The sequence below is a fragment of the Rhizobium sp. R693 genome, from assembly GCF_002211315.1.
Classification (GTDB): Bacteria; Pseudomonadota; Alphaproteobacteria; order Rhizobiales; family Rhizobiaceae; genus Rhizobium.
Map to the genome: position 1 here is coordinate 227,763 of NZ_LOKY01000045.1, position 113,045 is coordinate 340,807.

The window sequence follows — 113,045 nt, forward strand, 5'->3', positions numbered from 1 at the left end:
CGGACGACGGCCGCTTCGTCCCGCAGATCGGCCCGCGTGACCACGCCTGGGCCGCAAGCATCCTGGCGCCGTCGGTATTTTCGGCGGCCGAGCAGCAGTGCCTGGCATCCGGCATCTACTTCGAGGCACGCGGCGAAACGGTGAAGGGTCAGGCTGCCGTTGCCCAGGTCATTCTCAATCGCGTCCGCAATCCGGCCTACCCGAAGACGATCTGCGGCGTCGTCTATCAGAATGAGGATTGGCGTAACCGATGCCAGTTCTCCTTTGCCTGCGACAACATCAAGGATCGGGTGAACTCGCAATATCACTGGAGAATCGCCCGCGAAGTCGCGATGGCGGTGACCGCCGGCAAGATCTGGCTGCCGCAGGTCGGCTCCGCCACCCATTATCACGCTGTCTACGTTCGTCCGAAATGGGCCAAGACCATGGAGAAGGTCGGCCGCATCGGCCTGCACGTCTTCTATCGCACCTATGGCGGCGGCTGGAGCTAACGGAAAAGCCGATCCTGACGCGATTTCGTGTCTCTTCGCCGCACACAAAAGCGGATTCTTTCGGTCGATTTTGGAAAAGTGCGCTGAGATTGACCTAAGCACATGTTTTCTCATGCTTATTTTATGGCTGGACATCGACCGCTCACGCCTTGACTATGCTTTTTGCTAAAACTATGTTGCGCGCGACTTCAGAACGGGCCGAAAGGTTCTCAAACCTTGGGGTTGTTGTCCGGAAAACCGGGGTAGCGGGATCGCGGACAGCGGCTAGTGGAGGAGAGCACCATGACGGACGACCGCGAGGAAGGTCTTGAGAAGCGCCGGGCGCAATTGGGAGCGGAGCTCGCAACCAAGCGCGTAGAGGCGGGGAAGGAAGAGGCTGTCGAAGCAAGCGCCGAAGCGAGCCGCAAAGGTTACGCGGAGGCGATGAAGCTTTCGAGCGAGTTCATCTCCGCAATCGTCGTCGGCGCCGTTCTCGGCTATCTCCTCGACCGTTTTGTCGGCACGGCGCCTTGGGGGATGATTGTTCTTCTTCTTCTTGGATTTTGTGCCGGCGTATTGAACGTTCTGCGTGCTGCGGGCAAGGTTGCAAAGCCTGATCCCGGCGAGCGTCAGAATGGTGGAAAATAGGGCAGGGCGCTCCGGCGTTCGATCCAGTGCAATAATCCCGTCTTGCGCGGGCTAAAGATAGAGAGAACAAGCGGTGTCTAACGATCCGACCCATCAGTTCCTGATCCAGAAGATTGTGCCGATCGAAGTCGGCGGAATTGATTTTTCGTTTACGAATGCATCGCTCTTCATGGTGGCGTCCGCTGCCGTTGCCGCTGGCTTCCTCTATTTCTCGACGTCGAACCGGGCGATCGTGCCGGGTCGCTCCCAGTCGGTTGCGGAGATGTCCTACGAGTTCATCGCCAACATGCTGAAGGAAGGCGCCGGATCCAAGGGGATGAAATTCTTCCCATTGGTCTTCTCGCTCTTCATGTTCGTATTGACGGCAAACCTGCTCGGCATGTTCCCGTACTTCTTTACGGTCACCAGCCAGATCATCGTCACCTTCGCGCTGGCGCTGCTCGTCATCGGCACGGTTCTCGTCTACGGCTTCTACAAGCATGGCTTCCACTTCCTGAATGTCTTTGTCCCGTCGGGCGTTCCTGGCATTCTTTTGCCCCTCGTTGTGACGATCGAAATCATTTCCTTCCTGTCCCGTCCGATTTCGCTCTCCGTTCGTCTTTTCGCCAACATGCTGGCTGGTCACATCACCCTGAAGGTGTTCGCAGGCTTCGTCGCCTCGCTTGGAGCGCTGGGTGCAGTCGGTATCGGTGGCGCTGTCCTTCCTCTCCTCATGACCGTCGCCCTGACGGGTCTCGAGTTCCTCGTCGCCTTCCTCCAGGCTTACGTCTTTGCGGTCCTGACTTGCATGTACCTCAACGACGCGATCCATCCGGGTGGCCACTAAGGGATACCGACATTGACGTCCAAGGGCGTCAGTCAATTTCGCCGCAACACAACCATTTCAAAGGAGTTCAACATGGAAGCGGAAGCAGCAAAGTTCATCGGTGCAGGTCTGGCTTGCTTTGGTATGGCCGGTACGGCTCTCGGCCTCGGCAACATCTTCGGCAGCTACCTGTCCGGCGCTCTGCGCAACCCGTCTGCAGCTGACAGCCAGTTCGGCCGTCTGGTTTTCGGCTTCGCCGTTACGGAAGCTCTGGGCATCTTCTCGCTGCTCGTCGCTCTCCTCCTGCTCTTCGCCGTTTAATACAGGCGCATTGAAGGATCACGGCCTGCAGCCCGCATGCCGTGATCCTTTGCATTTGCAGTACACCTGGAGGTGAGCATGTTTTTTGTGACCCCGGCTTACGCCGAAGAGGCCCCGGCTGGAACCGCAGAAACTGGTGCAGCAACCGGTACAGACACGCATGCCGCCCCGGCAGCAGGCGATGTCCACACCGAGACCGGCGTACCAGCCGAGCATCATGGTGGCGGCGTATTCCCGCCTTTCGATTCGACGACTTACGCCTCGCAGCTGCTATGGCTGGCGATCACGTTTGTTGTCTTCTTCGTGCTCATGCAAAAGGTCATCGCGCCGCGCATCGGCAATATCCTCGAGCAGCGTCACAGCCGCATCTCGCAGGATCTCGATGAGGCAAGCCGCCTGAAGGCGGAAGCCGACGCCGACGTTGCCGCTTACGAAGCCGAATTGGCTGCGGCTCGTGCCAAGTCGAACGCGATCGGTACTGCCGCTCGCGACGCTGCCAAGCTGAAGGCGGAAGCCGACCGCAAGGCTGTTGAAGCAGGCTTGGCTGAAAAGCTCAAGGCTGCGGAAGGGCGCATCGCCGACATCAAGGCGAAGGCTTTCGCTGACGTCGGAACCATTGCGGAAGAAACCGCAACGGCTGTTGTGGAACAGCTGATCGGCACCTCGGCAAAGGCAGATATTGCCGCTGCTGTTGCCGACATCAAGAAGGGGGCTTGATCGATGGAATTTGCATTGGACGCAACATTCTTCGCGATGATCGGCCTGTTCATCTTCCTGGCGCTGGTTGTCTACCTCAAGGTTCCTGGCATGATGGCGAAGTCGCTCGACGACCGTGCCGATCAGATCCGCAACGAACTGTCGGAAGCCAAGCGCCTGCGCGAAGAGGCGCAGCATTTGCTGGCTGAGTATCAGCGCAAGCGTAAGGAAGCTGAAGCCGAAGCCGCGCACATCGTTGCTGCGGCCGAGCGCGAAGCCGAAATGCTGACCGCTGAAGCCAAGAAGAAGACGGAAGAATTCGTCGCGAACCGCACCGCGGTTTCCGAACAGAAGATCAAGCAGGCGGAAGCCGATGCGATGAAGGCGGTCCGTTCCGCCGCCGTCGATCTGGCAATTGCCGCCGCCGGAAATGTTCTGGCGAAGAAGGCCGATACGAAGGTTCAGTCCGAGCTCTTCAGCGACGCCCTCGGCCAGGTCAAGAGCCGCCTCAACTAAGGTAAGCATCTCGCTTTCGAAGAAGCCCCGCAATGCGGGGCTTTTTGTTTTGGGCCGATGCTGATCGGTTGCGGACGGGTCAGTCGCTACCTATGTCGCCAGGCAGCTTTTTCAGCGGGCTGAAAGTCATGCGGTGCAGCGAACAGGGGCCATTCTTCTCGATGCCAGCCCGGTGCTGTGCTGTGCCATAGCCGGCATGCGCGGCAAAGCCATAGACGGGGAAGGTGCTGTCAGCTCGTGCCATCATCCGGTCCCGCGTCACCTTGGCGACAATGGAGGCGGCGGCGATGGAGACCGAACGCGCATCACCCTTGACCACCGCCTGCCCCGGGCAGTCGAGCCCGGGCGGAACGTCGAGCCCATCCGTCAGGACATAGCTTGCAGGGACAGATAAACCACAGATGGCGCGGCGCATGGCGTCGAGGCTGGCCTTGCGGATATCGGTCTCGTCGATGCGGGTCGAACTCGAGGAGGCGATAGACACCGTTGCCGTTGCAAGAATCTGAACGAAAAGCTCCTCGCGCTTCTGCGCCGAAAGCTGCTTCGAGTCGTTCAGGCCGTCGGGAATACGCTTGGGGTCGAGAATGACGGCGGCTGCCACCACGGGGCCGGCCAGCGGCCCCCTCCCAGCTTCATCGGCGCCGGCAACTGGCCAATGGCCGGCCTTGCGCGCCTTCAGCTCCAGCCGGAAATCCGGCACGAGGGGGACATCTTCGAAAAGCATAGGAGAATCGGGTGACGTGCGACGTTTCATGCGGCTGAACCTCGCACGCCAACCCGATTTCCTGCAAGTCCCCGAATCAGGGCGGCGGGCCGGGGACTCGAGCGCGGAAGGGCAGGGCGACCATCCGCGAAGCTCAAATATCAAAGCAGCGAAAGCTGCACCCCGCTACCATCGGGCGGAACGAAGAGATCATCCCGCAACGGCATGCTGCGGCGGGTCATGCCGAGTCGATTCGTCGCCATCTCGAAACGGCGTGCAATCTGCCAGGCATAGGGTCCGGCACCTTTCATTCGCTTGCCGAACTCCGCATCGTAGTCCTTGCCACCGCGCATCGAGCGGACCAGTGCCATGACGTGGCGGTAGCGGTCGGGATAATTTTGCAGCAGCCAGTCGCGAAACAGCGGCGACACTTCGAGGGGCAGGCGCAGGATCACATAACTCGCCTCTGTCGCACCCGCCGCGTGCGCCGAATCCAGAATGCGTTCAAGCTCGTGGTCGTTGAGTGCCGGAATCATTGGGGCAGCCATCACCGATGTCTGGATTCCTGCCTCGGAAAGCGCGCGAATGGCCTCCAGCCGACGCGTCGGCGTCGAGGCGCGGGGTTCCATGGTCCGCGCCAGCTTTCGGTCGAGCGTCGTCACCGACAGCGAAACACGGACAAGGTTCTTCTCCGCCATCGCCGAGAGAATGTCGAGGTCGCGCATGATCATTGCCGACTTGGTTACGATCGAAACCGGATGGTTTGCCTTTTCCAGCACCTCAAGAATCTGCCGCATGATGCGCCATTCCTTCTCGATCGGCTGATAGGGATCGGTATTGGTTCCGATCGCGATGACGCGTGGCTTATAGCCCGGCTTCGCCAATTCGCGCTCCAGGAGCTTCGCAGCATCCGGTTTGGCGAAGAGCTTGGCCTCGAAGTCCAGACCGGCGGAAAGGCCCATATAGGCATGCGTCGGTCGCGCAAAGCAGTAGATGCAGCCATGCTCGCAGCCGCGGTAGGGGTTGATCGAGCGGTCAAAGGGAATGTCGGGCGACTCGTTGCGGGTGATGGCCGTTCGCGGCTTTTCGATCTGCACCTCGGTCTTGAACGGCGGCAGTTCCTCAAGGTTCTGCCAACCATCATCGAAGGTCTCCCGACGCAGAGGCTCGAAACGTCCACTCGGATTGAGTCCGGCCGCACGTCCGCGGCGACGGTCCACATCGATCCGCAGACCGGCAGATACGATCATCGCATCGGCAATATCTGCCGTGTTGGCAGGCGCAAATGCGGCCTGCCCTGCAAGGGACTGCTCTTTCATCGGATTCTCCGCTGGCGGAAGCTTTGCTTCCCGCCGTTTTGATGATTAAATTCCTATCGGCAAAATGAGAACAATGCAAGAACAAAATAAGGAAAGTGCCGCTGGCAAATTTTTGGGCGGCGCTTTATGAATAGGCGATGTTGACTGTTGTACTTGAATGCCAGGATCAGGAGCCTGAGCTGGCGCAGACGTTATCGGTGTTGGTTGCAGGCGCAGTGGAGGGGCTTGTCAGTGACGTCGTGGTGCTGGACCACGGCTCGCGGGATGGGACGTCGAGGGTGGCCGACGCCGCCGGCTGCCGCTTCCATTCGCAATGGGATATCAAGGACATCGTTCGGTCGGTGCGGGGCGAGTGGCTGCTTTTCGTCGAGCCGGGAGCGCGACCGCAGACCGGCTGGATCGACGAGATTGCCGAGTACATGGCTCTGAACAAACTGCCGGCGCGCTTCACGGCTTCGCGAGGATATCGACGTCCTTTCCTGCAGCGCATCGGTCGGGCCTCGTCGCCGCTGGAGCTTGGCCTTCTCCTCCCCAAGAAGCAGGCATTGGCCGCGGCAAGAAGCGGAATGCGCCTCTCAGAATTCGCGAAAGGGCAAAAGCTGCGGAAGCTTTCCAGCGAACTGATTCCATCCTGGGTCGCGCGCGCCGCACGATAGCGGCGCGTCATCCTCCCTCATTTCCCCGCAAATGATGGCGCCCGATACAATTTTGCGCTATAATTCGCGCATGGCGCCGCCCGAGCGCCTCGCTTCGTGACGGTCGACCATGGAATGCCGGCAGACGGCAGAGCAGGTCAGCGGAAGTCTCCTCTTCTGCCGGTTTCCGGCAAAGGAGGTGCGTCATGAAACGCAATATGATCCGCGGCCTTTTCTTGGCCGTCATATTGACGACATCGATGATCGCGCATCCGCATTCGGCAGCATCGCAGATGATGCGCAGTTGCGCAGGCCGATCCGAAGTCGTCAATTTCCTCGACAAGAACTTTGCCGAGAGGCTGACGGCAGTCGGGTTGATCAACCAGAACGCCATGCTTGAGGTCTATGCCGCGCAGAGTGGCACGTGGACCCTGCTTATCACGGATGTTCATGGCGTGAGCTGCATCCTGCTGTCGGGTGATAGCTGGGAGTCGATGCCTGTCCTGCCGGGCATCGGTACATAGAACTGTAAGTTGTATGCCGGAGCAATCCGTTACTTGCTGGCACCGCGCTTCAAATGCTCATCGAGGCGTGACATGATCTCCACGAAATTGCAGGGCATATGGCGGTAGTCGAGCTGTGATTTTAGTATGCTGTCCCAGGCATCCTTGCAGGCGCCGGGGGACCCTGGCAGCGCGAAAATAAAGGTTGCGTTGGCAACGCCCGCCGTGGCTCGGGACTGGATCGTCGAGGTGCCGATCTTCTCGTAGGAGATGCGGTGGAAGACAGCTGAAAAGCCATCCATCTTCTTCTCGAAAAGCGGCTCCAGAGCTTCTGGCGTAACGTCGCGGCCGGTAAAGCCGGTTCCCCCGGTGGTGATGACGACGTCGATATCGTCGCGTTCGGTCCAGGCCTTGACGCGCGAAGCGATAGCCTGCCGGTCATCGGGGACGATCGCGCGGTCAATCAACCGGTGACCGGCCTCCGTGATCCTGGAAACCAACGTATCGCCAGAACGGTCATCGGCAAGCGTCCGCGTATCCGAGACCGTCAGCACCGCAATGCCGACGGGAATGAAGGGGCGCGTTTCATCCAGTCCTGGCATCATGCCCTCCAGCGATCGTTTCCGTTGCTTCGAAATACCAGTCCGGCCGTTCGCTGTGAAGCGCGGTGGCCGCGTCTTCAGCCGCTGTGAGCGTATCGAAGATGCCGTAGCAGGTCGCGCCGGAACCAGACATGCGGGCGAAGGAGGCGCCCTGCTTCTTGAGCATCGCCGAGATCTCGGCAATTTCGGGCAGCAGACCCCGGGCGACTGGCTCAAGGTCATTGCGCATCGAGCCTAGCGTCTCGAGCCAGGTCGAACGCGGCGTCATGTCGAGCCGCGGATTGGTCTTATTCGTCAGGCCTCGAAAAATCTCGGGCGTCGATACGCCTCTCAACGGGTTTGCCAGCACCATTGCAAAGGCCGGCATGTCGTCGACCGGCGTGATTTGCTCGCCAACGCCACGGGCGATCAGCGGTCTGCTCGCCAGGCACATTGGCACGTCGGCGCCAAGCCGAAGCGCGATCGCCTCGATCGTCGCGCGGGGAAAAGAAGCGTTCCAGAGCCGCATCAAGCCGCGAAGCGTCGCTGCCGCGTCCGCGGAGCCGCCGCCGATTCCGGACGCAATCGGCAGGTTCTTCCGGAGATGGATGCGAACAGCGGGAGCAGAGCCACTCTCGCGAGCGATGGCCTCGCGGAGCGCGTCCCGGGTCTTGAGGACAAGATTGTTGTCGCTGCTGTCGCCAAGCGCCTCGGCGAAACGACCCGACATCACAAACTCGTCCTTATCTGCCGGCGTAAATTCCAGCCGATCGCCATGCCGGGTGAAGGTCACCAGCATATCGAGCAGATGGTAGCCGTCGGATTTCTGGCCCGTCACATGCAGGGCCAGATTGATTTTTGCCGGAGCCTCCTCGATGACGATCAAGTCATCGCGCATACTCGCTGCGGGCATCGCCTATCAGGACTTCTTGTCCGTGGGCTTCGGTTCGACCGGCGCCGGATCGGGCTGCTTCTTGTCAGCGGCTTTGGAGATGTCGGTATCCTGCGGCAAGCCGTTGGCGATCTTCTCCTTGATCTTCGGGATCTCGGATGCCTCGGGGTCGGAGCCGAGCGCACGGTTCCATTGGTAGACGGCCTCAAGCTTGCGTCCGACACGCCAGTAGGCGTCGCCGAGATGGTCGTTGATCGTCGCGTCTCCGGCCTTGATCTGTGCGGCCTTCTCCAATTCCTCGACCGCATCGTCGAAGCGGTTCAGCCGGAAATAGGCCCAGCCGAGAGAATCGATGATGTAGCCATCGTCCGGGCGCAGATCCACTGCCTTCTTGATCATCGCCAGCCCCTCGTCGAGGTTCCGGTTCATGTCGATCCAGGAGTAGCCGAGGTAGTTGAGAACCTGTGGCTGGTCGGGGTTGAGCTCCAGCGCCTTGCGGAAATTCGGCTCGGCCTGGTCCCATTTCTTCAGGCGTTCATAGGCAATGCCGCGCTGGAAGAAGACGGTCCATGCGCCCTTGCCCGGCAGCGGACCGAGGACTTCGACGGCCTTGTCGTAGTTGTCGGCCATGGCGACATAGTCCTTCGCATCCGACAGCACGCTGCCATAGGCGAGGTAGCTGCGAATGTCCTTCGGATCGGAGGCGATCAGGCTCTGAAGGTGCTTGCGCGCCTCTTCAACCTTGCCGCCCTGTGCAAGAGCGAGGCCCAACTGCAGCTCGGAGATGCGGCGCATCGGCGAGTTCTCGGGCACTTGCTTGTAGAGCGCGATCGCGCGGTCCATCTGCTCCTGCTTCTCAGCAATGCCGCCGAGCATGACGAGCGTATCGGCGCTATCCGGATCCAGCGTCTTGGCGGTCTGCAGGTAAAGCGAAACGATATCTTCGGCGCCATCGCGGTTCAGCGCGCCACCGATGGAGAAGAGCACGCCAGCAGCGCCCTGCTTGGCGGTCTGGATCTGCTGTTCCTGCTTTTCGCCTTTTTCGATGCTCTGTCGCAGTGCGTTCAGCGGCGCGTAATTCGGCAGTAGGTTATCGCCGACGGAAATCGCGTCGAGTGCCTTCTGCTTGTTGCCCTGCGAGGCTTCCAGTCGGGCGAGAGCCATGACGGCGCGCATGAAGGTATCAGGAGCGGTCGCACCGCCATCCTTGTCGAGCACAGCGTCGTTGAGGTTCTGCCGAGCGGCCCTGATGTCACCGTTCACGACGGCGATTGCGCCGGCGTTATAGGACTTGAAGATGCCGACCCAATCCGGTCCCTTCATCTTCTGGACCATGGCCAGCGCATCCTTACCGCGCCCGGCGCCGACGCGAGCCCAAGCGGCGAGCAGATCGTTCATCATCCGGTCGAGATCGTTCGGTCCGGTATATTTCAGGAGCGACTCGGCCGTCTTGAATTCGCCGCGACGAATGGCATCCATGCTCCGCACGATCGTGGTAATGCGCTCGACCGTCGGATCACCCTTCAAGTCGTTGGCGTATTTCACGCCGTCCTTAATGTCGCCATTCAGAAGCAGCGAGATCATCAGGCGCTGACGGATTTCCGGATTGCCCGGCTCGATCTGTAACGCCTTCTTGTAGAGTTCAATCGCCGTCTCGTAATCGTGATCGACGTCGGCAGTCCGGGCAGCCAAAAATGCGCCGGAGAAGCTCGTGACGCTATCCGGATCGAAGATTACTGTGGCGGCATCGTCCTTCTTGGCCGTCTCTTCGGCATTCACGCCGCCGAGCGCTGCCAGCGAGATGACCGCTGCCATGGCTGCGCTCGAAAGAAGACGGATGGCAAGTTTTTGCCGCATTAGAAAACCTCTCTAGTCGGGGCAGTCGGCCTCGTCCGACTACAAATCAGTTGAAATGACTGACTCACAACAGGATGGCTTTTTTGAAGCGGTCCTGCAATATAATCAGTCCGCGATCAGTGACCGTCGATTAATTGACGCGCTCGATGCAGAAGTCGATGACTTCCATCAGAGCCGATTTCCATGCCGTGTCGGGAAGGGGCGCGAGCGCATCGCGTGCGATCGTGCCGTAGTGAACCGCGCGGGCAATGGTATCGTTCAGCGTGCCGTACTTGGTAATCAGGCCAAGTGCCTTTTCGAGATGCTGGTCGCTGCTTTCGCCGCCTTCGATGGCCTGCCGCCAGAAGGCGCGTTCTTCCTCGGTCCCGCGGCGATAGGCCAAGATGACCGGAAGCGTGATCTTCCCCTCGCGGAAGTCGTCGCCGACATTCTTGCCGAGATCGGCTGCCTTGCCGCCGTAATCAAGCGCGTCGTCGACGAGCTGGAAGGCAAGGCCGAGGTTCATGCCATAGGACTTCAGCGCGTTGCGGCCGGATTTGCCCGCATCGGCGACGATCGGGCCGACTTCGGCAGCCGCGGCAAACAGAGCCGCCGTCTTCGCGCGGATAACGGCGAGGTAGTCGTCTTCCGTCGTTTCCATGTTCTTGGCGACAGAGAGCTGCAGCACTTCGCCTTCGGCGATCACGCAAGCCGCCGACGAGAGAACGTCAAGCGCATCGAGCGAGCCGACATCGACCATCATGCGGAACGCCTGACCGAGCAGGAAGTCGCCGACAAGCACGCTTGCCTGGTTGCCCCAGATCATGCGGGCGGTGGACTTGCCGCGGCGAAGGTCGCTCTCATCGACCACATCGTCATGCAGCAGCGTCGCGGTGTGCATGAACTCGACCGATGTCGCGAGCTTGATATGGTTCTCGCCCTTGTAGCCGAACAGTGCGGCCGACGCCAAAGTCAGCATCGGACGGAGACGCTTGCCGCCGGACGAGATGAGATGGTTGGCCACCTCGGGGATCATCTGGACGTCGGAACCGGCCTTGGAGAGAATAAGCTGGTTCACCCGTTGCATGTCCGCTTTGGTCAAATCGACCAGTGGCTTGACGGATGCCAGTTTGTTTTTGCTTTCTTCAAGCGGTATGACCACGCCCAACGACCCGGACTCCTGTTAAATTATTGAGTTCGACAATAGAAAGGGGCGATTGGCGCGGCAAGGGGTGAATTGTCGCGTCGCGCAAATTTGAAAGGGATTTTCCGGCAAATGCATGAACTTATTCGCGCCAATGATCCCGTGTTGCTCTCTTATGCGGAGAGTCTGCTCAAGGATGCGGGGATCCACTGCTTCATCGCCGATCAGGGCATGAGCATTCTTGAAGGGTCGCTCGGCATGCTGCCGCGCCGGCTCCTCGTCGATGATGAAGCAGCGGACCAGGCGCGGCGCATTCTCGTGGATGCCGGCCTCGGCGACGAACTGCGCGCTCAAAAGTGAGCCTGAGATGACGGGACATGTTGCCGAGACGATCGACGCCTTTCACCGGGGACTGTTCCATGTGGTGCAGCCGAAGGGCAGGGGGCATCGCTCGGGCATGGATGCAATGTTGCTTGCGGCGCTCGTTGCCGACGATCGTCCGATCAAGGTGGCGGATCTCGGTGCCGGCGCCGGTGCGGCAGGCCTTGCCGTCGCGTCGCGGCTGCCGACTGCCGAGGTTGTGCTCTTCGAGCGCTCCGGCGAAATGGCCGACTATGCGCGCCGCAGCATAGTCCTGCCTGAAAATGCGCATGTGGCGGGCCGCGTTTCAGTCATCGAGGCGGACGTGACGCTGAAGGCGAAGGCGCGAAACGAAGCCGGTCTCGTCGATGAGAGCTTCCATCATGTGATCATGAACCCGCCCTTCAACGATGCCGGCGATCGCCGGACGCCTGACGCCTTGAAGGCCGAAGCACACGCTATGACGGATGGGCTGTTCGAACGCTGGGTGCGCACTGCCGGGTCAATCATGATCCCCGGCGGGCAACTATCCCTGATCGCTCGGCCGGAATCGATTGCCGAAATCATCGATGCCTGCGGACGCCGTTTCGGCGGCATCGAAGTCACCGCGATCCATCCGCGTGAGGGCGAGAACGCAGTCCGCATCCTCGTCACGGCCATAAAAGGGTCGCGCGCGCGGCTTTCGCTGCGCGCGCCACTCATCATGCACGAGGAGGGGACGCATAAATTCTCCCCCTTCGTTGACGATCTCAACAATGGCCGGGCGGCTTATACCAGGCGCTAGCCAGTAACAAAATCGAACAGCAGCTTAACGTTCAGGCCGGCAATCAGGACCGCGATCACGTAGGCGATTGCGCTCAGCCAGCGCGGGGCGACCAGCGCGCCCATCTTCGCCTTGCTCGCCGTAAACATCACGAGCGGGAAGACGGCGAAGGAGAGCTGGAGGCTGAGTACGACCTGCGTCAGGATCAGCAGTTCCGCCGTCCCCTGGTCACCATACCAGATGGTGACGAAGGCGGCCGGAATGATGGCGATCGCACGGGTGATCAGGCGACGCACCCACGGCTGGAGCCTGATCTTCAGGAAGCCTTCCATGACGATCTGGCCCGCAAGCGTCGCAGTCACCGTCGAATTCAGGCCGCAGCAGAGGAGTGCGATGCCAAAAAGCGTCGGGGCGATTGCAAGGCCGAGCAAGGGAGAGAGAAGCGAGGATGCTTCGCCCAATTCCACGACATCCGTCTTGCCGTTGGCGTGGAAGGCCGCCGCCGCCAGGATCAGGATCGACGCGTTGATCAGGAGCGCGAAGCAGAGCGCAATGGTCGAGTCGATTGTCGCATAGGTCAGCGCCTCGCGCTTCTCCGGCACCGAATGGCCGTAGGCGCGGGTCTGGACGATGCCGGAATGCAGATAGAGATTGTGCGGCATCACGGTGGCGCCGAGAATGCCGAGCGCGAGATAGAGCATCTCGGGGTTGGAAACGATCTCGGTCGTCGGGAAGAAGCCCCGGATAACAGCGCCCCATTCCGGATCGGCAAGGAAGATCTGCACGCCAAAGCACACCGCAATGATGCCGAGCAGGGCGATCACGAAGGCTTCCACCCACCGGAAGCCGATCTTCTGCAGGTAGAGGATGAGGAACACGTCCAGCGACGTGATGAGGACGCCGAGTTCAAGGGGAATGCCGAACAGCAGATTGAGGCCGATGGCTGTGCCAATCACTTCGGCAATATCGGTCGCGATGATGGCTATTTCGGCAAAGGCCCACAGCGGAACGGAGACGTATTTCGGATAGGCGTCACGGCAAGCCTGGGCAAGGTCGCGGCCGGAGGCGATCGCAAGCCGCGCACAGAGCGATTGCAGAACGATTGCCATCAGGTTGGACAGCAGGGCGACGGTCAACAGCGCATAGCCGAACTTCGAACCGCCGGCGAGCGAGGTCGCCCAGTTGCCGGGGTCCATATAACCGACGGCCACCATATAGCCGGGCCCGAGGAACGCGGCGATGCGGCGCCAGCGCGTCCCCTGTTTGTGCGTCTGGACGGAACGGTAGACATCGGAAAGCGATGCCTCTTCGCGCTCATGTCGCCAGCCGGTCTTTGCGTTCGGATTTACGATGTCCATGCAGTGTCCACCTATTATCAGTGCGACCAGTATGTCTGATTGGAATGATAATGCAAGTCATTCGCAACAAGAATTGTAACCCGATGTTTTCTGCGGCAGGCATTGCGTTTGTCTCTGCGTTGCATACATGGAAGACGTTCCGCTGATCTTGTCGCAAAGGATGGAAAATGGCCGGATTTCTGAAGAGGTTGCTGCCGAAGCGTTTCCGCAAGGAAGGCGTGGTGATCCCCGTCGTCCGGCTGCACGGCCCGATCATGAGCGGCGGAAGCCAATTCCGGCCGACCCTCAATCTTGCCTCCGCGGCGCAGGTCCTCGAAAAGGCCTTTAGCTTCAAGGATGCGCCGGCGGTTGCCATCTCGCTCAATTCTCCCGGCGGCTCCCCCGTCCAGTCGCGGCTTGTCTTCACCCGCATCCGCGAACTCGCGCGCGAAAAGCAGAAGAAAGTTCTCGTCTTCGTCGAGGATGTTGCGGCCTCCGGCGGTTACATGATCGCGCTTGCCGGCGACGAGATCATTGCCGATCCCACCTCCATCGTCGGCTCGATCGGCGTCGTCTCCGGTGGCTTCGGCTTTCCGGAACTTCTGAAGAAGATCGGCGTGGAGCGCCGCGTCTACACGGCTGGGGAGAACAAGGTGATCCTTGATCCGTTCCAGCCCGAGAAGGAAAAGGACATCGAATATCTGAAGACCCTGCAGCTCGAGATTCATCAGGTCTTTATCTCCATGGTTCGCGAGCGGCGCGCGGGCAAGCTGAAGAGCGACGATGTCGTCTTCTCCGGCCTTTTCTGGACCGGCACGCGTGGCCTTGAGTTGGGCCTGATCGACGGCCTCGGCGACATGCGGCAGGAATTGAAGCGCCGCTATGGGGCAAAAACCAAGCTCGAGCTGGTAATGCCCGCGCGCGGTCTTTTCGGAAGGCGTATTCCGGGTATATCGTCAGCCAACCTGGAGGGTGCCGGCGCCGGTCTTGCGACCGGTCTTGTCGAGGCCGCCGAGGAGAAGGCATTGTGGAGCCGGTACGGGCTCTGAGGGAGCGAAGGCTGGCATCATGCCGCAACTGATAATCATCATCGTGCTGTTGGTCGGAGCCTGGCTTCTCTACCGTCGCTTCATTGCCGATGCGCAGCGGTTGGCCGAACGATCCCGCCGTGCCGAGAAGGAGCGCCAGACGGGCGCCATCGGCACCCTGGTCAAGGATCCGGTCACCGGCGAATATCATCTGAAGAAGGACGAGGACGAGTAGGGCCGCAAAAGCCTTGACCCGTCTGGCGCGGCGTGGCACCTGTCCGCGCACTTTTTGTACGAATTCGGAAGCCGTTCCATGTCTGCAGCAATTCCCGACCACATGAACCCGAAGCGCTCGTTCCAGGCGCTCATCCTCACGCTCCATAACTATTGGGCGGACAAGGGTTGTGCGGTGCTGCAGCCTTACGACATGGAAGTCGGTGCCGGTACGTTCCACCCGGCAACGACGCTTCGCGCGCTCGGTCCCAAGCCGTGGAAGGCCGCCTACGTCCAGCCGTCACGCCGCCCGTCGGACGGCCGCTATGGTGAGAACCCGAACCGTCTGCAGCACTATTATCAGTACCAGGTCATCCTGAAGCCGAACCCGTCGAACCTGCAGGAGCTCTATCTCGGCTCTCTGGCCGCGATCGGCCTGGATCCGTTGCTGCATGACATCCGTTTCGTCGAAGACGACTGGGAAAGCCCGACGCTCGGCGCCTGGGGTCTCGGCTGGGAGTGCTGGTGCGACGGCATGGAAGTCTCGCAGTTCACCTATTTCCAGCAGGTCTGCGGCATCGAATGCTCGCCTGTTTCAGGCGAGTTGACCTATGGTCTGGAGCGCCTGGCGATGTACGTGCAGGGCGTCGACAACGTCTACGACCTGAACTTCAACGGCCGCGAAGGCGACGAAAAGATCAGCTACGGCGACGTCTTCCTGCAGGCTGAGCAGGAATATTCACGCCACAACTTCGAATACGCCAACACGGAAATGCTGCATCGGCACTTCATCGATGCCGAAAGGGAGTGCCAGGCGCTTCTCGCTGCCGGCGCGCCGGGCGACAATGCCAATCAGCTGCTGCACAAGTGCGTCTTCCCGGCCTACGACCAGTGCATCAAGGCGAGCCACGTCTTCAATCTGTTGGATGCTCGCGGCGTCATCTCGGTCACCGAACGTCAGAGCTACATTCTGCGGGTGCGGACGCTAGCCAAGGCCTGCGGCGAGGCCTTCCTGTTGACGGATGCCGGTGGGGTGAACCTAGCAAAAACTGCCGCTTGAGGAGCGGCAGTCCGCCACGATAATGCGGGATGACAATCTGCGGTAACCCGCATAGTCTCCCGACATATTTTCGGTCGTTGCGGGGGATTCGCGAATGTATGTTATTCTTGGCCTTATCGTCCTCATCGCGCTCTATGCCGTCTTTATCTACAACGGCCTCGTTCGCGCGCGGCAGATGGCCGAGGAAGCCTGGTCCGGCATTGACGTGCAGCTGAAGCGCCGCGCCGACCTGATCCCCAACCTGATCGAGACGGTCAAAGGTTATGCCGCGCACGAGAAGACGACGCTCGAAGAGGTCGTTGCCCTCCGAAACAAGGCGCAATCCGTTCCGACGGGCGATGTTGCGGGCCGCGCCCAGGCGGAAGGCCTGCTCGGGCAGGCACTGGGGCGTGTGCTGGCGCTCGCCGAAGCCTATCCCGACCTGAAGGCGAACGAGAATTTCCGCGAGCTGCAGACCTCACTCGAGACCATGGAAAGCGAAATCCAGATGGCCCGCCGCTACTATAACGGCGCCGCGCGTGATCTGAACGTCAAGGTCGAGAGCTTCCCGTCCAATCTCGTTGCTGGCCAGTTCGGCTTCCAGAAGCGTGAGTATTTCGAAATCACCAACGAGGCGGATCGCGCCGTCCCGACGGTAAAGTTCTGACATCCGCCATTTGCCTTTGCGTAAAAACTGCTATGAGCAGGGCATGATCGTGGCCTGACATGGCCTTCGCGCAAAGACGGAAAAGACAAGATAATGAGTAAAGACAAGCTCACAATCATCCCGCCGGGCAAGCCACTGACAGGCCGCGCCGTCCCGCCCGGCTCGAAATCGATTACCAACCGTGCGCTGCTCCTGGCAGGTCTCGCCAAGGGCACCAGCCGCCTGACCGGCGCTTTGAAGAGCGACGACACCCGCTATATGGCCGACGCTCTCCGCGCCATGGGCGTCATCATCGAAGAGCCGAATGATACGAGCTTTGTCGTCACGGGCAGCGGCAAGCTGCTGCCGCCGCAGGTGCCGCTTTTCCTCGGCAACGCAGGAACCGCGACGCGCTTCCTGACCGCCGCCGCCGCCCTGGTGGATGGCACCGTCATCGTCGATGGCGACCAGCATATGCGCAAGCGCCCGATCGGCCCGCTTGTCGAGGCGCTGCGTTCGCTTGGCATTGACGCGTCGACCGAAACCGGCTGCCCGCCCGTCACCGTCAAGGGTACCGGTCGCTTCGAGGCGAGCCGCATCCAGATCGATGGCGGCCTGTCCAGCCAATATGTCTCGGCGCTGCTGATGATGGCCGCCGGCGGCGACAAGCCGGTGACGATCGAACTGCTCGGCGAGGATATCGGCGCGCTCGGTTATATCGATCTGACAACAGCGGCCATGCGTGCCTTCGGCGCCAAGGTCGAGAAGACGAGCCCGGTGACGTGGCGGGTCGAGCCGACGGGCTACACGGCGGCCGACTTCGTGGTCGAGCCCGACGCTTCAGCCGCGACCTACCTTTGGGCGGCCGAAGTGCTGACATCCGGCAAGATCGACCTTGGCGTTGCAAACGGCGCGTTCACGCAGCCGGACGCGAAGGCCTATGATCTGATCGCCCAGTTCCCGCATCTTCCGGCCGTTATCGACGGCTCACAGATGCAGGACGCGGTTCCGACCCTTGCTGTGCTTGCCGCGTTCAACGAGGCGCCGGTCCGCTTCGTCGGCATCGCAAATCTGCGTGTCAAGGAATGCGATCGCATCCGCGCCGTCTCGACCGGCCTGACACAGATCCGCCCCGGTCTCGCTCACGAGGAGGGCGACGACCTGATCGTCCAGTCCGATCCATCGCTTGCCGGACAGCGCCTGCCTGCCAACATCGATACCTTCGCCGACCACCGCATCGCCATGAGCTTTGCGCTCGCCGGCCTGAAGATCGCAGGCGTCACGATCCTCGATCCGGACTGCGTCGGCAAAACCTTCCCGGCCTATTGGCGGACGCTGGCAGGGCTTGGCGTGACCTATGCCGACGAGGGCTGACATTATCTGAAGCGGCCAGGCGCCGCAGGCGAGGGGTATGATGATCCGACGGCTTTCCGGCCTTTGCTTCGCTCTGTTTCTAATGCTTGCGGCGCATGGCGCCATCGCTACCGAGGTGATCAACGCCTTCGCGTCAGACATCGAGCTGGAGAAGAGCGGTGCGATGACGGTGACGGAGACGATCTCGGTCAATGCCGAAGGCAATCGCATCCGGCGCGGCATCTTCCGCGATTTTCCGCTGACCTATCAGGATGAAAAGGGCCGCCTACGCCGGGTCGATTTCGACGTCATCTCGGTCAAGCGCGATGGCCGCGACGAGCCCTGGCACACCGAATCCATCAGCGGCGGCATCCGCATCTATGCCGGCTCGGAAGACGTTACCGTGAGCTATGGCCGGCACGAGTATGTCTTCACCTACCGCACCAATCGCCAGATCCGCTACTTCGACGATCACGACGAACTCTATTGGAACGTCACCGGTAATGGCTGGATCTTCCCGATTCTGATGGCGACGGCGACGGTGAACCTTCCGGATGGCGTCAGCGCGATCGATACTGCCTTCTTCACCGGCCCGCAGGGCGCCACGGACAGGAACGCAAAGGTTTCCGTCGACGGCGGTCGACTGCTGTTCTCGACGACCCGGCCGCTCGATGCCGGCGAAGGGCTGACGATCGCCGTCAAGATGCCGAAGGGCTCGATCAATCCGCCGAGCGCTGACGATGAGCGGCGCTGGTGGCTCAGCGACAACCGCGACTACTTCCTCGGCTTTGGCGGACTTATTCTGGTCTTCCTCTATTACACGCGCTCCTGGCTGAAGGTTGGCCGCGATCCTGCGCGTGGTGTGCTGGTGCCGCGCTGGGATCCGCCTGATGGGATCTCGCCGGCGCTGGTGAACTACATCGACAATCGCGGCTTCTCCGGGCAGGGCTGGACGGCGCTGTCGGCAACGGCCCTCAATCTCGCGGTGCGCGGCTATGTCGTTCTGGAGGACCTGAAGAACTCGATCATCATCCGCCGCACCGACAAGCCGGTTGGCAAGGAAAAGCTGGAAGCGGGGGAAACCAGCCTGCTCAACGCTGTGGGAAACAAGGGCTCACTGACGATCGATGAGGCTAATGGAACGAAGGTGAAATCGGTCGGCGACAGTTTTCGCACAGCGATAGAGCGTGAGCACCGCGGACAATACTACAACGCGAATACCGGCTATACGACCGGTGGCATCGCGCTCAGTGCCGCGTCATTGGTGGCGCTCTTCGTCTTCGGAACGCTGGAACCGGATGCCATCGCCCTGATGATCATTCCTGTTGTCGTCGTGGTGTTCATCTCGGTCTTCGTTGCCGGTTTCGCCAAGTCGTTCCGCCCCGGCCGGTCGCTCGGCACGAAGATCATGTCGGTGGTCGCGATCGCCTTTGCCGTCTTCATCGGCTTCAGCATCGTGTCGTCGCTGGCCTTGGCGCTGTTCTCCTCTCTGGTGGAACTGCACGAGACGCCGATGCTCTTCGCCATCGGCGGCATCATTCTCTTGAACCTGCTCTACGTCTTCATCATGGGAGCGCCGACGCCCCTTGGAGCCAAGCTGATGGATGGCATCGACGGCCTGCGTCAGTACATGACGCTGGCCGAGAAGGACCGCATGAACATGGCGGGCGCACCGCAGATGTCGCCCCAGCATTTCGAGAAGCTGTTGCCTTATGCGGTGGCGCTCGGCGTCGAAAAGCCTTGGTCGCGCGCCTTCGAGACATGGCTTGCCGCGGCGGCGGCGGGGGCAGCAGCTGCCTACGCTCCCTCGTGGTATTCCGGCAATTTCGGCAGCGGCAACTTCTCCGATCGCATTGGCGGCTTCTCTTCGTCGATGGCCTCGACGATCGCGTCCACCATTCCGCCACCGCCGTCCAGTTCGTCCTCCGGCTTTTCCGGCGGCGGCTCGTCGGGCGGTTTCTCCGGTGGCGGGGGTGGTGGCGGCGGCGGTGGCGGCTGGTAAAGCCTCGAGGCAAGCATTCGCGCTTGACCTTTCGGCGCTCTCCCCTTAACCGCCAGACGGAAACGTGAAAGGGACGGGCATGAAGGTTCTGTTGATCGGATCGGGCGGACGCGAGCACGCATTGGCCTGGAAGCTGGCGCAATCGCCTCTCATGACGGAATTCTATGCCGCGCCCGTTAATCCGGGCATTGCAGAGCACGCGACCCTGGTTGCCCTCAATGTCGACGACCATGATGCCGTCATTGCCCTCTGTAAGGATAAGGCGATCGATTTCGTCGTCGTCGGCCCAGAAGCACCGCTCGTCGCCGGCATTGCTGACAAGCTGCGCGCGGCAGGCTTTGCGGTCTTCGGCCCGTCGGCGGCCGCGGCCCAGCTCGAGGGCTCGAAGGGCTTCACCAAGGATATCTGCGCCCGCTACGACATTCCGACCGGCGCTTATCAGCGCTTCAACAACGCGCCGAAGGCCAAGGCCTATATCCGCCAGCAGGGCACGCCGATTGTCGTCAAGGCCGATGGTCTTGCTGCCGGCAAGGGCGTGACCGTCGCCATGACCGTCGATGAGGCGCTTGCCGCCGTCGACGATTGCTTCGAGGGCGCCTTCGGTGCTGCCGGTGCAGAAGTCGTGGTCGAAGCCTATCTCGACGGCGAGGAAGCAAGCTTCTTCTGCCTTTGCGACGGCAAACATGTCCTGCCGCTCGCAACCGCACAGGATCACAAGCGGGTGGGCGAGGGCGATACCGGTCCGAACACCGGCGGCATGGGTGCCTATTCCCCGGCGCCTGTCATGACCGCCGAAATGGTCGAGCGCACGATGAAGGAAATCATCGAGCCGACGATGCGCGGCATGGCCGAAAGCGGCTATCCCTTTTCCGGCGTCTTCTTTGCCGGCCTGATGATCACCGCCAAAGGCCCCGAGCTCATCGAATACAACGTCCGCTTCGGCGATCCGGAGTGCCAGGTGCTGATGATGCGACTGAAGAGCGATCTCCTGCCGCTCCTCTTTGCCACCGCCAATGGCACGCTCGACCAGGTGTCCGCGGACTGGACGGACGATCCGGCCCTGACGGTCGTCATGGCATCGAAGGGCTATCCGGGCTCCTACGACAAGAACACGCCGATCCGCCATATCCCAGAAGCAGGCGAGGGCGCCAAGGTATTTCATGCCGGCACAGCGCTCAAGGACGGAGCCCTGGTCGCAACCGGTGGCCGCGTGCTGAACGTCACCGCCACAGGCAAGACAGTCGGCGAGGCGCAGGCGCGTGCCTACGCGCTGCTCGACAAGGTCGATTGGGACAACGGTTTCTGCCGCCGCGATATCGGCTGGCGCGCGATCGAACGCGAAAAAGCGTGAGCAAACCCGAAATCGGGTCAGTTCTCTAAATTTTTACCCTTTCCCCTGACGGGATGGAAACAAAGCCGCGCTAATCTCCTCTCAATGTGAGACGGAGTGTTCCATGCGTCAGGTCATCTTGGGTGCGATAGCTGTGTTTGCGGCAGGGTCTGCCTTTGCCTCCTCGATCGAGGTGGTCGGCAAGGACGCGCGCACCGATGGCGGGAGCATCAGCAAGGAAAGCTGCCAAAGCTGCCCGCCGCTTGAAACCGTCGAGCGCAAGAAGGACTACACCGTACCGACGCTGGCGCCTGGCTCGCTGCAGTCTTCGGAAATTCGCGACGTCAACGGTGAGAAGAAGCTCTATCGCACCGAAGGCTGGATGGGTGGCTCGCCCGTCGTTTTCGTTACCAAGGCGCCCGCCGAACCGATGACGGCCGCCACGCAGCCGGCCGATAACATCGACCGCGCCTCGACGACGGCTGCGGTCATCGGCGGTGACGTCAAGCCGGTTGCCGCGGGCATGGCGGGCGTGCCGATGGAACAAACGGCGCCGCTCGACGTTTCCAAGTTTGAGCTTCGGCCCTGATTTCCAGTTCCCTGCCCCAGCCCGACCAAAGTTTCGGTCGTCCGGGGTCCACCCTGCGGTGGATAAAATGCGTCCCTGAGAGAAGCAGGGACGCATTTTTCGTTTCTAGTGCGCCTTGCCGAAAGGTGTGCTTCCGAAAGTCGGCGTAAGCAGACGCGCAAGTGCGTGCAATCCAGTTGAAACATCCAACCAACGCAGATGGTATCTGGTGTCCTGCGTATCAGCAACGGCGGCTGCCTCTGCTTCGCTTTCGACAGCCGTCAGCTCGGGAACCGGCTCCGGCGGAGGGGAGTAGATGCGTCCCTGATCGAAGGAAAGGATGGTCAGCGTCGTAATCATGGCCGTCTCCCACTTGCGGTTTTGCTGTGGGAAGCAGTCTCTGCCGGTTGAGGCCTTCCGGTCCTGAAACGCCCAAGGAAAAGTTCCAAAACGATCCGAAACTAGCGCTCGGGAACACCCGCCAGTCTCAATCCTTCGAGGACACCGGCGATCCGATCCGGGTACTTGCCGGCTTGACCGGCGCGGATGCGCTCGACCGTTATATCAGGCGTCAGTCGTCTCAACGCAGCAAGGTGGCGATGGGCTTCCTCCATGCGCCCGAGATGTGCGCTCGCAGCAATGAGCACCCACAGCGTTGGCTCGAAATTCGGATTGCTGGCCAGCGCTCTCGAAGCCCAGGCCACCGCCTGCTCGTATTCTCCGAGGATCACGTGGGCATGCGCGATGCCGCAATGCGAGAAATGTGCGCCGCGGTCACCGGGTGTCAGTCGGTTGGCTCTGTGGAAGTGGCTGAGCGCGTCGCTGACATTGCCGCAATGAAGATGCCCGACGCCCGCCCTGACGACGGCCATCGGATTGTTGGGATTGGATTCGGCCGCCGCTTGCAGAACCGCGAGACCCCAATCGTAGTCCTTCACTGTCTGCATCAAGGCTACGCCACAATGCGCCATGACCATGGCGTCGCCGGCGCCATGCTCCAGCGCCCGCCGCGCCAGCGCGGCACATGCCTGCACATCGTCGTCGGTGAGTGCCGGCCAACCCATGGTGTAGCGATGCTCGAGCGCCCATGCGGCATGGGCAAGCAACTGCGCATTGTCAGGTTCGGCGGCCAGCCCCTGCATGAGAAGCGCATAGGCGGCCGCGTTGTCGCTTTCGATTTCGGTCGAGATCTTGGCCAAGGCCTGCAGGTAGATGTCGTAGGTGGCGACACCCGGGCCGTTCCCGCCGTGACCGCTCGATCTCGGCTGTCTGAATCAGCGGTTCGATCAGTGTCGCGACGCGCTCGGTGATACGATCCTGAAAGTCGAATATCTCGTCCAGCGCGCCGTCGAAGGTTTGCGCCCACGTATGCGTGCCGCCTTGACCTTCGACGAGTTCGGCCACGATGCGCAGCCGGCTGCCCGACTGCCGGATGCTGCCCTCGAGCACGTAGCTGACGCCGAGTTTCGCCGCGATCTTGCGCACATCCATCCCACTGCCTTTGTAGGCAAAGGAGCAGTCCCGGGCGACGACGGCAAAGCTTCGGAACCGGCTAAGGGCCGCTATAATGTCGTCGACGATCCCATCGGCAAAATAGTCCTGCTTCGGATCACCGCTGAGATTACTAAACGGGAGGACCGCGAGCGCCGGCCGCAACTCTTGGACGGGCGCAGCGGCTTTCGTCTCCACATTTGTGCGGATGAAACGATAGCCGACGCGCGGCACCGTCGCGATCCATTCCTGCCCGTCGGGCGCCGGGCCAAGCGCCTTGCGTAGCGCCGCCACTTGAACGGTCAGATTGCTCTCCTCAACGGCAATTCCGGGCCAGACGCGCGCCATCAGCGCATCCTTGGAAACAATGCTTCCACGGTCTTCAAGTAACGCTTCAAGAAGAGCGATGCCGCGCTGGCCGAGCGCAACGGCCCGCCCGTTCCGCAGCAGGCCGCAGCCGGGATCGAGAACAAATTCACCGAAGGCATGCGACGCCTCAACCATGCAGCAAGTATAGCGCAAGCGCGAAAGTCGGAAAACGTACGGCGTGCCTTGCGAGAGCACTTCAACTTAGGGACGCGTGGACGAATCAAACTTTCCGCTAGCTGCAAGAATGCACTGGCTTGGCAATTTTTAGTTCCTTCACTCCAACTCCAATGATGAGGGGGCATTTTTCTGTTTGTATTTGTTCAAAACTTTCCGATTTCATCATCACAGGAACATGTAGAGACGGGTTAAGCATTCCTTAGAATAAACTGACCATTTTTAGCGCAGACCGGTAGCCGCATGTCAATTTCGCAGCAAAGGGGGAGCCAATCAGCCCTCGTATACGCGGTAGGAAACCGCGCCGGATACCCCAACCGAGCTCTGTTGCGAGGCATAATGAGGAATTTGAAGATTTCCAGACAGCTTATTTTGCTGGTCGTTGGCCTGATGGTGGCGTTTGCGATCGGAACCACCATCCAGGTTCGCTCCTCGGTCAATGCGATCTATAAGGAACGCTACGATATGCTGCGTTCTGAGGTTCAGTCCGCAGTCTCCGTTCTCAAGCAGTACCAGGCGAAGGTGACCGCCGGCGCAATGACTCAGGAAGAGGCCCAGAAGCAGGCCTACGCTACGCTCAACGGCATGAAATACGACCCCGATGGCTACTTCTTCGGCTATAGCTACGACATCCAGATGATGTTCCACTACGACCCCTCGAAGGTTGGGCAGTTCAACAAGGGGCAGCCGGACAGCAAAGGCAAGCTCTATCGCGAAGAACTGGTCAAGCTTGGGCAACAGGGCGGCGGTCTCGTCGAATACTACTCCACAGCAAAGCCCGGCCAGCCGGCCGGAGATTATCGCAAGACGGCATACGCATTGGCCTTCGACCCCTGGAAGATCGTCGTCGTCACTGGCGTCTATATGGATGATCTCGATGCACAGGTCCAGGCGACGATCTGGAGGGCGATTTCGGCCGGTATCGTCGTGCTGCTGCTTGGCACCGTCGCCGCCGTCTACGTCGTTCGCAGCATCTCCACGCCACTGACCCGCATTCACGATGCATTGCGGTCCGTGGCCAATGAAGACGTCACGGTCGCCATCCCGCACACCGACTTGAACAACGAAGTGGGCATGATGGCCAAGGCGACGCAGTCTCTGCAGCAGCACGTCAAGGAGCGCCACGCCATGTCCGAGCGTGAGGCTGCCCAGCAGATGGCCCTCGACGGCGAGCGCGAAAACAGCCAGCGCCTGCAGCACGAGGAAGCGATCGCCCAGAACCACGTCGTCTCGACCATCGGCCAGGCGCTCGAGCAGATCGCACGCGGCGACCTGACGGTCCGTTGCGCCGATCTCGGTCAGAAATACGCTGCCCTCCGCGACAACTTCAACGATGCCCTGTCGCATCTCGAGGCTGCCATGGCCAAGGTCAGCGCCAAGGGTGGTGACATCGCCGTCAGCAAGGACGAGATCCGTCGCGCCTCCAACGATCTGTCGCAGCGCACCGAGCGTCAGGCCGCAAGCCTGGAAGAAACCTCCGCAGCACTGGACGAGCTGACCGTCGCTGTCCGCCAGACCGCCGAAGGCGCCCATGAAGCCAGCAAGCGCGTTCATGCCGTCAGCGGTGAGGCGAGCCGCAGCGACGCGGTTGTCTCAGAAGCGATTGAAGCGATGAGCGGTATCGAAAAGTCGTCTGCCGAGATCGGCAAGATCATCGGCGTCATCGACGAGATCGCGTTCCAGACGAACCTGCTGGCGCTGAACGCCGGCGTCGAAGCAGCACGTGCCGGTGAATCCGGCAAGGGCTTCGCGGTCGTTGCCCAGGAAGTTCGCGAACTGGCACAGCGTTCGGCTGCCGCTGCCAAGGAGATCAAGGATCAGATCGCCCGCTCGTCCGGTCAGGTCGATCAGGGTGTTCGTCTGGTGGGCGAAGCCGGTGAGGCGCTGAAGCGCATCTCCGACCAGATCAAGGCCGCCAATGAGATCGTTGCCAAGATCGCCCACGGCGCCTCCGAACAAGACACCACGCTGCGCTCGATCTCGTCCTCGATGAACCAGCTCGACGCCGCGACCCAGCAGAATGCTGCTATGGCCGAGGAAACCACCGCTTCGGCCGAGTCGCTCGCCAACGATACGGATGAGCTCCTCAACCTCATTCGCGGCTTCCGCGTTGGCGGCGGCCAGGACTTCACCGCGCAGGTTCGCCGCGCTGCCTGAGATCAGGCATCAAACGAGGAAACGGCCGTCGGAGCGATCCGGCGGCCGTTTTGCATTGAGGGATGTGGTGGCTCTGTCAGCCGACCGTCTCTTGCTCATCGGCTGCAAGCCGCGCGATAAGCGTCTCGATATCGCGATCGGAGTAGACGGCAATGCCGGCCTGCTTCAGAAGTGCCGCCGTCACGCCGTTCCCTGCGTGTTTCTGCCCGGAGAACGCACCGTCATAAACAAAGCTCGTGCCGCAGGACGGGCTCCCGTCGATCAGCAGCGCATAGCGACAGCCGGCTTCGGTGGCGAGCGCCAGGGCGTTCTTGGCTGCCTGCATGAACTCTGCCGTCACATCGCCGCCGGTGATCTCGACGACGCGGGCGGTGCCATCCAGCACATCCTCACCCGTTGCCCCGCCTTCGATCTCCGCGGGCGGGCGCGGCACCGGCATTCCGGCAGACATCTCGGGGCAGATCGTCACCAGACGCCCTTCCTCGATCCAGCGGGCGATCGCAGGATGAGCGAGTGGCTTCGACTGGCCGTCATAGCGGACGGCATGGCCCATGAGGCAGGCGCTGACGATAATCTTGTTCATCGCTTTGGCATAGCGGCAAGGACGTGATAGTTCCAGTCCGTCATCAGGCGTGATGAAGGGGAGCAGGGTGCGGCGAAGCATTGGCGCGGATAGACCATGACTGATCTTGCGGTCTATGCCGGCCTTTTCCTGGTCGCGTTTGCGGCAGCGACGATCTTCCCGATGCAGTCGGAAGCCGGCCTCGTGGCGCTCATCGTGACGAAGCAGTATCCGGTCCTCGCGCTGGTCGCGGTGGCGACCACAGGCAACGTCCTCGGCTCGACCGTCAACTGGCTGCTCGGCGTCGGCATCGAACGATTTCGCGACAAGCGCTGGTTTCCCGTCAGCCAGCCTTCACTCGACAAGGCGCAGCGCTGGTATCGCCGCTATGGCAAGTGGTCGCTGCTTCTGAGTTGGATGCCGGTCATTGGCGACCCCATCACCATCGTCGCTGGCGTGCTGCGTGAACCGTTTCCGATGTTCCTGCTGCTGGTGACGATCGCCAAGACCACGCGTTACGCGGTCCTTGCCGCCGCAACCCTCGGCGTGATCAGTTGACGGAGGCAAAACTCCATCCTTGAATCAAGATCTGAACAAGAATGGAATTCTGTAGAGAATCTCAGATGTTAAGGCGCCGTCTGCACATCAAATCCGCGGCGGGGCACTCTAACTTTAGCCGGAGATCTTCGAGAAGTCGGCGACCGTACCGGTTGCCTCGCGGATCAGACGCAGGAGCGCCAGTCGGTTGGCGCGAATGGCGGCGTCCTCGTCGTTGACCAGCACGTCGTCGAAGAAGCGGTCAACGGGCGCGCGCAGCCTGGAGAGCGCTTCCATCGCTGAGCGGAAGTCTTCCTTGTCGACGGCCGCCGAAGCCTCGGCTGAGGCCTTGTTGATCGCGGCGAAGAGCTCTTTTTCGGCGGAGAGCCGGAATAGATTCTCCGAAACGCCATCAGCGATGACGGTGCCCTTTTTCTCCTCGGCAGCCAGGATCTGCGTGGCGCGCTTGGTGCCGACCAGCAGATTCTTGCCGTCTTCCGAGGTGATGAAGGCGGTCAGCGCCTCGACGCGACGGGTAATCATCAGGAGGTCGTCGGCTTCGGGTGTAACTACGGCGTCGATCAGATCGTAACGCGCGCCCTGATCACGCAGATAGACCTTCAGGCGGTCATGGAAGAAGGAAAGGAGGTCGAGTTCGCGTGACGACTTGCTTTCAACAGCACCGAGCGAGATGAGATCGTCCCCATTCTGGAGCTCTGCGTTCGAGGCTTTCTTCACGCCGAGGTCGCTATCAATCCGCGCAATATGCGACGCAATTGGCGTCAGCAGCGGGATGCGGACCTTGCACTCGAGCAAGATACGGATAACGCCTAGTGCTGCGCGGCGAAGCGCGAAGGGATCCTTCGAGCCGGTCGGCTTCTCGTCGATGGCCCAGAAACCGGTCAGCGTGTCGAGCTTGTCGGCGAGTGCGACAGTGATCGCAACCTTGTCCTCCGGAACGCGGTCGGTCGGACCCATCGGCTTCCAGTGGTCCTCAATCGCTGCGGCGACCGACGGATCCTCGCCCTGGAGCGCCGCATAGCGACGGCCCATCAGGCCCTGAAGTTCCGGAAACTCGCCGACGGCCTCAGTACGAAGATCTGCCTTGGCAAGCACCGCCGCCCGGTCGACCAGCTTGTAGTCAGCGCCGATCTGCATCACGAGCTTGGCCGCCAGTGCGCGAATGCGTTCTACGCGCGCGCCCTGTGTGCCGAGCTTGGCATGGAACGTCACATCAAGCGCATCAAGCTTCGCCATACGCTGGTCGAGCGGCTTCTTGAGGTCGAGGTTGAACTTTGCGGCCGAAGCCTGCAGCGTCTCCAGATCCGGAAGATCGCCCTGGTCGCGCTTCCAGAAGTGCAGCGCGTCGGACAGGCGCGCACGCACGACCTTGCCGTTGCCGTGGATGATTTCCTTGCCGCCATCGCTGGCCTGGATGTTCGAGACGAGGATGAACTTGTTGGATAGCGTGTCGCCGCCAACCGGGCGCGTCACGAAACACTTCTGGTTCGTCTTGATCGTCAGGCGGACGATCTCAGCCGGAATAGAGAGGTAATCCTCCTCGAAGCTGCCCATCAGCACCTGCGGCCATTCGACGAGGCCGGAGACTTCTTCGAGCAGGCCTTCGTCCTCGATCAGCTCCAGGCCGTTTGCAAAGGCGATGTCACGGGCATCGTGGAGGATGATGTCCTTGCGGCGTTCGCCTTCGAGGATCACCTTGGCCTTTTCGAGGTTCGCGACGTAGTCGTCGAAGCGCTTGACGGTGATGGCGCCGGGCGCGTGGAAACGATGGCCGTAGGTCACGTTGGAGGCGATGATGCCGTCGATCGAGAATGGAATGACGACTGTCTCTTCATGCTCGGTGCCGAACGTGCAGACGATCGACTGCAGCGGGCGGACCCAGCGCAACGAGCCGGGCTGGGCGGAGGCCGCACCCCAGCGCATCGGCTTCGGCCAGGGGAAATCGCGGATGATGCCGGGTATCACATCGCTGATGATCTCTTCGGCCGCGCGGCCCGGTCTGGAGATGATGGCGATGTAGAAATCGCCCTTCTTCGGGTCGCTCTGGATCTGCGCCTCGGAAATGGAGGACAGGCCGGCACCGCGCAGGAAGCCTTCGATCGCCTTTTCGTTGGCGTCGGTGCGGGGGCCCTTCTTCTCTTCGCGCACATCGGCGGAGCGCGCAGTCAAGCCGCGGATGTCGAGCGTCAATCGGCGCGGCGTCCAGTATTCGCGCGCACCCTCATAGGAAAGTCCTGCCTCGACAAGCGCATCGGTCACGAACTTCTTCAGGTCGCCGGCAGCCTTGCGCTGCAGGCGGGCCGGGATCTCTTCGGAGCGGAGTTCTAGGAGCAGATCTGGCATGTCACTTTCCTTGCCTTCGCTGGGGAAGGCGCCACAACGGCGGGGCTAAAAACGGTCGCCTCTGCTAGCAAAGAATGCCGCATCTGCACAACCGCAAAAACGGCTGCCAGCCGTGCTATGTTGCTGTGGATAGGCACGGCAGGCATTGCCTTGCCGTTTTCCGCCGCTATTGTCCCGCGACTTTTGTGAAACGCAGGAATTCTCATGGCCGCTGACCTCCGCTCGCTCGCCGCTGTCATCTCCTCCGAAATCAACGCCCGGCCGGATCAGGCCAAGGCCGCGATCGAGCTGTTGGACGAGGGGGCGACCGTGCCCTTCATCGCCCGCTACCGCAAGGAAGTGACGGGCGGCTTGGACGATACGCAGCTGCGCAATCTCGCGGAGCGGCTGGTCTATCTGCGTGAACTGGAAGCCCGCCGCGATACGATCGTCGAGTCCATCAACGGCCAGGGCAAGATGACCGACGAACTGCTTGGCAAGATCGCCGGTGCCGCCACCAAGGCCGAGCTTGAGGATCTCTATCTCCCCTACAAGCCGAAGCGCCGTACCCGCGCCGAGATCGCCCGCGAGCGTGGCCTTGGGCCGCTGGCAGAGGCCGTCCTTGCCGATCGCTCGAAGGAGCCGGCGGCCCTGGCGGAAAGCTACATCACCGTCGATGTGCCCGACGTGAAGACGGCGCTTGAAGGTGCACGCGACATCGTCGCCGAAGGCATCTCGGAAAATGCCGACCTCCTCGGCAAGCTGCGCGCCCATATGCGCAGCGCAGCTCTGCTGAAGGCCAAGGTGGTCGACGGCAAGCAGGCAGCGGGCGAGAAGTTCTCCGACTATTTCGATCATTCCGAGCGCTGGGCAACCGCGCCGGGCCATCGCGCGCTGGCGATGCTGCGCGGCTGGAACGAAGAAGTGCTGACACTGACCATCGAGGCCGATGCCGAGACCGCCTCTCCGAACAAGCCGGTCGAGCGCATGATCGCCGCCGCCTACGAGATCGGCGCGAGCCGTCCCGGCGACCGGTGGCTGATGGAGGTCGCAAGCTGGACCTGGCGCGTCAAGCTCTCCATGTCGCTGTCGCTCGACCTGATGCGCGAGCTTCGCGAACGCGCCGAAGAGGAGGCGATCCAAGTGTTCGCCCGCAACCTCAAGGATTTGTTGCTTGCAGCGCCGGCCGGTTCGCGCCCGACGATGGGGCTTGATCCGGGCATCCGCACTGGCGTCAAGGTCGCCGTCACCGATGCGACCGGCAAGGTGGTCGCGACCTCCACTGTTTATCCCTTCCAGCCGCGAAACGACGTGCGCAGCGCACAGCTCGAGCTTGCTTCACTGATCCGCAAGCACAATGTCGAACTGATCTCGATCGGCAACGGAACCGGCAGCCGCGAGACCGAAAAGCTGGTCGCCGACATGCTCGCCGACTTGCCTGCGCCGAAGCCGACCAAGGTCATCGTCTCGGAAGCCGGGGCGTCGGTTTATTCCGCCTCGGAGACCGCCGCCCTTGAGTTCCCCAACCTCGACGTCTCTCTGCGCGGCGCCGTCTCCATCGCGCGCCGCCTGCAGGATCCGCTTGCAGAGCTCGTCAAGATCGAGCCGAAGTCGATCGGCGTTGGCCAGTACCAGCACGATGTCGACCAGCAGAAGCTGTCACGTTCGCTCGACGCCGTTGTCGAAGACGCTGTGAACGCCGTTGGTGTCGATCTCAACACCGCCTCCGCGCCGCTGCTCTCGCGCGTCTCCGGTCTGGGCGCCTCGATCGCCGACGCGATTGTCAAGCATCGTGACAGCGAAGGCCGCTTCGAGACTCGCCGTGACCTGTTGAAGGTTGCCCGCCTCGGCCAGCGGACCTTCGAGCAGTGCGCCGGCTTCCTGCGCATTCGCGATGGCAAGGAGCCGCTCGACGCTTCCTCGGTTCATCCCGAAGCCTATGGCGTCGCCAAGAAGATTGTGGCCGCCTGCGGTCGCGACCTGCGTTCGCTCATGGGCGACAGCGCGGTGTTGAAGGCCGTCGATCCGCGTCAGTTCATCGATGAGAAATTCGGCTTGCCGACGGTGAAGGACATTCTGGCCGAGTTGGAAAAGCCCGGCCGCGACCCGCGCCCCAGCTTCAAGACCGCGACCTTCGCCGAGGGCGTCCATGAGATCTCGGATCTCAAGCCAGGCATGGTGCTTGAGGGCACGGTCACCAACGTTGCCGCCTTTGGGGCTTTTGTCGACATAGGCGTCCATCAGGACGGATTGGTTCACGTTTCCCAGCTCGCCGATCGCTTCGTCAAAGATCCTCATGAAGTTGTGAAAGCCGGTGACGTCGTCAAGGTTCGGGTTGTGGAGGTCGATGCGAAGCGTAAACGCATCGGTCTGTCGATGCGAAAGGACGACGGTTCGCAGCCGTCCGCGCCGCGTGGCGAGTCGCGCGGAAACCAGCCGGTTCGCGGTCAGAACGACCGCCGTTCGGCGTCTTCAAAACCGGAGAGCCAGGGTGCCTTTGGAGCTGCATTGGCAGAGGCCATGAAGCGAAAATAAGCGCTTAGCAATCGCATTTGCAAAAATGTCACACTTCGGCGGCCATGTCGCCGGCGTGCGAATTATGGCGCTTGTAAGGCGGATGAGAGATACTAAGTTGATCGGACTATCCTGTCACATTGCGAGGCCTAACTTATGGCGTCGGCTTTCTTATCGATTGTCAAAAAAATCGTCCGTACGGGTAATCTGAAACTCACTCTCGCCAATGGCGAGACGCATATGGTTGGGGACGGCAGCGGTGAACTGGTTGTCGTCCGCGTTGCCGACGAGGAAGCGGAAAGGCTGATCCGCCGCGACCCGACCCTCAAGCTCGGCGAAATGTACATGGACGGCCGGTTCATTCTCGAACACGGCAACATCTATGATTTCCTGGCGATGGTGAAGCAAAACACCACCAATGAGATCTTCGATATCCCAATGGCCGCTCTTCTGATCGGCCGTATTGCCCTTCAGCAGCTGAAGAGCCGCCTTCCGGTCAATCGCAACAAGCGCAACGTCGCCCACCACTACGATTTGTCGGAACGTCTGTTCGAGCTGTTCCTCGACGAGGACTGGCAATATTCCTGTGCCTACTACAATCCGCCGGGCATCAGCCTTGAGGAGGCACAGGTTGCCAAGAAGCGGCACATCGCCGCTAAGTTACTTTTGCAGCCGAACCAGCGCGTTCTTGAAATCGGCTCCGGCTGGGGTGGTATGGGCATGTACCTTGCTGAAGCGACACCCGGCCTCGATCTCACGGGCATTACGCTCAGCGAGGAGCAGCTGAAGATCTCGCGCGAGCGCGCGAAACAGCGGGGATTGGCCGATCGTGTCCGCTTCGAGCTGCAGGACTACCGGACGATGACCGGTCAGAAGTTCGATCGCATCGTCTCCGTGGGCATGTTCGAGCACGTCGGCATCGGCAACTTCGACAAGTACTTCAAGAAGGTGCACGAACTGCTTGCCGATGACGGCGTCATGGTTCTGCATTCCATTGCCCGACCGAAGCCGAGTTTTGCGACCAATGCCTTCATCGAAAAGTACATCTTCCCCCAGGGCTACATTCCTTCGATCGGAGAGACGCTGCCGCCGATCGAGAAGGCGGGCCTGCTGGTCCGGGATGTCGAAGTCCTGCCGCTGCACTACGCGTATACGCTCCGTCACTGGCGCGAGCGTTTCGTGGCGAACAAGGCCGCGGCCGTTGCGCTCTATGACGAACGCTTCTTCCGTATGTGGGAATTCTATTTGGCCGGCTCGGAAATGGGCTTCCGCTGGGACGAGCTCTTCATCATGCAGGTTCAGATTTCGAAGAACCAGTATTCGACACCTGACAACCGCGACTACATTTCTGCGGCGGAGACGAAGCTGACAGAGTTCGAGGCGACGCGGGCACCGCTCGAAAAAGTCATTCTCTGACCCAGATCACAGGGCGCGGCAAGGACCGCGTCCTTTCAAATTCGGAGCTTGATTGCAATGGCAAGCACCCTTCCCGAGATCTGCCTCGTGCGCCACGGCGAAACCGAGTGGAGCCTGTCCGGCCGGCACACCGGCCGCAGCGATCTTCCTTTGACCGAAAATGGTGAAGCGGCGGCGCGCCAGATCGGTCCGCGCCTTGCGGGCAGGAGCTTCGCTGCCGTGTGGTCCAGCCCGTCGCAGCGTGCCCGAAACACCTGCGAACTCTCGGGTTTCGGCACCGGCGCGATCGTCAAGGACGACTTAGCGGAGTGGGACTACGGCGCCTACGAGGGCATCACCACCAAGGAAATCCATACGAGCCGACCCGGCTGGCAGCTGTTTCGCGACGGCTGCCCGAACGGAGAGGCGGCGGGCGATGTCGGTGCTCGGGCAGACCGGATCATATCGGAGTTGCGCCGGGCCAATGCCCCGATCCTGATCTTCTCCAGTTCGCATTTCCTGCGCGTTCTCGGCGCCCGCTGGGTTGGCCTGCCGCCGACGGACGGCGCGCGCTTCATCCTGGACACAACAAGCATCAGCGTTCTTGGCTACGAGCACGATGTGACAGAACCGGTCATCCGGAGATGGAATGGAACTTAGAAATACGACTTTGACGAGCAGTCCCGACTCAGATTGAGTGCGTGCATAGACGCACGAGGGGAGGGCGGGATGCTACGCGAGACTTTCAGCATTATCGGCAGAAACTGGTCCATGTACGCAGTTGTCGTCGTTGGTACGATGGCGCTTTCGATATTTGACGAACTCTCGGGCAAAACGACGTCCAGTGGAGCGACGAGCTTCATGTGGGGCTATCTTGCGATGTGCGTTCAGGGTGCGGTGATCTACTCTGGATCCTTTACCCAGGTTGGAAAGTGCGCGGGCTTCGGAAAAACCTTCCCTTACTTCCTCAAGACGGCAGCGCTTTTCATCGCTGCGCTTGTGATCTCGTTACCGATCTTCACGTTACTGCCCTCGGAGCTAGGTGTGTCGGCAACCGTGCTGGTCTTCACCTCCGCCGCAATGATCGTTTACGTGCTACTACTGTCGCTTGTGGGAACTTGGCCCGTATCGAGCGTCACTGGTCGTGGGACATCGCTCTTTGATGCATTCCGGCGCGGCGTTGCGCGACTTTTTCCAACGTTCGCCCGCCTCATCGCGGGGATCATTCTGCCCTTGGTCGTGTCGATGCTGATTTTCGTCATGGCGTCCCAGGTCGCAAGCTCGCCCTTGCTGTTGGTTGATGGAAGGCCGAATATTCTCATGCTTGCGGTCTTGGCGATTGCCGCGTTTCTTCAGGCGCTGGGCGTGAGCTATGCCGCGGTTGTCCTTGCCCGCGTTTATCTTGCCGGGGAGCAAGGTTCTGCGAAGTTTGGTGCTGCGGCCGCATGACAGCTTGACCCGCGCCTTGGCCGATCGCTAGATGGCGACATGCAACAGATCGGCGGAATAAACGGGCGCGTTGCGGATGCGCCCTCGAACAACTGGGTTTACCGGATGCTGCCTCCGTGGCTCTGGCCCTATGCGCAGCTTGCGCGCTGGGATCGGCCGATCGGCTGGCAGCTGCTGATGTGGCCCTGCTTCTGGTCGGCTACGATGGCTGCCAATGCGGCTGCCTATCTCGGCCAGTTTTCCGGCGGCCAGCTGATGTTCCATCTCGTGCTCTATTTCATCGGCTCTGTCGCGATGCGGGGGGCAGGGTGCACATACAACGATCTCGTCGACCACAAGATTGATATGGAAGTGGCGCGCACCCGCTCGCGCCCGTTGCCATCCGGTCGGGTGACGCGAACGCAGGCCAAGGTGTTCATTGTCCTCCAGGCGCTGGTGGGGCTGCTGGTCCTTCTGCAGCTGAACTGGTTCTCGGTTATCCTCGGTATCGTTTCACTTGCCATCGTGGCGCTTTATCCTTTTGCCAAACGCTTCACGGACTGGCCGCAATTCTTCCTTGGCCTTGCCTTCTCCTGGGGCGCCTTGATGGGATGGGCAGCGATCTTTGGCAGCCTTTCGCTTGCCCCGGTTCTCCTCTACGTCGCCTCTGTTGTCTGGACGATCGGCTACGACACGATCTACGCCCACCAGGACAAGGAAGACGATGAGCTGATCGGCGTTCGTTCGACCGCGCGGTTGTTCGGCGACAAGACGAAACAGTGGCTCGTCGGCCTCTATGGCCTGACCCTCGTGCTCGCCTTCTGCGCCTTCCTGGTCGCAGGCGTCGGTCTGTTCGCCTATCTCGGTCTGCTCATTGCGGCCGGCATGTTCGCGTGGCAGATCATGACGCTGGATATCACCGATGGTGATCAGTGCCTTGCTCTGTTCAAGTCGAACAATCGCGTCGGCCTAATCATCTTCCTCGGCCTCTTTCTGTCGCTTCTCTTCACCCTGCCCTGAAGCGGAAACGACAATGCCCGGCACAAGGGCCGGGCATTGATGGTCTGAAACGCCGCACCGATTAGCTGCGGGCGATGATTTCCTTGCCTTCGATCTTCATGGCGACGCCGAGTTTGCCGGTCGTGCGGCGCACGAGGAAACGCGGGCGGCGATTGGCGAAGTAGGAATGACGGCGACGCGGCTTCAATGCGCTGGTACGCAGGTCGCCGAGATGCTCTTCCAGCGGTCGTGCAACGCCATCGGCCTCGACCATCAGCATCGGAATGCGGAAGGCTTCTGACCAGTTGCGCCAATCGGCAGCAATATCCGCCAGGTCGTGAGCGACCAGCAGCGGCACGCAAAGTTCGGGATCTTCGTGATGAAGCTCCAGGGTTACGGTGACTTCGCCGTCGCCATGGTCGATGGCGCGGGCGGCAACGCCCTTGAAGGCGCGCTTGGGAAGGGCGATCGAAAGCGGCAGGCCGCTTGAGGGGAGAACCTTGCGCAGGATGGCGCCACGTTCGTCGATCGTTATGCTGACGTCACTTGAGGAGTCGTGGATGGCGTAGCTGACCTGCTGGGGAAAGCGAGACGGATCGAGACGCAGTGTCGTTCCAGCCCATACGGGCTTCATAACGGTGTTGTTCATATTCATTCTACCCTTGTCTTACCTGAGAGCCGGTTTCCGGTCTTCTCCTTGGGGCTTTTCGCCCTCTATGGCTCGACAATAGGCGCCGCCTGTTCCGGACAGCTTAAAAATCGCGGTTAAGAAAACTTTGCCTCCCTGGATGGTTATCAAAACCGAAGCCGGCAAGGTTTCCGGAGGGTGAACGGGCGGTGTGCCATATTGCAACGCGGCAGGGGTAAGTCTCGGGTAAGCTTTTTATAGCAAAATGACCCAGAACCAATCTGTCATACTTTGAAGACTTTGCCGGAAAAGGGCGCGTTATGATCTCTGCTTCGATGGCCTACAACATATTGTCGGGAAACATGAAGCAGAGCCTGGATCGCGTTGCCGCCCAGGGAACGGTCAAGCGCGACGCCGAGTATTTCAAGGACAATATCAACAAGATCAAAGACGTCGACGATTTCCTCGGCAACTATCGACTCTACAGCTACGCGATGACGGCTTATGGTCTGGATGATATGACCTACGCCAAGGCCTTCATGAAGAAGGTCCTGGAAAGCGATCTGACGGACCCGAACAGCTTCGCCAACAAGCTCACTGACACTCGATACAAGGAGTTCGCGGCGGCGTTCAATTTCAAGTCGCCCGCTGCGGACGCGCAGAGCGATGCACAGGAAGACGATCTGATCGGTCTCTACACGCAGTCCTTTGCGGATGAGAGCAAGACGGCGGCCAGCGAGACGAACTATTACAGCAACGTCATCGACAACGTGCAAAACGTCTCGGATCTGGTCGGCAATAGCCGCGCCCGTACCTATGTGCTGAAAGCCTACGGCATTGACCCAACCTACGTGTCGAAAGATTTCCTGACGCAGGTCCTGACGAGCGACGTCAACGACCCGAACAGCTTTGTGAACGTCAACGGCAACGACAAGTACAAAGCACTCGCTGCACAGTTCAGTTTCAACGCGGATGGCACGGTGAACGGCGCGGCGCAAACGGCTACGCAGAAAAGCACCGTCATGGAACAGTACAACCTGATGGTCCCGTCGACAGTGACGCAAGCGGCAGCCGACTATAACAAGGCTTACTACCTGTCCAAGATCGGAACGATCACGAATGTCAGTGACCTGGTCGGCGACAGCCGGCTGGCGTCCTACATCAAGACAGCATTCAGCATGGGGGACATCAGTAATGCCGCCCTGAAACTGGTGCTGACCGATGCCAACTATGCGAATACCTTGGGCTATGGCGAAGCCAACAGCGCTTTCAATTTTAACCTGGACGGTACGATCGATTCCAGCGCTGCCTCCTATGCGGCGCAAACCTCCGATCAGATCGATGCCATGGCCAACATGGCGTCAGCAGCGTCAAGCTACTACCAGTCCAAGATCGTCACAATTACGAACGTCGACGATCTGGTAGCCGATCCAAGGTTGACGCGCTTCATCAAGGATGCCTACGGCATGCCGCAAACCCTGAGCGATGCCGATCTGAAGAGCGTGCTCACGGACTCGACCTATGCCTCGACGCTCGGCTACGACAACGTCCATGCGGCCTTTAACTTTCTCACCGATGGCACTGTGTCGTCGGACAAAGGCGTTGCGCAGACGACTGCACAGGCGCGCTCCACAAGTTCCAGTGCCAACGCCAATCTCAGCTATTTCCAAAGCAAGATAGGCTCCATCTCCAACGTGGATCAGCTGATCGCGGATCAGAAGCTCACAAGTCTTATCAAGTCGGTCTATCGGATGCCTACCGATACCAGCGATGCGGACCTGAAGAGCATTCTCACCGATTCGAGTTTTGCCTCCGCCCAGGGCTTCAGCAACGTCAACGCGGCGTTCAACTTTGCCTCGGACGGTTCGGCAGCAGCTGCGTCCGGTCCGCAAAGCAGCGTGCAGCTGCAATATACCACCAGAAATTACAACGCTCGCTATGATGACGCTCAGCAGGATGAGATCGACGCGGCGGTCGCCAACTACAAGGAGCGAATGAGCGACGACAACGTTAAGAGCGTGGACGATTTCCTTCGCTCCAATGCGGCAGCGGATCTGAGCAAGAAGAATGACAGCCTGCCAGACCCCTACGAGATGGCGCTCCGTGCTTACGGTTTGACGGAGCAGGAGGTACCGCGGTCGACGATGCGCAAGTTGTTGAAAAGCGATCCCTACGATCCCAAGGGCTACGTCGCCTCATTCAAGGACGAGCGTATCACGAACCTTGTCCGTGCCTTCAATTTTGGCAGCAACGGCAAGATCGCGTCGGAGCTCCAAGCGTTGCCATCGGCCGTTATGGCCAAATATGCGACAAACTACAAATCGCGCGCCACCATGGGAATGAACGATGGCCCTATCAAGGACAAAGCCGCCAAGGATGCAACCACGGCGGTCAACGAGTTCGCCAAGGGCATGGCCGAGGTGAAATCGCTCGACGATTTCCTGAAGAACGACAAGCTGACCAGCTTCGTGCTGAAGGCGAATGGCCTCGATCCCAAGAAATACAACGAGGAGACCTTGAGAAAGATCTTCACGTCCGATCCTTCTGATCCGAAGAGCTATCTGAACACGAAGGCGGATTCGAAATTCAAGGAAATCGTCACCGACTTCAACTTCGACACCGAGGGCGACCTGACGCGCGCCAAGATCGGGGCCGTCCAGAATACCGGCGCCGAGGATCGCACGCAGCAGAACTATCTTCAGCAGACGCTCGAAACGCAGCAGGGTGAAAGCAATGACGGCGTACGTCTTGCATTGTACTTTGCCCGCAAAGCGCCCGACATCACCTCGCTCTACACGATCCTCGGCGACAAGGCCTTGTTCCAGGTCATCACGACAACCTACAGCCTGCCAAGCGGCATCTCGAGCATGGACGTCGACAAGCAGGTCGATGTTTTGAAAAAGTTTGTCAATCTCGACGATCTCCAAGATTCGAAGAAGGTCGACAAGCTATTGAAGCGGTTCACCGCCATGTACGATCTGAAGAACAGCTCCAGCAACTCGCCCGCATTGACGATTTTGACCGGCGGCAAGTCAAGCTGACGATCTCGAATATTTCTAGTCGACGCTGACGACTTTGCCGGGGTTCATGATGCCGGCAGGGTCGAAAGCGCGCTTGATCCTGCGCATCAGGTCCATTTCGATCTCCGGACGGATCGAGGCCAGTTCATCGCGCTTCAGCTGGCCGATCCCGTGCTCGGCGGAAATCGATCCGCCGTGTGCCAGTACGAAGCCATGAACGATGTGGTTCATTTCGCGCCAGCACGCCAGGAAGGCCTGTTTGTCGGCGCCGACCGGCTGGGAAATGTTGTAGTGAATATTGCCGTCGCCCATGTGACCGAAGGCGCATATGCGGGCGCCGGGCATCGCGGCCATGACCGCTTCGCCGGCTTCGTGCATAAAGGCCGGGATAGCCGAAACCGGCACGGAAACGTCGTGCTTGATCGATCCGCCTTCCGGCTTCTGAGCGTCCGACATGCTCTCGCGCATGTGCCAGAGCGCCTTCTGCTGCGCGACTGAGGAGGCGATCGCCGCGTCCTGAACCAGCCCTGCCTCGAAGCCCTGCTCAAGCAGCGCCGTCATCATGCGCTCGGCGGTTTCGGCGGAATCGGATGTGGAGATATCGACCAGGACGTACCAGGGATGTACCGATTCCAGCGGATCGCGTACGCCCTCGATATTGCGGGCGGTAATTTCGACGCCGAAGCGCGGCATGAGCTCGAAGCCGGTCAGCGACGTGCCGCAAAGGCTGGACGCGAGATTGAAGAACGCAAGCGCATCCTCGACCGAGTTAAGGCCCGCGAACGCAACCTGCTTTCCAAGCGGCTGCGGAAAGAGCTTCAGCACCGCGCCGGTGATAATGCCGAGTGTGCCCTCTGCGCCGATGAAGAGGTCTCGCAGGTCGTATCCGGTATTGTCCTTCTTCAAACGACGCAGCCCGTTCCAGATTTCACCGGTGGGTAGCACGACCTCAAGACCGAGGCAGAGCTGGCGCATGTTGCCATAGGCAAGCACGGCGGTACCGCCGGCGTTCGTCGAGAGATTGCCGCCGATCCGGCAGGAGCCCTCCGAGCCAAGGGACAGCGGAAACAGCCTGCCGTGTGTCTCGGCCGCCTTCTGCACGTCCGCGAGGATCGCGCCGCCGTCGGCAACCAAGACATTGGCAATCGGATCGACGTCGCGAACCTTGTTCATGCGTTCGAGCGAAATGATGATGTCGGACTTGCCCTCGCGCGGCGTCTGGCCGCCGACGAGACCCGTATTGCCTGTTTGCGGCACGACGGCAGTTCCGGTCTCAGTCGCGAGCTTCAGGATCGCCGACACTTCTTCGACGGAGCCGGGCTTCAGAAGGAGAGGCGAGGAGCCATGGTAAAGGCCGCGGTTTTCGATCAGATGCGGCGCGAGATCCGCTTCGCTGCGGAGCGCATGTTTCTCACCGACGATGGTGGCGAAACGGTCTAGAAGTTCGGTGGAAACTGCGCTCATCGAACCTTGGTCCTTCTTGCTTATTCGCGTGGTGCAGCGGCCCGGCGGAGCCGATCGTTGATTGCCTCGCCGAGTCCCTCGTCGGGAATGGCCGAAAAGGCGATCGTCGAGGCACCGCTGGCGTCGGCTCTCTTCATATAGTCGAACAGGTTGGCCGCCGCCTCGGCAAGATCGCCGTCCTGGCTGAGATTGAGGACGATCCTGGCATCATCGACCCCGGCGACGGAGGTGCTGCCGAAGGCAATCAACGCCTCGCCGGCATCGACATGCGTTGCGTCCAATCGAACAGTGGCACCAGGTGCGTAGTGGGACGCCAACATTCCCGGAGCCTCGATGGCCGCAGACGCCTTCCTGGCTCGCAGAAGCTTCTGACCGGTCACGCGTTCGATCTCGGAGGCGGGCAGCCCACCTGGCCTGAGGAGCCTGACTTTGCCGTCCTCGACCTTGACGATGGTGGACTCGACACCGACCGCGCTGGCGCCGGCATCGAGGATCAGCCTGATGCGCTCGCCGAGATCAGCGTCGACATGATCCGCGCTCGTCGCACTGATCTTGCCCGACGTATTGGCGCTGGGCGCGGCGAGCGGTCGACCGAAGGCGCGGATCAGTTCACCTGCAAAGCCCTTCGGAACACGGATGCCGACAGTATCAAGCCCTGCGGTCGCCAGCGAATGAATGGCGCTCTCCGGCTTCAGCGGCAGGACGAGTGTGAGCGGGCCGGGCCAGAAGGCTTCGGCCAGTGCGCGCGAAATAGGGTCGAACGCGGCGTGCCGCTCGGCCATAGTAAGATCAGCCATATGGCAGATCAGCGGATTAAAGCGGGGGCGGCCTTTGGTTTCGTAAATACGGGCGATCGCAATCGGGTTGGTCGCATCGGCAGCGAGCCCGTAGACAGTCTCCGTCGGGATCGCGATCGGGAAGCCCTCGCCAAGCACTGCGCAACCGGCTTCGATAGCCTGCTGCCTGTCCTTCGTGATGTCGATCGATCGTGCCATGCGCTGCCCGGATTGCTGTCCGGCAGTCCTTATGCCTTCCGGGCGATCGGATCAATATCAGAGCGGCCGATGATGCCGATCAGAGTTCGCGAATGATCACGATCAGAGTTGGCGGATGATCTCGCGCAGCTGCTCGTTGCGTGCGCCAAGCAGCAGCACATTCTTGATGGCGATTTGTGGATCGTCCGTGCGGAAGAGCACTCCGTTGCCCCGCACCGAGCGGTCGATCGTCATCTTCTCAGGCGTATGCTCGCCCGGCTTGATGGCGACCGCGAAGTACATGCGCGAATACTTCACATCGATCTTCTGGAAGAAATTGTCGTTGTCGCCGATGTCGGCGTAGAAGTTTGCAATGTAGAAGGCCCAGCTGACTTCCTCGTAGCGGGCGAATTTTGTCCGCGACGCGGTCACATGGCAGTAGCCAAGATGCGGGCTGTCCTCCAACGTCCGATGAAACAGCATCTTCGGAAACTGGATCGAGCGGTGAAAGCCGTTGATATGCTGATGCGTCTTGGCGCCGGCCGTCTCCAGCTTGTGGCCGGTTCTCTCGGCCACTTCGTCATGCGTGAGGTAGCGCCGTTCCTCGGCGAGCCAGTGCGCCCGGGTGCGAGTGATCTTTCCGGTGCGCAGAAATTCGGAATGCGAGGCGACCGGTGCCGCGTTGCGCGCATTGCTGTTGCTGGTGTCGAAATAGCGAAGCTTCGCCATGTGGATATCCGCATGCATGTCTGATGCCGGCAAGGATAGGCGATCATGCTTAATGGTCGATTAAACGTGACCGCGAGTCAGGGCCTTGGTGGGACCTGACTCAAGATCGGCATGTCGCAAATACGATAGTCGCGGCGATGTCGTGCCGAAAGTCCAAACGTGAATTGGGTTGCGTCGATGTCGTAATTGGCCTTACTTGCCGAGAACGAAGCATTTGGAGGTTGGAGCCGTGTTCGATTCCGCACTCCTTTGTCGCCTGTCGTCATTTTCGAAGCCGATGTCGCTTTACAACCAAACGCCGCGCCCCAGCGGTGCTTAAATGTCTTTCAAGAAAGTCTCCTGACGGAAAGGGAGCGCAGCTTTCGGCGAGTTTCGCCTTCTATCAAGCGGCGGTCCCATTATACGAGGATATGCAGATGGATATTCGCAGCAACGCATTGCGGCAACTCAAGACTCGCCGGGAAGGCTTCAGTCTCGAGCAGCCCTTCTATATCGACGAGGACTACTTCAAGCTCGATATGGAAATGATCTACTATCGCGACTGGCTATTCATGGGCCATGACTGCGAGTTGCCGAAGCCGGGCGCCTATTTCACCGTTCAGATCGGCGAGTATCCGGTCGTCATCGTTCGCGGCCGCGACAATGTCGTCCGCGCCTTCCACAACAGCTGTCGTCATCGCGGTTCGCGTGTCTGCACCAAGGACCACGGCGCCTCGGTTCGCCTCGTCTGCCCCTATCACCAGTGGGCCTACGACCTCGACGGCAAACTCGCTTTTGCCCGCCACATGGGCGACGATTTCGACAAGAGCGGCTACGGCCTGAAGCCGGTGCATTGCGAGAGCTTCGGCGGCTATATCTTCATCTGTCTCGCCCAGAACGCGCCGGATTTCCAGCCGGTACGCGACATGGTGGCTCCCTACATGCTGCCCCATCACTTGAGCGATGCGAAGGTGGCTTTCCAGAGCACCATCATTGAGAAGGGCAACTGGAAGCTCGTCTGGGAAAACAACCGCGAGTGCTATCACTGCGCGGCCAACCACCCCGAACTTTGCCGCACTTACCCCGAAGCACCGAGCGTTACGGGCACGGATGGCGGCGCCGATGATCCGGAGATATCAGGTCACTGGGCGCGTTGCGAGGCGGCCGGACTGCCGAGCAAATTCCAGATTTCTCCCGATGGTCAGTTCCGCGCGGCTCGCATGCCTCTGATCGAGGATGCCGAGAGCTACACCATGTCTGGCAAGCGTGCTGTCAAGCGGCCGTTGTCTGACGACGTGACGATCGATCGCATCGGCACGATGCTGCTCTTCCACTATCCGACGACCTGGAATCACATTCTCGGCGACCATGCGATCTCCTTCCGCGTGCTGCCGCTCAGTGCCAACGAAACTGCGGTCACGACGAAATGGCTGGTGCACAAGGATGCCGTCGAGGGCGTCGATTACGATCTCGCCGACCTCACGCACGTCTGGACCGAAACCAACGATCAGGATCGCCGCATCGTTGAAGAGAACGCGTTCGGGATCCACTCGCCGGCATACGAGCCCGGCCCCTATTCGATGCTGCACGAAGGCGGCGTCATGCAGTTCCTCGAATGGTACTCAAACTTCATGGTCAATCGGCTCCAGGGTGATCAGGCGAAGCTATCCGTCGTCGCCTGATCCCAAAAAGGCTCCCTCCCAAGTGACCCCGCTCTCTGAGAGGCGGGGTCTTTTTTTGGAAGAGAGCTCCTCAGAAGTCGCGACGGGTACGAGCGACTTCGCCCGGGGGTATCGAAGAGGTGACGATAGGGTCCGATGCTACCGGTGCGGCGGCCAAGCCTTGGGCAGGTTTTCCGCGTGGCTCCATCTCGATCTTGGCAAGGATGAGTGGCGGGTCGGGCTCGCGCGCTGGCAGAAGGTTGCCCCGGGCCCATAGCTTTGCAAGCTCGGTTCGGTTCATCGGCGCGACATTGACATCGATATCTGTCAAGGTGCCCGGAACACGGTAAGGGCAGTGGCGCTTGCTGCAATTCAGTCCTGACGAGAACTGCCACATCAGGTAGTTGTCCCAGTTTCCCATCGGGAACACGCCCTTCACATCGGGTTTGTATCGCGCATACCAGATCGGCAGCCGGGCCAGTACCGGATAGTCGTTGTGGTAGGCGGCGATGTAGCGAGCGGTGTTATGGTTGGTGTAGAGAACCGGGTAACGTCCGGTTCTTGCCCTGATGTGGCCCACGAATATCTGCGCGTCCTCCAGCGACATGAACTTCTGAGGATCGATGCCCTCGAGGTCGAGGATCATCATCTCGTCGTTCTTGGGATCGGCGTAATCGAGGTAATGGTTGGCCTGGTCGACCGGGTTGCCGGGGCGTGCAAGGTGATAGGAGCCCCATAGTAGACCGGCGGCCCGAGCAACGAGCCGCCGCGTCTGAAAGAGCTCGCGGCTCACCGCATATTTGCGCCACATGGTCTTGCAATGCGCGACCGTGTCTCCGGCATGATCGCCGGTGCATGAGAAGCTCTCGGGAAGTCCGTCGGAGGCCTTTGAGATGAAGGCGGCGATGCGTTTGTCGGAAAGCAATGAACCCCAATCGATGGTATTCAGTTCGTACGCGTCGACGACGAGGGCGTTATCGGGGTTCTTCCAGGGAAGGGTGTCAGCGGCCACAGCCTGAAACGGAGTCCCGACGACAAACGCCGGAACCAGCAAGCGAAGCAGAAGATTTCTCCAGGATTGCTTCATGGAGTGAGCGTGGTGAAAGGCGGTTAATGTCCAGTTAATCCGCGATCGCTTAAAAACGGAAAGTTGCAACAACGGCATGAAAACCGGTCATTGGAACGGTTTCATAGCCTTGGCGTTATTATGCGCGCATATTCCAACCTGGGAATGGAGATTCCATGACTGGATTTTTTAAGAAGATAGCGATTGCCGCCGTTTCCTTCGTCACGCTGGCAAGTGGCTATGCGTCCTCGCAGGCGATGCAGATGCCAGCCTTGCCGCAGGTCGAAAAGTCTGGTGCCGTAGAGAACGTCCAGTATTGCCGTGGCCCGTATTGCCGCCCCGGTTATCGCCCTGGATACCGGTCGGGTTACTATCCCGGCAATCGGCCTGGTTATTATCCGGGGTATCGCCCAGCCTATCGTCCCGGCTGGTACGGTGGCTATCGCGGCTATCCCTACTATCGCAACGGTTACCGCTACTACAACGGATACTGGTTCCCGCTTGCTGCGTTTGGCGCCGGTGCGGTGATCGGTGGTGCAATCGCTTCGCAGCCGACCTATGTCGCACCGCCCGTGGCTCCGCTCGCGTCGGGTCACGTGGCATGGTGCCAAGCTCGTTACCGCTCCTATCGAGTCTACGACAATACCTTTCAGCCGTACAATGGCCCACGTCAGCAGTGCGTTTCACCCTAGTATTGAGTGACGCAGGCGCTTACGTTTCAGGCCCGGCAGCAATGCCGGGTCTTCTGCATTCAAAGAATGCGAACGCGCCTCAATAGCCACCATGCCAGCAGGATAGAAGCGATGATGAGGGCCACGGCATATTCCGTGCCGCCGCTGCCTTCAGCAAAAGGCAGGTTGGTGGTGTTCATGCCGAAGAAGCCCGTTACCAAGGTCGGCGGCAGCAGGAAGGCTGTCATGATTGACAGGATGTAGAGGTGGCGGTTCGTCTCGGAAGACAGCTTCGAGTCGATCTCTTCATGCAGCAAGCGCGCTCGATCCTGCAGTGCATAAATATCGTGATCGACGGTTTCGAGGCGGCTCGTCAGTCGCGTCGCAACATCATCGAAGCCGAAGGGCATTTCGTCATCATGCGAGGCGGCAGCGCGACGCATCAGGGCCAGCACGGTTCTCAGGTGCCGGTGCAGCCTGACGACCGTGCGTCGCACCGGCGCCAGCCGCCGGCGTTCGTCGCGTGGCGAGTTGTCGTAAACGAAATCCTCGATAACGTTGAGCTCATCCGTCATTTCCATGACGATAGAGATCAGCGTGCGCTGGAATTCGATTACCAGGATCTCGAACAGGTCGACGGGTCGTTCGAATTTTGCCGGGTTCTTCTCCACAAGTGCGCGAGCGCGTTCGATGCTGCGGAGCGGCTGTAGCCGCGTCGTGATGATGAAGCGATCCGATATCGCAAAGTGCAGCCAGCCGAGATCGGCAGTCTCGTGATCGAACTCCCGCTGGCAATCGACAAGCGTGCCGTAGAGCATCTGTTCGTCGACGGTCATCACCGCATGCGTGTCACGGGTGATCAAGGCTGCCTTGGCATCGTCGTTCAAGCCCTCGATGCTGTCGAGCAGGCCGGGAACGCGGGCATCGGCAAGGTTCAGATGCAGCCAGTAGAAGCCGCCACCGTTGGTCAGCTCAGCCTGCGGCGCGCTGTTTGGGAGGCGTATTGCCTTGCCGCCCTCTGGCGGAAAGCGGTAGGCCCACACGAGTCCGGGAATGTTGGCGGGCAAAGTATCCATTGGTGCGCCGGTCCTCTTGCGATGGCGGTCAGTGTCCATAGAGATTCTCTATGACGGTTGTTTGTGCAAGTGCGCAATAATGCAAGGCATGCGTTACTGTCCGGTGCATTTTACGTCGGAAAGTTTGAAATTGACGTTTACGTAAAAATCAATTAGCTCTGCCCGTGGAGGTGCCGGAGGGCGTTATCGCTCGACGGCCTGCGATGCGAGGAGATCAGTTATGTACAAGGCGCCCGTCGAGGAGATTGTGTTCACCCTGAAGCATGTTGCCGGCTTGGGGAGTGCAATAGAGGCCGGCTTGTTGGGCGATCTCGGCGAGGATCTCGTCGATGCCATCCTTCATGAAGCGGGGCGATTTGCCACGGATGAAGTGGCGCCGCTTGCCGAGACTGGCGACCGTCAGGGTTCGCGCCTCGTTGATGGTAAGGTGGTGACGCCGGATGGTTGGCGGGATCTCTATCAGAACTGGATCGCTGGCGGCTGGAACGGCCTGACGGCACCAGAGGAGTTCGGCGGGCAGGGGCTGCCGTACATGCTGAACGTCGCGGCGCTCGAAATGTGGAACTCCGGATCGATGGCGTTCGCGCTCTGCCCGACGCTGACCATGGGGGCGATCGAAGCCATCAACAATCACGCCTCCGACCACCTCAAGAATACCTACCTCTCGAAGCTTGTCTCCGGTGAATGGACAGGTACGATGAACCTGACCGAGCCACACGCCGGCTCCGACCTCGGTGTGCTCAAGACGCGGGCCGAACGCCGGGATGACGGCAGCTACCGCATCTTCGGCCAGAAGATCTTCATCACCTGGGGCGAGCATGACGCCGCAGACAACATCGTTCACCTGGTTCTCGCCCGTCTGCCGGATGCGCCGGCCGGAACACGCGGCATCTCCCTGTTTCTCGTGCCGAAGTTTCTCGTCAATCCCGACGGATCGCTCGGCGCTCGCAACGATCTCTTTGCGCATTCGCTGGAGCACAAGCTCGGCATCCACGGCTCGCCGACCTGCACGATGATCTATGGCGACGGCAGGTTCGGCTCCGAGAAGGGCGCGATCGGCTGGCTGGTCGGCGAAGAGAACAAGGGCCTCGCCTGCATGTTCACGATGATGAACAATGCTCGCCTTGCCGTCGGTATGCAGGGCGTTGCCGTTGCCGAGGCGGCGACGCAGAAGGCGACCGCCTATGCGAAAGAGCGTACCCAGGGGAAGGCACCGGGCTGGACGGGCGGCGGCATGAGCCCGATCATCGAACACCCCGATGTTACTCGGATGCTCCTGACGATGAAGGCGCTGACTCAGGGGGCGCGCGCGATTTCCTACGCCTGCGCCCACGCCATCGACATGTCGCATCGTGCTTCGGACCGCAAACAGCATTGGCAGGAGCGCGCTGCCCTGCTGACTCCGATCGCCAAGTCCTTTTCCACCGATGTCGGCGTCGACGTTGCCTCGCTCGGCATTCAGGTCCATGGCGGCATGGGCTTCATCGAGGAGACGGGGGCCGCGCGCTACCTGCGCGATGCGCGCATTGCGCCGATCTACGAGGGCACGAATGGCATTCAGGCAATCGATCTCGTCACCCGCAAATTGACGCTCTCGAACGGCGAGCAGGTGCACGCCTTCATCGCCGATTTGAAGCAGATCGCCGATGAGGTTCGCCATTCCAACCTGGACGGCTTCGGCGCGACGGCAAATCGGCTCGATGCCGCCATAACGGACCTTGGTGAAGCGACGGATTGGCTGCTGGCGCAGGTTCGTGAGGGTAAGGTGACAGAGGCGCTGGCCGGCGCGACGCCCTATCAACGGATGTTCGGCCTTGTTCTGACCGGTTGCTACCTGGCAAAGGGCGGGTTCGCTCAGGCGCCGGACGGTGGGGCCGAAGGGCGCATCGCGCTCTGCCGCTTTGCTGCAGAAAATCTTCTTTCGGAAGTAACGGCGCTGAAAGACTGCGTCGTCAACGGTGCTGCAAGCCTTGCGGCCGCAAAAGTCGTTCTCGCCTAAGGAACCATCATGACAGAGCAGGTCATCGTCGAGCAGAATGCCGCCCACCCCGGCATCCAGATCATCCGGTTCAACAGGCCGGAAAAGAAGAACGCCATCACCCGCGCGATGTATCGGAAAATGGCTGACGCCTTGATTGCCGCCAATGCCGATGCGGCGATCAAGGCGACGGCCTTTCTCGGCACCGAGGGCTGCTTCTCCGCCGGCAACGATCTCGGTGATTTCCTTGCTGCTGCGATGGGCGGCGCGATGCCTCGAGAGATCGTCGAATTCCTCTATGCCATGGTCCGCTCCGAGAAGCCGATCGTCTCGGGCGTCGACGGGCTGGCAATCGGTATCGGAACCACGATGCACATGCATTGCGATCTGACCATCGCCTCCGCACGCAGCCAGTTCCGCACTCCGTTCGTCGATCTCGCCCTCGTTCCGGAAGCGGCGTCCAGCCTCCTTGCGCCGCGTATCATGGGGCATCAGCGCGCCTTCGCGCTTCTGGCTCTTGGCGAGGGTTTCTCGGGCGAGGAAGCACGGGAAGCGGGACTTGTCTGGAAGGTCTCAGCACCCGATGCGGTCGAAGCCACGACGCTCGCAACCGCTGCCAAGCTCGCAGCCAAGCCGCCGGAAGCGCTCAAGATCGCTCGCAACCTGATCCGCGGCGACCGCGAGGAGATCATCGCCCGCATCGATGATGAGGCACGCCATTTCTTCGAGCGTCTCCACAGCGCCGAAGCAAGGGCCGCGTTCGAAGCTTTCATGCACCGCTGACGCCGGAAAGTTTGAACGTCAAGAGCCTGATCGGATGCCCGCTTGTCGCGGGCATTTCTGTTTACATGCGGCTACCGACTCCGCCACGCGGCGAACACGCTCGAATCATATTACTTTTAATCAAATCTTACGGATCTTGGTCTCTAGTGAGATCCAATGCATGACGCATGACGGATATCGTCCGTATTGTTTTCCGATATCACCAAGGCGAGTGGCGCCCAGGCGATCGATCCAGATCGGTTGGGCCTTGTCACTTTGGCCGCATGAGACCGCCCCATGTCCAAACTGAAGATAAAAACGCTCCTTCCACTTCTCTTCCTGTCTCTTGTTTTCATTGCCTTGGTACAGGGTGCGATCGCGGTCTTCTCGCTGACCAATCTGGAAGCCAACACCCGGCAGATCGGCGCGCAGAACATTCCGAACAGCGAGCGGCTTCATGCGATCGTCACGACGCTGAACGACGTTCGCCGCAGCTACGCCGACTATCTCCTGGCCACCGGCAAGACGGACTTCCGCAACGCCGAGACGACGCTGAAGGCCCGCCGCCAGCGTCTCGCCACCGCGATCGACGCGTTCGAAAAGCAGCCGAAGAGCGACTACATGAGCCAGAATTTCGGCCGGTTGCAGAAGGCGCTCGCCAACGATGCCGCACTTGCCGACAAGATCATTGCCCTCGCGCTTGATAATAAGCGCAGCCAGGCGAACATTCTCTATCGTGGCGAACTCTCGATGTCCGCCAACAACATTCAGACCCTCGTTGACGGAATGCTGGCAAAGGATCGGCAGTCGACCGATGCGGCGCTCGCCGCCGCAGCCGGCAACTACAGCGCGGGCGTCCTGTCGATCGTCGGTGGTCTCGCCGTCGCGCTGGCCGTCGCAGTGGCTGCCGCGTTCCTCGCCTGGAAGCGTATTTCACAGCCGATCTCGACGATCGCCACCCGCATGGCCCGTCTGGCAGACGGCGATCTCGACGCGGCCGTTCCCTATGTCGGGCGCAAGGACGAGATCGGCGACATGGCTGCCGCCGTTGCAGTCTTCCGCGACAACTCCTTCGCACGCCTTGACCTCGAACGCAGCGCCGAGCATACCCGCGAACAGGCGCAGCAGGAGCGCTCGCGCAATGAAGCCTCGAAGGCTCGCGAAGCCGCGGAAATCCAGCATGCCGTCAGTGCGCTCGCGGAGGCGCTGGGCGCGCTCTCCGACGGCGATCTTACGCGGACGATCGAGACACCTTTCGCTGATCACCTCGATAGGCTGCGCAGCGATTTCAATACTTCCATCGCCAAGCTGCGGGCGGTCCTTCAGGAGGTCGGTGACAATGCTCATGCGATCGATGCAGGCGCCGGAGAAATCCGCACGGCCGCGGACGGTCTTGCGCGCCGCACCGAGCAGCAGGCCGCCTCCATCGAGGAAACGGCTGCAGCACTCGAAGAGATCACGACGACCGTCAAGGACACGGCGCGTCGCGCGGAAGAAGCCGGCACGCTGGTCACTCGTACACGCTCCGGCGCGGAAGAGTCCGGCAACATCGTTCGCAAGGCGGTTTCCGCGATGACCGAAATTGAGCAGTCGTCGCAGAAGATCGCCAATATTATCGGCGTGATCGACGACATCGCCTTCCAGACCAATCTGCTGGCGCTGAACGCTGGCGTGGAGGCTGCCCGTGCCGGTGAAGCCGGCAAGGGCTTTGCCGTCGTCGCTCAGGAAGTACGCGAATTGGCACAGCGTTCGGCTAAGGCCGCGAAGGAAATCGAGAGCCTGATCAGCGCCTCCAACGATCAGGTCCGCTCGGGCGTCACGCTCGTTGGCGACACCGGAAAGGCGTTGGAAGCGATCGTCGGCCAGGTCCAGGAGATCAGCCGTCATGTCGATGCGATCGTCACCGCGACCCGCGAGCAATCGACCGGACTCGCCGAGATCAACACGGCCGTCAACACGATGGACCAGGGCACGCAACAGAATGCCGCCATGGTTGAAGAACAGACTGCAGCGAGCCATGGGTTGGCGCAGGAGGCGGCGAAGCTGATGCAGTTGCTGAGCCAGTTCAATCTGCAGGCCGCATCCCAGGCTGCCGCGTACAGCCATCGCGCTGCCTGAGGCGCATCAAGCTCAGAACAAAAAAGGCCCGTACGAAATGCGGGCCTTTGACGGATTCTGGAATATCCTCAATCAGGCGGCTCGCGACAGGGATCGCCGGGAGTTTCCAGAGCCGGCGATCTTGTCGCGAAGATCACGACTTCTGCGAATGGCTCGGAGGTCCAGGATTTTGAGGCTTCCCGATCTCGATCGCATGCCTGTCAGGGTCATAAAAACGGAACACCCTCTGACCCCATGCTTGCCGTTCGACGGGATGGATCAGTTCGACATGCGGTGCGATGCTTTCGAAGGCCACATCGACATCCTCATGTTCAAAATACAAAAGCAGATTTCTTCGCCGCTAGGGTTCTTCAGCGAAAAACGATAGCCGCCAGATCGTTTGTTCAAGGGACGTTCCGTCGTGAATCGCAAAGCCGGTCTCGAAAAGGACGAAGTTTCCGAAGTCCTCCAAAATCTGCAGGCCAAGTGTCTTGCGGTAGACTTCCCTGGAGCGATCTATGTCGCGAACGAAAGGGATGGGATTGATAAAACGCATCGAATTCCTTTCGCGATCCAAGACCGCTGAGATTGGCCGCTCGCAGGGCGCGCTCTACTTCTCCAGCGTCGCCACGACCTCGACATGCGGCGTCCACAGGAACTGGTCGATCGGCGTTACACCGGTGATACGATAGCCTCCGTCGACGAGCAGAGCGAGATCGCGAGCGAGCGTCAGCGGATTGCAGCTGACCGCCACGACTTTCTTCACGTTCGAGCGCGCCAACTCCTTGCACTGAAACTCGGCGCCGGCGCGTGGCGGATCAAAGACCACGGCATCGTAGACCTTCAGTTCCGAGGTCATCAGCGGTCGCCGGAAAAGGTCCCGTTTCTCGACACTGACCGGCTTGAGGCCCTGCGTGTTGCGGGCGGCATGATCGAGTGCTGCCAGCGGCTTGTCCTCGCTCTCGACCGCATGCACGCGACCGACACGGGCAAGGCGGAGCGAGAATGTGCCGGCGCCGGCGAAGAGATCGGCGATGCGTTTCGCCTTGCCGACATGCGCCAGAACCAGCTCTGCCATTGCATCCTCCGCCGGCTTGGTTGCCTGCGTGAAGCTGCCGGGCGGCGGAACGACGTTGACGCCGCCGAAATCGACGATCGGCTTGGATGGTTCGACGAGGATCTCGTCGTTGAGCGAGATGCGGGCGATACCCCGAAGGGAAAGCACGGTCTCGATTGCCTTGCGGCGCTGCTGGTCCGTGAGCTTCTTGATGCCGTCGACTGCAAGATCGAGGCCCGACAGGGTCTCCAATACGGCAATGCGGAACGCTTCGGCGTTATTGGCAAGTGCTGCCCCAATCGCCTTGATCGCCGGCAGCCTGGCCATGATGCCAGCCGACGAGATGGGACATTCCTCAATGGCGACGATATGGTGGCTTTCCGCCTGATTGAATCCAACAAGCATGTCCTTCTCGGTCCGCCGCGCGGCGAAGACGACGCGGCGGCGCTCGCCGGGATGAGCGGCGACTAGGTCGGCGACGTCAGGCGTCAGCCCCTTCGTTTTCAACGCATCGACGACGAGCTGCCGCTTGAAGCGGCGGTAGGCCGCATCGTTCATGTGCTGCAGGCTGCAGCCGCCGCAGGTGCCGTTCACGCCGTCCGGGCCGAAATGGCGGCACGGCGGGTCCTGACGATCGTCCGATGGAGTCGCGATGGACATCAATGTGCCGTGGTTTTTGACGCGTGCGATGGCGACAGTTTCACCCGGTAGGGTGAAGGGCACGTAGATCGGCCCGCCGTCTGCATGCACGATCCCGTCGCCTTGGGCGCCGAGCTTTTCGATCGTAACTGTTTGCGTGCTCACGGTTTCGTTCCTGCGAGTAGAAATTCCTGGTTCCCGTCGCCACCGGCGATCGGGGAGGGGATGAGGCCAAGGCTGTTCCAGCCCATGTCCTCGACGAACCAACGCTCGAGTTCTGCTGCGACATCAGACGCCGAAGACGGGTCCTTGAGAAGCCCGCCTTTACCGATCGCATCGCGCCCGGCTTCAAACTGCGGCTTGACGAGGAGAGCAGCGACGGCTCCCGCTTCCGCAAGATTGAGGGCAGGGGCCAATGCCAGCTTCAGCGAGATGAAGGAGACGTCCGACACGACGAAGGTGACCGGGTGCCCGACGTCTTCGGCCGTGAGGTTGCGAGCGTTCAGGCCTTCGATGTTGGTCACGCGAGCATCGTTCGATATACGAGGATGCATCTGGCCATGCCCGACATCAATCGCAGTGACATGTGCGGCACCGTGCGCCAGCAAGACTTCCGTGAAGCCGCCTGTTGATGCGCCGACGTCGAGACAGTGCTGTCCTGATGGGTTGAGCTTGAAATGATCCAGGGCAGCGGTGAGCTTCAACGCGGCGCGCGAGACATAGTCCTGCGCCGGATCATCGATTTCGATGGTGGAGTCTTCGCCAAACAGCGCGCCGGCCTTCGTCACCACCTTGCCGCCAACCTTCACGGTGCCGCGCTGCACGGCATCACGCGCGCGAGAGCGACTGGCGAACAGGCCAAGGCTGACAAGAAGCTGGTCGAGGCGTTGCGTGTTCTGATCTGACATGCGCTGTCCATGCAGGGCAAAGCCAAGCCTTGCAAGCCTTTTGTTCCGAAAACGCTTCCGTGTCTCGCTCGCGACGTTTGCCGCGTCGCACAAACTTAAGCAAATTTAAAGTCTGCCGTCATAGGGTCGGGTGGATTGCGGCGGCTCGTGAAGCTGCCTCCCGCCATGATGGCTTCCTCCCAATTTGCCGATCATGTTCCCATCCGCCGAATTTTTCGGGCATGCCTTGGCGTGCCGTTTCCCCATGGCCGCAGGCCGTCAGGAGAGATTGACTGATGTTTGCTAGAAACATGTCCTTGAATGGTAAGCTCGCCGCGACATTCGCAGTGCTGATCCTTATCTTTCTGTCCGTTTCCGCCTTTGTCTACTCGAAAGCAGGCGCCGTTGCGGCCGCTTCCGAGCAGCAGAAGAAATCCGAGCGTCTGGTCAACCAGATCGATGACGCGCTGCAGGCCATGCTCGAACAGGCGGTAAACCTGCGCGGCTTCCTGCTTTTCCGCAGCGACAGCACCTATGGCGACATCTTTGCCAACCGCGAGCGCATGCTGAAGGCGATCGCTGCGGCACGCGAAACGGCGGCCGGCAAGAGCGATTTCATCCAGCAGATCGACGGCATGCAGAAGGCGGCCGATCTCTATTTCCATGAGCTTGCCGAGCCGCAATCCAAGGCTCGCAAGGAAACCGACATGCCGGTCGACCAGGTCGTCAAGATCGGTGTCAACGAAACCAAGGGCCAGCTCGACGGTTTCCGTCAGGCATCGGCCAAGATCAAGGCTGCTGCCCGCGAAGAATCGGACGCCCTTGCCGCCATTCAGGCCGACGCCAGCAGCGATCTCAGCACTACGCTGCTTGTCGGCGGTGTCGCCGCTGGCCTTGCTGCCGTCCTGCTTGCCTGGATGCTGTCGCGCAGCATCGTCCGGCCGATCGTTGGCATGACCTCGGCGATGGGACGCCTTGCGGGCGGCGAGAACAATATCGACGTTCCGGCCCTGGACCGGCAGGACGAAGTCGGCCGCATGGCTCAATCGGTTCTGGTCTTCAAGAATGCGGCCATCGAGAAGCTTCGCCTCTCCGGCGAAACGGATCGCATGCGCAGCGATGCCGAGCGTCAGCGCCAGGTGAGCGACGAACAGAAGGCGCGTGAGGAAGCGGAACTTCGCTTCGCGATCGAAGGCCTTGCCGGCGGTCTGTCGGATCTCGCCAACGGCAATGTCGCCGTTCGCATCACGACGCCGTTCGCATCGCAATTCGATCGCCTGCGCAACGACTTCAACAACGCCGTCGAGAAGCTGCAGGGCGCTCTTCAGTCGGTCGGCCGCAATGCATCCGCGATCAATGCCGGCGCCGGTGAAATCCGCTCGGCTGCCGACGACCTTGCTCGCCGCACCGAACAGCAGGCTGCGGCCGTCGAGGAAACCGCGGCAGCGCTCGAAGAGGTCACCACGACCGTTCGCGACTCCGCCAAGCGCGCCGAGGATGTCGGTCAGCTCGTTGAGCGCACGCGTCTCGGCGCCGAAAAGTCCGGCGACGTCGTCCGCAAGGCCGTCTCTGCGATGCAGGAAATCGAGAAATCGTCCGGTGAGATCAGCAACATCATCGGTGTGATCGACGACATCGCCTTCCAGACCAACCTATTGGCGCTAAACGCAGGTGTCGAAGCGGCACGTGCGGGTGAAGCGGGCAAGGGTTTTGCTGTCGTAGCGCAGGAAGTCCGCGAACTGGCTCAGCGCTCCGCGAACGCCGCCAAGGAGATCAAGGCGCTGATCAACACGTCGGGCACGCAGGTCAATGCCGGCGTCTCGCTCGTCGACGAAACCGGCAAGGCGCTTGCAGAGATTGTCGTCGCTGTCCAGGAGATCAACAAGCACGTCGGCGCGATTGTCACCGCAACGCGCGAGCAGTCGATTGGCCTGCAGGAGATCAACACGGCCGTCAACAACATGGATCAGGGCACGCAGCAGAATGCGGCCATGGTCGAAGAGCAGACGGCGGCCAGCCACTCACTCGCGCAACAGGCAGCAGCTCTGGACGATCTGCTCGGTCAGTTCAATCTCGGCCATGCCCATGCTGACGCGCCGAGGGCGGCCGTCGCCAGCCCCGCGTCACGCCCCGTCGCTTCGCCGGCCCGCGCGCTGACCCGCACGGTGGCCAAGGCCTTCGGTGGCGGCAGGGCTGCAACGGCTGCTGCCGTTCAGGAGGACTGGACGGAATTCTGAGCTGAAAGGCACGTGACCATAAAAGAAAAGCCCCGTTTTTCGGTCGGCCACTTACTTAAATGTGAAAATCTGTACCTATGAGAAACGAGAAACGCTCGCAGCAAGCCGCTGCGAGCGGTTTCGTTTTCCGAAGATATTTCCTATGTTTAAGCAGAAGCTTGTTCTAGGGTGTGACGGAGAATCATAGGAAATAGGAGATTGTGAACGCATGCTTCATCATATCTCTTTTGGCGTCTCAAACATCGAACGCTCGGCGGCGTTCTATGACGCCGCTCTTGCTCCCCTCGGTTTTACTCGTGTTTGGGAGGATCTGAGGCCCGGAGAAGCTGATCAGGCTGTCGGCTACGGAATTGCTGGTGGCGGCGATAAGTTTGCGATCAAATTATGCCCAGAGGGCCAGCGCGCCCCGGGTCCCGGCTTTCATCTAGCCTTCGTCTCCACGAGTAGACGAGCGGTCGCCAACTTTCATGAGGCGGCCATCGCACACGGAGGCATTGATAACGGGTCGCCTGGTCTTCGTGCTCACTACGGACCACATTACTTCGCGGCCTTCGTGGTCGACCCAGATGGTCACCATATTGAAGCCGTTTTCAATTCTCCCGACTAGGTGTGTGGTCCCGGAATGAGATGGTGCGGGTTAATTTTGAAGATTGACGGCTCCTTTGTCCAGGCGTCGCAGATTGCCTGATAGGGCGTTCGCCATCGCAGCGCCTTGAGGTGTTTGGCGAAGTTGTAGGCCGTGACGAAGGCTAGGACATGGGCCTTGAGACTTTTCAGGTCGTTATAGTGGTAGACCTTGACGGTGGCGTCCTTGATTGTTCGGTTCATTCGCTCGGCCTGGCCGTTCGTCCAGGGATGGTAGGGCTTGGTCAGCCGATGCTCGATGCCGTTGGCGATGCAGACACGGTCGAAGATGTGTGGGCCTAGGAAGCGGCGGCTGGGGCCGGGTGCTTTCTTGCGACGCTTGGAGTTCGGCTCGTAGACGCGGCGTCGTGCGGGCGCTGCCGTGAAGAATACTTCCCATAATGCATCCTCTTCCTGACGACTCAGGATCAATGATGCACCATCACACTCGGGGACTACACAGACGCCGGACTAGCCAGCGGCGCCGACACCGAAGGCTGCCGGGCGTCCAAGCACCCGGAAGACGGTCGAGACGATCCCGGCGCGGTCGAGACCGGCATGGGCGTTCATCACCTCAGGCTTTGCCTGTTCCATCCACAGGTCGGGCATGACAAGCGAGCGGATCTTCAGGCCGTTGTCGAGGAGACCGTCCATCGCCAGGAACTGCATGACCTGGCTGCCGAAGCCGCCGATTGCGCCTTCCTCGACAGTGATCAGAATCTCGTGGTGGCGGGCGAGCTGGCGGATCAGATCGTGATCCAGCGGTTTGGCAAAGCGCGCATCGGCAACCGTCGTTGAAAGGCCGGCCGCATCCAGGTCCTCGGCCGCAAGCAGACAGTCGGCCAGGCGGGTCCCGAAGGAGAGCAGTGCCACCTTCGCGCCTTCCTTGACAATGCGGCCCTTGCCGATCTTCAGAATCTCGCCGCGCACCGGCATCTCGATGCCGACGCCTTCGCCACGCGGATAGCGGAACGAGATCGGACCGGCGTCATAGGCCGCCGCCGTTCGCACCATGTGTTTCAGTTCGGCCTCATCGGCCGCTGCCATGACCACGAAGCCCGGCAGGGTCGCCAGGAACGTCGTATCGAACGAGCCGGCATGGGTCGGTCCGTCGGCGCCGACGAAGCCGGCGCGATCGATCGGGAAGCGAACCGGCAGGCCCTGGATCGCGACGTCGTGCACCACCTGGTCGTAGGCGCGCTGCAGGAAGGTTGAGTAAAGCGCGGCAAACGGCTTGAAACCTTCGGCAGCGAGACCGGCCGCAAACGTCACCGCATGCTGCTCGGCGATGCCGACATCGAAACAGCGGGCCGGGAAGACGCTTGCGAGCTTGTCGAGGCCGGTCCCGTTCGGCATGGCGGCGGTGATACCGACGATCTTGTCATCGAGCTCGGCTTCCTGCACCAGGGCTTCGGCGAATACGCTCGTGTAGCTCGGTGCGTTCGGCTTCACCTTCGCCTGCGCGCCGGTGATGACGTCGAACTTGTTGACGCCGTGATACTTGTCGGCCGCTGCTTCGGCTGGCGCATAGCCCTTGCCCTTCTGCGTCACGACATGGATCAGCACCGGGCCGTTCGCATTGTCCCGGACATTGCGCAGCACGGGCAGCAGGTGTTCGAAGGAGTGACCGTCGATCGGGCCGATGTGGTAAAAACCCATCTCCTCGAACATGGTCCCGCCGGTCACGTAGCCCCGCGCATGCTCGACGGCGCGGGTGATGGCGCGGTCGACGTTCTTGCCGAGATAGGCCGTCAGCTTCTTGCCGAAATCGCGGAAGCCCATGTAGGTGCGCCCGGACGCGAGGCGCGCAAGATAGGCGCTCATCGCGCCGGTCGGCGGCGCAATCGACATGTCGTTGTCGTTGAGGATGACGATCAGCCGGGCGTCGAGTGCGCCGGCATTGTTGAGCGCCTCATAAGCCATGCCGGCCGACATCGCGCCGTCGCCGATCACGGCGATCACGCGGCGGTCGGTCTTGTCGAGATCGGAGGCCACCGCCATGCCGAGGCCAGCGGAAATCGACGTCGAGGAGTGAGCGGCGCCGAAGGGGTCGTATTCGCTTTCGGCGCGACGCGTGAAGCCGGAAAGGCCGTCCTCCTGGCGCAGTGTGCGGATACGGTCGCGACGACCGGTGAGGATCTTGTGCGGGTAGCACTGATGCCCGACATCGAAGATCAGTCGGTCGTCAGGCGTGTTGAACACGTTGTGGATGGCGATCGTCAATTCCACGACGCCGAGGCCGGCGCCCAGATGCCCGCCGGTCTTGGATACCGCATCGATCATCTCGTCGCGGACCTCGCGCGCAAGCTGCGGCAGGTCGCGATCCTCCAGCTTTCGGAGGTCGGCTGGATAGGCAACCTTGTCCAGCAGCGGCGTCTTCGGCGGTTGTGTCACGGGCGGGCACTCTTTCTTGTCTTTCTTGGGCAGGATGCCTTTAAGCCATAAATTGCGGTGAAAAAAGTCGATTTCAAGAACGGCTGAAACTCCTCTCTAAAGGAGATCAGCCTTCCGGCAAAGGTATGAATTCTTCTTCGTCCCCCGGAACAATGTCAAATTTGCCCGTTCGCCACTCTTCCTTTGCCTTTTCGATGCGCTCTTTCGAGGAGGAAACGAAGTTCCACCAGATGTAGCGTTTCGAGTTCAGCGCCGCTCCGCCGAACAGCATCAGATGACAGCCCTCTCTGCCGGCTTCGAGCGTGATCTGGTCGCCGGGGCGGAAGACCAGCAGCTGATCGGCGGCAAATCTGTCGCCGGATATCACGACTTCGCCTGATAGCACGTAGGCCGCCCGCTCTTCATGTCCCGCGGCGAAGGGGAACTTCACACCGGGTTCCAGACTGATATCGGCATAGAGCGTATCCGAAAACACCTTCACCGGCGAGGACATTCCCTCAAACGATCCGATGACGACGCGCCCGCGCACCCCGCGTTCGTCGATGACTGGCATGTCGCTCTTTTCGGTATGCACAAAAGAGGGATCGATCTCCTCCTTGTCGTCGGGCAGCGCCAGCCAGGTCTGCAGGCCCGACATCAACAGCGGGTGTCCACGCAGATTATCAGGCGTGCGCTCGGAATGGACGATGCCGCGTCCAGCCGTCATCAGGTTGATGTCGCCGGGGCGAATGACCTTCTCGGTGCCGAGGCTGTCGAGGTGCCGGATCTCGCCGTCGAAGAGGTAGGTCACCGTCGAAAGCCCGATATGCGGGTGCGGCCGCACGTCGAGCGCCTCGTTCGGCTTCAGGATCGCCGGCCCCATGCGGTCGAAGAAGATGAACGGTCCGACGAGCCGCCGCTCCCGGGTCGGTAGCGCGCGCCGCACCTGGAAGCCACCGAGATCGCTGGTGCGCGGTATGATGAGATTTTCGATCGCGTCGCAGCTGAAAGCGTCGCCGGGCAGGGGGTCTTTACCGGGGAAGAAGGACATCGCAGATCTCCGATGAGCACTGGTTCTACGCTAGCCCGATTGATGATGGCGGACTAGGAAAACTTATCGCCCGAACGGCGACGCTCTGTTCAGGATGATGACGATTTCGCTGGAGGTTTGCTTATGCGCCGTCCAGCGGCTCGACGCCCTGGGGTTTGCCTGATCGGTCGAGGCGGATCTTCTCGATGCGGTTTTCGGCGGCCGAAAGCAGTGTTTCGCAATGCTTCTTCAGCGCTTCGCCGCGCTCGTAGATCTCGATCGATTCGTCCAGCGCCACGTCCCCGCGTTCGAGGCGGGCCACGATGCTTTCGAGTTCGGCGACGGCCTTCTCGAAGGAAAGACCGGAAACCTCCGGCTTGGCGCTGTCAGTCATACTCAACCCTTCATCATTCTGAGAATATGCAGGCCAGCCGACTCGGCGAGGCCTTCGAGATCATAGCCGCCTTCCAGCAGGCTGACGACCCGGTTTGCGGCACTTTTGTCGGCCACCTCGAGCAATCGCCCGGTCGCCCAGTCGAAATCCTCGCCGACCAGATTAATCTGCGCCAGCGGATCGCGGTGATGCGCATCGAAACCGGCGGAGATGATGATCAGGTCCGGGCGGAAGTCGAAGAGTGCCGGCAACACCCGCGATTTGAACGCCTCACGGAACTGATCGCTGCCGACATTCGGCGATAAGGGCGCGTTGACGATGGTACCGTGCTTGCCGCTCTCCTCTTTCGCGCCGGTCCCGGGGTAAAGCGGCATCTGGTGCGTTGAGCAGAAGAGCACGGAAGGATCGTCCCAGAAAATATCCTGGGTGCCATTGCCGTGGTGCACGTCCCAGTCGACGATTGCCACGCGCTCCGCGCCATGCACCTTCTGCGCATGGCGGGCGGCAATGGCGGCATTGTTGAAGAAGCAGAACCCCATCGCCGTTGTTTTTTCGGCATGGTGGCCGGGCGGCCGGGCCGCAACGAAGACGTTGTCCGCCTTGCCGGTGAAGACGTCATCGACAGCGGCCATCGCGCCGCCGATCCCTGTCAGCGCCGCTTCGAAGCTCTTTCTGCTGGCATAGGTATCGGCGTCGAGCTGATTGATCTCGCCATCCTCTTCCGGCACCTGGTGCAGCACCGAAAGCAGGTGCTCCTCGGGATGCGCAAGCAGCACGGCTTCTTCGGCGGCCTGCGGAGCGCGCTTGCGATCAAGCCCCGCAAAGTTCGGATGCTCCAGCGCCACGTTGATCGCCCGCAGGCGGTCGGACCGCTCGGGATGGCCGGCGGGCGTTACGTGTTCCAGGAAAATCGGGTGCTCGTAAAGGCGGGTGCTCATGGGATCACTCTATCTTTCCCTCCCGTCATGATCCACAGCAGATGGGGCTCGATGCGCCGATTTCAACAAGCGCGCGCGTTGCTCCTCGCACCGGTCCTCCCGTTTACTTCGGTCGGCCTCGCGGCTAGTCTGAGGGGAGGGGGAAATTGGTAGAAAGATCAATGAACGAGGTCACGCGCACCGTTGAGATGAATGTGCCGTTCCGCGATGTCGACATGAACGGCCAGGTATTTTTGGGCTCCTATATTTCCTATGCCGAGTCCGTGCTGGCGACCTTCTGGTCGTCGAGGCCACGGTTGCAGGACGAACCGCTTTACATCGCCAGCAAGGTGACCTGCATTCTCCATCGGCCGCTGCGTTACGATGAGCGGGTCGTGTTCACTGCGTCGGTGGACAAGATCGGTGTGCGTTCGGTTGGCTTCATCATTGCAGCCGACATTGGCGATGAGCGCTCTGCCGAGGTCGAGATCATCTGGCAGGCGCGCTCACGCGAAGATCGTTCGCCAGTCCCGCTTCCCGAAGTCACGCGCGACTGGCTTTATGGTTTCGTCGATTAGCTGCGCACCGGCAGCAAGGGATAGCCGACCATGACGGCACGGCCGACAAGCGCTGCAACGAGCGCCTTGATGACGTCACCGGGGATAAACGCCATTGAGCCAAGGAAGGCCTTGGAGAGGCCAAGCTGGGCGGCGAACGCCAGATAGACGATGCCGCAGGCATAGAGAACGACGATGCCACCGATCATCGCAGCAAGGAAGAAGCCGACCGTCTGTACCAGCGCCGATTGCTCTGACTTGACCAGCCGCTCGCTGAGATAACCGGTGACGAAAGCCGCCAATACCCAGCCGATCAGAAAGCCGGTGGTCGGTGCGGCGAAGGCTGCCAGCCCGCCACGACCGCCGGAAAGCACGGGAAGGCCGATTGCAACAAGCACGAGGACGATGAGGACGGCAATCGTACTGCGGCGCGCGCCGAGCACGACACCCGCCATCATCACGCCGAGCGACTGCGCCGTGATCGGCACCGGAATGAAGCCGAGCGTGATCGGCGGCAGAATGCCGAGCGCGACGATGATGGCCGCGAAGAGGGCGGAGAGAACGAGGTCGCGAGTGCTCATGCAGGGCTCCTGTTAGCGAGTTCTCAATTGAGATGCCGCCGAACGCCGCGCGCGTCAATTGCCGCCGCAATGTTATCCGCATCCCTCAGCGTCAGAATGACCAGCGGCACGAGCACGGTCGTTGGTCGTACCTTGATGCCACGAGCCGCGTGCGCCTCGCGGATGGCACTGTAACGATCGAGGATTTCGGGTGCAAAACGGACGACGAGCCCGACAGCAAGGCCGACATCGTTGGCCCGGAGAAGTCCGAGGCGCTCCAGCGGTCGTGCCAGAAGTGTAATCTCATCAATGAATTGCGCAATTGTGGTCGTTGCTGTCACGGCGGCAGCAAACAGCATCAATGCGGTCAGGCGCAGCAGGGCGACGATTGCGACATGCCAGGGATTGAAGGCCAGACTGAACAACGCCACAATGACGATCGTCAGGAAGACCGGCTTCAGCCGCGCAAGCGCGGATCGTCCCGGAAGGCCGATGCTGAAGTAGATCGCGGCCGTGGCGACCACCGCCAAGGCAAGCAGCAGGAGATTCGTCGAAAGGAAGAGCACGACGCCGAGGGCGGCAAGCGCAAGCAGCTTGGCGCGAGCCGAAACCCGATGCATGGCGCTGTTGCCTTCGACGAAAAGCGACTTCATCTGCTGGCGATCTCCCTGTAGCAACGGATCGCTTCTCCAGCAGGCGCGTCGGCAACGAGATTGCCCTCATGGAAAACCAGCACCCGCTCGTAGTCGGCGACCAACTCCAGATCGTGGCTGATGACGATCGCGTTCTCGGGAAGGCTTTCCACCAGCCTCTGCACGAGACCGCGGTTCTTGAGGTCCAGTTGGTTGGTCGGCTCGTCCAAAATGAGAATGTCTGGACCGGTGACCAGCACGGAACACAGGGCGGCAAGTTGGAGTTCTCCGCCCGAAAGCTCGTGCGCCCGGCGCTCAGCTAGATGGGCGGCGCTGAAACGCTGCAGGACCGCCTCCACCTTAGCCTCCATTTCCGCCGGCTTGTAGCCGCGGCTCTTCAGCCCGAAGGCGATGTCATCACGCACGATGGGCAGAATGATCTGGTTTTGCGGGGACTGGAAGATGAAGCCGACATCGGTGAGAACGGCCTTGACGTCGGCCGTATCGCGGCCGTTGACGATCACGCGTCCGACACTCGGCTTGGTCAGGCCGTTGATGAGGCGCGCAAAGGTCGTCTTGCCCGAGCCGTTGAGGCCGATGATGCCGATGCGCTTTTCGTTGAGTTGCAGCGTCACGGGCGCCAGCGCGACACGTGCACCATAGCTGACCCCTGCGCCTTCGAAACGGATATCCACCTGGTTCCTCGTGAATTGAGAGGCCGTTCTATAACGAATTTCGCACTTTGAAAGCTCAAAATCTCGCAATGAATGTTGGTTGCTCCTTCCTGACTGGTCCCCTCAAACTTATCGGGTGGCTAGGAACATTTTCCGGCCTATGATGCGCTATGACGAATCTCGTTTCGAATTCCGATGCCCGCCGCATATTCCTCGCCAAGCAGGGCCTGAGCGCGCCGCCGAACAAGGCGCTGACGAAAGCCGGCCTGCTGGAGCTTATCCACGAACTCGGTTTCGTGCAGGTGGACAGCATCCAGACGGTGGAGCGGGCGCATCACCAGATCCTGTTTTCCCGCAACCAGACCTACAAGCGCGAGCACCTGACGGCACTGCTGGAGAAAGAGGGCTCGCTCTTCGAGCACTGGACGCATGACGCCTCCATCCTGCCGAGCGCATTCTTCAAATATTGGAAGCACAAGTTCCGTCACGAGGAAGAAGCCATCATCGAGCGCTGGCGCAAATGGCGCGGCGAGGGCTTCGAGCATGCCTTCGATGAAACCTATGAGCGGGTCGTCCGCGACGGCGCGATCATGGCGCGTGAGATCAAGGCGGATGGGCATGTTTCCGGCGGCTGGTGGAACTGGCACCCGAACAAGACGGCGCTGGAGTATTTCTGGCATACAGGTAAGTTCGCGATTGCCGGCCGCTCAAATTTCCAGAAGATCTATGATCTGGTCGAGCGCGTCATCCCGGCGGAATATCGCGAGCCTCAGGTCAGCCGTGAGGAGTTTGTCGACTGGGCCTGCCGCAGTGCGCTGACGCGGTTGGGCTTTGCCACGCATGGCGAGATTGCCGCTTTCTGGGATCTGCTGTCGCCCGATGAAGCGAAAACCTGGGTCAACGCGCATCGCGACGAGTTGACCGAGGTGCTGATCGAGCCGGCGCTTGGTGGCAAGTCGCGCCCATCCTGGGCCTTCCCGGATCTGCTCACGAGCCTTCAGGACTATCCCGAGGCGCCCCCGCGCGTGCGTGTGCTCAGCCCCTTCGATCCGATGATCCGCGACCGTAATCGCACTGAACGCCTCTTCGGCTTCTTTTATCGCATTGAAGTATTCGTGCCAGAGCCGAAGCGCGAATACGGCTACTACGTTTTCCCGCTTCTGGAAGGTGACAAGCTGATCGGCCGCATCGACATGAAGGCAGATCGCAAAGGCGGAACGCTGGACGTCAAGCGGCTATGGTTGGAGCCGGGCGTAAAGGCTGCGGTCGGGCGACTGGAAAGGCTGCATGCCGAACTGGAGCGCGTGGCAAAGTTTGCGGGACTGGAGAAGGTCGTGCTGCTGGATGCGTGGTACACGAAGAGCTAGATGAAAGGCTGGACACAGCGATGCTCGCTTCCGTCAAGGTTCGCCGTATTCTTCGATTTCTTTCAGTGGTCGTCGCGCTGGCCGGATGCGCTGCGGCCTACGTCGCATATCTCAAGAGCCACATCACCTCGATCAGCCCCGACGGTATTGTTTCTCTGGGAAACTATCGGATGCTGCGCGATCCGCATTACGATATCGCACTTGGGTTACTGCGCGCCCTCGAAAGATGGCCGGATGCTGAAAGCTGTGCGCAGCAGGACTCCTTCGAGATCGATTGGAGCCGTTTCCGTACGGAGCGGGATGCGCAAATCTGTCTATTCCGGATGCTGGATACTTTGGGAGGTCCGGAGCAAGGGGCCGCTTGGCTGAGCGCGCAGCATCTGAAGTACAACGATAACACGCGCATTCTACCAAACGGTTCCGATCGCACGCTCAGCTTTGGATGCACTGAACATACCGAGAGCTGTAGCAGCCTTATAGCGCAGTGGCGGCGCTGGTATTACATTCTGCAGCCTTATGCGTACGACTTCTCGATAACCTATCGCAACGATCGTCTTGTCAATATTGAGATCTTTGCCAATACTATCTAGCTGAATCTCAGCAAATCTCCGTAGTGGTGATTTTGATCCCGAAGCCCTCGAGGCCGACGTAGTGACGCTCGCGGCTGGTGAGCAGCTTGATGGAGCTGACGCCGAGGTCCTTGAGGATTTGCGCACCGAGACCGATCTCCAGCCATTCGCTTTCGCGGCTCTTGGCTTCGGCGTGGGATTCGCGGCCCTGGCTGCGCGTCTTGCGCCCGTTGTCGTAATGGCCGACGCCGACGGAACCTTCGCGGAGATAGACGATGATACCGCGGCCTTCCTCGGCGATCTTCTGCATGTAGTGATCGACCGGGCTGCGCTTGCCGAAGAGGTCCTCCGCGACATTTTCAGGGTGCAGGCGGACTGGAATATCGATGCCGTCGCGAATGTCGCCAAAGACGACGGCGAGGTGCTGCATCGGATCCCAGGGGAGCGAGTAGGTATGGGCCTTGGCCTTGCCGAAAGGCGTTTCGATGTCGAAGCTGGCGCCGAGTTCGATCAAGGTTTCCTTGCGCTGGCGATAGGCAATGAGATCGGCGACCGAGACGAGCTTCAGCCCGTGTTTTGCTGCGAAGTCGACCACCTGCGGGCCACGCGTGACGGTGCCGTCGTCATTGACAAGCTCGCAGATCACGCCGACCGGCGGCAGCCCGGCAAGCTTGCAGAGATCAACCGCGGCTTCCGTATGGCCGGAGCGCATCAGCACGCCGCCCTCGCGAGCGACGAGCGGGAAGATGTGGCCGGGACGGACGAAATCTGCCGGGCCGACATTGGGGTTCGCCAGATTGCGGACCGTCAGCGTGCGGTCGTCGGCGGAAATGCCCGTCGTCGTGCCATGCTTGAAATCGACCGAAACGGTGAAGGCGGTCGTATGGGCCGAATCGTTTTCGGCAACCATCGCATTCAGGTTGAGCCGGCGGGCCTCCTCCTTTGGCATCGGCGTGCAGACGATGCCGGAGGTGTGACGCACGATAAAAGCCATCTTCTCCGCGGTGCAGTGAACAGCCGCAACGATCAGGTCGCCTTCGTTCTCGCGGTCGTCGTCATCCATCACTACGACGATTTCGCCGGCCTCGAAGGCTCGAATGGCATCGACGACGCGCTTTTGATCATAAGGCATGTCAGTGTTCCTATTTCAGTCGGCCGGTCTGGCCGCGGTCACGGAGGTAATGGTCGGCGACGGCGCAGGCGACCATCGCTTCGCCGATCGGCACGGCGCGAATGCCGACGCACGGATCGTGCCGCCCCTTGGTGCGAATATCGACATTGTTCCCATCGGCATCGATCGACCGGCGCTCGGTCAGGATCGATGACGTCGGCTTGATGGCAAAACGCGCGATAACAGGCTGACCGGTCGAGATGCCGCCGAGGATGCCGCCGGCCTTGTTCGACAGGAACAATGGCTTGCCGTCATTGCCCATGCGCATCTCATCGGCGTTTTCCTCGCCGGTGATCTCAGCGGCTTCGAAGCCGTTGCCGATTTCGACGCCCTTGACGGCGTTGATCGACATCAGCAGCGAGGCGATGTCTTGGTCGAGCTTGCCATAGATCGGGGCGCCGAGACCTGCCGGCACGCCTTCGGCCACTACCTCGACGACAGCGCCGATCGAAGAGCCGTTCTTGCGGATGCCATCGAGATATTCTTCCCACACGGGAACGATCGCGGCATCCGGCGCGAAGAAGGGATTCTGGTCGACCTGATCCCAATCCCAGTTCTGGTGGTTGATCTTGTATTTGCCGATCTGCACCAGCGCGCCGCGCACCTTGACCCCGGGCACAACAAGACGGGCAATGCCGCCTGCTGCTACGCGCGCCGCCGTTTCGCGGGCCGACGAGCGGCCGCCGCCGCGATAGTCGCGAATGCCGTACTTTACATCGTAGGTGTAGTCGGCATGGCCAGGCCGGTACTGTCGTGCGATCTCGCCGTAATCCTTGGAGCGCTGGTCGGTGTTCTCGATCATCATCGAGATCGGCGTGCCAGTCGTGATCATCGTCTCGCCGTCGGCGTCCAGCATGACGCCGGACAGCACCTTGACCAGGTCAGCCTCGCGACGCTGCGTCACAAAGCGCGACTGGCCGGGCTTTCGCTTGTCGAGCCAGATCTGAATGTCCTCGAGCTTGAAGCGCAGACCGGGTGGGCAGCCGTCGACGACGCAGCCAAGCGCCGGCCCGTGGCTTTCGCCCCAGGTGGTTACACGGAAGAGATGACCGAATGTGTTATGCGACATGTGTCCCGACCGGATCGCGCCAACCGGTCGTCACCGGCGGCGTCCTTCATCTGAAAAATGCGCGACACTCATAGGCCAAAAAAACGCAGCGGCAAAAGCCTTTCTTTGCTCGAAACCGTCAACGAAAGGAAATGGTGTTTCCGCTGATTGTAAACGATGGTGTCAGGAGGCGATACGCCAGGAACTTCCGGCCGCCATTTGCGCGAAGTCCTCGAAAGAAAGCGGGCGGGAGAATGCGTAGCCCTGCAACAGGTCACAGCCGAGCTCGTTGAGGAGGGCGGCATGCGACGCCGTTTCTACGCCTTCCGCCACCGTTTCGACACCAAGCGAGCGGGCGATGTCGATGATCGAGCTGACCAGCGCGCGCTCCTGCGGCGAATTCATCACCGGTTGAACCAGCTGTCGGTCGATCTTGAGCCGCTTCGGCTTGAGCTTGAGGAGGCTGACGATCGAGGTATGACCGGTCCCGAAATCATCAATCTCGATGTCGATCCCAAGCGCCTTGATCTGATCGAGGTTATGAGCGGCCACATCCTCGCTCTCGTCGAGAAAGATCGATTCGACCAGCTCGAAGGACAGCTCACCGGGGCGGATCTGCAGGCCGCGCAGTGACTCTGCGAGGGTTTCGTCATGCAGCCGTCGTGCCGAAACGTTGACCGAGATCTTCGGAACGGAAATGCCCCTTGCCGTCCAGCGCATCTTGTCCTTCAGCGCGGTGTCGAGAACGATACGGTCAAGCGTTTGGACGACGTTGATCTCGTCGGCGATCTTCAGGAATTTGTCCGGCGTCAGCAGTCCCCGGGACGGATGCTGCCAGCGAACCAGGGCTTCGACGCCGGTGAGTTGCATCGTGCGTGCTGAGAACTGCGGCTGATACCAGGCGGTGAACTCGCCGTTCTCGATGCCGGCAAGAATCTCGTCGGCCAGGCGCTTGTTGTTGATGATGTCGGCCTGGAGATTGTGATTGAAGAATTCGTAGCGGTTCCGCCCCTGGCTCTTGGCGCGGTAAAGGGCGATGTCGGCATTGATCAGCACCTTGCGAGCATCGACGTGCACGCCATTCGCAAGCGCGATTCCGATGGAGACGCCGCAACGGCAGGCGAATCCCTCGAAGTCGATCGGCTGGCGCATCTGCTCGATGATCCGGCCGGCAAGGGCAGACATATCCGCATCGCTGGCGTTGTGTGCCAGGATCACGAACTCATCGCCACCGATGCGCGCTACGAGGTCATCTCCGCGCAGGTTCCTCGACAGCACGCGCGACGCATGGATCAGCATCGCATCGCCGGCGGCATGACCGAGTGTGTCGTTGATCTCCTTGAACCTGTCGAGGTCGATGTGGAGGATTGCGAATTTCTGCCGCTCGCTCCGGCCGTCGAGCGTCAGCTTCTCAAGTGCGATATCAAGTTTGCGGCGGTTGGCGAGCGCCGTCAGCGGGTCGTGCAGCGAGTTGTGCTCGATGCGGTTCTTGGCAAGCTCGAGCTCGATATTCTTGGCGATCGCCTCGTCCTTGGCAGCCTTGAGCTGCGCTGTCATCAGCGCATCCTCGGTAACATCGAATGCAACGCCGATGATCTTCTGGTGACCGCTCGGGGTTTGGTGAACTTTACCCGTCGAGCGAACGTAGCGGATCGAGCCGTCCTCGGTCGGAACGCGACAGATCAGGGTATGAGTGTCACCGACCTGCTTGAAATGGCGGGCGCTTTCGAGGGCCAAGTCGCGATCTTCAGGCAGAATGCAGGAAAGCCAGACCGGTTCGGTCATGAAACCGGCTCTTGGCGTCAGCCCGTAAAGCTCGTGCATTCGCTCGTCCCAGATGGAGCCCTCGTCGCCGAGCGTCGCTTCCCAGATCCCGCATTGATAGGAGTCGAGCGCCAGATCGAGCTTGCCGGAGAGCTCGGAAAGCTCGGCCTCGCGTCGTGACAGTTCGTCCAGCGCCATCTCCAGCTCGGCATTCTTGATGTCGCTGACATCCTTTGCCTTGCGCAGGATTTCGGCCGCTTCCGCGTCGGCTGTGACGTCCCAGACGATGCCGATAGTCTTTTCGTCGCCTGCCGCGTCCGTGTAGAAGGAGCCGATGGAGCGCAGGTGCCGGACAGTGCCGCCCTCGGCTGTGACCCGGTATTGTGTTTCGTAGGCGGAGCCGGCGACGTTGTAGTTGAAAAAGTGGACTTCCGCGATGTGCCGGTCTTCGGCGACGATCGCAGCAAGCCAGTCTTCCAGCGAATGACTGCCGTCTTCCGCGGGTTTGCCGTGCAGTGCTGAGGCCCGGGCGTCCCAGAACAGGGTGTGGCCGTGCTCGTGCAGCTCCCATATCCCGATATTCGACGATTCCAATGCCAGATTGAGGCGCTGCGACAGCTTCAGCAGCGTCGCCTCGCGCACCTTGAGCTGGGCAATATTGCGATTGCGCTCGCCGAGCAGCAAGGTCGCAAAGAAGACCGGGATGATCGTGATACAGGCGGCGGCCGCGATGATCAGGCGAAGCGTTGACTGGTTCTCGGGAACGGCGTTCCAGCCCGTCTTCGGGACCGCCGCAATCTGCCAGCGCCCGCCGGCAAAAGCGACCTTTCGCGTTATCGGTTGCTTTTCGCGCAGATCCTGTGCGCCGAAAAAGGGCGTGGCCGAGTCTGCCATGGAGAGGTCGCGCACCGCGATCGAGAGGTGATCGAGGTGCGGGTACTTCTCCTGATTCTCGCTGTTGCGCGCCGGCTGCAAGCCGGTGTTCTGATAGAACATGTCCGCATCGATCGTGACTTCGACTGCTCCCCAGACCCGCCGCTGCCCATTCTCTTTAATGAAAACGGGAAAGAAGATCGCGAAGGCCTCCGCACCATCGCCGGCGGCGATCGGTCCATAGAAGCGCGCCTGCTGGTCGCCGGTCGTGCGCATCACCGACTGACGCGCGGCAAGAATGTCGCGGACGTCTTTCCCGATCCGTCCTTTCCCGGCCTGTGGCGGATAGACGGCGCCGACGATGAAATCCGGTGCGACGGCAATATTCAGGAAGTGGGGGTTCTGGATGAGCAGCCAGTTGATCTGCCGCTCCATCTCCTCGGTATTCACGCTCGAACTGACCGCCACCATGTTGGCCAGGTCGCGTACGACGGTGATGTCCATGTTGATCTGCGCAGTCATCCGCGCCCGGATCAAACCTACTTCGTTTTCTGTCCGTATCGTCACTTCACGCCGATGAGCGGCAGTATTGGCACGGTCCAGCCCGAAGCCGACAATGACCACAACAATAGCAACGAGGCCGGAAACCAGGAGGGCGAGACGGGTATTCCTGAAGACGCGCCGCAATGTGTTGCTGTCTTTAAGGCGGAATAGCAAAACCCAGTCTCCCATGTTCGGGACGACTGTAGATAGAAGCAGTTAATTTACGATTGCCCGCCAATACCCTTTGCCGAACGTGGAAACGTACTGGAAATGCAATTAACGAACCGATGCCGCTATTGTTAAAATACTCTTCACCAATTTGACGCGGCAGGTCATTCTTCAGGGCAAATTTCGCCATATTCGGGAGGTTATCTGTGCGCAGTTGGATTATTGAGTCGTGTTTTCGAGGGAATGCTGTCATGCGCTTCGTAGTCGCTACGCTTTTGGCCACAGCCAGTTTCTTGTCGCCGATCAGCGGATTTGCGGAGAGCGCGGACGTCGAGGCGACGATCAAGAAGGTCGATATGACTAACCTCAGCCTCACGCTGGATGACGGAAAGACCTACCAGGCACCGGAAGAATTCAATTTCGAGGGACTGAAGGCGGGCGTGAAGGTTATCGTCTTCTACACCGAGGTCGATGGCAAACGTGTCATCAACGATCTCGATATCGTCCAATAAGCGAAACGGGGAATCATCGCGCCGCACTCGCCGTAGCCGCGATTTCCGCTTGCTCTGCTTTTCGCCAGCGCCTCGCCACGAACTCCCGCGCATACAACCTGAAAGATAGTAAAGCAGCGGAAATCGTCTCTCTCTTAACCATTGGTTGACAAGTCTCGGCCTGCCCGGAATATTGTTGCTGGGGAACCGGTGACGGGGAGGCGCTACGTGTCTTGTTGAGGACCGAGGCTATCCGCAGGCAGTGGCCATCACGACGACGGATGGGCCCACGGCGATCGACGACTCGCGATCATAAAGAAAGCAAAACATATCGCGACACTGGCGATCGCAGCGATCTTCGCTGCGGGGCAAGAGGCTATACCGTCGGGCGTTCGTTCCGGATGCGAGCAACCACAACCGCATTGACGTTTCTTGCGGGGTCCATTTGGTGGTTTCCGGAGATAGCCAGAGCGGATTGCACCGTCAGCGGCATTAATGTCATCTGCACGAATGGAGATGACGTCCTTGTATTGCAGAGCCCGCAGGTGGCCACTGCAAGTTCTACCGTCAACGGTCAGCTTGGTAACGACACATTGACGCTGCAGGGCGTGGCAGTGCTGGACGCCAACCGATTCGTGAACTGGGAACGGATTGTTCTGGAGAACGCAACGCTCACCATGGCGCCCCACAATCAAGTCGATGGCATTCTGACGCTCGGCGATGCGGGTACCGGGACCGGCGAGCTCGTCATCGGTGTGGGCAGCACAGTATTTGCTGGCGGTCGAAACGCGGCGGTTCTGTCGTTTGACGGCACGGGGGTCACAGTTACCAACTTCGGAACCATCAGCTTGGTCGGAACCGACAATTCCGCAAAGGACGTCTTTGTCATTCAGGGCGACTACATTGGCGGTGTCGGCAGCAGCCTGTCTCTTAATACCGAACTGAAAGGCGACGGAGCAGCATCGGACAAGCTCGTGATCGACGGCGGAAACGCTTCGGGCAGCACCAAGCTCCACATCGTGGACGCCGGCGGCGGCGGCAAAGCGACAACCGGGAACGGTATATTGGTCGTGGAGGCAATTAACGGCGGCACCACCGCTGGCGGGGCGTTCGTCCTTGATGGCCCTGTCGCCAAGGGGGCTTTCGAATACAACCTTTTCCGCTCAAGCAAGGACGGCAGCGGCCTCGACAATTGGTATCTGCGTACGGAGGGAGGAAGCGAGGCCCCCTGTGAACCGGAGGACGGCAGCGGTGACAGTGACGGCGACGGCGGCGGCAATGGCGGCGACGGCGGTGGTGGCGGTAGTGGCAATGGCAGTGGCGGTAGTGGCGAGACAATCGGTCACGAGGGGGCGTTTCGACCCGAAGTCGGACTGTATACCAGCAGCCCGCAACTCGCTCTGAGATACGGTTCGATGCTTCTTGACACGCTCCACCAACGCAAGGGCGACGACAAGGCGGCAGGCAGCGGCATGTTGAACGCCTCTGGTCCACCGTATGTCTGGGGCCGCACAATCGGCAGGCACGGCTATGAGCGTTGCGCGGTCAATCGCGGCAAGCAGCTGGATTACAATCTGTTCGCCTTTCAGGGCGGCATCGATCTCTACAGTGCTGAAGGTGCAAATGGTGCGAGTGAGATGGCGGGCATTTATGCTGTCGTCGGCAAGGGCCACGGCGACAGTAGTCTGTTCGGGGCATCGGTTGGTTCCAACAGGTTGAATGCCTACACGCTCGGCGGCTATTGGACGCATTACGGCAAGGACGGCTGGTATCTGGATGGCCTACTGCAGGGTACATCGTATGATATCAACGCCGATTCTGATCGACCGTATTCGATTTCGCCAAATGGTCTCGGCTTTGGCGCCTCTATCGAGGTAGGCTATCCACTTCATCTTGAGGACGGATGGATTATCGAGCCGCAAGCTCAGGTCAGCTACCAACACATTTCCATCGATGATGCGAGCGACTCTGCTGCGACCGTCAGTTTCTCTGACGTAGACAGCTTGCTCGGCCGGGCGGGCGGGCGCCTCGTCAGGATCTGGGATCTCAAGCCGGAGGAGGTAAATCCTCTGCCATTGACCGCGTGGTTGCGCGCAAGTTTTGCCTATCAGTTTCTAGAGACACCGACGATCGGATTCTCGGCGGACGGGGAGTCACAACCGTTCAAATCCGATTTTTCCGGTCCCTCTGTGATACTGAATGCTGGTCTCGACACAAGTCTCCGCGAAAATGTCTCGCTTTATGCCAATGTGGACTATCAGATCGAATTTGACGATCTCGGCCAATCGATCGGCGGTGAGATCGGCCTGAAAATGCGCTGGTGATGGCGTCCGCCACGTCAAACGGAACTAGATCCAGCCGATCAGTCCGTTGTCCCGATCGATCTTCAGGATGCGATCCTGCGGAATTTCGCCCTCGGCAGCCTCTTCCTTGGGCCAGGAGGCAATTGTTCTGAAAAGGGCGCGGATGACGCCGCCATGCGTGACGCAAACCGTTGGTTTGTCGACAGAATTCAGCCAGGATGCCACGCGCCAGGACATGATTTCATAGCTTTCCGCGTCGTCTCCCGGCGGAATGAAATCCCATTTGTTGAGATTGCGTTCGGTGACGCGGTCGCGGGCTGTGGCCTTCAGTTCCTTGATCGTGAAGCCTTCCCAATCGCCGAAGGAAACCTCGACCAGGCGCTCGTCCGTTCGGTAGTCTTTTGATGGGAGACCCATCGCTTCGCGCATGATCTCCATGGTGGCACGGGTGCGCGCCAGCGGGCTTGCGACGAATTCGAAGGGGATTGCCTCGACCTTGAGGATCTCGGCGAGGTCGATACCGTTCTGCCAGGCCTGCGCTCTGCCGATGGCATTAAGCGGGATGTCCTTCTGGCCTTGCAGGCGACGTTCTGCGTTCCAGTCGGTCTGGCCGTGTCTGACGACGTAGATAAGCAATGATCGGCTCCGTTTAGGGCACGCAACCCCTTAATCGCTGTCGCGAGGAAAGGGGTCGCGAGCGCGACGCAGCAAAGAGTGCGATCAGTCCTTTATGACGGAAATGTCGGGCGCGTCTACCGCCTTCATGCCGATGACGTGGTAACCGCTATCAGCATGGTGGACTTCGCCCGTAACCGAACGCGAGAGGTCCGAGAGCAGGTACAGGCCGACATCGCCGACCTCTTCGATCGTCACCGTTCGACGCAGCGGCGCATTGTATTCGTTCCACTTCAGGATGTAGCGGAAGTCGCCGATGCCGGAAGCTGCAAGCGTCTTGATCGGGCCGGCGGAGACGGCGTTGACACGAATGTTCTTCGGCCCGAGGTCGACTGCCAGGTATTTGACGCTGGCTTCGAGTGCAGCCTTGGCAACGCCCATGACGTTGTAGTTCGGCATGACCTTTTCGGCGCCATAATAGGTAAGCGTCAGCATCGAGCCGCCGTCCGTCATCAGCTTCTCGGCGCGACGCGCAACCGAGGTGAAGGAATAGACGGAGATCTGCATCGTCTTGGCGAAGTTGTCGGCCGACGTATCGACATAGCGGCCCGTCAGTTCGTCCTTGTCCGAAAAGCCGATCGCATGAACGATGAAGTCGATCTTGCCCCACAGCTTTTCGACGTGGTCGAAGACCGCATCGATGGTCGACTCGTCGCTGACGTCGCAATGTCCGGCAAGAACGCCGTTTACCTCTGCAACCAGCGGCTCCACGCGCTTCTTCAGCGCATCGCCCTGGTAGGTAAATGCGATCTCGCCGCCCTGTGCATGAATAGCCTTGGCAATACCCCACGCAATCGAACGATTGTTGGCAACGCCCATGATGACGCCGCGCTTGCCTGACATGAGGCCTGTTGCCTGAGCCATATTTCGCCCCCTAAGGAATTCTGATCGGTCCTGCCTATGGCATAGGCTGCTAATCGGTTCAAGATTGGCAGCAATCATCAACTGTTAGGGATCGTAACAAAGGGTGCGCTTGTCACCAAAATTTCACAGAAACAGCCCGTTCTTCATGCTTCGCATCAGATCGGTGACTTTGTCGTCGGGTTTTTCCCACAACATAATGCGCAGCTCGACGACGAGATCGCCCTTGCCGCCCTCGGCGTTTGTCAGCCCCTGACCCGGAATCCGGATTGTCTTGTCAGAGCCAGACCAGGCGGGAACCGTGACGGTGACCGAACCATTGGGGCCATCGATGCGTGCCTCGCTTCCCAGGACGGCATTTTCGATCGTCACCGGCAAAACCGTATGCAGATCGAAACCGTTGACCGTAAACCGTTCATCGGGAGCAATGTGGATGTTGATGACGGCGTCGCCGCGTTGCATGCCGGTGAGCTTGTGTCCCTGGCCCTTGAGCCGCACCTGATGGCCTTCCGTCGTGCCTGTCGCCAGCGCGAATCCGATGTCGCGACCTTCACCGAGGTCGACTGTGACCCATCCGCCCTTGATGACCTCGTCGACGGTGACGGTCTTTGTCACGAATTGATCCGGCGCCTTTTCAGGCACGGCAGCGCTGCCGCCGGTAAAGCGGCGAACGAGCGAAGTCAGCAAGCTAAGTGGTTGCATGACCGCAGAAGCCTGCGCGGCGGCCTCCTCCGCGGCCTGCTGCTGTTCAGCCTCGGCTTTGCCGGCATCCGGCTGTTTGTCCGCGGTCGCAGCCTCCGCTTCCGGCCGCTTCGGAGCGCCGGCGGCAAAGCCCTGGGCGCGTCCGCCGCCGGCCGCGGTGCGCGCCTGCGTGCCGAATATGCGTTCGATCATTTCTTCCGGCGGCTCGGCCGCGCCGGTCTTCTGCTGCTTGGCGGCATCGGCCGCAGCCTTTTGCGCGGCGGCGCGGGCAAGCTCTTCCATCACGCGCTCTGCATTGGCTTGCGCTGCTTTGGCACGCACGGCGGCTTCGCGAGCCGCCTGGCGCTGCTGCATGATCGTACCTTCGTTGGCCTTGGCTTCGGCCATGCGGGCGGCATTATCGAAGAGGCTCCGTTTCTTCGGATCCTTCAACGTTTCATAGGCGCGGCCGATCTCCGCAAAGCGGGCGCTGGCCGTCGGGTCGCCCTGATTGTGATCAGGGTGAACCGCCTTGGCCATGTTGCGCCAAGCTGCCTTGATTTCGTCCTGCCCCGCGTCCCGCTTGACGCCCAAAATCTTATAAGGATCGCGCATGTCCCAAACCGCCGGTGTTCCGATGCGGTGTGCTTGTTCCTCTGCCTAGCACCCCGAAGCCTCTCATTCGGCGCCCGAGTTCATCTTAAGGAGGAAACCGAGCGCATTTGAGAGCGGATTGTGGGGAGAAGTTGCTAATCAGTTCTTATTCGACGTGGGAGACGTCTCGCTTTTGTGCCGAATGGTTAGCCTTTTGCTAAACATCAAAAGAGAACGGCGTGTGCGTTAAGCGTGCCCCGTGTGGCGTTCAGCTTTCCGGCTGGAAACTCATGAGTTGCCAATTGCCACCGCCGACGAGACAGGTCTTGCCGTAGAATTTTGCAATGCCGACATAAGAGTGGCGCGTCGTGCGGAACTGGCGGCAAACCTGGCCGGAATCCGTATCCTCGACGATCGTATCGATGACGCCGGCGCTGCCGGTCGAAGCGTTGGCCCAGGGGAGGGGGCGACCCTCCAGCCGCTGGATGTCGGCTGAGGTCACGGCGTTGCCGACGGTCATTTCGTCGGAGATCGAGTCGCTCGTCGGCGCGGGCTGCGGCACGGTGCCTGTCGCGACCGACCGATCGACCTTGGAGCTGCTGAAGAGATCCAGACCGCTGGAGACGCAGCCGGAGAGAGAGAGCACCGCCATACCGACGATGCAGAAGGCCGCGCTGCGACGCAGCAGACCCTTTGTATCACGATCTGACTTTGCTATGACTTCCACCCTGCGTCCTGTCCGGTAGCTAAAAGCTGGGCAAACTTTGAATAAACCCGGGGCATTTGAGCTAATATGTCGGCAAATGAGTTAACAAGCGGTGACTTCACCGAGCGAAACGAACCGTTCGATCTTTTTGCCGATTGGCTGAAGGAGGCGGAGGCTTCCGAGATCAATGACCCGAATGCGGTAGCACTTGCGACGGTCGACGAGGACGGCCTTCCCAATGTCCGCATGGTTCTCCTTAAGGGATTCGATCACGAGGGCTTTGTCTTCTACACGAATTTCGAGAGCCAGAAAGGTCAGGAGATCCTCGGGCAGAAGAAAGCCGCCATGTGTTTCCACTGGAAAACGCTGCGGCGGCAGGTTCGCCTGCGCGGGCCTGTGGAAATCGTGACGGACGAAGAAGCCGACGCTTACTTCAAGACACGAGCCCGCGGCAGCCGAATCGGCGCCTGGGCATCGAAGCAGTCGCGGCCGCTGGAGAGCCGTTTCGCGCTTGAGAAAGCTGTGGCCGAATACACGGCGCGCTACGCAATCGGGGAGATCCCGCGTCCGGCGCATTGGTCGGGCTTCCGGATCCGTCCGGTGTCGATCGAATTCTGGAAGGACCAGAAGTTCCGCCTGCACGATCGCATCGAGTTTCGTCGGTCGTCGCCGGAAGGCGACTGGACGAAGGTCCGCATGTATCCCTGATCGGGGCATGAGCAGGCGCGCTCAAGGCCTGTTTGGTGTGAATCGGAACGGAATGCCGGAAGCGAGACCGGACACGTACCGTACGTTTTGATAGAGACCGTTGATCGAGAGCCTCGGCAGATAGGTGATGCTGCCGAGCGAGCGCTGGGTGACGACGCCGGGCTGTGTGGTCACCGCGATATCGAAACCGACATCGCGCGCGATCTCTGCCTGCCTGCGCATTACCGCCTCGCGCGTGCCATAGGGGTAAGCGAAGGAGCCTGGCAGGTCGCCGGTGATCGCAGCAACATAATCGCGGGACGCCTGCATCTCGTCGCGAACCTCCCGGTCGGAGAGACGCGACATACCCCTATGGCTGATTGTATGCGCACCAAGCGAGGCCAGCGGGCTGGCCTCAACGAGATTGAGTTCCGCTGGTGTCATGACGAGATCGTCGACGATTTCGTCCGGGTCAATTTCGTGTTTTCGCGCCATCAGGTCGATGGCTGCGACGGCGGCGCGTTCGTCCTGTCGATGAAGATGGTTGGCGATGCGCGCGAAAACGCGCTCCTTTGCATCGGTCGTCGCGACGTCGAGCATCTCGTGGCCGCTGCCGAAATCGAAGCCGATCTTCTCCTCCTTGCATAGAAGCGCTGCAAGCGTCTCCCACCAGATCGTATGCGTGCGTTCGGCGAAACCCTTGGTGACGAAGACGGTGAAAGGCGCCTCGTGCTTTTCGAAGATGGGCAGTGCGTAGACAAGATTATTGCGGTAGCCGTCATCGAGCGTGAAGGCGGCGAAGGGTTGATTGGACCCGGTTTGCGAAAGCAGTGCCGGGATCTCTTCAAGCGCCACGAAGCGATAGCCGTCGCTCTTCAAGCGATCGAGAACGAGATCGAGAAATTCCGGTGTGATTTCCAGATGCGCATTCGGCTCGAACACGGCTTCTTCGTGAGGACGGACATGGTGGAGCGTGAAGATGGCGCCAAGTCCGCGAGCACCGCGCATCACGCCAGCTGCGCGCAGGAGATTGGCAGTCTCAAGACCGCCTGCAATCGCAATCCGCTTCGCAAGCCTTTTGATGCTCGCCGTCATCTCATTCGCCCGCTGGTTTCCGGAGCGGCGAAACTAGCAAGCCCGAGGTTAAGTCTTGCTGAATGAGGATTTTTGAGTGTCCTCTTTACGCGATTTTCACTATGAAGGATAAAACTCGTCAAAAATCATACCAGTCGCCGCAAAGTCGCGCCACATTGGCGGCTTCTGTAGCGGAACGGGACAAATCCGAATGGCGCCGGCTATTCGTTCATCGAGGGGAATTGCATGAAAAAGCTGTTGGCCGCGATTATGACCGCGACGCTTGTCGTTGCGGCGCCGTTGACGGCGATGGCAGGCAGCGCCTCCCTGATCCTGGATGCCCGAACCGGAAAGGTGCTCAGCGCCGAGAATGCCGACGTGCTGAACCATCCAGCCTCGCTGACAAAGATGATGACAATCTACATGGCCTTCGAGGCGATCAACCGCGGCAAGATCACCTGGAACACGCCGCTCGTCATGTCGAAATACGCCGCTTCGCGTCCGCCGACGAAACTCGGCGTTCGCGCCGGTGATTCCATCACGGTTCGCGACGCGGTCCTCGGCATGATCACCAAGTCGGCCAACGATGCCGCCGCCGCCATGGCCGAGAAGCTCGGTGGGTCGGAAAGCAACTTTGCCAGCATGATGACGCAGAAGGCACGGCAGCTCGGCATGAGCCGCACGACTTTCTATAACGCTTCGGGTCTCCCGGATGGCCGGCAGGTTACCACCGCACGTGACATGTCCACGCTCGCCGTGGCGCTCATGCGGAATTACCCGAGCGAATACCGACTGTTCTCGACCGCGAGCTTCACTTTCCGTGGGCGCACGATCCGCGGCCACAACAATCTGATGTACCGCTACCAGGGCATGGACGGCATCAAGACCGGCTATACGAATGCCTCGGGCTTCAATCTGGTCAGCGCCGTGAAGGATGGCGACCGCCGCGTCGTTGGTGTCGTGCTCGGCGGCCGCACCGCCCGCAGCCGCGACGACAAGATGGCCGGTTTGCTCGACAAGTATCTCGGCCGTGCGTCCTCGTCCGGCGGCGCGCGGCTCGTCGCAAGCACGAACGCTCGCCAGTCGGTGGAAGTCGCTTCCGCAGCGGATGATAGCGACATGCCGGTCCCGGAAACCGCGCCCCGCACCAATGAGCTGTCGCCAAAGGCGCTGGGCTATCTGAGCGAAACGACAGTACCGATGGAGCGTCCGTCCGCTCTTGCCGGCATTGCCAGTGTCGGCAAGCCCGCCGCTAAATCCGCTGGTGCGCCGGCGGCTTCCGGTGACTGGCAGATTCAGATCTCAGCGGCATCGAGCGACGATGCCGCCCGCGCCCTTCTTGCCCAGGCCAAGGCCGAGGGTGGTGCGGCCCTGAAAGCCGCGTCGCCCTATACCGAGGCTGTCGGCAATGGCGCGAACAAGGTCTATCGCGCTCGCTTCATCGGCTTCCAGAGCCGAGAGGCGGCTGCATCTGCCTGTGACGCCCTGAAGCAGCGTTCCTACGACTGCATGCTGCTGCCCGATCACGGCTGATCCATCTCGACTTTCCGACAGAATCAGGGTTCTCCTTTGTAAACAGAAGGAGAACATCATGCTGAATGATCTCGCTGAAAAGTTCGAGCGTGCTTCACGGAACTATGCCGATGCCAACGGCATCGAGCGCGACGCAGACTGGTTTCTGCTGAAGCTTCAGGAGGAAATCGGCGAGCTTACCCAGGCTTGGAACCGCGTCAGCGGTAGAGGACGCCGGAAGGGCCGATCGGATGAGGAACTGGTGCGCGATCTCGCTGACGAGGCGGCGGACGTGCTGGGCCACGTCCTTCTTTTTGCCCACAGGAACGATCTGGATCTCTCGGCGGCGATCAAGCGCAAATGGCTCTTCCAGCCGGAGCAGGCCTAGACGTTAGGCCGCAATGATGCTGCGTCGATAGAATTTGCTGTCCACAGCCATCAGCGGAAACGACCGCGGCAGCTCGCCTCTCGAAACTTCGCCGAATCCGTTCTTTTCGTAGAACCGATGTGCTGCAAGGAATTTGTCCGTGGTTCCAAGGAAGACGTCCTTGATTCCCTCGGTCTCCGCATGTGCCAGCAGTTCCGCCAGAAGCCTTGCCGCGACGCCGTGTTCGTGGCCGCGTACGTCGGCCGCGACAAACATCTTGCGCAGTGCCGTCTGATCGTTGCCGATGTCCTTCAGCCCGATCGTGCCGACAATCTGACTGTTGCGCACGGCGACCCAGAACTGACCCTTCCCGGACTGATAGAAGTCAGAGATGGAGGAGAGGTCCGGCTGATCGTCGGCTGTGATCTCTATCCCGAATTCTTCGCGCTGGATCGGCAGGATCACCGAGAAAACATCATCGACATCGGAACCAACGAAAGGTCTGATTTCAATTTCGCTCATCGCCGCTTCTCGTTCTCGACTAAGCCTTCGTGCCGCCCACGGTGATCTGATCCATCCTGAGGTGCGGCTGGCCGACCCCGACAGGAACCCATTGACCGGCCTTGCCGCAATTGCCGATACCGGTGTCGAGCTGCATGTCATTGCCGACCATCGAAACGCGCTTCATGGCCTCGGGCCCGTTGCCGATCAGCATCGCGCCCTTGATTGGGGCGCCGATCTTGCCGTTGTCGATCAGGTAGGCCTCTGTGCAGCCGAATACGAACTTGCCTGACGTGATATCCACCTGACCGCCGCCGAACGAGACGGCATAGATGCCCTTCTTGACGGAGGAGATGATTTCCTCCGGCGTCTTGTCGCCGCCCAGCATGTAGGTGTTGGTCATGCGGGGCATCGGAACGTGTGCGTAGCCCTGTCGACGTCCGTTGCCGGTCGGGGCCATACCCATCAGGCGGGCATTCTGCCGGTCCTGCATGTAGCCGACGAGTTTGCCGTTTTCGATCAGCACGTTGTAGCCGGACGGTGTGCCCTCGTCATCGATAGTGATCGAGCCGCGGCGGTTGTCGATCGTGCCGTCGTCGACGACGGTCACGCCGGGTGCCGCGACCATCTGGCCGAGAAGGCCGGCAAAGGCCGACGTCTTCTTTCGGTTGAAATCGCCTTCGAGCCCGTGGCCGACCGCTTCATGCAGCATGACGCCTGGCCAGCCGGAACCGAGCACGACGTCCATGGTGCCAGCCGGCGCCTCGATCGCCTCCAGATTTACCAGCGCTTGCCGCAAGGCTTCGTCGGCGCCGTATTGCCAGTTGTCCTCGGCGATGAAATCGCCAAAGCCGATGCGGCCGCCGCTGCCGTAGGAGCCGCTCTCCTGACGATCGCCTTCGCCCGCAATGACCGAGATGTTGATGCGAGTCATCGGGCGGATATCGCGAACGCAGTGACCGTCGGCGCGTAGAATGTCGACGACCTGCCAGCTGGCGGCGATCGACGCGGTGACCTGGCGCACCTTGGCGTCCTTGCCGCGGAGATAGGCGTCGATGTCCTGCAGCACCTTGACCTTCTCCTCGAAGGTCGGCGTGCCGATTGGGTTCTCGTCGGAATAGAGCTTCTTGTTGGTCCGCTGGGGAGCCGCCGCATAGCTGCCGGAATGACCGCGGGTGACGGCGCCAACCGCATCGGCCGCTCGCTTCAGGGCGGCAACCGAAAGGTCGCCCGCATGCGCGTAACCGACGGCTTCGCCGGCAACCGCGCGCAGGCCAAAACCCTGCTCGGTGTTGAAACTGCCGCCCTTCAGGCGCCCATTGTCGAACATCAGCGATTCCGCCTGGGCGTGTTCGATGTAGAGCTCCCCGTCATCAGCGCCCGAAAGCGCCTCGGCAACGAGCGAGCGCATCTTCGCTTCGTCGGCATCGAAAAGCGTGAGGAGATCCGTATTCATGTCTTTATGCTCCGCTGAAGCAGGAATGCTCTCAGCCGATGTAGGTCCGGTGGACGGTTCGAGCAAGCCCCGAAAAATGAGAAGGTCAGGGGAGGGCGTCGTAGCCTTCGGCGAAGCCCTTCAGATCGACAGGGATGCCGATCCCTTCTTCCGGGGTCTGGAAGACGATGAAAGTCGCACTGGCACCACTGCGGAAGGTCTTCAGCAGTTCGTCCTCGAGAACAACCTCTGCATAGCAGCCATCGGCGAAGCAACGGACGAAATAGGCCCGGCCGATATCCTTGCCATCGACATTGAGGCCGAGGCCGTTCGGCAGGAGAACGCCGAGCGGTGCCAGAACGCGCAGGATCTTCGACTTGCGGTCCGCGGTCTTCAGCACGACAACGGAGAGACCGACTTCAGGCCGATCCTCGGCGATGACGTTCTGCATCAAGGCGCACTGCTCAGTCGAGGCGCCAGCCGGCTTGTCGCAGACCACCGACCATGCGCCGTGGTTCGACTTTACGGTGCCGGGTGCCTGCGGCTGCGTCTGGCCGGGCGTTGCCTGCGTCGCCGGAGCTTGGGGCGCGGGCTGTGCCGGCGCGGGCTGCTGCTGGGCGAAAGCGGGAGCAGTCGCCGCGGCCGCAATGCACGCTGTCAGCACGAACGGCCGTGCGAGGGAACGGAAACCCATGAAAACCTCTGCAATTCGAATCAGTGCCGCTAAGTTGGGGCGCGCCACCAAAAATGAAAAGCCCCATGCGCTGAAAAGCCGGGGACTACGGCGGAAATGGGACGTTTATCCGAGAATGTTGGTGGGATGGCACGGTCGCAAGCGATATTTCACCGATTATAACGAAAAGATGGAATGTTTCGTTATGGTTGGATCAGCCTGGCTGAAAGCGAAAATGCCGCACGAACAAACGCTTTGGGCTGTTGCGATCAATGACAAACTGTGGTTTGAAGCGCTGAGATGGCAAGGATTCTGTGCGTGATTTTGCGCAGATCAGCGCTCGAGGGAGATTTTAACGTGATTAAGAAGGCTTATGCAGCTCTGACCGCGCTGGTCTGTCTGCTTTTTGCTTCCGGCAGCTATGCCGACCAACCGATGCCGTGGCAGGCGACGTTGCAGCCGGCAGCCACGCCGATCATGCGGGACATTCATTGGTTCGAACAATATACCCTGTGGTTTGTCGTTCCGATCACGCTCTTCGTTTTGGTCCTTCTTATCGTCGTCTGTCTCAAGTTCCGCGCCGGCGCAAACCCGGTGCCGTCCAAAACGAGCCACAATACGATGATCGAAGTTGCCTGGACCGTGGGACCGGTCCTCGTGCTTCTCTTCCTCGCTGTGCCTTCGTTCAATCTCTTGACCGCCCAGCTGACCTTGCCGGAAAATCCTGACGTCACCATCAAGGCGACCGCGACGCAGTGGCAGTGGAATTACGAATATGAAGGCTCGGGCGAAAACCCGCTCGCCTTCGATTCCTTCCTGCTTAAGGATGCCGACCGCGCAGCCGCCGGCAAGGAAGACAAGGCGATCTATCCGCGCCTGCTGACTGTCGACAACGAGCTTGTTCTGCCCGTCAACAAGACTGTCCGCGTTCTCGTGACCGCTGCCCCGACCGACGTCATTCACGCATTCGCCATGCCGTCCTTTGGCGTCAAGATCGACGCCGTTCCGGGTCGCCTGAACGAAACCTGGTTCCGCGCCGAGCGCGAAGGCCTGTTCTACGGCCAGTGCTCCGAGCTCTGCGGCAAGGATCATGCGTTCATGCCGATCGCCATCCGCGTCGTTTCCGAGGACAAGTACAAGCAGTGGCTCGCCGGTGCGGCTACCGATCTGCCGGGCGCGTACAAAACACTCATGGCCGCAACCGATGGTGCCGCAGGGACCGTCAACGTTGCCGAAAACGTGGCTAAGTAAGGGAAGAGGGAACGGGACATGGCTGGACCTTCCGCACACGACGATCATCACTCGCATGATCTTTCTCATGGCGCGCACGCCCATGACGACCACCACGATCACTCGCACAAGCCGAGCTTCGTCAATCGCTGGTTCTTTTCGACGAACCACAAGGACATCGGCACGCTTTACCTGATCTTCGCGATCATCGCCGGCATCATCGGCGGCGCGCTCTCCGTTGCCATGCGCATGGAGTTGCAGGAGCCGGGCATCCAGATCTTCCACGGTCTGGCATCGATGGTCTACGGCTATGAAGGCGACGCCGCTATCGACGGCGCCAAGCAGATGTTCAACATGTTCACGACAGCGCATGCGCTGATCATGATCTTCTTCATGGTCATGCCGGCGATGATCGGCGGCTTTGCCAACTGGATGGTGCCGATCATGATCGGTGCGCCTGACATGGCGTTCCCGCGTCTGAACAACATCTCGTTCTGGCTGATCGTTCCGGCTTTCCTGCTGCTTATCCTGTCGATGTTCGTTGAAGGTCCTGCCGGCGCTTACGGCGCAGGCGGCGGCTGGACGATGTATCCGCCGCTGTCGAGCTCGGGTACGCCGGGGCCTGCTGTCGATCTTGCGATCTTTGCGCTCCACATCGCTGGTGCGTCCTCGATCCTCGGTGCGATCAACTTCATCACCACGATCCTGAACATGCGCGCTCCGGGCATGACACTGCACAAGATGCCGCTTTTTGCCTGGTCGGTGCTGATCACCGCCTTCCTGCTGCTGCTGTCGCTTCCGGTTCTCGCCGGCGCCATCACCATGATGCTGACCGACCGCAACTTCGGCACATCCTTCTTCGTGCCTGAGGGCGGCGGCGACCCGATCCTTTACCAGCACCTGTTCTGGTTCTTCGGTCACCCGGAAGTCTACATCCTGATCCTGCCCGGCTTCGGCATCGTCAGCCACATCATCTCGACCTTCTCGCGGAAGCCCGTCTTCGGCTACCTCGGCATGGCCTACGCCATGGTCGCGATCGGTGCCGTCGGCTTCGTCGTCTGGGCTCACCACATGTACACCGTCGGTCTGTCGCTCGATGCGCAGCGCTACTTCGTGTTCGCAACGATGGTCATCGCCGTTCCGACGGGCGTGAAGATCTTCTCCTGGATCGCGACGATGTGGGGCGGCTCGATCAGCTTCCGCACGCCGATGGTCTGGGCGATCGGCTTCATCTTCCTGTTCACCGTTGGCGGCGTCACGGGTGTTCAGCTCGCCAATGCCGGCCTGGACCGTTCGCTGCATGACACCTACTACGTTGTGGCCCACTTCCATTACGTTCTGTCGCTCGGCGCAGTCTTCGCCATCTTCGCTGCCTGGTACTACTGGTTCCCGAAGATGACCGGCTACATGTACAACGAGTTCATCGGCACGTTGCACTTCTGGGTCATGTTCATCGGCGTCAACCTGGTGTTCTTCCCGCAGCATTTCCTTGGCCTCGCGGGCATGCCGCGCCGCTACATCGACTACCCGGATGCATTTGCCGGCTGGAACTATGTTTCCTCGATCGGCTCCTACATTTCGGCCGTCGGCGTATTGATCTTCCTGATCGGCGTCTTTGAAGCCTTCGCCAAGAAGCGCGTTGCCGGGGACAATCCGTGGGGTGAGGGCGCAACGACGCTCGAATGGCAGCTGTCTTCTCCGCCGCCGTATCACCAGTGGGAACAGCTCCCGCGCATCAAGTAAGATGCGAGAAATTGCGACCGCCGCGTGTTACAGTGCGGCGGTCGGCTTACAAGTTTGCAGGACAAGAGAATGACAGTAATCGGCAACCGCAAAGCTCTGGCACACGACGGCGAGTTCCGCCTGTCGGAAGCGAGTGCGCGCGATTATTTCGAGCTCCTGAAGCCGCGCGTCATGTCGCTCGTGGTCTTCACTGCATTTGCCGGTCTCGTTCTGGCCCCGGGCCACATCAACCCGGTTCTCGGTCTCATTGCCATCCTTTGCATCGCCATCGGCGCGGGCGCTTCCGGCGCACTCAACATGTGGTACGACGCCGATATCGATGCGATCATGACCCGCACCGCCAAGCGTCCGATCCCGGCCGGCCGTATCGCTCCGCGCGAGGCTCTGGCATTCGGTCTGGTGCTTTCCTGTTTTTCGGTGATTATCCTCGGGCTCGCCGTCAATTGGCTCGCAGCCTCGATCCTCGCCTTTACGATTTTCTTCTACGCTGTGATCTATACGATGTGGCTGAAGCGTTCGACGCCGCAGAACATCGTCATCGGCGGTGCAGCCGGTGCCTTTCCACCAATGATCGGTTGGGCCTGCGTGACCGGGACCGTCACCATCGAGAGCCTCGTGCTCTTCATGATCATCTTCCTGTGGACGCCAGCTCACTTCTGGGCGCTGGCGCTGTTCAAGATGCAAGACTATGAGGCAGTCGGTGTCCCGATGCTGCCCAACGTATCGGGCGAGCGTACCACCAAGCATCAGATCGTTGCCTACGCCGTGCTGACGGCAGTGTGCGGCGTACTGCCGACGGCGCTCGGTTTTGCGAGCCTCGGCTACGGCCTGGTGGCCGCAGCACTCGGCGCAATCTTTATCTACTGTTCCATCGCCGTCTGGCGGATGCCGGACGGCGATGAGAAGATGATCCCGGCGAAGAAGCTCTTTGGCTTCTCGATCCTGTATCTCTTCGCGATCTTCTCCGCCCTGATGTTCGACCGGCTTGCGGCTGTGCTCGTTTCACACGCGGGAGGCATTTTCTGATGGACGTCGTCAAGCTTACGGAAGCGCAGCGCAAGTCGCGCCGCAACCGCAATGTCGCTCTCGGTCTGGTCCTTGCCGGGCTGGTCGTGCTGTTCTACGCGATCACGATCGTGAAGTTTACGTCGGGGCACATGGGATGAGCGAGATGCAGAGCACGCCGAGAAAGCCGCGTAACAACGGTGCCGTCGTTTTCATGTGCCTTGCCTTCGTCTTCGGGATGGGCGCTGCCAGCTATGCTGCTGTTCCCCTCTACCGGATGTTCTGCCAGCTCACCGGCTATAACGGCACGACGCAGCGCGTCGAGCAGGCTTCCAGCGTGATCCTCGACCGCAAGATGCGAGTCACTTTCGACGCCAACGTTGCGCCGGGTCTCGACTGGGAGTTCAAGCCGGTCGAGCGCGAGGTCAACCCGCGCATCGGCGAAACCATTCAGGTGAATTTCACCGCGGTGAACAAGTCGAACGAGCCGCAGCGCGGTCAGGCAGTGTTTAACGTGACCCCTGGCGAGGCGGGCGTTTATTTCAACAAGGTGCAGTGCTTCTGCTTCAATGAGACCGTTTTGAAGCCGGGCGAAAAGCTCGAGATGCCGGTCGTGTTCTATATCGATCCTGATATTACCAAGGCTGTGGAATCGAAGGATATCCACACCGTTACCTTGTCCTATACGTTCTATCCGAAAGAGGGTCCGAAGCCGGTGGCTTCGAATGAGGGTGGAACGGTAAAGCTTGAAAAGAAACTTTGATTGAGGTTCGTTTCCGGCTATGCCGGAGCGGAGAGGAAGAGATCCGGGGATAGCTTACATGGCTGATGCTCATCAGAAACATCACGACTACCACATCATCGACCCAAGCCCGTGGCCGCTGCTGGCTTCGATCGGCGCGTTCGTCATCACGTTCGGCGGCGTCGGCTTCATGCGCTATCTCAACGGTGGCTCGCTGCACCTCTTCGGCGTCGAGTGGGCCCATCCGTGGCTGTTCTTCATCGGCCTTGCGATCATTCTCTACGTCATGTTCGGCTGGTGGTCGGACACCGTGAAGGAAGCAGATGAAGGCGCCCATACGCGCGTCGTCTCGCTGCACCTTCGCTACGGCATGATCATGTTCATCGCGTCGGAAGTGATGTTCTTTGTCGCCTGGTTCTGGGCTTACTTCGACGCCAGCCTTTTCCCGAACGAAGCGATTCAGGCCTCCCGCCTTGCCTTTACCGGTGGTCAGTGGCCGCCGAAGGGGATCGAAGTCCTCGATCCCTGGCACCTGCCGATCTACAACACGGTCATCCTGCTGTTGTCCGGCACGACAGTCACCTGGGCCCACCATGCGCTGCTGCATAACGACCGCAGGGGCCTGATTCAGGGCCTGACGCTGACCGTCCTGCTCGGCATCCTGTTCTCGACGGTACAGGCCTACGAATACGCACACGCTCCGTTCGCCTTCAAGAATTCGATCTACGGCGCGACCTTCTTCATGGCGACCGGCTTCCATGGTTTCCACGTTCTGATCGGTACGATCTTCCTCTTGGTCTGCCTGCTGCGCGCGATCCGCGGCGACTTCACGCCGAAACAGCATTTTGGCTTCGAGGCAGCGGCCTGGTATTGGCACTTCGTCGATGTCGTCTGGCTCTTCCTGTTCTTCTGCATCTACGTCTGGGGCGGCTGGGGCGCGCCGCTGGCTGCGGGCTGAGCCGAGGTCATGGATTAAAAAGGGCGGGTGCCACGGCACCCGCCCTTTTTGTTTTCTGGATCATCGCATGGCGGCGATGCGCTGGAATGCGGAGGGTTCGGGAATGCCGAGGTCGAGGCGTTGCCGGATTGCTTCGGCGCATTCGAGCGGCGTCAACACCGAGGTGTCCACCTCAAGATCGTAGATACCGGGGATATGGACCTGCTCCTGCCAGAGCTGGACGGGATGGGGGACCGCGTCGTTTTCGGTCGCCTTCACATAAAGCGTATGTCCCCCGGGTACAGGGATGTTTCGCCGCTTCATGATGACCTTGATCGGACATCTGACACCGACGAAAAGCACCGGCAATCCCTCAAGCCGGCGCGCGCAATCGGCGAGAATGCCGAGCGGCTGAGAGTAGCTGTCGTGATGGCCGAGGTCAGCCACCACATTGAGGCCGAGCCCGGCATGAATGGCGATCGACTCATAGAGCGCGGCATAGAGAAACGGAACCATCTCCTCGAGGTCGGGGCGTTCTCCGCCTGGGCGCAGCCCGATCCCAGGCAGATAGCGCTCCGGTGTCATGTCGTTGTAGGTGTCGACGCCGAGGTTCATCCAGGGGCCATCGAAGTGCTCCTGGATCGCGTTGGCGATCGACGATTTTCCACTGCGCGGGGCGCCGTTCAGAATGACGATCTGTCCGGCCGAGCTGTCGTAGGTCATCAGTTTTCTTCTTCTGTTTGGCGCGAATCGCTGAGGCGAAAGAGCGCAGGTATTTCCTTTCCCTCTGCGAATACTTTATGGGTGAGTTAAGGCAGAGGCCCTGGTTGGCCATAGGCAATTGGAAGGATGGCATGAACGAGGACAGCGCACATTTCCCGCCGGTCGATCCGGTGAAGACAGGCATTAAGGGATGCTGCCCACGCTGCGGCCAGGGAAAGCTCTTCAACGGCTTGTTGGCGCTGAGGCCGCGCTGCTCGGCCTGTGGTCTCGATTACGCCTTTGCCGATGCCGGCGACGGTCCCGCGGTCTTCGTGATTCTGATTGTCGGCTTCATCATCATCGGCTCGGTGCTGTGGCTTGAGGTCAACTACGCGCCGCCGATCTGGCTGCACATTCTGCTGTTCGGCCCTCTGACCGTCATTCTCTCCCTGTTTGCCCTGCGCTGGTGCAAGGGGATCCTGATCGCGATGCAGTATCGCCATAACGCCAGCGAGGGGCGCATCTCTCGTGACTGAAGTTCATGTTTCGGCGTCTCGCCGGAAGCGGTCGATCCTCACCGGAACGGCGGTGCTGATCGCATTGGCGATTCTTCTCTCGCTCGGTACCTGGCAGGTCGAGCGGCTGCATTGGAAAGAAAAGCTGCTCGCCGACATCGCCGAGCGCCGGCAGGCGCCGCCGGCATCGCTTGCCGATATCGAAGGCATGGCATCGAAAAGCGAGGACGTCGACTATCGTCACATCACGGTCACCGGCGAATACGTCAACAGCAAGGAGCGGCACTTCTTCGCGACCTGGCATGGCCAGACAGGCTTCTATGTCTACACCCCGCTGCAGCTTGCCGACGGCCGCTATCTCTTCGTCAACAGAGGTTTCGTTCCCTATGAGAACAAGGAACCGGAAATGCGCATGCAGGGGCAGCTGACCGATCAGCAGACGGTCACCGGTCTCGCCCGCGCAAAACTGGCAGGCAAGCCATCCTGGGTCGTGCCCGACAATGATGTAGCGAAGAACATCTTCTACTGGAAGGACCTCGATGTGATGGCCTCCAGTGTCGGGCTCGACCAGGCTCAAGTCGTTCCCTTCTTCGTGGACGCGGACGATACCCCCAATCCGAAGGGGCTGCCGATCGGCGGTGTCACCGATGTCGATCTGCCCAACAACCATCTGCAATATGCCTTCACATGGTATGGGCTTGCGGCAACGCTCGTGATCATCGTTGTGGTCGCCCGTTTCCGTAAGCGGGGGCCGGCGCAATAGTATCGCTTCAATTCTTGCCTATATTGGGCTAGAGAGCGCTATCTTCACACACCGGAACAGACATGAATATTGCGGCGAAACCACCCTTGACGATCAGGCTCTGCGGACCGCGCGGCTTTTGCGCCGGCGTCGACCGCGCCATCCAGATCGTCGTGCTGGCGCTGAAATCCTACGGGGCGCCGGTCTATGTCCGCCATGAAATCGTCCACAATCGCTATGTGGTCGAAGGCCTCGAAGCCAAGGGCGCAGTCTTCGTCGAGGAGCTCGACGAGATCCCGGAAGAGCATCGTGCCCAGCCGGTCGTCTTCTCCGCTCACGGCGTTCCGAAATCCGTGCCTGAAGATGCGAGCGCTCGCAATCTCTTCTACCTCGACGCCACGTGTCCGCTGGTGTCGAAAGTCCACAAGCAGGCGATGCGCCACAGCCGGCTCGGCCGTCATGTCGTGCTCATCGGTCATGCCGGTCACCCTGAAGTCATCGGCACGATGGGTCAGTTGCCGGAGGGCTCTGTCTCCCTCATCGAGACGGTCGAGGACGCCGACGCCTATCAGCCCGTCGATCCCGATAATCTCGGCTACGTGACGCAGACGACGCTGTCGGTGGACGACACGGCCGGCGTCATCGCGCGCCTGCAGGAGCGCTTTCCCAATCTGACGGCGCCAGCCGCCGACTCGATCTGTTATGCGACCACCAACCGTCAGGAAGTGGTCAAGCAGGCTGCTCCCGGCTGCGATCTCTTCATCATCGTCGGAGCGCCGAACTCGTCGAATTCCAAGCGACTGGTCGAGGTGGCGCTGCGGGCAGGGGCCAAGAAGTCGCTCCTCGTGCAACGCGCCTCGGAACTTGATTGGGATGAGATCGGTCAGATCTCCACGCTTGGACTTTCCGCCGGTGCATCGGCGCCGGAGGTGATCGTCAACGAAATTATCGAGGCCTTCCGCGCTCGCTTCGACGCCAAGGTCGAGCTCGCCGAGACGGTTCAGGAAAACGAGCATTTCCTCGTCAACCGCGAACTGCGCAACATAGAGCTGACGACGGCAGACATGGCATTCGTAAACGGGTAAACCGCAATTCCGCTTTGCGGGAGCAACCGTCGAGGGGACGATTGCGGCGGCCACTGGCGCCCGGGTAGGCGCAGTCTTCAATTGATCAAACATTTTCGCGGGACGTAAATTGGCAGTCTACACCGATATTTCCGAAGACGATTTGAAGTGGTTCCTGACGGAGTACGATGCCGGGACTTTGCTTTCCTACAAAGGCATTGCGGAAGGCGTCGAGAACTCGAACTTCCTGCTGCACACCACCAAGGACCCGCTGATCCTCACCCTTTACGAGAAGCGCGTCGAGAAGAACGATCTGCCGTTCTTCCTGGGGCTGATGCAGCATCTGGCGGCCCGCGGCCTGTCCTGCCCACTGCCGCTGCCGCGTAAGGACGGGGCCTTGCTAGGCACGCTGTCCGATCGTCCGGCAGCTTTGATCTCCTTCCTGGAAGGCATGTGGCTGCGCAAGCCCGAAGCCAAGCATTGCCGTGAGGTGGGCAAGGCGCTCGCCCAGATGCATGTTGCCGGCGAAGGCTTCGAGCTGAAGCGTCCCAATGCGCTGTCCGTCGATGGCTGGAAGGTGCTTTGGGAGAAGTCCGAGGCTCGCGCCGATGAGGTGGAGAAGGGACTGCAGAAAGAGATCCGCACGGAGCTCGATTTCCTCGCCGCCCATTGGCCGAAGGATCTGCCTGATGGCGTCATCCACGCCGATCTGTTCCCGGACAACGTCTTTTTCCTCGGTGACGAACTGTCCGGCCTGATAGATTTCTATTTCGCCTGCAACGACCTGCTTGCCTATGACGTTTCGATCATCCTGAACGCCTGGTGCTTCGAGAAGGACGGCGCCTACAACATCACCAAGGGCATGGCGATGCTGGAGGGCTACCAGAGTGTCCGGCCTCTCAGTGATGCCGAACTGACAGCGCTCCCAATCCTCTCGCGGGGTTCGGCGCTGCGCTTCTTCCTGACGCGCCTCTACGATTGGCTGACGACGCCGGAGGGCGCGCTGGTCACCAAGAAGGACCCGCTCGAATATCTGCGCAAGCTGCGCTTCCACCGGCAGATCGGCTCAGCCGCCGAATATGGGCTTGCGGTATGAAGCACGTCGATATCTTCACGGACGGCGCCTGCTCGGGCAATCCCGGCCCCGGCGGCTGGGGGGCAGTGCTGCGCTACGGCGAGGCGGAAAAGGAACTCTTCGGCGGCGAGCCCGAAACCACCAACAACCGTATGGAGCTGCTGGCGGCGATCTCCGCCTTGACGGCGCTGAAGACGCCCTGCGAAGTCGACCTCTACACGGACAGCGTCTACGTCAAGGACGGCATCTCCAAATGGATTTTCGGTTGGAAAAAGAACGGCTGGAAGACCGCGGACAAGAAGCCGGTGAAGAACGCGGAGCTCTGGCAGGCGCTTGAGGAAGCCCGAAACAAGCACAAGGTGACTCTGCACTGGGTCAAGGGCCACGCCGGCCATCCTGAAAACGAGCGCGCCGACGAACTCGCCCGCAAGGGAATGGAGCCGTTCAAGAAGCGCTAGAGCTTGTCGCTCGGAATGTCGCAGAAACACGGACATCGAGCGTTTCCCTGAATCTGCAAGGAAGCGCTTGGCGCAGACCGGAGGGATGTCATGCGGATTGTCTCGTTGAATGCATGGGGCGGAAAGCTGCATGCGCCCCTCATTCCCTACCTCGCCGGGATCGACGCGGATGTTCTCTGCCTGCAGGAGATCACCCGCTCGGTGACCGTTTCCAATGACTGGCTGGTATACCGCGACGGCAGCCACATCCTGCCGCAGCGCGCCAATCTGTTTTCCGAGATCAAGGCGGTCCTTCCCGCCTATGACGCCTTCTTCGCGCCGACCGCGCGGGGCGAACTATTTGAAGGCGGGACCTCTGTCATGTCGGAATTCGGTCTTGCGACCTTCGTGCGCCCATCTCACCCGATTATCGGCCAGGCCATGGATTTCGTGCATGGCGACTTCTCGGCTGATGGCTATGGCGCGCACCCCCGTGCGCGCAATACGCAGTGCCTTCGCCTGTTCGATTATCGCGCCAATCGCCCGATCACCATCGCCCAGCTGCACGGTCTGCGCGACCTTGCCGGGAAGGGAGACACACCAGCGCGTCGCGGGCAGGCGGATGCCTTGGTCGCTCTCATCCGCCGCATATGGCGCGAGGGCGAGCCGCTCGTCGTCTGCGGCGACTTCAACGTGCTCCCCGACAGTGAAATGTTTGGAGCGCTTGCCGAACTCGGTCTTACCGACCTCGTGACCTCGCGCGGCCACACGGATACGCGGACCTCGCACTACGCGAAGGAAGGCCGCTACGCGGACTATATGCTGGTCACATCGAACATCAATGTCGCAGCGTTCGACGTCGTTGAAGAGCCCGAGGTTTCCGATCATCGGGCGCTATTGCTGGAGATTTCGTAGGGGAGAGCACTGCCGGATGGCGCAGCGGTGCAGGTGGCATCCGCTGCGCCGAGCCTTGGGAGGCTTGTCGACTATGCTACCTTGGCGACTTCGCCATGCGGGTCGAGGACGAACTTCGTGGCCGCGCCGTGGTCGAAGCTTTCATAGCCCTGCACCGCGTCTTCCAGCGGAATGACCTTGGCGTTGACGATATCGGCAATCGGCAGCCGGTCGTGCAGGATCGCCTGCATGAGCTGGCGGTTATACTTCAGCACCGGCGTCTGACCCGTGTGGAAGGACTGCGCCTTTGCCCAGCCGAGACCGAAGCGAAGCGACAGGTTGCCATGCTTGGCGGCATTGTCGACCGCACCCGGGTCTTCGGTCACGTAGAGGCCCGGAATGCCGATCGAGCCCGCCGCGCGGGTGATCTCCATCATCTGGTTCAGAACGATCGCCGGCTGCTCGCCGCCGCTATGGCCGCGCGCTTCGAAGCCGACGGCGTCGATTGCGCTGTCCACTTCGTTGCTGCCGGTCACCTGCGCGATCATGTCGCCGAGCCGGTCGCTCTTCGACAGGTCGATCGGCTCGAAGCCGACCTTGGCGGCATGGGCAAGGCGATCCTTGTTGAAGTCGCCGATCATCACCACCGCAGCGCCGAGGATGCGGGCGGATGCAGCCGCTGCAAGCCCGACCGGGCCGGCACCGGCGACATAGACGGTAGATCCGACGCCGACACCGGCGCGCACCGCGCCATGGAAGCCGGTCGGCAGGATGTCGGAGAGCATGGTCAGATCGCGGATCTTCTCCATGGCGCGGTCGCGATCGGGGAATTTCAGCAAATTGAAATCGGCATAGGGAATGGTCACGTAACGCGCCTGGCCGCCGATCCAGCCGCCCATGTCGACATAGCCGTAGGCACCGCCGGCGCGCGACGGGTTGACCGTCAGGCAGACGCCGGTGTCCTGCGATTTGCAGCAGCGGCAGCGGCCGCAGGCGACGTTGAACGGCACGGAGACGATATCACCGATCTGAAGCATCTCGACATCGACGCCCTTCTCGATCACCTCGCCGGTGATTTCGTGGCCGAGGACGAGGCCGGGCATCGCCGTCGTGCGGCCCCGAACCATATGCTGGTCCGATCCGCAGATGTTGGTGGAGATCACTTTCAGGATGACGCCGTGTTCGATCTTGCGGCCGTCGGGGGCCTCGAGTTTCGGATCGTCGATGTCGTGGATTTCGACCTTGCCGGGCCGCATGTAGACGACGCCTCGGTTCTTGCTCATTTTCATCTCCTCCGTTGAAAATGCTGTCGACCGTCCTTGGCTCCTCAACCTGATCCGGCCGTTGACAACAGACTAAAGAAGAATGGCCACAGCGTTGTTCCGATTGCGACGGTTTGAGGGGTCGAAATGGCCGTCGGGCATTGACTGCCAGCTTTCCTGTTGAGAGCGGCCTTTGTTGTTGCCCGGCCCACGCTTCCCTCTCTATGCTTGCAGCCAATGTCATTGGGAGGATGCCATATGATCCTGCACTGCGTACTGATGCGGCTGAAGGCCGCGATGACGGTCGAAGAGAAGCAGTCCTTGTTCGAAGCGATCGTCGCGCTGAAGCAGGTGATCCCCGGCATCATCGACATCAAATACGGCCCGAACGTCTCGCCGGAGGGGCTGCACGCCGGTTATGTCGACGGTTTTGCCGTGACCTTTGAAAGCGCCGAAGCGCGCGATGCCTACCTCGTGCATCCGGAGCATGTGGGCGTCGGCGAGCGCATTGTCTCCTCGACGGATGGTGGTCTGGGTGGCCTGATCGTGTTCGATCTCAATTATTGAGGCTGGGCCGCACCATTGCGCGACCCAGCCGTCGTCGTCAGCTGGCTTTCGCCATCGCCGCCACAAGCTGGTCGACGTTGTAGCGGAACATCTTCTCGTAGGTCGATGCTGGCCCCTTGGCGTCGGAAAGAGACTCGACGTAGAGTTCGCCGCCGGGTTCTGCACCCGTCGCGTTCGCGATCTGCCTGACGAGGCGCGGATCGTTGGAGTTCTCGAAGAAATACGTCTTCACGTGCTCGGTCTTGATCTGTTCGATCAGTTTGGCGACATCCGCGGCGGAGGCTTCGCTCTCTGTCGAAACGCCGATCGGGGCGAGGAACTTCACGCCATATTCACGACCGAAATAGCCGAACGCGTCGTGGCTGGTCAGCACCTTGCGATGGTCGGCAGCGATGGTATCGAGCTTCGAATGCGCATAGACATCGAGCGCGTCGAGATGCTTCAGATAGGTCTCGGCATTGGTCTTGAACGCCGCAGTATCGGCCGGAGCAGCCTTCGCAAGCGCCTGTTCGATGTTGGCAACCCAGACCTTGACGTTGACGGGACTGTTCCAGACATGCGGATCGGTGACCGTCTGCCCGTCCTCGTCCATCGTGCGGAACTCTATCCCTTCCGAGACGACGACGGGCTTTCCCTTGTAGCCTGAGGCGCTGATGAGGCGGTCCATCCAGCCCTCCAGCCCTTCGCCGCTGATGAAGGCGACCTGCGCCGCATTGAGGTTCCTTGCGTTGCTTGGCGACGGTTCAAACTCATGGGGATCGCCGTTCGGGCCAACGAGGCTTGTGACAGTCACGCGGTCACCGCCGACCTGGCGGACCACGTCGGCGAGAACGGTGAAAGATGCCACCACCTTGAGGGGCGCGGCAGATACGGACGTCGTCGAAAGCGCCACGAGCGCGGGGAGCATCACTGAGAAAAGCAGTCTGCGGGAAATCATGAGGGTCTCCGGGGTTGTCAGCCCTTCAGGTGCGGGCGAGGGAAATACCGCCGGGCGAGGCCCGACGGGGCGAGGAAGATCGAAAGGCCGTAAAGCAGTGCCGCCGTCATGATGATCGTCGGTCCGGAGGCGAGTCCGAGATGGTAGGAGGCAATGAGCCCGAGATAGCCGGAGGCAGTAGCGCTCGCGGCTGCGATCGCCATCATCGAAGGGAGACTACGCGACCAGAGCTGCGCGATCGCAGCCGGCAGCATCATCAGACCAACCGCCATCAACGTTCCCAATGCCTGGAAACTGGCGACCAGATTGAGCACGACCAGCAGCAGAAAGAGAAAATGATAGATCGGTCCGCGTCCGCCGATAGCCCTGAGGAAACCCGGATCGAAACACTCCGCGACCAGCGGTCGGTAGATGATCGCGAGGACTGTCAGTGTCACGGTGCTGATGACGCCGATCTCATAAAGGGCAGGAGCATCGATCGCGAGAATGGTGCCGAAGAGGACATGCAACAGGTCGACATTCGAGCCGCGCAAGGAAACGATGAGCACGCCGAGCGCCAGCGAGGAGAGGTAGAAGCTGGCGAAGCTCGCATCCTCCTGCAAGGATGTTACACGGCTGACCATGCCGGAGAGGAGTGCAACCGAAAGCCCGGCAACGAGCCCCCCGAGCCCCATCGCCGTCAAGGAGAGCGAACCGGCGACAAGATAGCCAATCGCAGCGCCAGGCAAAACGGCGTGGCTCATCGCGTCGCCGACGAGGCTCATTCGCCGCAGCATAAGGAAGACCCCGATCGGCCCGGAGCCAAGCCCAAGGCACAGGCAGGCGACGAGCGCGCGGCGCATGAAGCCATAATCCGCGAAAGGCGCGAGGAGGAGGTCGTAGGCGGTCATCTCGCTGGCTCGCAAATGCCGGCGCCTTCGTCCCACTGCTCGGCCATCGCTCGCGCTTTGCGGAGGTTCCCCGGGGACATGACATCCGCCGTTGCTCCCCAACCGACAACTTCGCGCGCAAGCAGGAGTGTCTGCGGAAAGTGGGCACGGACCTGCTCGAAATCGTGAAGGACTGTGAGGATCGTTCGTCCCTCGTGATGCCAATCCGCGACGATCTCCAAGAGATCCCCCGTCGTGCGACCATCGATGGCCGTGAACGGCTCGTCGAGAAGGATGACGCTCGCATCCTGCAGGAGCAGCCGGGCAAAGAGTACGCGCTGGAACTGCCCGGCTGACAGCGGTCCGATGCCGCGCCGATCAAAGCCTTCGAGGCCAACCATGGCGAGCGCGTCGCGCGCTTTCTGCCGCTCCGCCGATGAGATCTGTCCGAAAGCTCCGGACTGCCGCCAGGCTCCGAACAGAACCGTGTCGAGCACCGAGATCGGAAAGCGGCGGTTGATGTCGGCCGCTTGCGGCAGATAGCCGAAATCCGTGCGCCTCAATCGGTGCCTTATGGTGCCGGAGGATGGACGGAGTTCTCCGACGATCGCCTTCAGCAGGCTGGACTTGCCGGCTCCGTTTGGACCGGCGATTGCGGTAAGGCTTCCGACCGCAACGATTCCAGAAACATGATGCACGGCCGGATGCCGCTCATAGGCGACCGTCAGGTCTTCAAGCTCGATCGCAACGGCGCTCATGGCAGCAGCGTCGCCCAATGGATCGCTGCCCAGAGTGGGATGCCAATCAATGCGACGTAGAAAACACGACGGCCAGCAGAAAGCGCCATCAGGCCCCTAGAGTGTTGAAACTTCGAGAAATACATATCGCACCAAATGTAATAACATTACCGTTATGTTATAACAAATAAGGCAAAAACGTGGCGCGCTGCGAACTTAAACGTGGAAATAAAAAAGCGGCCGCATGGGCCGCTTCAGATGGTCGAGGTGTGAAGCCTTACAGCAGCTCCAGCATCCTGGCTGCCCCGGAAACCGTGGCCTGACCTGGGTTTTCTTCGACGTTCAGCGATTTCACGACGCCGTCTTCGACGAGCATGGAGTAGCGCTTCGATCGGACACCGAGACCGCCGGCCGATAGATCGGCATCGAGACCGAGCGCCTTGGTGAAGCTTGCGTCCCAATCAGCGAGGAAGTGGATCTTGCCCATGCCGCCGGAGGATTGGGCCCAGGCACCCATCACGTGCCAATCGTTGACGGCGACAACGGCGATATCATCGACGCCCTTGGAAAGGATCGAGTCGCGGTTTTCGAGGTAACCCGGTAGATGGTTCAGCGAGCAGGTGGGCGTGAACGCACCAGGGACCGCAAAGAGGACGACGCGCTTGCCGTTGAAAAGCTGCTCTGTCGAAATTTCGACCGGGCCATCCGCCGTCTTTTCCTTGAAAGTAGCCGCAGGAAGCTTGTCGCCGATTGCGATGGTCATGGACGTCTCCTTGTCATGAGGCGGCACAAATGCCGCGATTTCGGCGCGACTATAGAACGCGATCACTCAAAGGCAAGCGGGGTCTCGATAGCGCGCGAACCGTCGATGACGAGTGCGCTCCACGTCTTTCCATGGATGTCGTATGCCTTCGGCAGCTTGCCGACGGACAGCGTCGTCGTGAACTTGTTGCCGTCGCGATGGGTCGCCATTTGCTTGGTAAAGACGTGCCCGCTCGGGCCTGCGACGATCACCTTCGGCGCGCTCTCGCCGCTCTCCGGAAGGGTAATGCGGAGAGAAAGTTCCTTCATGTCGGCCGACAGCGTGTGGTCGTCCACCTTGAATGTAGACGAGGCGGTTTCCGGCAGAGCAGCCTCGGCATCCCGGAGGATCTTTTCCTCGTCAGGGCGCGAACTGGCCAACGGTTCAAAGGTCAGCGACAGCTCTGCCTGGAAGGGGATGCAGATTTCCTTGCAGATGCCGATAAAGGCGTTTGCCTTGAGTTCCCTGAGAGCCGGGTCTTTCGCCGTCAGTTGCAGCGGGAAGGTCACCGACGCGTCGTAAGCCACCTCATCGACCTTGTCGTCGGCAATGTGCTTCGGGATAGGAAAGCTCATCTTGTCGAACGAGACGCCTTCAGAAGAAAAACTGACTTGAGGCGGGATGCCGCTGTTCCCCGGCTCCCGCCAATAGGTAATCCAGCCTGGCTTCGGCTCGATCTGCAGTCCGGCGCGAATAGTCCCGCTTGCATCAGGTGGCAGCGCGATCAGCCGCATTCGACCGCCCTCGTTGTTGGCCCAGGCACTCATCTCCGCCCTGGCAGGATGAGAAAGCTGAACGACGGCCACGAGCAGGCAGAAAGCGGAACAGAATTGGCGGGTGACGCGTGAAATAGTTTGCATGGATCAACGCTCTATTGAAAATCCCCATGCCCGGCTAGAACTCGCCACCATTTTAGTTTTCATTTTCAGTTGATTGATCCGTGACATTGGCTCATGCTCATGGTGTCGGGGCCTCGTGCGGTCTGGCAGAGGAGGAATGATGTCCTTGGCGACCCTGAAAAACAAAAGAGAACGTGGCTTCTTCGATGGCCAGTTTCTCATTGCCATGCCGGGCATGGAGGATCGAAACTTCGCCCGCACGGTGATCTATATCTGCGCCCATTCGGATGCCGGCGCGATGGGGTTCGTGATCAACCGTCCGCAGAACCTGACCTTTACCGATGTTCTCCTGCATCTCGAAATGATCAAGGACGAGGAGGCCATCGTGCTTCCGCCGCATGCGCGCGATTGCCCGATCCAGACCGGCGGGCCGGTGGAAAGCGGCCGCGGCTTCGTCCTGCACTCCGACGACTATCTCTGCGATTCCAGCATTCCCGTCAGCGACGATATCTGCATGACGGCCACGCTCGACATTATCCGCGCGATTTCCAAGGGCAAGGGACCGAAGCGGGCCACCATGCTGCTCGGCTATGCCGGCTGGGGCGCGGGTCAACTGGAAGCTGAAGTCGGCAACAACGGCTGGCTCACATGCGCCGCGAATGAGGAGCTGATCTTCGATCGCAGCCTCGACGACAAGTACGAGCGCGCGCTGGCCACGATGGGCATCAATGCCGCCATGCTTTCGGCCGAGGCCGGCCACGCCTAATTGGCGGAACGATCTGCAAAAAAACGCGTTCTCTGCTGGCGCGGGCAACAAGCCACGGCTGGAAATTGCCCGCCGTCCATTTTGCATAGCGGGTCTGACCCTGTCATCGAGGAGGCGCGCGTTGAGGCTCTTTGCATGTGACAATTGCGACCAGGTTGTTCATTTCGACAATCGCCAGTGCGTCCGGTGCGGTCATCGCCTTGGCTTCCAGCCGAATGGCCTGCGCATGCATGCTGTTCAGCAGCAGGACGGGGATCTCTGGCAATACGCTGCTCAGCCGGACCTGGTACGCTTCTGCGCCAATGCCGGCCTCGACATCTGCAACTGGCTCGTAGAGGACGGCGACGCGGGTGATTACTGCGTCGCCTGCCGGCATAACCGGCTTGTGCCGAATTCAGCGACGCAGGATGGCGTGGACCGGTGGCGTCGCATCAGCCAGGCGCAACGACATCTCTTCTACTCGCTCTTGCGCTGGCGCCTGCCGCACCCGGACCGCACGCTGGATCCCGTAGGCGGCCTTGTTTTCGATTTCCTTGAAGATACAGTTCAGGATGACGGCAGCGTCGTCCCGGCGATAACGGGACACGAGGAGGGCCTGATCGCAATTCGGGCCGCCGAGGCCGACGACCTCACGCGCGAACAGGCGCGCACCTCGATGAACGAACCTTACCGGACGCTGCTCGGCCATTTCCGCCATGAGACGGGCCATTTTATCTGGAACCGCCTCGTGCGCGACAGGAACGCCTTCGATGAGTTCCGGGCAGTGTTCGGCGATGAGCGCCGGGATTACGGCGAAGCCCTTGCGCAGCACTACGAGAATGGCGCTCCGCTCGGCTGGCAGGAGAGTTTTGTCAGCGCTTATGCCAGCGCACATCCTTGGGAAGACTTCGCCGAATGCTTTGCTCACTATCTCCACATCGTCGACACGTTGGAGACTGCGCGAGCCTTCGGCGTTGCAATTGATCCCCGCGGTCACGAAGAGATGGCGGCAGAGGTCGATTTCGACCCCTACAGGGCAGCAAGTGCCGATCAGCTTGTCGACGAGTGGGTGCCGCTCAGCGTTGCGATCAACTCGATACAGCGCAGCATGGGGCAGCCCGATTCCTACCCATTCGTGCTGTCGGCGCCGGTGGTCGCCAAGCTCGAATACATGCATCGGCTGATAGCGGGAGCCGCTACGCCGCCACAGGGGCAGAATAGCTTGAGTCGGGTCGCTTAAGCGCGCTTCGTCAACGGGAAGCGTTCCTTCAGCAGCCGCAAGACGGACTCCGATGCCATTGGCGGTCCGAAGAGGTAACTCTGCCCGAAGGTGCAGCCCATCTTGGCAAGCTCGATCGCGTCCTCGTTGGACTCGATCCCCTCGGCAACCACCTTCATATCCAGTTCGCGCGCCATGGCGATCACCGAGCGAAGCACGGTCGCCTTCTTGTCACTCGCGTCGCACACCATCGTTTTGTCGAGCTTGATCGTGTCGAACGGGAAGCGCGTTAAATAGGCAAGCGACGAATAGCCGGTTCCGAAATCGTCCAACGCAAGGCCAAGGCCCATTTCCCGGAGCTTCTCGAGCACGAGGCGGGCCTGCTCCGGATTCTCCATGACCATGGACTCCGTCAGCTCGAGCTTCAAACGCGCAGGATCGCAATGGGTCTTCGCCAGAACCGAGCGGACGTCGTCGTAGAGCTCGTTATTGAGCAGCTGGGCGCTCGAAAGGTTGATCGAGACAAAGATCGGCAGCTCGCCGGTCTGGTTCTCCCAACCCATCAGGTCGTTTGTCGCCTGCTCCAGGGCAAAGAGACCGAGCATGTCGATGATGTCGGATGTCTCCGCGATCGGAATGAATTCCGAAGGCGGAATGCTGCCGCGTTTCGGATGCTCCCATCGCATCAGGGCTTCGAAGCCGGCAATCTCTACACTCTCCAGCCCTGCGATCGGCTGGTAGACCATCGACAGTTCCTTGCGCTCGATGGCACGACGCAGGTCGGACTCGAGCTGCAGCCGGTCGGCACCGAAATCGCGGAAGGCGGGTTGGAACGGTTCGACGCGATTGCCGCCAGCGCGCTTGGCTCGGTACATCGCAAGCTCCGCGTCGCTGAGCATACCGGCGGCGCTTTCCTGCTGATCGACGAAGGAGGCAAGCCCGATCGACGCCGTCAGGATGATCTCGCGATTGGCGAAATTGATCGGCACCATGATTGCCTTGCTGATCGCATCGGCAAAGTCGGCCACTTTCGTCGGATCGCGCTCGGAGGTCAGGATTAAACCGAACTGGTCGCCGGAAAGGCGTGCAAGCGTATCCTGCGGCTTGAGCAGCCGGCGCAGGCGGCGCGTGAGCGCGATCAGGATGTTGTCGCCGGCGGCGATCCCAAGCGTGTCGTTCACCAGCTTATAGCGGTCGATATCGATCACTATTACCGTCGGGCGCAGCGTCTCGCCACCGGGCGCCAATGCAAGCACGGCCTGTAGGCGATCAAGGAACAGCTGCCGGTTTGGCAAGCCGGTCAGATTGTCGTGCAGTGCGTCGTGCAGCAGCCGTTCGACCGAATTCTTCTGTTCGGTGACGTCGACGATCGTGCCGACGCAGCGAATGATCTCGCCGTTCGAGCCAAGCACCGGTCGGGCGCGGATGAGGAGCCAGTGGAAATGACCGTCTTCCGCGCGAATGCGGAACTCGTGGTTCAGTCGGCCACGGCGATGTTCGAGCAACACGTCGAGCGTCGCCCGGAAGCGGTCGCGATCGTCGGGATGGAGCCGCGGCAGCCAGTTGCGGGCAGCGCCATGCATCGTGCCGAGAGGAAGGCCGAGTTTAGCGGATACATCCGGGATCGTAACGACGCGGTCACGTGCCACGTCCCAGTCCCACACCATGTCGCCCGAGCCCGTCAACGCTAGCGATTGCCGTTCGAGGTCGGAGAACAGCCCCTGCTGGAACGCGCCGCCGGCAAAGGCGTGCTGCATGACGGTAAAGCCGATCAGCAGGACAATGAGAACGAGGCCGCCGCCGAGCGCCGGCTGGATGATGTCGTTGTCGAGCCGGCCGGTAATCGTCAGCCAGGCGCCGAAGATCCAGACGAGGATCAGCGCCCAGGCAGGCACCAGCAGGATCGCGCGGTCATAGCGATTGAGGCCGAGATAGACGATCAGCAGAAGGCCCATCGTCGCGGTCAGCGCAAAGGACAGACGCGCGATGCCGGCGGCGATTGCCGGATCGTAGATCGCGACGCCGAAGAGCAACGCCAGGCCGAGCACCCAGGCGAGCGTCAGGTAGCCGAGATGCGTGTGCCATCGGTTGAGATTGAGGTAAGTGAACAGGAATATGACGAAGCTGGAGGCAAGCGCGACCTCGGCACAGGCGCGCCATATGCGCTGATCGGTCGAAGCGATGCTGATGAGTTTGCCGAGAAAGCCGAAGTCGACGCAGATATAGCCAAGCACCGCCCAGGCAAGCGCGGCCGTTGCCGGCAGCATCGACGTGCCCTTGACCACGAACAGGATCGTCAGGAACACCGCAAGCAGGCCGGCAATGCCGAGTACGATGCCGCGGTAAAGCGTGAACGCGTTGATTGTGTCCTTATAGGCGTCGGGTTCCCAGAGATAGATCTGCGGCAATTCCGGCGTCGTCAGCTCCGCGACGAAGGTGATGACAGCGCCGGGGTTGAGCGTGATGCGGAAGACATCCGCCTCGTCGCTCGGCTGCCGGTCGAGTGCAAAGCCTTCGCTCGGCGTGATCGCGATAATGCGCTGCGAGCCGAGGTCTGGCCAGAACAGCTTGGAATTCACGAGGCGGAAATGGGGCGCCACGATCACGCGCTCGAGTTGCTCGTCGGAGACGTTGGCGAGCGCGAAGACTGCCCAATCGCCCTGGTGGTTTTCGGAGCTGGCACGTACCTCAATACGGCGGCGAATGCCATCGGCGCCGGCAGCGGTAGAAACCTGAAAGGCTTCACCCTGGTTGGCGTAGATTTCCGTGGTGGCAGTCAGATCGAGCGCAGTATCGTCGCGTGAGATCTTGACCGGTTCGGCTGCCTGAACATGACCTGGCGCTAGCATGAAGGCCGACAGCAAGAGAGCTGCGATCACCGCGATCAATTGTCCGGCCGGTGATGAGAGCAGCATGCGATTGTTAGTCATCGGCTGTCGGTTATCCTGCCTTTATCCGTGTCCGTGGCGAGCAATGAGAACATCACGTGGTCGTGCCACTGACCGTTGATTTTCAAGTATCCGCGCAGATAGCCTTCCCGCTGAAACCCGGCTTTTTCAAGCAGGCGGATGCTCCGAGCATTGTCTGGAATACAGGCTGCTTCGATACGGTGCAACTCAAGCCCTGTGAAGATGTAGGGTATAACCAATTGAAGTGCGGCGAACATATGGCCCTGACCGGCATAGGCCTCGCCCATCCAGTAGCCGATCATGCAGCTTTGTGCCGCCCCGCGCCTGATGTAGCCGATCGTAATGCCGCCGAGCAGCGTTGTGTTCTGCTTGTGGAACAGAAAGAGCGGGATTGCCTGGCCCGAGGCATACTCCTGCTTGCCGCGGATGACGCGGGCGCGGTAGGCGCCCTCCGTCAATTCATCACGACGCCATGTAGGCTCCCAGGGTTCCAGGAACTGCCGGCTGGCCGCCCGCAGCTTGTGCCACTGGTTGAAGTCCTGGTAGCGCGGCAGGCGCAGCACATAGTGCTCGTTCTCGAGCTCCACCGAATCCGGCTGTCGCGACAGGAACCGAAAAACCGATTTTGGCATCGATCACTCCCCGCAGGATGGACGTGGGATCAGACGAGGGCCTGTTTGCCCTGGTGATCGGGCGAGGAAAGAGACGCGGCGATGTCTTCCATTGGCGCCAGATGCTCGAGCGGGCCGATGGCTGAGAGGGTCGGCACCGTATCGAAGAACAGGCGTCCGGCAAGATCCGTCAGGCGGTCGACCGTGATGCCCTCGAGCCGTTCCATCATCTCCTGGTTGGAGATAGGGCGGCCGTAAAGCATCATCTGCCTTGCGATCTGACCGGCGCGGGCGGCGGGGCTTTCCTGGCCCATCAGCAGTTGCGCGCGGATCTGGGCGCGGGCGCGTTCGATTTCTTTCTGCTCGATCGTCGCCGCCGACTTGTGCAGTTCGTCGATGATAACCGGCACCAGCTCCGGCAGGTTCTCGCCACCGGTCGCGGCGTGGATGCCGAAGATGCCGGTATCGGAGAAGCCCCAGTGGAAGGCGTAGATCGAGTAGCAGAGGCCGCGGATCTCGCGCACTTCCTGGAACAGGCGGGACGACATGCCGCCGCCGAGGATGTTGGCGAGGATCTGCGAACAGTAGAAGTCGCGGGCGTGATAGGCCTTGCCTTCGAAACCAAGCAGGATCTGGGCGTCCATCAGGTCGCGCGTTTCGCGGATATTGCCGCCGATATATTTCGCCGGTTCCATAACGGGCGTTGCCGATGGCGCGGTGGGAAGGCTCGCAAAACGCTCTTCGACCATACGGACGAACTCGCCGTGCTCTACGGCGCCGGTCGCAACGACAAACATCCGGTCGGTCGTGTAATTGCGGCTAAGATAGCCGCGGATCTGTTGCGGCGTGAACGACACCACGGTCTGCGGCGTGCCGAGGATCGCCCGTCCGAGAGTCTGGTCGCGATAGGCCGTTTCGGAAAACTTGTCGAAAACGACGTCGTCAGGCGTGTCGTTTGCCGCGTTGATTTCCTGCAGGATAACCTGCTTCTCACGCTCGAGTTCTTCCTCCTCGAAAGCTGACTCCGTCAGGATATCGGCCAGAATATCGACAGCGAGCGGGACATGGTCCTTGAGAACGCGAGCATAGTAGGAGGTCGTTTCCGTCGATGTCGCGGCATTGACCTCGCCGCCGACATCCTCGATCTCTTCGGCGATTTCACGCGCGCTGCGACGTGCCGTGCCCTTGAAGGCCATGTGCTCGAGCAGGTGAGCGATGCCATGCTCGTCTGTCGTCTCGTTGCGCGACCCCGATTTGATCCAAACTCCCAGCGCAACGCTTTCCAGATGCGGCATGGTCTGTGTGACTACTGTCAGCCCGGATTTGAGCCGGGTGCACTCAACTGTCATTGGCTATCTTTCTGCGCCTGCGTTACTTAGGCCCGAGTATGCTCGCCGATGAAGGTCTCAATGGCTTTGAGCTCAGGCTTCACAATCTGAAAGCGCTCCTCCTCGTGCATCAGATCAGCAAGCCACGTCGGAAGCGCGGGGTCAATACCGGAGGCGGATTTTACGGCGGCGGGGAATTTCGCCGGGTGCGCGGTGGCAAGCGTCACCATCGGTGTGTTCGGCTTCTCGTGCTTGTCCGCAACGAAGACGCCGATCGCCGAGTGCGGATCGAGAAGATAGCCGGTTTCGGCATGGGTTTTCTTGATCGTCTGGGCGACCTGTTTCTCGCTTGCGCGGCCGGCGCGGAAGGCCTTCTTGATGAAGGCGAGGGCGTCCTTTGAAATCTCGAAACCGTTGGACTGCTTCAGGCTGTCCATCGCCGCGCGAACTTTCGATGCATCGCGATCGTAGGCCTCGAACAGCAAACGTTCGAAGTTCGAGGAGATCTGGATGTCCATCGACGGAGAGGTCGTAGCTTTGACGGCCTTCATCTCGTAGCGGCCGGTTTTCAGCGTACGGTCAAGGATATCGTTCTCGTTGGTGGCAACCACCAGCTTGCCGATTGGCAGGCCCATGCGCTTGGCGCAGTAGCCGGCGAAAATGTCGCCGAAATTGCCCGTCGGCACGGTAAAGGAAATCTTACGGTCCGGTCCGCCGAGCGCGATCGCCGTCGTGAAGTAGTAGACGATCTGGGCCATGATGCGAGCCCAGTTGATCGAGTTGACGCCGGAGAGTTTAACGCGATCGCGGAAGGGCGCGTCGTTGAACATCGCTTTCACGAGATTCTGGCAGTCGTCGAAATTGCCTTCGACGGCAAGCGCGTGAACGTTGGAGGCTGTGGAGGTCGTCATCTGGCGCTGCTGCACCGGCGAGACCTTGCCGTTCGGAAAGAGGATGAAGATGTCGGTGCGTTCGCGACCGGCAAAGGCGTCGATTGCCGCTCCCCCGGTATCGCCGGAGGTTGCGCCGACAATGGTTGCGCGCTCGCCGCGCTTTTCGAGCGCATAGTCCATCAGCCGGGCCAGCAGCTGCATGGCGACATCCTTGAACGCCAGCGTCGTGCCATGGAAAAGCTCCATAACGAAGCTGTTCGGACCTGTCTGCACGAGCGGGACGATCGCTGGGTGGCGGAAAGTGGCGTATGCCTCGTCGATCATGAACCGGAAGGTCTCATCCGGAATTTCGCCGTTGGTGAAAGGCGACAGGATCGCAAAGGCGATTTCCTGATAGCTCTTGCCGCGAAGCGCCCGGATTTCCTTCTTCGTGAAATGAGGCCACTTGCGCGGCACGTAGAGGCCGCCATCGCGCGCCAGACCCGCCAGCAATGCATCGCAGAAACCGAGGGAAGGGGCTTCGCCGCGGGTCGAGATATAATCCACTGTCGTCATCCTTGATGTGCCGGCCGGAGAAGATCCGGGTTGGAGGGAAAGTATGCCTCGCGCTGCATCTCGCTTACCCTGCCGGCCGTCGGCTGCGATCCCGAAATGTGCATCAAAACGGTTCTTACCCAATCGATTTTTGTTTGCGCCGCTGATATAGACCATCGCAAACTGTCACGAAAGGCCTGCCATCAAGTGATTAGGCCTGCCAAAAAACTTTGTGGAGAGGGTGGAATAATCGTGCTTGGCAAGGTCTCGCGTCTCATCGTTTCGGCTTCGTTCGCGGCAATTCTTGCCGGCTGCAATTCACTCGGCGTCGGCGGGGGCTCAGACAGCGCAACCGCACCAGCCCAATCGAATGGCAATGGGCAGATCATGCCGCTGGCGCCGTCCAACCCGTCGTCCAACGACGCATCGATCGGGACCGCCAAGACGGCCTCGGGTACCGCCGCGCCCGTCGTTCAGGGCGCGTGCCCGCAGATGTTCATGAAGGACAGCGCCGCGATCTTCCGGACTTATGCCGGCGGTGCGAAGACCGGCGATCCGCAGAAACTCGCCTATCAGGCATCGATCGGCGACTATACCCGCCAATGCAGCCTCAACGACACGAACCTGACGATGACCGTGGTGGCGCAGCTCCGTGTTATTGCCGGGCCGGCCGGCTCTTCCGGTAAGGTCACGCTCCCAGTTCGCATCACGGTCTATGACGGCGAGGATGCGCTCTATTCGGAAGTCACGAATTTCCCGGTCGAGGTCGGCTCCGGAGCCACGCAGGCCCTGTTCCGCAAGGACGGAATCAAGCTTCCGGTCGGGTCTGGCGCGCTGGTGCGCGTAAACATCGGTTTCGATCAGGGACCGGTGTCGACGAAAAAGAAGAAGGCCTGAAAAACGCCCTTGTTTCCGCATCGCCATGCTGGCCGGCGCCGGGAGCGCAGATCGCTTGAAAATCGGCATCGTATTGAACCCGGCGTCGGGGCGGCGCGGAAAGAAGCTGTTCTGGTCGACGCTGCGGCGCGCCATCGAGGCGAGAGTCACCGATCTCAGCCTGCGTGAAACCAAGGGCTTCGGCGATGCCGAACGCTTCGGGCGCGAGTTGGCGGATGACGGGGCCGATCTGGTGATCGCCGTCGGTGGCGATGGGACGATCGGCGAGGTGGCTGGCGGCATTCTGAAGTCGCATCGGCCGAGCACGGCTTTCTTTTTCATCGCCACTGGCACTGGATGTGATTTTGCCCGGAATTTTTCGATATCGCGTGATCCTGCCACGATCGCCAACCGTCTGACCTCTCCGTCCGTCCGGCAGATCGATGCCGGATTGCTGACCTGCGACGACGAGGACGGCGACACGGTCAGCCGCCACTTCGCCAACATCGCGAGCTTCGGCGTGTCGGGCCATATCGTGCGTGCCGTCAACGAGGCGCGTAAGGGCAGACGTCTACCCGGGCCGATGGTCTTCTTCTTCCATAGCCTGCTTCAGATCCTGCGCTACAAGCCTCGGGACATCCGCCTCAGGCTGGATGGCGAGGATATCTATGAAGGGCCGATCACCGCGGTCGCCGTTGCCAACGGCGCCTGGTTCGGCGGTGGCATGAAAGTGGCTCCGGATGCCGATGTCGCCGATGGCCTGTTCGACGTGGTCATCATCCGCGGCGCCGGCAGGCTGAAGGTCATAACGTTGATGAACAGCATCTACAGCGGCGGTCATCTCAAGAGCCCGCTTGTCAGCATCCATCGCGCGCGACTCGTCGAGGCATGGCCGATAGGCAAGGTCGGGGTGCCGATCGACAGCGACGGCGAGGCGCCCGGGCAGCTTCCGGCACGCTTCGAGATCGTGGCTGGCGCGCTAAGCCTGAGAATCTGACGATTGCGATGGAATCGCGAGCGTAAGCAAAGACGCTTGCAAGACGGCTTGCGCATTGTCTTCCCTCTCGGAGGCGATCGGTAAGATGCGCGCTAGCGCCGAGGGCGGGCTGAAAAACAAAAGGCCGCACGAGCGCGGCCTTTTCAAGGAAGAACGAGCCTTACAGAACGCCTTCCCACTCGGCGAGTGCGGCGACGACGCCGGGCAGATCGCTCATGCGGGAGATGACGGTTTCAGCGCCGGCATCGGTCAGCTTGTCGGAATGTGACGGATAGGTGTGCGAGGCACCGGTAAAACCGACGACACGCATGCCCGCAGCGCGCGCGGCATGGACGCCATGAACGGAGTCTTCGACCACAACGACGCGGTCCGTCGAAACGCCCATCTGTTTGGCGCCGTGCAGGAAGATATCCGGCTTCGGCTTCACGCGATCCGCGCCGAGCTCCTTGGCTGAGAAGATATGCGGTGCAAAAAGCGGCGTCAGGCCGACTTTGCCGAGCATCATGTCAAGCCGCGCGCTGCTGGAGTTCGAGCAGATGCAGCGCTTCAGCTTCAGGCGCGAAAGGGCGGCCTCGACGCCCGATATCGCCTGCACGTCCTGTTCTAGACGAAGATCGAGCAGCTTTTCGGACTTGTCGAGCAGCGATGCAGATATCGGGATGCTGGCCTCGCGCTCGACCTGGAAGAGAATGTTCTGCCACGTCATGCCGGCGAAGCGCTCGCCCATTTCCTCGATGCTGATCGGGTAGCCTGCTTCTGTGAGAAGCTTGGATTCGACATCCGCAGCGATGATTTCGGAATCGACCAGAACGCCGTCGCAGTCGAAGATGATGAGGTCGAAGCCGTCCATTTACTCGCGCCTTGTTTGGGATGATGCCCTTTACACGATGCCTCGCCGAACCTCAACCGATAGCAGGGCATGGCTGGATTGCGTGCCGCGGGCGGCTTGGATTTTACGTGTGTTCGCAGCTATTTGGTGGCTGGAAAGAGGGCAAGGAACTGCCGTTCGCCTTCGGGGGAAAAGACCACTGAGCGGCTTTCCGCCGCGCGACGGGCCCAACCCTTCTCGAGGAAATTCGAAAGCAGAGCCTTGCCGAGGCTGCCGGCGAGGTGCGCACGCCGTTCACTCCAGTCCAGGCAGGAGCGGCAGAGCGGCCGACGCGACGATTTCAGGGCATGGACATCGATGCCGATATCTTTGAGTGCCGTTTCGCCGCTCTCCGTTAGGGCGAGGCCGTCGCCGATCGCATCGATCGCGCCTCGGGCGATCAGGCTGTCCAGCATTCGCACGCCATAATCGCCGGCAAGGTGATCGTAGCAGATGCGGGCCTTGCGCAAGGCCGGCTCCTTCGGCCCCGGCTTGTGGCGCAGGTGGCCGCGTCCGGCCGCAAAACCCATGATGCTTTCC

General features: G+C 60.7%; 108 protein-coding genes and 3 pseudogenes (2 of these 111 cut by a window edge). 59 read left to right on the forward strand and 52 right to left on the reverse strand.

What is annotated here, in order from left to right; all coding sequences use genetic code 11:
• From ATY79_RS23970 to ATY79_RS23995, 6 genes are all read left to right on the forward strand, one after another.
• Window positions 1–491: the 3' portion of a cell wall hydrolase gene (locus tag ATY79_RS23970; protein WP_088694600.1), read on the forward strand. The gene continues 688 nt to the left of window position 1, outside the view; only the last 491 of its 1,179 coding nucleotides appear in the window; its start codon lies off the left edge, out of view; its stop codon occupies window positions 489–491.
• A gap of 282 nt (window positions 492–773) precedes the next feature.
• Window positions 774–1,118, forward strand: a complete 345-nt coding sequence (locus tag ATY79_RS23975) for a F0F1 ATP synthase assembly protein (RefSeq protein ID WP_007530461.1) — start codon at window positions 774–776, stop codon at window positions 1,116–1,118.
• Between the two features lie 73 nt (window positions 1,119–1,191).
• Window positions 1,192–1,944, forward strand: a complete 753-nt coding sequence (locus ATY79_RS23980) for a F0F1 ATP synthase subunit A (RefSeq protein ID WP_088694599.1) — start codon at window positions 1,192–1,194, stop codon at window positions 1,942–1,944.
• A gap of 72 nt (window positions 1,945–2,016) precedes the next feature.
• Window positions 2,017–2,244, forward strand: coding sequence for a F0F1 ATP synthase subunit C (locus tag ATY79_RS23985; RefSeq protein ID WP_003588243.1), 228 nt, complete (start codon window positions 2,017–2,019; stop codon window positions 2,242–2,244).
• 78 nt (window positions 2,245–2,322) lie between these two features.
• Window positions 2,323–2,961, forward strand: coding sequence for a F0F1 ATP synthase subunit B (locus ATY79_RS23990; RefSeq protein ID WP_088694598.1), 639 nt, complete (start codon window positions 2,323–2,325; stop codon window positions 2,959–2,961).
• A 3-nt stretch (window positions 2,962–2,964) separates the two neighbouring features.
• Window positions 2,965–3,456 carry a F0F1 ATP synthase subunit B gene (locus ATY79_RS23995; protein ID WP_088694597.1) on the forward strand — a complete coding sequence of 164 codons (492 nt, stop codon included), beginning with the start codon at window positions 2,965–2,967 and terminating at the stop codon, window positions 3,454–3,456.
• A 79-nt stretch (window positions 3,457–3,535) separates the two neighbouring features.
• Here the strand turns inward: ATY79_RS23995 and ATY79_RS24000 are convergent, their stop codons facing one another.
• Both ATY79_RS24000 and ATY79_RS24005 read right to left on the reverse strand, forming a co-directional pair.
• A complete protein-coding gene (locus tag ATY79_RS24000; protein WP_088694596.1) occupies window positions 3,536–4,210 on the reverse strand; it encodes a ribonuclease HII in 675 nt (224 codons plus the stop codon).
• Between the two features lie 110 nt (window positions 4,211–4,320).
• Complete coding sequence (locus ATY79_RS24005) at window positions 4,321–5,478, reverse strand: PA0069 family radical SAM protein (protein WP_088694595.1); 1,158 nt, start codon at window positions 5,476–5,478, stop codon at window positions 4,321–4,323.
• Between the two features lie 137 nt (window positions 5,479–5,615).
• On the opposite strand from ATY79_RS24005, the gene ATY79_RS24010 reads away from it, so the two are divergent.
• Together ATY79_RS24010 and ATY79_RS24015 are read left to right on the forward strand one after the other, a co-directional pair.
• Window positions 5,616–6,134 carry a glycosyl transferase gene (locus tag ATY79_RS24010; protein ID WP_088694594.1) on the forward strand — a complete coding sequence of 173 codons (519 nt, stop codon included), beginning with the start codon at window positions 5,616–5,618 and terminating at the stop codon, window positions 6,132–6,134.
• A gap of 185 nt (window positions 6,135–6,319) precedes the next feature.
• A complete protein-coding gene (locus tag ATY79_RS24015; RefSeq protein ID WP_088705084.1) occupies window positions 6,320–6,637 on the forward strand; it encodes a hypothetical protein in 318 nt (105 codons plus the stop codon).
• Between the two features lie 29 nt (window positions 6,638–6,666).
• Here the strand turns inward: ATY79_RS24015 and moaB are convergent, their stop codons facing one another.
• The 4 genes from moaB to ATY79_RS24035 all read right to left on the reverse strand — a co-directional run bounded on the left by moaB (window position 6,667) and on the right by ATY79_RS24035 (window position 11,093).
• Window positions 6,667–7,218, reverse strand: coding sequence for a molybdenum cofactor biosynthesis protein B (gene moaB, locus ATY79_RS24020; protein WP_088705085.1), 552 nt, complete (start codon window positions 7,216–7,218; stop codon window positions 6,667–6,669).
• Window positions 7,202–8,110, reverse strand: a complete 909-nt coding sequence (locus ATY79_RS24025) for a 4-(cytidine 5'-diphospho)-2-C-methyl-D-erythritol kinase (protein ID WP_088705086.1) — start codon at window positions 8,108–8,110, stop codon at window positions 7,202–7,204. Before ATY79_RS24025 ends, moaB begins: the two co-directional genes overlap by 17 nt.
• Before the next feature lie 6 nt (window positions 8,111–8,116).
• Window positions 8,117–9,946: a tetratricopeptide repeat protein gene (locus tag ATY79_RS24030; protein WP_088705087.1), complete on the reverse strand. Its 1,830-nt coding sequence runs from the start codon at window positions 9,944–9,946 to the stop codon at window positions 8,117–8,119.
• 130 nt (window positions 9,947–10,076) lie between these two features.
• A complete protein-coding gene (locus tag ATY79_RS24035) occupies window positions 10,077–11,093 on the reverse strand; it encodes a polyprenyl synthetase family protein (protein WP_088694589.1) in 1,017 nt (338 codons plus the stop codon).
• Between the two features lie 108 nt (window positions 11,094–11,201).
• Between ATY79_RS24035 and ATY79_RS24040 the strand changes: the two genes are divergently transcribed.
• On the forward strand, window positions 11,202–11,429 hold the full coding sequence (locus tag ATY79_RS24040) for a DUF2007 domain-containing protein (RefSeq protein WP_088694588.1): 228 nt from the start codon (window positions 11,202–11,204) through the stop codon (window positions 11,427–11,429).
• Between the two features lie 7 nt (window positions 11,430–11,436).
• On the forward strand, window positions 11,437–12,213 hold the full coding sequence (locus tag ATY79_RS24045) for a methyltransferase (RefSeq protein ID WP_088694587.1): 777 nt from the start codon (window positions 11,437–11,439) through the stop codon (window positions 12,211–12,213).
• Here the strand turns inward: ATY79_RS24045 and ATY79_RS24050 are convergent.
• The gene (locus tag ATY79_RS24050; protein WP_088705088.1) at window positions 12,210–13,550 is read right to left on the reverse strand and encodes an Nramp family divalent metal transporter; all 1,341 of its coding nucleotides are present in this window, start codon (window positions 13,548–13,550) and stop codon (window positions 12,210–12,212) included. The two genes, ATY79_RS24045 and ATY79_RS24050, sit on opposite strands and share 4 nt — an antisense overlap.
• A 167-nt stretch (window positions 13,551–13,717) precedes the next feature.
• On the opposite strand from ATY79_RS24050, the gene ATY79_RS24055 reads away from it, so the two are divergent.
• The 8 genes from ATY79_RS24055 to ATY79_RS24090 all read left to right on the forward strand — a co-directional run bounded on the left by ATY79_RS24055 (window position 13,718) and on the right by ATY79_RS24090 (window position 21,729).
• Window positions 13,718–14,578, forward strand: coding sequence for a S49 family peptidase (locus ATY79_RS24055; RefSeq protein ID WP_088705089.1), 861 nt, complete (start codon window positions 13,718–13,720; stop codon window positions 14,576–14,578).
• Between the two features lie 19 nt (window positions 14,579–14,597).
• On the forward strand, window positions 14,598–14,792 hold the full coding sequence (locus ATY79_RS24060) for a hypothetical protein (protein WP_088694584.1): 195 nt from the start codon (window positions 14,598–14,600) through the stop codon (window positions 14,790–14,792).
• Between the two features lie 78 nt (window positions 14,793–14,870).
• A complete protein-coding gene (locus ATY79_RS24065; RefSeq protein WP_088694583.1) occupies window positions 14,871–15,830 on the forward strand; it encodes a glycine--tRNA ligase subunit alpha in 960 nt (319 codons plus the stop codon).
• Between the two features lie 94 nt (window positions 15,831–15,924).
• Window positions 15,925–16,476 carry a LemA family protein gene (locus ATY79_RS24070; RefSeq protein ID WP_088705090.1) on the forward strand — a complete coding sequence of 184 codons (552 nt, stop codon included), beginning with the start codon at window positions 15,925–15,927 and terminating at the stop codon, window positions 16,474–16,476.
• A gap of 93 nt (window positions 16,477–16,569) precedes the next feature.
• Complete coding sequence (gene aroA / locus ATY79_RS24075) at window positions 16,570–17,829, forward strand: 3-phosphoshikimate 1-carboxyvinyltransferase (RefSeq protein ID WP_088694581.1); 1,260 nt, start codon at window positions 16,570–16,572, stop codon at window positions 17,827–17,829.
• Between the two features lie 40 nt (window positions 17,830–17,869).
• A complete protein-coding gene (locus tag ATY79_RS24080) occupies window positions 17,870–19,810 on the forward strand; it encodes a DUF2207 domain-containing protein (RefSeq protein ID WP_088705141.1) in 1,941 nt (646 codons plus the stop codon).
• Between the two features lie 79 nt (window positions 19,811–19,889).
• Entirely contained in the window at window positions 19,890–21,161 is a 1,272-nt protein-coding gene (purD, locus tag ATY79_RS24085; protein WP_088705091.1) for a phosphoribosylamine--glycine ligase, read from the forward strand.
• Window positions 21,162–21,264: 103 nt separating this feature from the next.
• Window positions 21,265–21,729, forward strand: a complete 465-nt coding sequence (locus ATY79_RS24090; RefSeq protein ID WP_088694579.1) for a plant virulence effector HPE1-like domain-containing protein — start codon at window positions 21,265–21,267, stop codon at window positions 21,727–21,729.
• A gap of 105 nt (window positions 21,730–21,834) precedes the next feature.
• On the opposite strand, the gene ATY79_RS24095 is transcribed toward ATY79_RS24090, so the two are convergent.
• Window positions 21,835–22,068 carry a hypothetical protein gene (locus tag ATY79_RS24095; RefSeq protein ID WP_088694578.1) on the reverse strand — a complete coding sequence of 78 codons (234 nt, stop codon included), beginning with the start codon at window positions 22,066–22,068 and terminating at the stop codon, window positions 21,835–21,837.
• 101 nt (window positions 22,069–22,169) lie between these two features.
• Window positions 22,170–23,703: pseudogene (locus ATY79_RS24100) on the reverse strand (winged helix-turn-helix domain-containing tetratricopeptide repeat protein).
• Window positions 23,704–24,081: 378 nt separating this feature from the next.
• On the opposite strand from ATY79_RS24100, the gene ATY79_RS24105 reads away from it, so the two are divergent.
• Window positions 24,082–25,899 carry a methyl-accepting chemotaxis protein gene (locus ATY79_RS24105; protein ID WP_088694577.1) on the forward strand — a complete coding sequence of 606 codons (1,818 nt, stop codon included), beginning with the start codon at window positions 24,082–24,084 and terminating at the stop codon, window positions 25,897–25,899.
• Window positions 25,900–25,975: 76 nt separating this feature from the next.
• On the opposite strand, the gene ATY79_RS24110 is transcribed toward ATY79_RS24105, so the two are convergent.
• Window positions 25,976–26,482: a DUF523 domain-containing protein gene (locus tag ATY79_RS24110; RefSeq protein WP_088694707.1), complete on the reverse strand. Its 507-nt coding sequence runs from the start codon at window positions 26,480–26,482 to the stop codon at window positions 25,976–25,978.
• A gap of 96 nt (window positions 26,483–26,578) precedes the next feature.
• Between ATY79_RS24110 and ATY79_RS24115 the strand changes: the two genes are divergently transcribed.
• Window positions 26,579–27,019 (forward strand): YqaA family protein, encoded by a 441-nt coding sequence (locus ATY79_RS24115; RefSeq protein WP_088694576.1) that lies wholly within the window; start codon window positions 26,579–26,581, stop codon window positions 27,017–27,019.
• Window positions 27,020–27,133: 114 nt separating this feature from the next.
• On the opposite strand, the gene glyS is transcribed toward ATY79_RS24115, so the two are convergent.
• Window positions 27,134–29,362, reverse strand: a complete 2,229-nt coding sequence (gene glyS / locus ATY79_RS24120; protein WP_088705092.1) for a glycine--tRNA ligase subunit beta — start codon at window positions 29,360–29,362, stop codon at window positions 27,134–27,136.
• Window positions 29,363–29,566: 204 nt separating this feature from the next.
• Between glyS and ATY79_RS24125 the strand changes: the two genes are divergently transcribed.
• The 5 genes from ATY79_RS24125 (at window position 29,567) to ubiA (ending at window position 35,698) form a co-directional block, all read left to right on the forward strand.
• Window positions 29,567–31,876 carry a Tex family protein gene (locus ATY79_RS24125; protein ID WP_088705093.1) on the forward strand — a complete coding sequence of 770 codons (2,310 nt, stop codon included), beginning with the start codon at window positions 29,567–29,569 and terminating at the stop codon, window positions 31,874–31,876.
• A gap of 135 nt (window positions 31,877–32,011) precedes the next feature.
• Window positions 32,012–33,271 (forward strand): cyclopropane-fatty-acyl-phospholipid synthase family protein, encoded by a 1,260-nt coding sequence (locus ATY79_RS24130; protein WP_088694573.1) that lies wholly within the window; start codon window positions 32,012–32,014, stop codon window positions 33,269–33,271.
• 57 nt (window positions 33,272–33,328) lie between these two features.
• Window positions 33,329–33,910 (forward strand): histidine phosphatase family protein, encoded by a 582-nt coding sequence (locus ATY79_RS24135; protein ID WP_088694572.1) that lies wholly within the window; start codon window positions 33,329–33,331, stop codon window positions 33,908–33,910.
• Between the two features lie 69 nt (window positions 33,911–33,979).
• The gene (locus tag ATY79_RS24140; RefSeq protein ID WP_088705094.1) at window positions 33,980–34,699 is read left to right on the forward strand and encodes a hypothetical protein; all 720 of its coding nucleotides are present in this window, start codon (window positions 33,980–33,982) and stop codon (window positions 34,697–34,699) included.
• Between the two features lie 39 nt (window positions 34,700–34,738).
• The gene (ubiA, locus tag ATY79_RS24145; RefSeq protein ID WP_088705095.1) at window positions 34,739–35,698 is read left to right on the forward strand and encodes a 4-hydroxybenzoate octaprenyltransferase; all 960 of its coding nucleotides are present in this window, start codon (window positions 34,739–34,741) and stop codon (window positions 35,696–35,698) included.
• 61 nt (window positions 35,699–35,759) lie between these two features.
• Here ubiA and ATY79_RS24150 read toward each other — a convergent pair whose 3' ends face one another.
• Complete coding sequence (locus tag ATY79_RS24150) at window positions 35,760–36,326, reverse strand: DUF6101 family protein (RefSeq protein WP_088694706.1); 567 nt, start codon at window positions 36,324–36,326, stop codon at window positions 35,760–35,762.
• A 299-nt stretch (window positions 36,327–36,625) separates the two neighbouring features.
• Between ATY79_RS24150 and ATY79_RS24155 the strand changes: the two genes are divergently transcribed.
• Window positions 36,626–39,346: a DUF1217 domain-containing protein gene (locus tag ATY79_RS24155; protein ID WP_088705096.1), complete on the forward strand. Its 2,721-nt coding sequence runs from the start codon at window positions 36,626–36,628 to the stop codon at window positions 39,344–39,346.
• 15 nt (window positions 39,347–39,361) lie between these two features.
• On the opposite strand, the gene ATY79_RS24160 is transcribed toward ATY79_RS24155, so the two are convergent.
• The 3 genes from ATY79_RS24160 to ATY79_RS24170 form a co-directional block, all read right to left on the reverse strand.
• Window positions 39,362–40,789 carry an FAD-binding oxidoreductase gene (locus tag ATY79_RS24160; RefSeq protein WP_088705097.1) on the reverse strand — a complete coding sequence of 476 codons (1,428 nt, stop codon included), beginning with the start codon at window positions 40,787–40,789 and terminating at the stop codon, window positions 39,362–39,364.
• A 20-nt stretch (window positions 40,790–40,809) separates the two neighbouring features.
• On the reverse strand, window positions 40,810–41,784 hold the full coding sequence (locus ATY79_RS24165) for an L-threonylcarbamoyladenylate synthase (RefSeq protein WP_088705098.1): 975 nt from the start codon (window positions 41,782–41,784) through the stop codon (window positions 40,810–40,812).
• 102 nt (window positions 41,785–41,886) lie between these two features.
• The gene (locus tag ATY79_RS24170; protein ID WP_088694705.1) at window positions 41,887–42,492 is read right to left on the reverse strand and encodes a DUF6656 family protein; all 606 of its coding nucleotides are present in this window, start codon (window positions 42,490–42,492) and stop codon (window positions 41,887–41,889) included.
• Window positions 42,493–42,908: 416 nt separating this feature from the next.
• Between ATY79_RS24170 and ATY79_RS24175 the strand changes: the two genes are divergently transcribed.
• Complete coding sequence (locus tag ATY79_RS24175) at window positions 42,909–44,153, forward strand: aromatic ring-hydroxylating dioxygenase subunit alpha (RefSeq protein WP_088694566.1); 1,245 nt, start codon at window positions 42,909–42,911, stop codon at window positions 44,151–44,153.
• Window positions 44,154–44,223: 70 nt separating this feature from the next.
• Here ATY79_RS24175 and ATY79_RS24180 read toward each other — a convergent pair whose 3' ends face one another.
• Window positions 44,224–45,219: a GH25 family lysozyme gene (locus ATY79_RS24180; RefSeq protein ID WP_088694565.1), complete on the reverse strand. Its 996-nt coding sequence runs from the start codon at window positions 45,217–45,219 to the stop codon at window positions 44,224–44,226.
• Between the two features lie 155 nt (window positions 45,220–45,374).
• On the opposite strand from ATY79_RS24180, the gene ATY79_RS24185 reads away from it, so the two are divergent.
• Window positions 45,375–45,890: a BA14K family protein gene (locus tag ATY79_RS24185; protein WP_088705099.1), complete on the forward strand. Its 516-nt coding sequence runs from the start codon at window positions 45,375–45,377 to the stop codon at window positions 45,888–45,890.
• 59 nt (window positions 45,891–45,949) lie between these two features.
• On the opposite strand, the gene ATY79_RS24190 is transcribed toward ATY79_RS24185, so the two are convergent.
• Window positions 45,950–46,945, reverse strand: a complete 996-nt coding sequence (locus ATY79_RS24190; protein WP_088694563.1) for a transporter — start codon at window positions 46,943–46,945, stop codon at window positions 45,950–45,952.
• Between the two features lie 220 nt (window positions 46,946–47,165).
• Between ATY79_RS24190 and ATY79_RS24195 the strand changes: the two genes are divergently transcribed.
• From ATY79_RS24195 to ATY79_RS24205, 3 genes are all read left to right on the forward strand, one after another.
• Window positions 47,166–48,944 carry an acyl-CoA dehydrogenase gene (locus ATY79_RS24195; protein WP_088694562.1) on the forward strand — a complete coding sequence of 593 codons (1,779 nt, stop codon included), beginning with the start codon at window positions 47,166–47,168 and terminating at the stop codon, window positions 48,942–48,944.
• 9 nt (window positions 48,945–48,953) lie between these two features.
• Entirely contained in the window at window positions 48,954–49,706 is a 753-nt protein-coding gene (locus tag ATY79_RS24200; RefSeq protein WP_088705100.1) for a crotonase/enoyl-CoA hydratase family protein, read from the forward strand.
• 276 nt (window positions 49,707–49,982) lie between these two features.
• Window positions 49,983–51,803, forward strand: coding sequence for a HAMP domain-containing methyl-accepting chemotaxis protein (locus ATY79_RS24205; protein WP_088705101.1), 1,821 nt, complete (start codon window positions 49,983–49,985; stop codon window positions 51,801–51,803).
• A gap of 133 nt (window positions 51,804–51,936) precedes the next feature.
• Here the strand turns inward: ATY79_RS24205 and ATY79_RS24210 are convergent.
• The 3 genes and pseudogenes from ATY79_RS24210 to ATY79_RS24220 form a co-directional block, all read right to left on the reverse strand.
• Window positions 51,937–52,338, reverse strand: a pseudogene (locus ATY79_RS24210) (VOC family protein).
• Between the two features lie 54 nt (window positions 52,339–52,392).
• A complete protein-coding gene (locus tag ATY79_RS24215) occupies window positions 52,393–53,643 on the reverse strand; it encodes a class I SAM-dependent RNA methyltransferase (RefSeq protein WP_088705102.1) in 1,251 nt (416 codons plus the stop codon).
• Window positions 53,640–54,386 carry a TlyA family RNA methyltransferase gene (locus tag ATY79_RS24220; RefSeq protein ID WP_088694704.1) on the reverse strand — a complete coding sequence of 249 codons (747 nt, stop codon included), beginning with the start codon at window positions 54,384–54,386 and terminating at the stop codon, window positions 53,640–53,642. Before ATY79_RS24220 ends, ATY79_RS24215 begins: the two co-directional genes overlap by 4 nt.
• 275 nt (window positions 54,387–54,661) lie before the next feature.
• On the opposite strand from ATY79_RS24220, the gene ATY79_RS24225 reads away from it, so the two are divergent.
• A complete protein-coding gene (locus ATY79_RS24225; protein ID WP_088705103.1) occupies window positions 54,662–56,602 on the forward strand; it encodes a methyl-accepting chemotaxis protein in 1,941 nt (646 codons plus the stop codon).
• A gap of 208 nt (window positions 56,603–56,810) precedes the next feature.
• Window positions 56,811–57,209: a VOC family protein gene (locus tag ATY79_RS24230; RefSeq protein ID WP_088694556.1), complete on the forward strand. Its 399-nt coding sequence runs from the start codon at window positions 56,811–56,813 to the stop codon at window positions 57,207–57,209.
• On the opposite strand, the pseudogene ATY79_RS24235 reads toward ATY79_RS24230, so the two are convergent.
• The 5 genes and pseudogenes from ATY79_RS24235 to ATY79_RS24255 form a co-directional block, all read right to left on the reverse strand.
• Window positions 57,206–57,541: pseudogene (locus ATY79_RS24235) on the reverse strand (integrase core domain-containing protein); the annotation flags it as partial. The gene ATY79_RS24230 and the pseudogene ATY79_RS24235 sit on opposite strands and share 4 nt — an antisense overlap.
• 156 nt (window positions 57,542–57,697) lie before the next feature.
• Complete coding sequence (gene dxs, locus ATY79_RS24240; RefSeq protein ID WP_088694555.1) at window positions 57,698–59,620, reverse strand: 1-deoxy-D-xylulose-5-phosphate synthase; 1,923 nt, start codon at window positions 59,618–59,620, stop codon at window positions 57,698–57,700.
• Between the two features lie 106 nt (window positions 59,621–59,726).
• On the reverse strand, window positions 59,727–60,650 hold the full coding sequence (locus ATY79_RS24245; RefSeq protein WP_088705104.1) for a pirin family protein: 924 nt from the start codon (window positions 60,648–60,650) through the stop codon (window positions 59,727–59,729).
• A gap of 121 nt (window positions 60,651–60,771) precedes the next feature.
• Entirely contained in the window at window positions 60,772–61,023 is a 252-nt protein-coding gene (locus ATY79_RS24250; protein WP_025582353.1) for an exodeoxyribonuclease VII small subunit, read from the reverse strand.
• 2 nt (window positions 61,024–61,025) lie between these two features.
• Window positions 61,026–61,961: a histone deacetylase family protein gene (locus ATY79_RS24255; protein ID WP_088705105.1), complete on the reverse strand. Its 936-nt coding sequence runs from the start codon at window positions 61,959–61,961 to the stop codon at window positions 61,026–61,028.
• 161 nt (window positions 61,962–62,122) lie between these two features.
• Between ATY79_RS24255 and ATY79_RS24260 the strand changes: the two genes are divergently transcribed.
• On the forward strand, window positions 62,123–62,518 hold the full coding sequence (locus ATY79_RS24260; protein WP_088705106.1) for a hotdog domain-containing protein: 396 nt from the start codon (window positions 62,123–62,125) through the stop codon (window positions 62,516–62,518).
• Here the strand turns inward: ATY79_RS24260 and ATY79_RS24265 are convergent.
• The 3 genes from ATY79_RS24265 to ATY79_RS24275 are packed head-to-tail and all read right to left on the reverse strand — an operon-like array spanning window position 62,515 to window position 64,384.
• Complete coding sequence (locus ATY79_RS24265) at window positions 62,515–63,078, reverse strand: biotin transporter BioY (RefSeq protein WP_088705107.1); 564 nt, start codon at window positions 63,076–63,078, stop codon at window positions 62,515–62,517. The genes ATY79_RS24260 and ATY79_RS24265 overlap by 4 nt on opposite strands.
• 23 nt (window positions 63,079–63,101) lie before the next feature.
• Entirely contained in the window at window positions 63,102–63,710 is a 609-nt protein-coding gene (locus ATY79_RS24270) for a CbiQ family ECF transporter T component (protein ID WP_088705108.1), read from the reverse strand.
• Window positions 63,707–64,384, reverse strand: a complete 678-nt coding sequence (locus ATY79_RS24275; protein WP_088705109.1) for an ABC transporter ATP-binding protein — start codon at window positions 64,382–64,384, stop codon at window positions 63,707–63,709. The genes ATY79_RS24270 and ATY79_RS24275 overlap by 4 nt, the downstream gene beginning before the upstream one ends.
• A gap of 149 nt (window positions 64,385–64,533) precedes the next feature.
• Between ATY79_RS24275 and ATY79_RS24280 the strand changes: the two genes are divergently transcribed.
• Window positions 64,534–65,730, forward strand: a complete 1,197-nt coding sequence (locus ATY79_RS24280) for a winged helix-turn-helix domain-containing protein (RefSeq protein ID WP_088705110.1) — start codon at window positions 64,534–64,536, stop codon at window positions 65,728–65,730.
• Between the two features lie 20 nt (window positions 65,731–65,750).
• Window positions 65,751–66,320, forward strand: coding sequence for a hypothetical protein (locus ATY79_RS24285; RefSeq protein WP_088705111.1), 570 nt, complete (start codon window positions 65,751–65,753; stop codon window positions 66,318–66,320).
• A 7-nt stretch (window positions 66,321–66,327) separates the two neighbouring features.
• Here the strand turns inward: ATY79_RS24285 and ribB are convergent, their stop codons facing one another.
• The 3 genes from ribB to ATY79_RS24300 form a co-directional block, all read right to left on the reverse strand.
• Window positions 66,328–67,431 carry a 3,4-dihydroxy-2-butanone-4-phosphate synthase gene (gene ribB / locus ATY79_RS24290; RefSeq protein WP_088694546.1) on the reverse strand — a complete coding sequence of 368 codons (1,104 nt, stop codon included), beginning with the start codon at window positions 67,429–67,431 and terminating at the stop codon, window positions 66,328–66,330.
• A gap of 10 nt (window positions 67,432–67,441) precedes the next feature.
• Window positions 67,442–68,539, reverse strand: coding sequence for a chorismate synthase (gene aroC / locus ATY79_RS24295; protein WP_088705112.1), 1,098 nt, complete (start codon window positions 68,537–68,539; stop codon window positions 67,442–67,444).
• A gap of 162 nt (window positions 68,540–68,701) precedes the next feature.
• Window positions 68,702–71,872, reverse strand: a complete 3,171-nt coding sequence (locus ATY79_RS24300; RefSeq protein WP_088705113.1) for an EAL domain-containing protein — start codon at window positions 71,870–71,872, stop codon at window positions 68,702–68,704.
• A gap of 245 nt (window positions 71,873–72,117) precedes the next feature.
• On the opposite strand from ATY79_RS24300, the gene ATY79_RS24305 reads away from it, so the two are divergent.
• Together ATY79_RS24305 and ATY79_RS24310 are read left to right on the forward strand one after the other, a co-directional pair.
• Window positions 72,118–72,378 carry a DUF1344 domain-containing protein gene (locus tag ATY79_RS24305; protein ID WP_024314249.1) on the forward strand — a complete coding sequence of 87 codons (261 nt, stop codon included), beginning with the start codon at window positions 72,118–72,120 and terminating at the stop codon, window positions 72,376–72,378.
• Window positions 72,379–72,902: 524 nt separating this feature from the next.
• Window positions 72,903–74,681, forward strand: coding sequence for an autotransporter outer membrane beta-barrel domain-containing protein (locus ATY79_RS24310; RefSeq protein WP_189638068.1), 1,779 nt, complete (start codon window positions 72,903–72,905; stop codon window positions 74,679–74,681).
• 24 nt (window positions 74,682–74,705) lie between these two features.
• On the opposite strand, the gene ATY79_RS24315 is transcribed toward ATY79_RS24310, so the two are convergent.
• The 4 genes from ATY79_RS24315 to ATY79_RS24330 all read right to left on the reverse strand — a co-directional run bounded on the left by ATY79_RS24315 (window position 74,706) and on the right by ATY79_RS24330 (window position 78,198).
• On the reverse strand, window positions 74,706–75,296 hold the full coding sequence (locus tag ATY79_RS24315; protein ID WP_088694542.1) for a histidine phosphatase family protein: 591 nt from the start codon (window positions 75,294–75,296) through the stop codon (window positions 74,706–74,708).
• A gap of 84 nt (window positions 75,297–75,380) precedes the next feature.
• Window positions 75,381–76,199, reverse strand: a complete 819-nt coding sequence (gene fabI / locus ATY79_RS24320) for an enoyl-ACP reductase FabI (protein ID WP_007793163.1) — start codon at window positions 76,197–76,199, stop codon at window positions 75,381–75,383.
• Between the two features lie 123 nt (window positions 76,200–76,322).
• Entirely contained in the window at window positions 76,323–77,492 is a 1,170-nt protein-coding gene (locus tag ATY79_RS24325) for a DnaJ C-terminal domain-containing protein (protein ID WP_088694541.1), read from the reverse strand.
• Window positions 77,493–77,739: 247 nt separating this feature from the next.
• The gene (locus ATY79_RS24330; protein ID WP_088694540.1) at window positions 77,740–78,198 is read right to left on the reverse strand and encodes an RT0821/Lpp0805 family surface protein; all 459 of its coding nucleotides are present in this window, start codon (window positions 78,196–78,198) and stop codon (window positions 77,740–77,742) included.
• A gap of 66 nt (window positions 78,199–78,264) precedes the next feature.
• Here ATY79_RS24330 and pdxH point away from each other — a divergent pair, with 66 nt between their 5' ends.
• Window positions 78,265–78,885, forward strand: coding sequence for a pyridoxamine 5'-phosphate oxidase (gene pdxH / locus ATY79_RS24335; RefSeq protein ID WP_088705115.1), 621 nt, complete (start codon window positions 78,265–78,267; stop codon window positions 78,883–78,885).
• 21 nt (window positions 78,886–78,906) lie between these two features.
• Here pdxH and ATY79_RS24340 read toward each other — a convergent pair whose 3' ends face one another.
• Window positions 78,907–79,959 carry a polysaccharide deacetylase family protein gene (locus tag ATY79_RS24340; protein WP_088694538.1) on the reverse strand — a complete coding sequence of 351 codons (1,053 nt, stop codon included), beginning with the start codon at window positions 79,957–79,959 and terminating at the stop codon, window positions 78,907–78,909.
• A 225-nt stretch (window positions 79,960–80,184) separates the two neighbouring features.
• Here ATY79_RS24340 and ATY79_RS24345 point away from each other — a divergent pair, with 225 nt between their 5' ends.
• Window positions 80,185–81,471, forward strand: a complete 1,287-nt coding sequence (locus ATY79_RS24345) for a D-alanyl-D-alanine carboxypeptidase family protein (protein ID WP_088694537.1) — start codon at window positions 80,185–80,187, stop codon at window positions 81,469–81,471.
• A 58-nt stretch (window positions 81,472–81,529) separates the two neighbouring features.
• The gene (locus ATY79_RS24350; protein WP_088694536.1) at window positions 81,530–81,838 is read left to right on the forward strand and encodes a pyrophosphatase; all 309 of its coding nucleotides are present in this window, start codon (window positions 81,530–81,532) and stop codon (window positions 81,836–81,838) included.
• 3 nt (window positions 81,839–81,841) lie between these two features.
• Here ATY79_RS24350 and ATY79_RS24355 read toward each other — a convergent pair whose 3' ends face one another.
• From ATY79_RS24355 to ATY79_RS24365, 3 genes are all read right to left on the reverse strand, one after another.
• Window positions 81,842–82,339: a GNAT family N-acetyltransferase gene (locus tag ATY79_RS24355; protein ID WP_088694535.1), complete on the reverse strand. Its 498-nt coding sequence runs from the start codon at window positions 82,337–82,339 to the stop codon at window positions 81,842–81,844.
• Between the two features lie 19 nt (window positions 82,340–82,358).
• A complete protein-coding gene (gene tldD, locus ATY79_RS24360; protein ID WP_088694534.1) occupies window positions 82,359–83,774 on the reverse strand; it encodes a metalloprotease TldD in 1,416 nt (471 codons plus the stop codon).
• An 85-nt stretch (window positions 83,775–83,859) separates the two neighbouring features.
• Window positions 83,860–84,447 (reverse strand): invasion associated locus B family protein, encoded by a 588-nt coding sequence (locus ATY79_RS24365; protein WP_007793136.1) that lies wholly within the window; start codon window positions 84,445–84,447, stop codon window positions 83,860–83,862.
• On the opposite strand from ATY79_RS24365, the gene ATY79_RS30655 reads away from it, so the two are divergent.
• From ATY79_RS30655 to ATY79_RS24400, 7 genes are all read left to right on the forward strand, one after another.
• A complete protein-coding gene (locus ATY79_RS30655; protein ID WP_141105584.1) occupies window positions 84,446–84,748 on the forward strand; it encodes a hypothetical protein in 303 nt (100 codons plus the stop codon). The two genes, ATY79_RS24365 and ATY79_RS30655, sit on opposite strands and share 2 nt — an antisense overlap.
• Before the next feature lie 35 nt (window positions 84,749–84,783).
• A complete protein-coding gene (gene coxB, locus ATY79_RS24375; protein WP_189637240.1) occupies window positions 84,784–85,677 on the forward strand; it encodes a cytochrome c oxidase subunit II in 894 nt (297 codons plus the stop codon).
• 18 nt (window positions 85,678–85,695) lie between these two features.
• A complete protein-coding gene (ctaD, locus tag ATY79_RS24380) occupies window positions 85,696–87,399 on the forward strand; it encodes a cytochrome c oxidase subunit I (protein ID WP_088694531.1) in 1,704 nt (567 codons plus the stop codon).
• 69 nt (window positions 87,400–87,468) lie between these two features.
• On the forward strand, window positions 87,469–88,425 hold the full coding sequence (locus ATY79_RS24385; protein ID WP_088694530.1) for a heme o synthase: 957 nt from the start codon (window positions 87,469–87,471) through the stop codon (window positions 88,423–88,425).
• A complete protein-coding gene (locus tag ATY79_RS31030) occupies window positions 88,425–88,565 on the forward strand; it encodes a hypothetical protein (protein ID WP_028747883.1) in 141 nt (46 codons plus the stop codon). Before ATY79_RS24385 ends, ATY79_RS31030 begins: the two co-directional genes overlap by 1 nt.
• A complete protein-coding gene (locus ATY79_RS24395) occupies window positions 88,562–89,167 on the forward strand; it encodes a cytochrome c oxidase assembly protein (protein ID WP_088694529.1) in 606 nt (201 codons plus the stop codon). The genes ATY79_RS31030 and ATY79_RS24395 overlap by 4 nt, the downstream gene beginning before the upstream one ends.
• A 58-nt stretch (window positions 89,168–89,225) precedes the next feature.
• The gene (locus tag ATY79_RS24400; protein WP_088694528.1) at window positions 89,226–90,104 is read left to right on the forward strand and encodes a cytochrome c oxidase subunit 3; all 879 of its coding nucleotides are present in this window, start codon (window positions 89,226–89,228) and stop codon (window positions 90,102–90,104) included.
• A 60-nt stretch (window positions 90,105–90,164) separates the two neighbouring features.
• Here ATY79_RS24400 and ATY79_RS24405 read toward each other — a convergent pair whose 3' ends face one another.
• Window positions 90,165–90,806: a chloramphenicol phosphotransferase gene (locus ATY79_RS24405; RefSeq protein WP_088694527.1), complete on the reverse strand. Its 642-nt coding sequence runs from the start codon at window positions 90,804–90,806 to the stop codon at window positions 90,165–90,167.
• 131 nt (window positions 90,807–90,937) lie between these two features.
• On the opposite strand from ATY79_RS24405, the gene ATY79_RS24410 reads away from it, so the two are divergent.
• The 6 genes from ATY79_RS24410 (at window position 90,938) to ATY79_RS24435 (ending at window position 95,533) form a co-directional block, all read left to right on the forward strand.
• Window positions 90,938–91,321: a DUF983 domain-containing protein gene (locus ATY79_RS24410; RefSeq protein ID WP_088694526.1), complete on the forward strand. Its 384-nt coding sequence runs from the start codon at window positions 90,938–90,940 to the stop codon at window positions 91,319–91,321.
• The gene (locus ATY79_RS24415; protein ID WP_088694525.1) at window positions 91,314–92,063 is read left to right on the forward strand and encodes an SURF1 family protein; all 750 of its coding nucleotides are present in this window, start codon (window positions 91,314–91,316) and stop codon (window positions 92,061–92,063) included. Before ATY79_RS24410 ends, ATY79_RS24415 begins: the two co-directional genes overlap by 8 nt.
• Window positions 92,064–92,125: 62 nt before the next feature.
• Window positions 92,126–93,127: a 4-hydroxy-3-methylbut-2-enyl diphosphate reductase gene (ispH, locus tag ATY79_RS24420; protein WP_088694524.1), complete on the forward strand. Its 1,002-nt coding sequence runs from the start codon at window positions 92,126–92,128 to the stop codon at window positions 93,125–93,127.
• Between the two features lie 109 nt (window positions 93,128–93,236).
• Window positions 93,237–94,202, forward strand: a complete 966-nt coding sequence (locus ATY79_RS24425; protein WP_088705116.1) for a homoserine kinase — start codon at window positions 93,237–93,239, stop codon at window positions 94,200–94,202.
• Complete coding sequence (rnhA, locus tag ATY79_RS24430) at window positions 94,199–94,639, forward strand: ribonuclease HI (RefSeq protein WP_088694522.1); 441 nt, start codon at window positions 94,199–94,201, stop codon at window positions 94,637–94,639. The genes ATY79_RS24425 and rnhA overlap by 4 nt, the downstream gene beginning before the upstream one ends.
• Window positions 94,640–94,729: 90 nt before the next feature.
• Window positions 94,730–95,533 (forward strand): endonuclease/exonuclease/phosphatase family protein, encoded by an 804-nt coding sequence (locus tag ATY79_RS24435; RefSeq protein WP_088705117.1) that lies wholly within the window; start codon window positions 94,730–94,732, stop codon window positions 95,531–95,533.
• A 71-nt stretch (window positions 95,534–95,604) separates the two neighbouring features.
• Here ATY79_RS24435 and fdhA read toward each other — a convergent pair whose 3' ends face one another.
• On the reverse strand, window positions 95,605–96,795 hold the full coding sequence (fdhA, locus tag ATY79_RS24440) for a formaldehyde dehydrogenase, glutathione-independent (protein WP_088694520.1): 1,191 nt from the start codon (window positions 96,793–96,795) through the stop codon (window positions 95,605–95,607).
• A gap of 237 nt (window positions 96,796–97,032) precedes the next feature.
• Here fdhA and ATY79_RS24445 point away from each other — a divergent pair, with 237 nt between their 5' ends.
• On the forward strand, window positions 97,033–97,341 hold the full coding sequence (locus ATY79_RS24445) for a Dabb family protein (protein WP_088705118.1): 309 nt from the start codon (window positions 97,033–97,035) through the stop codon (window positions 97,339–97,341).
• Window positions 97,342–97,378: 37 nt separating this feature from the next.
• Here the strand turns inward: ATY79_RS24445 and ATY79_RS24450 are convergent, their stop codons facing one another.
• The 5 genes from ATY79_RS24450 to ATY79_RS24470 form a co-directional block, all read right to left on the reverse strand.
• Window positions 97,379–98,278, reverse strand: a complete 900-nt coding sequence (locus ATY79_RS24450; protein WP_088705119.1) for a zinc ABC transporter substrate-binding protein — start codon at window positions 98,276–98,278, stop codon at window positions 97,379–97,381.
• A gap of 17 nt (window positions 98,279–98,295) precedes the next feature.
• Window positions 98,296–99,168 (reverse strand): metal ABC transporter permease, encoded by an 873-nt coding sequence (locus ATY79_RS24455; protein ID WP_088705120.1) that lies wholly within the window; start codon window positions 99,166–99,168, stop codon window positions 98,296–98,298.
• The gene (locus tag ATY79_RS24460) at window positions 99,165–99,905 is read right to left on the reverse strand and encodes an ABC transporter ATP-binding protein (protein WP_088705121.1); all 741 of its coding nucleotides are present in this window, start codon (window positions 99,903–99,905) and stop codon (window positions 99,165–99,167) included. Before ATY79_RS24460 ends, ATY79_RS24455 begins: the two co-directional genes overlap by 4 nt.
• A 256-nt stretch (window positions 99,906–100,161) precedes the next feature.
• Complete coding sequence (locus ATY79_RS24465) at window positions 100,162–100,647, reverse strand: peroxiredoxin (protein WP_088694703.1); 486 nt, start codon at window positions 100,645–100,647, stop codon at window positions 100,162–100,164.
• A 62-nt stretch (window positions 100,648–100,709) separates the two neighbouring features.
• Window positions 100,710–101,546 carry a protein-disulfide reductase DsbD domain-containing protein gene (locus ATY79_RS24470; RefSeq protein WP_088705122.1) on the reverse strand — a complete coding sequence of 279 codons (837 nt, stop codon included), beginning with the start codon at window positions 101,544–101,546 and terminating at the stop codon, window positions 100,710–100,712.
• Window positions 101,547–101,685: 139 nt separating this feature from the next.
• On the opposite strand from ATY79_RS24470, the gene ATY79_RS24475 reads away from it, so the two are divergent.
• Entirely contained in the window at window positions 101,686–102,291 is a 606-nt protein-coding gene (locus ATY79_RS24475; protein ID WP_088694514.1) for a YqgE/AlgH family protein, read from the forward strand.
• A gap of 121 nt (window positions 102,292–102,412) precedes the next feature.
• Window positions 102,413–103,510: a putative zinc-binding metallopeptidase gene (locus ATY79_RS24480; RefSeq protein ID WP_088694513.1), complete on the forward strand. Its 1,098-nt coding sequence runs from the start codon at window positions 102,413–102,415 to the stop codon at window positions 103,508–103,510.
• On the opposite strand, the gene ATY79_RS24485 is transcribed toward ATY79_RS24480, so the two are convergent.
• The 4 genes from ATY79_RS24485 to thrC are packed head-to-tail and all read right to left on the reverse strand — an operon-like array spanning window position 103,507 to window position 109,785.
• On the reverse strand, window positions 103,507–106,419 hold the full coding sequence (locus ATY79_RS24485) for a sensor domain-containing phosphodiesterase (RefSeq protein ID WP_088694512.1): 2,913 nt from the start codon (window positions 106,417–106,419) through the stop codon (window positions 103,507–103,509). The genes ATY79_RS24480 and ATY79_RS24485 overlap by 4 nt on opposite strands.
• Entirely contained in the window at window positions 106,416–107,030 is a 615-nt protein-coding gene (locus ATY79_RS24490; protein ID WP_088694511.1) for a GNAT family protein, read from the reverse strand. Before ATY79_RS24490 ends, ATY79_RS24485 begins: the two co-directional genes overlap by 4 nt.
• A 29-nt stretch (window positions 107,031–107,059) precedes the next feature.
• Window positions 107,060–108,358 (reverse strand): pitrilysin family protein, encoded by a 1,299-nt coding sequence (locus tag ATY79_RS24495; protein WP_088705123.1) that lies wholly within the window; start codon window positions 108,356–108,358, stop codon window positions 107,060–107,062.
• 26 nt (window positions 108,359–108,384) lie between these two features.
• Window positions 108,385–109,785, reverse strand: coding sequence for a threonine synthase (thrC, locus tag ATY79_RS24500; RefSeq protein ID WP_088705142.1), 1,401 nt, complete (start codon window positions 109,783–109,785; stop codon window positions 108,385–108,387).
• 228 nt (window positions 109,786–110,013) lie between these two features.
• On the opposite strand from thrC, the gene ATY79_RS24505 reads away from it, so the two are divergent.
• Both ATY79_RS24505 and ATY79_RS24510 read left to right on the forward strand, forming a co-directional pair.
• Window positions 110,014–110,661, forward strand: a complete 648-nt coding sequence (locus ATY79_RS24505) for a hypothetical protein (RefSeq protein ID WP_189637245.1) — start codon at window positions 110,014–110,016, stop codon at window positions 110,659–110,661.
• A gap of 55 nt (window positions 110,662–110,716) precedes the next feature.
• Window positions 110,717–111,637 carry a diacylglycerol kinase family protein gene (locus ATY79_RS24510; protein WP_088705143.1) on the forward strand — a complete coding sequence of 307 codons (921 nt, stop codon included), beginning with the start codon at window positions 110,717–110,719 and terminating at the stop codon, window positions 111,635–111,637.
• Between the two features lie 160 nt (window positions 111,638–111,797).
• Here ATY79_RS24510 and ATY79_RS24515 read toward each other — a convergent pair whose 3' ends face one another.
• Both ATY79_RS24515 and ATY79_RS24520 read right to left on the reverse strand, forming a co-directional pair.
• Complete coding sequence (locus tag ATY79_RS24515) at window positions 111,798–112,487, reverse strand: HAD family hydrolase (RefSeq protein WP_088705124.1); 690 nt, start codon at window positions 112,485–112,487, stop codon at window positions 111,798–111,800.
• 119 nt (window positions 112,488–112,606) lie between these two features.
• Window positions 112,607–113,045 carry the 3' portion of a helix-turn-helix transcriptional regulator gene (locus ATY79_RS24520; protein ID WP_088705125.1) on the reverse strand. It continues 248 nt past the right edge of the window, so the window shows 439 of its 687 coding nt (coding positions 249–687); the start codon falls outside the window, past its right edge; its stop codon occupies window positions 112,607–112,609.

Bases quoted from the DNA above. Each gene is read 5' to 3' on its own strand.
- ATY79_RS23995 (WP_088694597.1), top strand. From the start codon at position 2,965: ATGGAATTTGCATTGGACGCAACATTCTTCGCGATGATCGGCCTGTTC.
- ctaD (WP_088694531.1), top strand. From the start codon at position 85,696: ATGGCTGGACCTTCCGCACACGACGATCATCACTCGCATGATCTTTCT.
- thrC (WP_088705142.1), bottom strand. From the start codon at position 109,785: ATGACGACAGTGGATTATATCTCGACCCGCGGCGAAGCCCCTTCCCTC.
- ATY79_RS24400 (WP_088694528.1), top strand. From the start codon at position 89,226: ATGGCTGATGCTCATCAGAAACATCACGACTACCACATCATCGACCCA.
- ATY79_RS24450 (WP_088705119.1), bottom strand. From the start codon at position 98,278: ATGATTTCCCGCAGACTGCTTTTCTCAGTGATGCTCCCCGCGCTCGTG.
- ATY79_RS24080 (WP_088705141.1), top strand. From the start codon at position 17,870: ATGATCCGACGGCTTTCCGGCCTTTGCTTCGCTCTGTTTCTAATGCTT.
- fdhA (WP_088694520.1), bottom strand. From the start codon at position 96,795: ATGAGCAAGAACCGAGGCGTCGTCTACATGCGGCCCGGCAAGGTCGAA.
- ATY79_RS24260 (WP_088705106.1), top strand. From the start codon at position 62,123: ATGAACGAGGTCACGCGCACCGTTGAGATGAATGTGCCGTTCCGCGAT.
- ATY79_RS24000 (WP_088694596.1), bottom strand. From the start codon at position 4,210: ATGAAACGTCGCACGTCACCCGATTCTCCTATGCTTTTCGAAGATGTC.
- ATY79_RS24220 (WP_088694704.1), bottom strand. From the start codon at position 54,386: ATGTCAGATCAGAACACGCAACGCCTCGACCAGCTTCTTGTCAGCCTT.
- ATY79_RS24460 (WP_088705121.1), bottom strand. From the start codon at position 99,905: ATGAGCGCCGTTGCGATCGAGCTTGAAGACCTGACGGTCGCCTATGAG.
- ATY79_RS24255 (WP_088705105.1), bottom strand. From the start codon at position 61,961: ATGAGCACCCGCCTTTACGAGCACCCGATTTTCCTGGAACACGTAACG.
- ATY79_RS24045 (WP_088694587.1), top strand. From the start codon at position 11,437: ATGACGGGACATGTTGCCGAGACGATCGACGCCTTTCACCGGGGACTG.
- ATY79_RS24445 (WP_088705118.1), top strand. From the start codon at position 97,033: ATGATCCTGCACTGCGTACTGATGCGGCTGAAGGCCGCGATGACGGTC.
- ispH (WP_088694524.1), top strand. From the start codon at position 92,126: ATGAATATTGCGGCGAAACCACCCTTGACGATCAGGCTCTGCGGACCG.
- ATY79_RS24150 (WP_088694706.1), bottom strand. From the start codon at position 36,326: ATGAACAACACCGTTATGAAGCCCGTATGGGCTGGAACGACACTGCGT.
- aroA (WP_088694581.1), top strand. From the start codon at position 16,570: ATGAGTAAAGACAAGCTCACAATCATCCCGCCGGGCAAGCCACTGACA.
- ATY79_RS24285 (WP_088705111.1), top strand. From the start codon at position 65,751: ATGCTCGCTTCCGTCAAGGTTCGCCGTATTCTTCGATTTCTTTCAGTG.
- ATY79_RS24095 (WP_088694578.1), bottom strand. From the start codon at position 22,068: ATGATTACGACGCTGACCATCCTTTCCTTCGATCAGGGACGCATCTAC.
- ATY79_RS24070 (WP_088705090.1), top strand. From the start codon at position 15,925: ATGTATGTTATTCTTGGCCTTATCGTCCTCATCGCGCTCTATGCCGTC.
- ATY79_RS24350 (WP_088694536.1), top strand. From the start codon at position 81,530: ATGCTGAATGATCTCGCTGAAAAGTTCGAGCGTGCTTCACGGAACTAT.
- ATY79_RS24050 (WP_088705088.1), bottom strand. From the start codon at position 13,550: ATGGACATCGTAAATCCGAACGCAAAGACCGGCTGGCGACATGAGCGC.
- ATY79_RS24110 (WP_088694707.1), bottom strand. From the start codon at position 26,482: ATGAACAAGATTATCGTCAGCGCCTGCCTCATGGGCCATGCCGTCCGC.
- rnhA (WP_088694522.1), top strand. From the start codon at position 94,199: ATGAAGCACGTCGATATCTTCACGGACGGCGCCTGCTCGGGCAATCCC.
- ATY79_RS24455 (WP_088705120.1), bottom strand. From the start codon at position 99,168: ATGACCGCCTACGACCTCCTCCTCGCGCCTTTCGCGGATTATGGCTTC.
- ATY79_RS24015 (WP_088705084.1), top strand. From the start codon at position 6,320: ATGAAACGCAATATGATCCGCGGCCTTTTCTTGGCCGTCATATTGACG.
- ATY79_RS24230 (WP_088694556.1), top strand. From the start codon at position 56,811: ATGCTTCATCATATCTCTTTTGGCGTCTCAAACATCGAACGCTCGGCG.
- ATY79_RS24030 (WP_088705087.1), bottom strand. From the start codon at position 9,946: ATGCGGCAAAAACTTGCCATCCGTCTTCTTTCGAGCGCAGCCATGGCA.
- ATY79_RS24175 (WP_088694566.1), top strand. From the start codon at position 42,909: ATGGATATTCGCAGCAACGCATTGCGGCAACTCAAGACTCGCCGGGAA.
- fabI (WP_007793163.1), bottom strand. From the start codon at position 76,199: ATGGCTCAGGCAACAGGCCTCATGTCAGGCAAGCGCGGCGTCATCATG.
- moaB (WP_088705085.1), bottom strand. From the start codon at position 7,218: ATGCCAGGACTGGATGAAACGCGCCCCTTCATTCCCGTCGGCATTGCG.
- glyS (WP_088705092.1), bottom strand. From the start codon at position 29,362: ATGCCAGATCTGCTCCTAGAACTCCGCTCCGAAGAGATCCCGGCCCGC.
- ATY79_RS24065 (WP_088694583.1), top strand. From the start codon at position 14,871: ATGTCTGCAGCAATTCCCGACCACATGAACCCGAAGCGCTCGTTCCAG.
- ATY79_RS24165 (WP_088705098.1), bottom strand. From the start codon at position 41,784: ATGGCACGATCGATCGACATCACGAAGGACAGGCAGCAGGCTATCGAA.
- ATY79_RS24250 (WP_025582353.1), bottom strand. From the start codon at position 61,023: ATGACTGACAGCGCCAAGCCGGAGGTTTCCGGTCTTTCCTTCGAGAAG.
- ATY79_RS24340 (WP_088694538.1), bottom strand. From the start codon at position 79,959: ATGACGGCGAGCATCAAAAGGCTTGCGAAGCGGATTGCGATTGCAGGC.
- pdxH (WP_088705115.1), top strand. From the start codon at position 78,265: ATGTCGGCAAATGAGTTAACAAGCGGTGACTTCACCGAGCGAAACGAA.
- ATY79_RS24345 (WP_088694537.1), top strand. From the start codon at position 80,185: ATGAAAAAGCTGTTGGCCGCGATTATGACCGCGACGCTTGTCGTTGCG.
- ATY79_RS24385 (WP_088694530.1), top strand. From the start codon at position 87,469: ATGACAGTAATCGGCAACCGCAAAGCTCTGGCACACGACGGCGAGTTC.
- ATY79_RS24305 (WP_024314249.1), top strand. From the start codon at position 72,118: ATGCGCTTCGTAGTCGCTACGCTTTTGGCCACAGCCAGTTTCTTGTCG.
- ATY79_RS24265 (WP_088705107.1), bottom strand. From the start codon at position 63,078: ATGAGCACTCGCGACCTCGTTCTCTCCGCCCTCTTCGCGGCCATCATC.
- ubiA (WP_088705095.1), top strand. From the start codon at position 34,739: ATGCAACAGATCGGCGGAATAAACGGGCGCGTTGCGGATGCGCCCTCG.
- ATY79_RS24040 (WP_088694588.1), top strand. From the start codon at position 11,202: ATGCATGAACTTATTCGCGCCAATGATCCCGTGTTGCTCTCTTATGCG.
- aroC (WP_088705112.1), bottom strand. From the start codon at position 68,539: ATGTCGCATAACACATTCGGTCATCTCTTCCGTGTAACCACCTGGGGC.
- ATY79_RS24195 (WP_088694562.1), top strand. From the start codon at position 47,166: ATGTACAAGGCGCCCGTCGAGGAGATTGTGTTCACCCTGAAGCATGTT.
- ATY79_RS24465 (WP_088694703.1), bottom strand. From the start codon at position 100,647: ATGACCATCGCAATCGGCGACAAGCTTCCTGCGGCTACTTTCAAGGAA.
- ATY79_RS24105 (WP_088694577.1), top strand. From the start codon at position 24,082: ATGAGGAATTTGAAGATTTCCAGACAGCTTATTTTGCTGGTCGTTGGC.
- ATY79_RS24060 (WP_088694584.1), top strand. From the start codon at position 14,598: ATGCCGCAACTGATAATCATCATCGTGCTGTTGGTCGGAGCCTGGCTT.
- ATY79_RS24140 (WP_088705094.1), top strand. From the start codon at position 33,980: ATGCTACGCGAGACTTTCAGCATTATCGGCAGAAACTGGTCCATGTAC.
- ATY79_RS24245 (WP_088705104.1), bottom strand. From the start codon at position 60,650: ATGTCCTTCTTCCCCGGTAAAGACCCCCTGCCCGGCGACGCTTTCAGC.
- ATY79_RS30655 (WP_141105584.1), top strand. From the start codon at position 84,446: ATGAAAACCTCTGCAATTCGAATCAGTGCCGCTAAGTTGGGGCGCGCC.
- ATY79_RS24055 (WP_088705089.1), top strand. From the start codon at position 13,718: ATGGCCGGATTTCTGAAGAGGTTGCTGCCGAAGCGTTTCCGCAAGGAA.
- purD (WP_088705091.1), top strand. From the start codon at position 19,890: ATGAAGGTTCTGTTGATCGGATCGGGCGGACGCGAGCACGCATTGGCC.
- ATY79_RS24135 (WP_088694572.1), top strand. From the start codon at position 33,329: ATGGCAAGCACCCTTCCCGAGATCTGCCTCGTGCGCCACGGCGAAACC.
- ATY79_RS23975 (WP_007530461.1), top strand. From the start codon at position 774: ATGACGGACGACCGCGAGGAAGGTCTTGAGAAGCGCCGGGCGCAATTG.
- ATY79_RS24280 (WP_088705110.1), top strand. From the start codon at position 64,534: ATGACGAATCTCGTTTCGAATTCCGATGCCCGCCGCATATTCCTCGCC.
- ATY79_RS24115 (WP_088694576.1), top strand. From the start codon at position 26,579: ATGACTGATCTTGCGGTCTATGCCGGCCTTTTCCTGGTCGCGTTTGCG.
- ATY79_RS24170 (WP_088694705.1), bottom strand. From the start codon at position 42,492: ATGGCGAAGCTTCGCTATTTCGACACCAGCAACAGCAATGCGCGCAAC.
- ATY79_RS24090 (WP_088694579.1), top strand. From the start codon at position 21,265: ATGCGTCAGGTCATCTTGGGTGCGATAGCTGTGTTTGCGGCAGGGTCT.
- ATY79_RS24515 (WP_088705124.1), bottom strand. From the start codon at position 112,487: ATGGACGGCTTCGACCTCATCATCTTCGACTGCGACGGCGTTCTGGTC.
- ATY79_RS24405 (WP_088694527.1), bottom strand. From the start codon at position 90,806: ATGACCTACGACAGCTCGGCCGGACAGATCGTCATTCTGAACGGCGCC.
- ATY79_RS24185 (WP_088705099.1), top strand. From the start codon at position 45,375: ATGACTGGATTTTTTAAGAAGATAGCGATTGCCGCCGTTTCCTTCGTC.
- ATY79_RS24355 (WP_088694535.1), bottom strand. From the start codon at position 82,339: ATGAGCGAAATTGAAATCAGACCTTTCGTTGGTTCCGATGTCGATGAT.
- ATY79_RS24470 (WP_088705122.1), bottom strand. From the start codon at position 101,546: ATGCAAACTATTTCACGCGTCACCCGCCAATTCTGTTCCGCTTTCTGC.
- ATY79_RS24025 (WP_088705086.1), bottom strand. From the start codon at position 8,110: ATGCCCGCAGCGAGTATGCGCGATGACTTGATCGTCATCGAGGAGGCT.
- ATY79_RS24395 (WP_088694529.1), top strand. From the start codon at position 88,562: ATGAGCGAGATGCAGAGCACGCCGAGAAAGCCGCGTAACAACGGTGCC.
- ATY79_RS24410 (WP_088694526.1), top strand. From the start codon at position 90,938: ATGAACGAGGACAGCGCACATTTCCCGCCGGTCGATCCGGTGAAGACA.
- ribB (WP_088694546.1), bottom strand. From the start codon at position 67,431: ATGCCTTATGATCAAAAGCGCGTCGTCGATGCCATTCGAGCCTTCGAG.
- ATY79_RS24325 (WP_088694541.1), bottom strand. From the start codon at position 77,492: ATGCGCGATCCTTATAAGATTTTGGGCGTCAAGCGGGACGCGGGGCAG.
- tldD (WP_088694534.1), bottom strand. From the start codon at position 83,774: ATGAATACGGATCTCCTCACGCTTTTCGATGCCGACGAAGCGAAGATG.
- ATY79_RS24485 (WP_088694512.1), bottom strand. From the start codon at position 106,419: ATGACTAACAATCGCATGCTGCTCTCATCACCGGCCGGACAATTGATC.
- ATY79_RS24205 (WP_088705101.1), top strand. From the start codon at position 49,983: ATGTCCAAACTGAAGATAAAAACGCTCCTTCCACTTCTCTTCCTGTCT.
- ATY79_RS24125 (WP_088705093.1), top strand. From the start codon at position 29,567: ATGGCCGCTGACCTCCGCTCGCTCGCCGCTGTCATCTCCTCCGAAATC.
- ATY79_RS24435 (WP_088705117.1), top strand. From the start codon at position 94,730: ATGCGGATTGTCTCGTTGAATGCATGGGGCGGAAAGCTGCATGCGCCC.
- ATY79_RS24200 (WP_088705100.1), top strand. From the start codon at position 48,954: ATGACAGAGCAGGTCATCGTCGAGCAGAATGCCGCCCACCCCGGCATC.
- ATY79_RS24160 (WP_088705097.1), bottom strand. From the start codon at position 40,789: ATGAGCGCAGTTTCCACCGAACTTCTAGACCGTTTCGCCACCATCGTC.
- ATY79_RS24180 (WP_088694565.1), bottom strand. From the start codon at position 45,219: ATGAAGCAATCCTGGAGAAATCTTCTGCTTCGCTTGCTGGTTCCGGCG.
- ATY79_RS24475 (WP_088694514.1), top strand. From the start codon at position 101,686: ATGTCCTTGGCGACCCTGAAAAACAAAAGAGAACGTGGCTTCTTCGAT.
- ATY79_RS24270 (WP_088705108.1), bottom strand. From the start codon at position 63,710: ATGAAGTCGCTTTTCGTCGAAGGCAACAGCGCCATGCATCGGGTTTCG.
- ATY79_RS31030 (WP_028747883.1), top strand. From the start codon at position 88,425: ATGGACGTCGTCAAGCTTACGGAAGCGCAGCGCAAGTCGCGCCGCAAC.
- ATY79_RS23990 (WP_088694598.1), top strand. From the start codon at position 2,323: ATGTTTTTTGTGACCCCGGCTTACGCCGAAGAGGCCCCGGCTGGAACC.
- ATY79_RS24490 (WP_088694511.1), bottom strand. From the start codon at position 107,030: ATGCCAAAATCGGTTTTTCGGTTCCTGTCGCGACAGCCGGATTCGGTG.
- ATY79_RS24190 (WP_088694563.1), bottom strand. From the start codon at position 46,945: ATGGATACTTTGCCCGCCAACATTCCCGGACTCGTGTGGGCCTACCGC.
- ATY79_RS24155 (WP_088705096.1), top strand. From the start codon at position 36,626: ATGATCTCTGCTTCGATGGCCTACAACATATTGTCGGGAAACATGAAG.
- ATY79_RS24010 (WP_088694594.1), top strand. From the start codon at position 5,616: ATGTTGACTGTTGTACTTGAATGCCAGGATCAGGAGCCTGAGCTGGCG.
- ATY79_RS24005 (WP_088694595.1), bottom strand. From the start codon at position 5,478: ATGAAAGAGCAGTCCCTTGCAGGGCAGGCCGCATTTGCGCCTGCCAAC.
- ATY79_RS23985 (WP_003588243.1), top strand. From the start codon at position 2,017: ATGGAAGCGGAAGCAGCAAAGTTCATCGGTGCAGGTCTGGCTTGCTTT.
- ATY79_RS24130 (WP_088694573.1), top strand. From the start codon at position 32,012: ATGGCGTCGGCTTTCTTATCGATTGTCAAAAAAATCGTCCGTACGGGT.
- ATY79_RS24495 (WP_088705123.1), bottom strand. From the start codon at position 108,358: ATGACAGTTGAGTGCACCCGGCTCAAATCCGGGCTGACAGTAGTCACA.
- ATY79_RS24225 (WP_088705103.1), top strand. From the start codon at position 54,662: ATGTTTGCTAGAAACATGTCCTTGAATGGTAAGCTCGCCGCGACATTC.
- ATY79_RS24365 (WP_007793136.1), bottom strand. From the start codon at position 84,447: ATGGGTTTCCGTTCCCTCGCACGGCCGTTCGTGCTGACAGCGTGCATT.